The following is a 112332-nucleotide window of genomic DNA, read 5'->3' as shown; positions in this document are numbered from 1 at the left end:
ACCCCCGACACAGCCCTCTCATCACCCCCGCGCCCCACCTCCGGCGCGGCGTCCCTCGCGGCTGCCACCGCAGCCGGCGCCCACGCGCGAAGGAGCGCGGGTACGAATCCGCGGGTGTACAACGCTTTCGACCGGCGGGCACAGCTGTGGGTCGCGGCCACGCTCTACCAGACGGCCGCCCAGGTCTACGAGAGGGTGTTCGGCAAACTCGGCGAGGTGGAGGCCGTCGAGGTCTACCGAGGGTTCGGAGTGCTCGGAACCGCCCTGCAGGTTCCAGCAGAACTCTGGCCGCGCGACCTCGCCGCATTCGAGCTCTACTGGAACACCGCCCTCACCGAACTGCACGTCACCGACGACGCACGCCGAGTGGCGCACGACCTGCTGCACCCGCGCACCGCTCCGCTGTGGTTGCGCGCCGCGATGCCCCTCGTGCGGCTGTTGACCGCGGGCCTGCTCCCACCCGAACTCCGCCGCGCCTTCGTGCTGCCCTGGAGCGCCCGCGACCAGCGACGCTTCGACCGCATCTTCGCCGCCCTCGCGCTCGTCTACCCGCGCCTGCCCCTCAGCGTTCGCCACTTCCCCCGCGACCTGTATCTCCGCCGGCTCCGCGCCTCTCTCTGAACGCCTCCCTGTAACCGCCGCCGCTCCCCCGCCGAGCGCGCAGCGAGGCCACCCGCCGCGGCCGCTGGTTCGACAGCTGAGACCTCTGCGACGAAATGAGACCGATGTGCGCACCTCACTTCGCCGCACCGGTCTCACGAACGGAGGCGAAAGGCGCGCGGGTTACGCGATTTTTTCGATGGGGGCGATTTTGATGAGCAGCTTCTTCGAGCCGGCGGCATCGAACTGCACGTGGGCCACGCGCTTGGTGCCCTCACCGGTGACGGCGTTCACGCGGCCCTCACCGAAGTCGGTGTGCCGGATGCGGTCTCCGGGCTGCAGCTCGAGGTCACCGTTGTCGCGCACCTGCGCAGTGATGCGGTTCGGCCACTCGGCTTTCGTGCGCGGGGCGGGCGGCAGTGATGACTCGCTGAACGAGAGCGAGTCGCTCGCTCGAATAGACGAACGAGTGCTGAATCCGCCGGGCCGGTTCGCGTTCAGGGCTCGAGGCTGAGTGCCGCCCCGCGAGGTGGCCATACCCGGAGACTGCCGCCAGTCGATGAGGTCGGCAGGGATCTCCTGCAGGTAACGGCTCGGCATCGCCACAGCAGTCTCGCCGTACTGCGCGCGCGTCATGGCCAGCGACAGGTAGAGCCGCTTTCGGGCACGGGTGATGCCCACGTAGAACAGGCGTCGCTCTTCGGCGGGCCCGCCCGGCTCCGATGCCGACATGCGGTGCGGCAGCAGGTCTTCTTCGACACCCGTCAAGAACACCGCCTCGTATTCGAGCCCCTTCGCGGTGTGCAGGGTCATGAGTGACACCGTTCCGCTGGTGTCGTCGAGTTCGTCGGCGGCGGCAACGAGTGAGACCTCGGTGAGAAAGTCGACCAGCTGGCCGCCCGGATTGTTCTTCGCGAACTCTTTGGTGACGGCGAGCAGCTCTTCGACGTTCTCGGCGCGCGCCTCGTCTTGCGGGTCACGCCCGGCCCGCAACGCAACGACGTAGCCGCTGCGTTCGAGCAGCAATGCCAGAACTTCGCTGACCGGTGCCGGTCCTTCAGCGCGGTCGGGGTCGATGAGGGCCGTGGCCTCGTCGAGCAACACCGCGAGATCGAGGATGGCCGTGGTCACCTTCGGCCCGAGACCGAGTTCACTCGACCGGCGCATCGCATCTCGGTAGCTGACCTCGTTCGTCTCCGCGAAGACCGCGAGTGCCGTCTCGGTGGCGGGCCCGATTCCACGCTTGGGGGTATTCAGAATGCGCCGCAGCGCCATCGCATCGAAAGGGTTCGCCACCGCAATGAGGTACGCCAGCACATCTTTGATCTCGGCTCGCTCGTAAAATCGGGTACCACCCAGCACCCGATACGGAACAGCGGCTCTGATGAAGATCTCTTCGAGCGCACGGGTCTGGGCGTTGGTGCGGTAGAACACGGCCACGTCTTTGTACGGGGTGCCGCTCTCGTGCAGCGTCGCGATCTCGTCGGCCACGAACTGCGCCTCGTCGTGCCCGCTGTACCCTGTGAACCCGATGATCTTCTCGCCGTCACCCACGTCGGTCCAGAGTTTTTTGTCTTTGCGGTCGAAGTTGTTCGAGATGACGGCGTTGGCGGCCGTGAGGATGTTCTGGGTCGACCGGTAGTTCTGCTCGAGCAGCACCGTGGTGGCGCCGGGGAAGTCGCGCTCGAACTCGACGATGTTGCGGATGTCTGCACCGCGGAAGGCGTAGATCGACTGGTCGGAGTCGCCCACCACGGTGAGCGAGGCACCGGGCAGCCCTGCGGTTCGCTGGCCGTCGAAGCCGTGCACCAGGGCATAGCTGTCGTCGTCGTTCTCTCCGACCGGCAGGGTGAGCTCGCGAATGAGCGCGTACTGCGCGTGGTTGGTGTCTTGGTATTCGTCGACCAGAATGTGCCGAAACCGTCGCCGATACGTCTCTGCGACCTGCGGAAACGCCCGGAACAGGTAGACGGTCTGCCCGATGAGGTCATCGAAGTCGAACGCGTTGGCCGCGCTCAGGCTGCGGGTGTACTGGCGAAAGATCTCGACGAAGATCTCTTCTTGCGGGTCGTTGAAGTTCGCGGTGCGGGCGTAGCTGTCGGCGTCAGCCAGCTCGTTCTTCAGCTTCGAGATCTTGCCGGCCACACCCGACACGGTGAAACCGAACGTGTCGGCCTGCAGGTCTTTGATGATGCGCTTGATGAGCGTGCGGGAATCGTGCGAGTCGTAGATAGTGAAGCTCTTGGTGAAGCCGAAGTTCTCTGCCTCGCGGCGCAGGATGCGCACGCACGCGGAGTGGAACGTCGAGATCCACATGCCCTCAGCCGTCTGCCCGAGCAGTGCGCCCACACGCTCGCGCATCTCGGCCGCGGCCTTGTTCGTGAAGGTGATGGCGAGAATCTGGCTGGGCCAGGCCTCCCGACTGTCGATCAGCCCGGCGATGCGGCGGGTGAGCACACTGGTCTTGCCAGAACCAGCGCCCGCCACGATGAGCAGCGCCGGCCCGCGGTACTCGACCGCGACACGCTGCTGGGGGTTCAGCCCGTCGAGCAGGGCGTCGTGAAAGCTCGCCCCCCCGCCAGAACCGCCGGCTGCGCCACCCGAACCGGGGCCGCCGACGATGACGGGCGTCGAGCTGTGGGCGTGCGGGTCAGAAGGCGAGTTCATATCCACTCAAGTTTAGGCGACCCCACCGACAGCGACCACCGAGCGTGAAACTCAGGGCGATCGTTAACAGATGTGAACATCCAGCAAATCTGCGGAACCACCCGATAGATTTGTGCCTACACAACGACCGCAGTCGAGGCACCGAGAATGCTCGACGCACTGACACTCGACACACTGACAAGGGGAACCCATTGGCAAGCCAGAATCCGGCCTTTTCACGAAATCCCGTGTTCAACGGTAAGGCGCCGGTGAAGCCCTCGGCCACACTTTCGGCCGACGGCCTGCAGGCGATGTACGACGCGCCTACCGCGACCGCCGCCGACACTGATCGCATGAGCTACGACGATGTCATCGTCAAGACGGGCATCAGCTTCATCGTGCTGCTCGCGTTCGCTGCGGTGGGTTGGCAGATTCCCGCGCTCGCCATCCCTGGCGCGCTCATCGGCTTCGGCCTCGCCATGGTCAACATCTTCAAGCGCGAGCCGTCGGCTCCGCTGATTCTGCTCTACGCGGGCGCCCAGGGTCTGTTCATCGGTGCGATCTCCTCGTTCTTCGAGAGACTGTTCCCGGGTGTGGTTGTTCAGGCTGTCATCGCCACCATCTGCGTGTTCGCCGTGACGCTGGCCCTGTTCGCGAGCGGCAAGATTCGCGCCTCGAAGCGCAACACCAAGATCTTCATGATCGCCCTGATCGGCTACGCGGTGTTCTCGCTCGTGAACTTCGTGCTTGTCATGACCGGCGTGAACAAAGACGCGTTCGGCCTCAGCAGCTCGGTTCATCTCTTCGGCATCCCGCTCGGCGTGGTGCTGGGCGTCGTTGCCACGCTGCTTGCGGCGTACATGCTGGTGCTCGACTTCGACCAGATCAAGACCGGCGTCACTGCGGGTGCGCCCCGCAAGTACGGCTGGTCGGCTGCGTTCGGCCTCGTGGTCACGCTCGTCTTTCTGTACACGCAGCTGCTGCGCATGTTCGCCATCGCACGCAACTAGTCTGCTGCCGCTCACCGGCAACACGAAGGGCCCGTCGGGAGACGGGCCCTTCGTCGTTCGGGGCCGCTCAGTCGCTCAGCGCCGCCGCGAACTGCGCGTTGTACAGGTTCGCGTATGCCCCACCCGCCGCCAGAAGCACCTCGTGCGTTCCCTGCTCGACGATGCGCCCCGCCTCCATTACCAGAATGAGGTCAGCGTCACGAATGGTCGACAACCGGTGCGCGATGACAAAGCTGGTGCGGTCTGCCCGCAGCGCCGACATCGCGCGCTGAACCAGAACCTCGGTTCGCGTGTCGACCGACGACGTGGCCTCGTCGAGAATCAGCACCGACGGCTGAGCGAGAAAAGCCCGCGCGATGGTGATGAGCTGCTTCTCACCCGCGCTCACGTTGTCGGCCTCATCGTTCAGCACGGTGTCGTAGCCCTCGGGCAATGAGTGCACGAAGCGGTCGACGTAGGTCGCCTGCGCGGCGGCCAGAATCTGCTCTTCTGTCGCGGCGGGGTTGCCGTAGGCGATGTTGTCGTGAATCGTGCCACCGAACAGCCAGGTGTCTTGCAGCACCATTCCGGTGCGGCCCCGCAGGTCGTCGCGTGTCATCGAGGCGATGTCTGTGCCGTCGAGTGTGATGCGGCCGGAGTCGAGCTCGTAGAACCGCATGATCAGGTTCACCAGAGTGGTCTTGCCGGCCCCTGTCGGCCCGACGATGGCCACGGTCTGGCCCGGCAACGCGACCAGCGAGAGGTCGTCGATGAGGGGGCGGTCGGGCGTGTAGCGAAACGAGACGTTCTCGAAGACGAGCCTGCCCCGGTCGCCCGCGGGAGTTTCGGCCGGCACCGGGTCAGGTATCTGGTCGTCGGCATCGAGCAACTCGAAGACGCGCTCGGCCGAGGCAACACCCGACTGCAGCACGTTGGCCATCGACCCGAGCTGGCTGAGCGGCTGGGTGAACTGCCGCGAGTACTGGATGAACGCCTGAACGTCACCCAGGCTCAGCGACCCGCTCGCAACCATGAGCCCGCCCACCACAGCGATGGCCACGTAGACGAGGTTTCCAATGAACATCATTGAGGGCATGATGATGCCCGAGACGAACTGCGCCCCGAAGCTCGCCTTGTACAACTCGTCGTTCTTCTGGCGGAACACCTCGGTGATCTCGCGGTGCCGACCGAACACCTTCACGAGCGCGTGGCCGCTGTAACTCTCTTCGATACGCGCGTTCAGGGTACCCGTGTGCTTCCACTGCGCCACGAACAGCTTCTGCGAACGCTTCGCCACCATGGTGGTCACGAACAGCGTCAAGGGAATCGTCACCAGCGCGATGAGCGCGAGCAACGGCGAGATGACGAACATCATTGTGATGACGCCGATGACGGTGAGCAACGACGTCATGATCTGCGACAACGACTGCTGCAGGCTCTGCGACACGTTGTCGATGTCGTTCGTCACGCGGCTGAGCAGCTCGCCGCGCGGCATGGTGTCGAAGTAGCCGAGCGGCAGCGTGTTGATCTTGTCTTCGACGTCGCCGCGAAGACGGAACACGGTGCGCTGCACCACCCCGTTCAGCAGATACGACTGCGCCCAGCTGAACACCGATGCGGCGATGTAGATGAGCAGCACGGTCGTCAGCACCACGCTCAGCTGCGTGAAGTCGATTCCCGCACCGGGCGTGAGCGTCACCCCGCCCAGGAGATCGGCCTGCGACGACTTTCCGGATGCCCGCAGCGCCGCAATGACCTGCGCCTGTGTCTCACCGGCCGGCAGCTGCTTCGAGAGTACTCCCGCGAAGATGAGGTTCGTGGCGCTGCCGAGCATGCGCGGCCCGAGCACCGACAGGGTCACGCTGACGACCGCCAGCAGCGTGACGACCACGATGAGGGCGCGTTCGGGGCGAAGCCGGCCGAGCAGCCGCTTCGCCGACGGCCCGAAGGCCTTCGACTTCTCGGCCGGCATGCCCGCTCCGCCGAAGGGCCCACCCCCGCCCGGCCCACGCCGCACAGGAGTGCGCACGGGCGCGGCATCGTCTGCCGCCGTGCCGCCGGCACCCGCGCTGGTACCGCCACCGACCTCACGAGCAGGCCCACCGGCGCCCGCGCCTGAACCCCGCGCCTCACTCATGCCGCCTCCTCCGCCGTCAGTTGCGACTGAACGATCTCGCGGTACGTCTCCGACTGCTCGAGCAGCTCGGAGTGGGTTCCACGGTCGACGATCTGCCCGTCTTCGAGCACGAGAATCTGGTCGGCGTCAATGATCGTCGAGACGCGCTGCGCTACCACGACCATCGTGGCCCCGCGCACGTCGCGCCGCAACGCCTGCCGCAGCCGGGCATCCGTCGCCAGGTCGAGCGCCGAGAACGAGTCGTCGAACACGTAGATCTCGGGCCGCTTCACGAGCGCCCGCGCAATGGCGAGGCGCTGCCGCTGACCGCCCGACACGTTGGTGCCGCCCTGCGCGATGGGCGCTTCGAGCCCGCCCTCCATCTCGGCGACGAAGCTGCGCGCCTGCGCAGTGTCGAGCGCCGCCCACAGTTCGTCGTCGCTCGCGTCGGGCTTGCCGTAGCGCAGGTTCGAGGCCACCGTGCCCGAGAAGAGGTACGGCTTCTGCGGCACGAGACCGATCTTGCCCCAGAGCAGGTCGGGGTCGAGGTCTCGCACATTCACCCCGTCGACCCGAACCTCACCTTCGGTTGCATCGAAGAGTCGCGGCAGCATGTTCACCAGCGTGGTCTTGCCCGACCCGGTGCTGCCGATGATGGCCGTGGTCTTGCCGGGCGACGCCACGAACGTGAGGTTCAACAGCACCGGCTGGTCTGCTCCCGGGTAAGCGAAGCTCGCATTGTCGAGCTCGATGAGACCGTGCTCGAGAACCGACGTCACCGGATTCGTCGGCAGCACCACGGTTGAGGGGGTGTCGAGCACCTCGGTGATGCGGTCGGCACACACCGACGCCCGCGGGATGAGAATGGCCATGAACGTGGCCATCATGACGGCCATGAGAATCTGCACGAGGTAGGTGAGAAACGCGGTGAGTGTGCCGATCTGCATCGATCCCTCGTCGATGCGAAAGGCGCCGAACCACAGCACGGCCACACTCGACACGTTCATCACGAGCAGAACGATGGGAAACATCAGCGCGAAGAGCCGCCCGGCCCGCAGCGCCGTGTCGGTCACGTCGCCGTTCGCCAGCGCGAAGCGAGACGTCTCGACCCGCTCGCGAACGAACGCTCGAACCACCCGGATGCCCGTCAGCTGCTCACGCAACACCCCGTTCACTGTGTCGATGCGCTTCTGCATCAGCCTGAACAGCGGCACCATACGCACGATGATGAGCGCCAGCACCACCAGCAGAACAGGAACTGCAACCGCGATGATTCCCGACAGGGGAACGTCGAGCGAGAGCGCCATGATGACCCCGCCCACCGCGAGGATGGGGGCCGACACCAGCAGCGTGCAGGTCAGGAGCACCAGCATCTGAACCTGCTGTACGTCATTGGTCGTGCGCGTGATGAGCGACGGTGCACCGAACTGTGACACCTCACGCTCGGAGAACTCCCCCACCCGGGTGAACACCGCGAGCCGCAGGTCACGCCCAAGGGCCATCGCCAGCTTCGCCCCGAAGTACACCGCGACGATGGCGCACACCACCTGCACCAGTGTGATGGCCAGCATGAGGCCGCCGATGCCCAGGATGTACCCCGTATCGCCAGTGGCCACGCCCTGGTCGATGATGTCGGCGTTCAGCGTGGGCAGGTAGAGCGACGCAATGGCCTGGGCAAGCTGAAAGACCACGACACCCACGATGAGGTGCCAGTGCGGCCTGACGTACGCCCAGATGAGGCGGATCAATTTCATGTGATGCTCACTTTCATGCGCTCACTCTAGACCCGGCGTGCGACACCCATCATCACCCCGTGGGAGTACTTCTAGACACCCCCGAAAAACCTCGCCTGTGAGCGAGTGGCTACAGGCCACTCACTCCCACTCGATGGTTCCCGGCGGTTTCGACGTGACGTCGAGCACGACCCGGTTGACCCCGGCCACCTCGTTGGTGATGCGGTTCGAGATGCGCGCAAGCAGGTCGTACGGCAACCGCGTCCAATCCGCTGTCATCGCGTCTTCGCTCGAGACCGGCCGCAATACGATCGGATGCCCATACGTGCGCCCATCGCCCTGAACGCCAACCGAACGAACGTCGGCCAACAGCACCACGGGGCACTGCCAGATCTCGCCGTCGAGGCCGGCCGCTGTCAGCTCGGCCCGCACGATGGCATCGGCCGCACGCAGCAGCTCGAGCCGCTCGAACGTCACCTCGCCCACGATGCGAATGCCGAGACCGGGGCCGGGGAAGGGCTGGCGCCCCACGATGACCTCTGGCAGCCCGAGCTGGCGCCCGATGGCGCGAACCTCGTCTTTGAACAGTGCACGCAGCGGCTCGACGAGCTCGAACTGCAGGTCTTCAGGAAGCCCGCCCACATTGTGGTGGCTCTTGATATTGGCTGTGCCCGTTCCGCCGCCCGACTCGACGACGTCGGGGTACAGCGTGCCCTGCACGAGAAACTTCACCGGCTCACCGTCGGTCGCCGCGGCCTCGAGAACGAGGGCCTCTGCTGCCGCTTCGAAGCTGCGGATGAACTCGCGCCCGATGATCTTGCGCTTCTGCTCGGGGTCGGTGACGCCCGCGAGAGCGTCGAGGAACTGCTGCCGGGCATCCACTGTCACCAGTCGAACGCCCGTCGAGGCAACGTAGTCTTCTTCGACCTGGCGGCGCTCGTCTGAGCGCAGCAGCCCGTGGTCGATGAAAACGCAGGTGAGCTGGTCGCCCACGGCCTCGTGCACGATTGCCGCGGCCACGGCCGAGTCGACCCCGCCCGACAGCCCGCAGATGACCTTGCCCGAACCGACCTGCGCACGGATCAGCGCGATCTGGTCGGCGATGACGTTGCCGCTGTTCCAGTCGGCCGGGATACCCGCGGCCGTGTGCAGAAAGTTCTCGAGCACGTCTTGACCGTACTTCGAGTGCTTCACCTCGGGGTGCCACTGCACGCCGTACATGCGCGTGGCATCGTTGCCGAATGCGGCGACGGGGGTGGATGCACTGCGGGCCAACACCGTGAACCCCTCCGGTGCCTTCGAAACAGAATCGCCGTGGCTCATCCACACCGTCTGGTCGTCGGGCTGGTCGCGCATGAGCACGCCGCCGTCGCCCGTGAGGGTCATGTCTGTGGCGCCGTACTCACGGAGCCCCGTGTTGGCGACCTCGCCGCCGAGCGCCCGTGCCATGACCTGAAAGCCGTAGCAGATGCCGAGCACAGGAACACCGAGTTCGAAGATGGCCGGGTCAAGCCCGGGTGAACCCTCTTCGTAGACGCTCGAGGGCCCGCCGCTCAGCACGATTGCGACGGGTGACTTGGCCGCCACCTCGGCAGCTGTGATGTTGTGCGGCACGATCTCGGAATAGACGCTGGCCTCGCGCACACGACGGGCGATGAGTTGCGCATACTGCGCACCGAAATCGACGACCAGAACCGGTCGGGCGGTGGGGGTGCTAATGGGAGGCCTCCACGGGTTGGGTGGCAGCCGCAGATTCGCGGCCGCTCAGGTAAGCGATGATCTCACGGGCGATGCGACCCTCGAGAAAGTACGACAGCAGCGGGATGATGCCACCGAGTGCCAACAGAATGAAGCGGTTGAAACCCCAGCGCATGCGCGACCAGAGCTGGAAGCACGAGAAGAGGTACACCACATAGAACCAGCCGTGCACGATCAGGATGCCCGTGCTGACGTTGACGCCCTTCACGGTGCCGTCGGGCACGAACGCCAGAAAGCCGTGCGAGCCGCCGAGTTCGAGCTCGACGCCGATGGCCGTGTACTTGAGAATGACCTCGACGCACAGCAGGAGCAACAGGGTTCCCGTGATGATGGAGCAGACCCGGTAGAACGTCAGGCCCGACCGGATGCGCGGAAAATCCTTGCGTTTGGGCTCGAGTGGCATACCTGAATCCTACCTTTGTGTACGCGAGGGCGCGCTGTACGCCTCTTCGAGCTGGCTCTCTTCGGTCTCGCGTTCCCACGCGTCTTTGACCAGCCGATACCAGAAGAAGATGGCGAAGCCGGCGAAGATGACCCACTCGATGGCGTAGAAGATGTTCAGCCAGTTGAGCTCAGTGGTGCGCTGCGGCACCGGTGAGTCGATGGTGGTAAGACCCGCGGGAGGGGTGGATGCGACGATGTAGCCGCCGAAGACGGTGGCCGTGTCGGGAAAGTCGGTCCAGGTGTTGATCAGCGCGGAGATGGCCATGGTGGTCGGAACATATGCTGCGGTGGCCTTCTTCTGGGCATCCGTCACGACCGGCCCGTCGGTGCCAACGTAGCGGCCCACCAACTGGTCGGCGGGGTAGCTCGCGGTCTGGTTCATGCGGTCGGCCGAGGTCTGTGCCGTGGCCTGATCGGATGCCCAGCCCAAGGCCACCGCCACGCTCGTGAGCGGCGCAGAACCCTGCGGCGTGCTCAGGTCGTAACGCCCGACCACCCAGTAACCCTCGACGCCGCCGTTCAGCCGGGTCGACACGATGGAGAAGTCGCCAGAGACGAGGGCCCCGTCGACCGAGACCATCTGGCCGTCTTGTGTCTCGAAGACCGGCTGGCCTGCGGTGGCGATCTGCTCGAGTGGCACGACGACCTCCGTGGTGGCATTCGGGTTCGGTCCGTTCGACGTCACCGCGCGGCTCAGCTGCCACTGGCCGAGGGCCGCGAAGGCTGCCGCGAGAATGAGCGCGAACACCAGTGCCCTGATCCACTTGGGCCGGCGCATCACACTGAACACCGTCAGTGTGCTCTTCGCCTGGCCACGATCGTCACTCACAGGTCACCACTCACTCGCTCTGGTACTCACTCACTGTTGCCCGACGGCAGTTGCCCGACGCGACTTGCCCGACGCGATTTGCTCGACGCCACGTGCTCGACGCCACTTACTGCCCGCCGTCAGTACTCGCCGTTCGTGCCACGGGCCGCGTCGCTGTTTCTGTCTCTGTCTCTGTCGCGGCGGTGCTCGGCGTCGCTCTGGCTGTTGGCCTGCTCGACGACTCGATCAACATACTCCTCGGTTCCTGAGTTCTCGCCGGGGCTGAGCGTGGCCGTGGCCGCTTCGACCAGTGCAATCTCTTCGAGCAGCATCGGGTCGCGTTCCCGCTTCGCCTGCTGCGCCGCCGCTGCCAGACGCTTCTTCTTGGTGCCGAGGAGGGCACCACCGATCTTCTCCGAGTTCGCAGCCAGAATTGGGCCCGCCACCGCCATGATGAGCACGTAGAGCCCCGCGAAGGCCTGTATTCGTGGGTCAAGACCGGCCGCCAGGGCAAGCGTCGCCAGAATCAGCGCGAACTCCCCCCGGTTCTGCAGGATGACCGTGGCATTGATGCCCGCCTGAACGCCCAGCCCGTTGAGCTTCGCCACGAACTGCCCGGCGCCGACGTTGAGCAACATGGTCATTGCGACCGCGCCGATGACCGGCCAGATCACTTCGGGAAACTGCGAAGGGTCGAGCCCGAGCCCGAAGTTCAAGAAGAAGAAGGCGCCGAAGACATCGCGCATGGGGATGGCGATGTGCTCGATCTTGTTGCGGTAGCGCGTGGCGCCCAGCACAAGGCCGATGAGGAACGCGCCGATGGCGTCGGTGACGCCGAGAATCTCGCCTATGCCGCCGAACGCGATGGCCAGCCCGAAGAACAGGATGGTGAAGAGCTCATCGTCTTTGGTTCGGAACAGCCGCGACACCCATTTGCCGCCGAACCGCGCCACCGAGAACATCACCACCAGGAACAGGAACGCGATGCCCAGCTTGCCGATCACCGGCCAGATGGCCGTCTCGCCGCTCAGCACCACCGAGACGATGGCCAGGTAGATGGCGATGAAGATGTCTTCGACCACCGTCACACCGAGAATCATGGGGGTCTCACGGTTCGCCAGCCGGTTGAGCTCGATGAGCAGCTTGGTGACAATGGCGCTCGACGAGGTCGCCGTGATGCCCGCGATGACCAGCGCCTCACGGGTACCCCACCCCACGAGGAAGCCGAACGCGAAGCCCGCGATCATGTTGATCGCAATGTAGGAACCACCCGAGATGATCAGTTTTCCCGCGTTGGCGAAGAACTCGTCTTGATCGAACTCGAGCCCGAGGCTGAAGAGCAGCATGATCAGCCCGAAGACGGCGATCAGTTCGATGTAGTCGGTGTGGATGAAATCGAGGGGAAACAGGTGGAAGTTCGGGCTCGCCAGAAGCCCGACGACCATATAGATCGGGATCGCCGGCAAACCGATCGCTTTGCCGAGGCGACCCAGTACGTACGCAATGACGAACAGGATGCCGAGAACGAGGAGGTCGGGGCCGAAATGCACGGTTACCCCCCGGGCGGAGCGTCGACGACGCTCTTGGTCTTGTACTGGCCACTGCGGAAGAAATTGAAGACCTTCGCCACTTTCTCAGGCGAACCGGCCACCACGAGGGTGTCGCCGGGAAAGACTTTGAAATCAGAGGCGGGTGCTGGGTTTGCCGACTCGCCGCGCACGACGGCGACCACGGTCACACCGACCACGCCCCGGTCGGCGGGGTCGCCGAGCTCCTGGCCCGCTATGTAGTCTTCGTAGTCGACCGTGAACCAGTCGATGCTGAGCCCCGGAATCTGGTCGAGCGCTGTCAACGACTCGGTGATCTGCGTGCCGCCGAGCAGTTCGGCAAGGGTGTGGGCCTCGTCTTCGCTGAGTCGGAGCGACACCTTGGTCGATTCGGCACCGTCTTCTTCGTCGGCGAAGGTGATGAGGTCGCTGTGACCCGAGCGATGGGCGATGACGCCCACTTTGCCGCCGTCGTCGGTCACGAAGGTGTGCAGTACACCGACCCCGGGCAGCTTGACCCGTCGAACGTCAACCATGAAGAAACTCCCTGTTTGTCTGGATCAATTCTGCCGGAGCCCTCCTGAGCAAACCCTCAGGAAGCAGGCCCTCAGGGAGCGTACGGCGCGACGACGACCTCGATGCGCTGGAACTCTTTGAGATCTGAGTACCCGGTCGTCGCCATCGAGCGGCGAAGCGCCCCGATGAGGTTCGCAGTACCGTCGGCCACCGGTGACGGCCCGAACAGAATCTGCTCGAGCGGCGCCACAGCGCCCACGTGAACCCGGTTGCCGCGGGGCAACTGCGAATGGTGTGCCTCAGGGCCCCAGTGGTACCCGCCGCCGGGTGCGTCGGTCGCCCGCGCCAGTGCCGAGCCGAGCATCACGGCGTCAGCACCAACAGAGATGGCCTTCACGATGTCGCCCGACGTACCGAGGCCGCCATCGGCGATGACGTGCACGTAGCGGCCGCCCGACTCGTCCATGTAGTCGCGGCGAGCGCCGGCCACATCGGCCACCGCGGTCGCCATGGGCGCGTGGATGCCCAGCGTCGCCCGCGTCGTCGACGCCGCTCCTCCGCCGAAGCCCACCAGCACCCCGGCAGCACCGGTTCGCATCAGGTGCAGTGCCGCTGTGTATGTCGCGGCCCCGCCCACGATGACAGGAACATCGAGCTCGTAGATGAACTTCTTGAGGTTGAGGGGCTCGACGGACTTCGACACGTGCTCAGCCGACACCGTGGTGCCGCGGATGAAGAACAGGTCGACGCCCGCAGCCACGACGGTCTCGTACAGCTCTTGCGTGCGCTGCGGCGAGAGCGCGCCTGCAACGGTGACACCGGATGCCCGGATCTCGGCCAGCCGCGCCGTCACCAGCTCGGGCTTGATGGGCTCGGCGTAGATCTGCTGCATGCGTACCGTGGCCGAGTCGGCCGGCAGCGACCGGATCTCCTCGAGCAGAGGTTCGGGGTTCTCGTACCGTGTCCACAACCCCTCGAGGTCGAGCACTCCGAGGCCGCCGTGCTTGCCCATGGCGATGGCGGTGGCCGGGGAGACCACCGAATCCATCGGAGCAGCGATCACGGGGATCTCGAACTGGTACGCGTCGATCGCCCAGTGAACCGAAACGTCTTGGGGGTCACGGGTTCGACGCGACGGTACAACGGCGATGTCGTCGAATGCGTAGACCCTGCGGCCTCGTTTCGAACGGCCGATTTCTCTTTCCATACTCACCCACCCAGTCTAGGGCGAGGCACCGAACCCGCAGTGGTCGGCCAGCCAGCTGTACACCTCGGCCTTCTCTGCGTCGCCGAGAGGCAGGTAGTACGTTCCCGAAACACCCGCCGGTTGCACCGTCACCGTCAGAGGCAGGTAGGTGCCGCGCTTGTCTTCGGCGATCACGTGCGGCTCGCACCGCCCCGGCTCCACATCGAGCGTGAGCGACGAGGGGGCACTCGCGGCGTCGACCGCCAGCGCCAGCGGCCACGACAGGGCCCCGCCCGCCGGTGCGAGCAGCGTGGTCGGCCCGACACCGTCGATGACCACCGACCCGGCACCACCAGTGGGTGTGAGCGAGAGGTCGATGTGCGCCACACTCGCAGCCCCCGAACCGTCGACGCGCAGGTGCGCCGCCGGAGCGATGTCCACGATGCCGGCCACGCTCTCGGCGAGGCAGTCCTCCCCGTTGATGCGCTTCATCGCTCCGAGCGGGTCAGCCGGCACCACCGTCGACCGGCCGGTCTCGGCGCCCGCCGACCAGTCGAACGTCACGATCGGCGAAGCAGACCGATCGCCCGAGCACACCGGCGCGGGCAGCAGAACGGGAAAGTCGAGCGAGAGTGCGGGCAGAACGCGCCCGGGCTCGGTGTTGCCTACGGGCACCACGAAGTTCGGCGAGCCGAACGTCACATTCGTCACGGCGTAAGGCGTCGCGCCACCGTTCGCGACGCGCACCTGGAGTTGCCTGATGCCGTAGTCCGAGCGCTCCTGCTCGATCTCCACCGACAGATCTGCCGGGAGATCAGCGGGCAGGGGTGTCGCTGCGGTTGACGGGGCCGACGATGACGGCAGAGGGATGACCGCGGTGAACCGCCCCGTCACCGGCTGGCTGCTCGTGCATCCGGAGGCCACTGCCACAACGAGCAGAGCGGCACCGGCGCTCCAGAAGAACCGCACGGCACCGCCCCAACCCGCTGGCGTCTAACGCCGATAGTTGGGAGCTTCGACGACCATCTGGATGTCGTGCGGGTGCGACTCCTTCAACCCGGCTGCCGTGATGCGTACGAACTTGCCACGCTGCTTCAGCTCGTCGACCGTGCGGCCACCCACGTAGAACATCGACTGGCGAAGCCCCCCGAGCAGCTGGTAGGCCACGTTCGCCAGCGCGCCTCGATACGGCACCTGCCCCTCGATGCCCTCGGGAATGAGCTTGTCGTCACTTGGCACGTCGGCCTGGAAGTAGCGGTCTTTCGAGTACGAGGTCTTCTCGCCGCGCGTCTGCAGCGCCCCGAGCGAACCCATGCCGCGATAGCTCTTGAACTGCTTGCCGTTGACGAACACCAGGTCGCCCGGGCTCTCGTCGCAGCCGGCGAGCAGTGAGCCGAGCATGACGGTGTCGGCACCCGCCACGAGCGCCTTCGCAATGTCACCCGAGTACTGCAGCCCGCCGTCGGCGATGACCGGAACACCCGTCTCGCGAGCGGCCAGCGACGCCTCGTACACCGCGGTGACCTGGGGCACGCCCACACCCGCGACCACACGCGTGGTGCAGATGGAGCCGGGGCCCACGCCCACCTTGATGGCGTCGACACCCGCGTCGATGAGCGACTGCGCACCCGAACGGGTCGCCACATTGCCGCCGATGATGTCGACACCGGATGCCGCGGGTTCTGCCTTCAGGCGGCGGATGATGTCGAGCACACCCGCGCTGTCGCCGTTCGCGGTGTCGACCACCAGAACGTCGACGCCCGCGTCGACCAGGGTCATCGCGCGCTCCCACGCGTCGCCGAAGAACCCGATTGCGGCGCCGACCCGAAGGCGGCCCTCTTCGTCTTTCGTGGCGTGCGGGTACTTCTCGCTCTTGTCGAAGTCTTTGACCGTGATGAGCCCGCGCAGGTGACCTGCCGCGTCAACCAGGGGCAGCTTCTCGATCTTGTGCTGAGCGAAGATGGCGATGGCCCCATCGGGGTCGATGCCCTCGGGCGCCGTGATGAGCGGAGCCTTCGTCATGACGTCGCGCACCAGCGTGGTGCTCTTCTCCCACGCGGAGACGAAGCGCATGTCGCGATTGGTGATGATGCCCACGAGAATGTTCGCGTCGTCGACGACCGGAAGGCCGGAGACCCTGAACTGCCCGCAGAGCAGGTCAGCGTCGGCCACGGTGGCGTTGGGCGTGATGACCACGGGGTTCGTGATCATGCCCGACTCGCTGCGCTTCACCTGGTCGACGTTCGACGCCTGGTCGTCGATCGAGAGGTTGCGATGGATGACCCCGAAACCGCCCTGGCGCGCCATGGCGATCGCCATGCGTGACTCCGTCACCGTGTCCATCGCGCTCGAGACGAGCGGCGCCGCCAGCGTGATGCGCTTGGTGAGGCGTGAGGAGGTGTCGGCTTCGCTCGGAATCACGTCGGTGTGACCGGGCAGGAGCATCACGTCGTCGTACGTGAGTCCAATGAAGCCGAAGGGGTCGGGCTGATCCATCGTTTCCTCTCAAGCATATAAAGCAGCGGGTAGTCAATCTTAAGTCTTCTGCGGCCCGGGGCATTCCCTCCGAAACAATCTCATGTATCTTTACCTCTCTAGTCAGTTTTCATGATCGAACTGCGCACGAAACATGCTCGACACACTGCCAGCGTAATTTTTCTCACACCGAGGGCATCACAGCAAAGTCGCTGGGTGATCACCACACGCTCGCCGTCACCATGGAGGTTCACCGAAGTGACCACTCGTTCCAGCCCACATTCGCACCGTGCCGTCGTCGGTGCGGCAGTAGCACTGTTGGGAGGGCTGCTCCTCTCCATGGCGCCCCTGTCAGCGACCGCAGCGCCGCTCACGGCCGCTTCGGCGGTCGAGGCACCAGCCAGTGCATCCGTTCGCAGCGCAACAATCGACCCGGCCTCGGCCACCGAGAGCATCGGCGTATGGGTTCGACTCGATTCGAACAAGGCCGCGGTCGCCGGCGTCAAGGTCACGGTCACCGGCAGCGGCGGGTTCAGCTCCGACGTCGTCAGCGGTGCCGATGGCAAGGTCACGGTGGGTCTTCCTGGCGCGGGCGACTACACGGTGAAGCTCGACGAGACCAGCGTGCCAGCCGGAGACGGTGTACCGCGTGCCGGCACCAACCCGCGCACGGTGACCGTGGCTGCGAACAGCACCGGGGTTCCGGCCTACTTCCTGCTCACCACGGCGACCGGCGGCTCCTCGACCAGCGCCCCCGGATCGACAACATCGCCTGGGTCGAGCTCGTCTGATGCCAGCAGCGGCCCGAGTCTGTTCGACCTTCTCGTACCCCGACTCGCCAGTGGGCTCATCTTCGGCCTGCTGCTCGCGCTCGCCTGCATCGGCGTCTCGCTCATCTACGGCACCACGGGCCTGAACAACTTCGCCCACGGCGAGCTGGTCACCTTCGGTGGCCTGATGGGCTGGGTGCTTGCGGGCCCCCTCGGCCTGCCGGGCCCCATCGCCGTCATCGGTGCCCTGGTGTTGGGCGGCGTGATGGGCTACGTGCAAGACCTCGGTCTCTGGCGGCCCCTTCGAAAGAAGGGTGTGGCGCTCATTCCGCTCATGATCGTGAGCGTCGGTCTCTCGCTTGCCCTGCGCTACACGTTCCAGGTCATCTTCGGCCCCGGCACCCTGGTCGCGCCGAACGACACCTCAGCCGCTGTCAACTGGGGGCCCGTGCACCTGCGTTCGAGCGACCTCATCGGTGCGATCGTGTGCATCGTTCTGCTGCTGCTGGTCGCGTTCGTACTGCTGCGCACCCGCATCGGCAAGGCCACCCGCGCGGTGTCTGACAACAAGGCACTCGCCGCGGCATCCGGTATCAACGTCGAACGGGTCATCCGCCTCGTCTGGATCGGCGGTGGGGCGCTGGCCGGCATTGCCGGTGCACTGATCGGCTACTACCAGACCATTCGGTGGGACACGGGGGCGAGCATCCTGCTGCTCATCTTCGCGGCCGTCACCCTCGGTGGCCTCGGCACGGCGTTCGGCGCCCTGGTCGGGTCGATCATCATCGGCCTGTTCATCGAAGTCTCGACCATCTGGCTGCCCGCCAACCTCAAGTTCGTGGCGGCTCTCGTGGTGCTCATCATCATTCTGCTGATCAGGCCCCAGGGCATCCTCGGCAAACGCGACCGGATCGGTTAGGTACGAATCATGGACTTCACCTTCATTCCTCTTGCCTTCGGCCAGCTGCTCTCGCCGCAGACCATCGGTTTCGCCCTCGCCGCACTCGGGCTCGCCGTGCACTTCGGTTTCGGTGGCCTGCTGAACTTCGGCCAGGCCGGCTTCATGTCGGTGGGCGGGTACTTCTTCGCCATCACGGCCGTGAAGTTCGGTTTTCCGTTCTGGCTGTCGCTGGTCGCCGCCATCATCGGCGCGGTGATCTTCGCGTTCATCCTCGGTATCCCCACGCTGCGACTGCGAGCCGACTATCTCAGCATCGTCACCATCGCGGCGGCGGAGATCGTGCGCTACACCGTGCAGACCCCGCAGATCGCGCCCTTCACCGGCGGCTCCGACGGCATCAACGGCTCGAGCGCCGCGTTCGACGCGCTCAACCCCATTCCGCCGGGCCGGTACGGCATAGCGCCGCTGCTCTACAGCGCGAGCGACCTGTGGATCATCATCTGCGGCTGGGGCGCCGTGCTGGTGCTCGGCCTTCTGGTCTGGCAGCTCATGCGGAGCCCTTGGGGCCGCGTCATCAAGGGCATTCGTGAAGACGAGGATGCCGTGCGCAGCCTGGGCAAGAACGTGTACGCCTACAAGATGCAGGCCCTCATCCTCGGTGGTGTGCTCGGTGCGCTGGGCGCTGTGGTGGCGATCATCCCCACCTCACTGCAACCCGAGAACTTCGGCACCCAGACCACGTTCTTTCTGTTCACCATCATTCTGCTCGGTGGCGCGACCACGGTTCTCGGCCCCATCATCGGGTCGATCATCTTCTGGGTCGTGCTGTCGCTCTCCGACGGAATTCTCTCGATTCTCGTCACCAACCACATCGTGCCGCTCAGCACGGTTCAGCAGGGCCCCATCCGGTTCATCATCGTGGGTGTCGCACTGATGCTCCTGGTGATCTTCAGGCCGCAGGGCATTCTCGGCAAGAAACGGGAGACGTATTTCAGTGTCTGATCAGAGCGCAACAACCGACGTCAACGTGAACGTGAACGACGCAAAACAGATCTATATCGGCGATGTAGGCCCCGGCGTGAAGAAACGCGACCCGATTCTCATCGCCGACTCGGTGACCCGAACCTTCGGCGGCAACACGGCCGTCAACGTGGAGCACGTCGAGATTCCCCGCAACATGATCACGGCTCTCATCGGCCCGAACGGCGCCGGCAAGACCACGTTCTTCAACCTGCTGACCGGCTTCGACAAGCCCAACAGCGGCAACTGGACGTATGACGGCCAGAAGCTCGCCGGTGTGCCCGCCTTCAAGGTGGCCCGCCGCGGAATGGTGCGCACCTTTCAGCTCACCAAGTCGCTTGCTCTGCTGAGCGTCATGGAGAACATGCGCCTCGGGGCCACGAAGCAGAAGGGCGAGAACATCTTTCGCGCCATGCTGCCCTTTCTCTGGCGCGACCAGGAGAAGGCCAACACCGCGAAGGCCATGGAGCTGCTCGGCCGCTTCAAACTCGACACCAAGAAAGACGACTACGCGGCCAGCCTCTCTGGCGGCCAGCGCAAGCTGCTCGAAATGGCGCGAGCCCTGATGAGCGACCCCGACCTGGTGATGCTCGACGAGCCGATGGCCGGGGTCAACCCGGCGCTGACGCAGTCACTGCTGGGGCACATCCTGGGTCTGAAAGACCAGGGCATGACCGTTCTCTTCGTCGAGCACGACATGCACATGGTGCAGACCATCGCCGACTGGGTGATCGTGATGGCCGAGGGCAAGATCGTGGCCGAAGGCTACCCCAGTGTGGTCATGCAAGACCAAGCCGTCATCGACGCCTACCTCGGCGCGCACCACGATGTCGACCTCGGCACCCTCACTGGCCAGCTGGCCGTCGCTGAAGACATCGACCCGCACCTCGTCGAAGAACTGCGCGAAGAGGTGTCGGCCGACCCGGAGCTGGCCGAAGAACTCGCCGAAGAACAGAACCGAACGGAACAGTGACCATGGATATCGTTCTCGAAACCACCGACCTGGTGGCCGGCTACCTGCCAGGCGTCAATATTCTGAATGGTTGCAACGTGTACGTCGAGCGCGGCGAGCTCGTGGGTATCATCGGCCCGAACGGCGCCGGCAAGTCGACACTGCTCAAGGCGATCTTCGGCCAGGTGAACATCCGGTCGGGCACCGTCTCACTGAGCGGCGAGGAGATCACGGGCCTCAAGGCCGACAAGCTCGTCACCAAGGGTGTGGGCTTCGTGCCGCAGTCGAACAACGTGTTTCCGAGCCTGACCATCGAAGAGAATCTGCAGATGGGCACGTATCAGAAGCCGAAGACCTACAAAGAGCGCATCGAGTTCGTCACGAACCTGTTCCCTGAACTCGGAAAACGCCTGAAGCAACGCGCGGGGTCGCTCTCGGGCGGCGAGCGCCAGATGGTTGCCATGTCGCGCGCGCTGATGATGAACCCGTCGCTGCTGCTGCTCGACGAGCCGAGCGCCGGCCTCTCGCCGGTGCGCCAGGATGAGACGTTCATCAACGTGGCGCAGATCAACCGTGCCGGCGTCTCTGTGATGATCGTGGAGCAGAATGCGCGCCGCGCTCTGCAGATCTGCGACCGCGGCTATGTGCTCGACCAGGGCCGCGACGCCTACTCGGGCACGGGCCGCAGCCTGATGAGCGACCCGAAGGTGATCGAGCTCTACCTCGGCACGCTGGCCACCGACCACACCGCCACCACCAGCACGCCCACGCAGGGCGGCTGAAGCCCGTCTCTGCACGCGAGCGCTCGTTGCTCGCGCACGCCTGCTGTTGAGGTACGGATTCTGTGCACTTGACGGGTCTGTGACCGTGCAAAAGCCGTACCTCAATGGGGTGCTCGGTGCACTGCGAGCCGAGCAGGGGCGGGGGGGGCGGGGGCGCAGGGACGAAAGAAGGGCCCCAGCCGAAGCTGGGGCCCTTCTTGGTGACGGTAGCCGCCGCGGGGTACTACTTGCTCAGGTCGCCGAACTCCTGCGACTCGTAGGCGTTCGTGTTACCGGTGCCGTACTTGTAGATCGAGATGTAGGCCTGCTGCGGGTCACCGTTGGCCGCGAACGAAATCGGGCCAGAGAGACCGTCGTAGTCGACATCGGTACCAGCCGCAATCAGCTTGGCCGCATCGGCGAACGACGTTGCCTTCGTTCCACCCTCAGAGACCTTCTGTAGGTTGTTCTTCAGCGTGGTGCCATCGGTCGCCTTGCCCTGCAGAGCAGCGAGTGCAAGCAGCACAACGGCGTCGTATGACTCCGGAGCATAGCTGTACACGCTCAGCGCCTTCGCGCCGTCTTTGCTGGTCTGCGCGGCAAGCTTCGACACGAAGTCATCGCTTGCCTTCACGCCCGGGTTGGTGAACTGCGCGCCGGCGATGTCGACGTTGGTGTACGTCGGGTCGATGACACCGTAGTTGCCGTCAGAACCGTAGAACTTCGTGAAGTCGAAGCCGGCGGTCTTGAACTCGGGAACGATCTGCTTGATCTGGTCGAACGAGATGACGACGACAGCGTCGGGCTTCGGTGCGAGCGTTGCGCCCACCTCTGCCGAGAAGCTGGTGGCCTTCGGGTCGAAGCTGGTGTCAGCCACAATGGTTCCGCCGCCATCGGTGATGGCCTTCGTCACGTTGTCGTGCAGGCCCTGGCCGTACGAGTCGTTCTGCCAGAGGATCGACACGTTCGTCGCGCCGTCTTTCAGAACCTTCTGGCCGAGCACGCGGCCCTGCAGAACGTCAGACGGTGCCGTGCGCCAGTAGAAGTTGTTCGAGTTGTAGGTCGAGAACGTCGGCGACGTATTGGCGGGTGAGATCTCGACAACACCCGCTTTCGCGATCTGGTCGATGACCGTCAACGACACACTCGACGACTCAGCGCCGATGATGGCCGAGACGTTGCTCGCCAGAAGGCTGGTCACCGACTGGGTGGCGATGTTGGTGCTGGTGTCGCCCGAGTCTTTCTGCGTCACGTTCACGGTGATGCCGACGTTCGCCGCGTTGATGTCTGCTGCGGCGAGGTTGACAGCCTCGATGGCGGGCGGCCCGAGGGTTGCCAGTGATCCTGTCTGTGGCAGGATCGTGCCGATGTTCAGCGTCAGACCGGTACCTGCAGAGCTGCTGCTGCTGGTTGTCGATCCACCCGATGCACAACCGCTCAAGACAAGTGCGCTGGCGCCAACGAGTGCGATGGCGCTGAGTGCTGTCTTCAGTGATCGTGAGCGGGGAGCACGCGGTGCCCGAATAAATTCGCTCATGTTACTCCTAGTCGAAATGTGATGAGAACAAAGCTGCGAGCAGCCTGCCTACCCTGTGAGATTAGCCCGAGAATGCACCCAGATGAATACAGCGGCGTTACATCTATGTAACGAGCGCCCGGGGGCGACGCGCACGCACGAGGTCGACGGTGAGCACAATGAGGGCGATCCACACGATGGCGAAGCCGGCGAGGCGCTCGGGGGGCATGGGTTCGCCCAGGATGAACACACCCACCACGAACTGCATTATCGGTGTGAGGTACTGCACGAAACCGAGGTAGACGAGCGGCATGCGCTTCGAGGCCGACGCGAAAAGCAGCAAGGGAGCGGCCGTGACGACACCGGCCCCGACGAGGCCTGCCGTGTGCCAGCCGCCCTGCGAGGCGAACGTCAGCCCTGTGGTGGCCCCGACCACGCTGAGCTGCACGATCATCAGCGGTGCCAACCAGAGCGACTCTAGCGTGAGGCCGTTGATGGCGTCGATGCGGGGGCCGACCTGCTTCTTCAGCAGACCATAGGTACCGAACGACCCCGCAAGGATGAGCGAGATCCACGGAATGGCGCCGTAGCCGATGGTCAGCACCACCACGGCGAGGAGGCTGATGCCAAGGCTCACCCACTGCAGCATCCGGAGCCTCTCGCGCAAGATGAAGACGCCGAGCAGAATCGTCACGATGGGATTGATGAAGTAGCCGAGCGATGCCTCGAGAATCTGGCCGCTCGTGCTGGCGATGACGTACGTCTGCCAATTGATGTAGATCAGAACGCCGGCGAGGCCCATGACCAGCACGAGCCGGGGCTGGCGGAAGACGGCGAGAAAACGCGGCCAGCCGCGCACGACCGTGAGCAGCACGGCGCAGACGGCGAGCGCCCAGATCACCCGCCAGGCCACGATCTCGAATGCGTTGGCGGGCGCAAGCAAGACGAAGTAGAGCGGCAGCAGGCCCCAGATGAGGTAGGCCCCGAGGGCATAAAAAAGCCCGGACCTACTCGGCCCGGGCTTTTTCAGTGAACTCACTATCGAACGATAACAGCCAGCACGTCGCGAGCCGAGAGTACGAGGTACTCTTCGCCGTTGTACTTGACCTCGGTTCCGCCGTACTTCGAGTACAGAACCTTGTCACCGACCGAAACGTCGAGGGGCACGCGGTTGCCGTTGTCGTCGATGCGACCGGGGCCGACGGCTTCGACGACGCCCTCTTGAGGCTTCTCTTTGGCCGTGTCAGGAATGACGAGACCAGACGCGGTCGTCGTTTCTGCTTCGACCTGCTTGATGACGATGCGATCTTCGAGCGGCTTGATGGAGACCGACACTGTTGACCTCTTCTTTCTTCGGTTCAAAAGTCATGTTTTTGGCACACTCACACTGAGAGTGCTAATAGAAGTTTAGGGGGGTTTCTAGCACTCGGTCAACCTGAGTGCCAATGCGTGACGGCTCACGTCTAAACTGACGAGGTGTTGAGAACCGAGCTCGAAACCCTGATGACGGCCGAGGGCTTGCGGCTGCTCGACTCGCTTCCGCCGTACACGACGGGCACCAATATCGTGCGCTCCGTGGCAGATCTGCGAAAGACCGGGCACTCCGCCGCCCTCGTCGGCGCAGTCATGACCCAAGCCCGGCTGCGCGCCAAGGCGGGCGCGAAGTTCGGCGAGTTCGCCGGGCGCATGCTGTTCACCGACGCGGGCCTCGAACAGGCCACCCGGCTGAACGTCGCCGCGCTGCACGCGGGCCGCTTTCGTGCGGCGGGCCTTCACCGTGTGGCCGACCTCGGCTGCGGCATCGGCGCCGATGCGCTCGCCCTCGCCGCACTCGACATCGACGTCACCGCGGTCGAACGTGACGAGGTCACGGCCGCCATCGCGGCGTACAACCTCGCTCCCTTTCCCAGTGCGAGCGTTGAACAGGGCGACGCCGAGGCATTCGACGTCTCGCGCGTCGACGCGGTGTACCTCGACCCGGCCCGCCGAACCGCCGGCCACAACAACACTTCGCGCCTCACCGACCCGAACGACTTCAGCCCGTCGCTCGACTTCGCGTTCGCACTGGCTGAACGGATGCCCGTGGGGGTCAAACTCGGCCCCGGGCTCGATCGCGCTCTACTGCCGGCCGAGGCCGAGGCGCAGTGGGTCTCCGTCGACGGCAGTGTGGTCGAGACGGGGTTGTGGTTCGGGGCACTGGCCCGCCCGGGCATCCGGCGCTCGGCGCTCGTGATCACGGCGAACTCGCATGACGAGCTGACCGCGGGCGCCGACAGCGACGACGTCGAACCGGGGCCGCTCGGTGAGTACCTCTACGAGCCCGACGGCAGTGTGATTCGAGCCCGACTCATCGGCGACCTGGCTCGGTCGCTCGATGCGCGAATGGTGTCGTCGCAGATCGCGTACCTCACGGCAGACGAGCACCGTGCCACTGCGTTCGCGACGGCGTTTCGGGTGCGGGAGGTGCTGCCCTACACGACCGCTGCGCTGAAGCGCGAGCTGCGGGCACGAAAGATCGGCGCGCTCGAGATCAAGAAACGTGGTGTCGACGTCGACCCGGCGCTGCTGCGACCGAAGCTCGCGCTGTCGGGGCCCGAGTCCGCGACGCTCTTCATCACGCGCATCGACGGGAAGCACGTGGCGATACTCGCCGACCGGGTGTGACGCAGAGCCGAGGCCCCGCACCACACCCGCGTCAACAACGCTGTGATCAGTAGGAGTAGGTGCTCGAACTGGACGCGCTCGCAATAATGACGATCAGCACAGTGATCAGAACGATCGACAGCAGAATACCGAAGAAACCGGTGATGATCGCGGTGAGCCAGAAGCCCTTCGCGGCCGGCTCTTTTTTCATTCCGACAAACCCGAGCACCACCGCTGCGACTGAGAAAATGAACCCGCCGATGCCATAGCTGATGAACGAGATCAGAATGCCGACGATGCCCACGATCATGCCGATGATGCTCAGAATCGGCGTCTTGCCTGCCGTCGGCGCCGCATAGCCGATGGGCGGCGCACCGTATGCCGGAGCACCGTACGCAGGAGCGCCGTAGTTCGGCGTGGCGGCGGGAGCGCCGTAGTTCGGCGCGGCAGCCGGGGCACTGTAGGCCGGGGGCGCAGGAGGCGCAGGAGGAACAACACCGTACGTCGGCGGCGCGACGGGGGGCGCGACCGGGGCCACGGGCGGCACGGGCGGTGCAGGTGGCGCGCTGGGCTCGAAATCAGGCGCGGGGGCCGGCGGCGGCGTGTCAGACCCGCCGAGCGGCAGATTCGCGGGGGTGTTCTCGCCTGAGGGTGTGTGTGGATCGGTCATTGAGACGATTCCTTCCGATTGACAAATCGTAGGGCGCTGTCGCTACAGCGCCGCCGTCGACGCGGAGTCTGTGAGTTTCACAGAGCCTCCTATCACCACAGAGCCTAGCGAGCGACCGACGACGAGCGGCACCCCCATCGGCCTTTCTCTACGTTCTCCTCACCTTTTGGCAGCTGGCCGTCGGCGAACGGTGCACGCTCAGTCGACCAGCGCCACCACAGGTTGCAGCCGCACCATGATCGCCTTCGACACGGGAGTGTTGCTCCGATCGGCCGAGCTTGCGAGTGGAATGAGCACGTTCGCCTCCGGAAAGTATGCCGCCGCGCATCCCTTCGCCGTCGGATACGTGACAACGCGGTAGTTGGGCAGCACGCGGTCGGGTTCGCCCGGCCACTCGCTGTAGATGTCGACCCGCTGGCCGTCGGTGAGCCCCAGCTCGGTGATGTCGTCGGGGTTCACGAAGATCACGTCGCGACCGTTCTTGATGCCGCGGTACCGGTCGTTGAGGCTGTAGATGGTCGTGTTGAACTGGTCGTGCGAGCGCAGGGTCTGCAGAATGAGTCGACCCTCCGGCCGCACGATGGGCTCGAGGTGGTTGACGGTGATCATGGCCTTACCCGTGGCCGTGTTGAAGGTGCGCGAGTCGCGCGGCCCGTTCGGCAAGACGAACCCACCCTTGCGACGCACGTCGGTGTTGAAGCTCTCGAAGCCGGGAACAACGCGCGAGATGTGGTCACGAATGACGTCATAGTCGGCTTCGAAGCCGACCCAGCCGATGCTGGTGTTCTCGCCGAGCGTGGCGCGAGCGAGCCGTGTGACGATCGCAACCTCTGACAGGATGCCCGGCGCAACCGGAGGGATCCGCCCGTGTGACCCGTGCACAGCACACACGCTGTCTTCGACCGAGACGAATTGCGCGCCCGAGCGTTGCAGGTCGATCTCGGTGCGCCCGAGCGTCGGCAGAATGAGGGCGGCTTCACCCGTGACGACGTGGGATCTGTTGAGCTTCGTCGAGACCTGAACGGTGAGCTCGGTTCCGCGCATCGCGGCCTCCGCCGCCTGGGTGTCGGAGATGGCGCTCACGAAGTTGCCACCCATGGCGAAGAACACAGCGATGTCACCGCGCTGCATTGCCTCGATGGTCTGCAGGGCATCCGTGCCGTGCTTGCGGGGCGGCTCGAAGTCGAACTCGCGGCCGAGGGCGTCGAGAAAGCTGTCGCTCATCTGCTCCCAGACGCCCATCGTGCGGTCGCCCTGAACGTTGCTGTGGCCGCGGATGGGCGAGGCACCAGCGCCCGGCCGCCCGATGTTGCCGCGCAGCAGCAGCAGGTTGATCAGGTCGCGCAGCGTCTCGACGGCCTTCTTCTGCTGGGTGAGGCCCATCGCCCACGTGATGATCGTGCGGTCGGCGGCGATGTACCGCGCCGCCAGCTCGTCGATCTCCGCCGAGGCGAGCCCTGTCGCCGTGAGCACATCGGCCTCGTCGAGGTCGATGAGGTGCGCTTTCAGCTCTTCGAGCCCGAGCGTGTATTCGGCCAGAAACTCATGGTCGAGCACCGTGCCGGGCGCCCGGTCTTCGGCCTCGAGCACGCGTTTCGCCACTGCCTGCAGCAGGGCCATGTCGCCGCCCGAACGAATCTGCAGAAACTGGTCGGCGAGGGGCGTGCCGTGCCCGACGAGCCCACGAACGGTCTGCGGGTTCTTGTAGCGAAAGAGGCCCGCCTCGGGCAGCGGGTTCACGGCCACGATGGTGGCCCCGGTCTTCTTGGCATCTTCGAGAGCGGTCAGCATGCGGGGATGATTCGTACCCGGGTTCTGACCCATGATGATGATCAGGTCGGTGTGCTCGAAGTCGTCGTACGCAATGGTCGACTTGCCGATGCCGATGGTCTCGCCGAGAGCGGTTCCGGTCGACTCGTGGCACATGTTCGAGCAGTCGGGCAGGTTGTTCGTACCGAACGCGCGTACGAAGAGTTGGTAGATGAACGCGGTCTCGTTGGCCGTACGGCCGCTGGTGTAGAAGGATGCCCGGTCGGGCGAATCGAGCCCGTTCAGCTTCTCGGCGACGATGCTGAACGCGCGCTCCCAGCTGACCGGTTCGTAGTGATCTGAGCCGGCCGGCTTGAACACGGGTTCGGTCAACCGGCCCTGCATGCCGAGCCAGTACTCCGACTTGTCTAGCAGCGAGGTGAGCGAGTTCTCGGCCCAGAACGCCGTCGGTACGGTCACCGGCGTCGCCTCCCACGTCACCGCTTTGGCGCCGTTCTCGCAGAACTCGAGCGCCTTTCGGTTGTCGGGGTCGGGCCACGCGCAACTCATGCAGTCGAAGCCGTCTTTCTGATTGATCGACGTGAGCAGCTTCGCGGTGCGGCTGGGGCCGAGCTTCGTGAGAGCGGGCTCCATTGAGTGGAAGATGCCCGGCAGCCCCACGGCTTCGTGCTTGTTCGGGCCGATCTTCAGGTCGGGGTAGCTCGATCCGTCGTTCAGCGGCTTCTTACTCATGAGATGGCAACCTTTTCTGAAATTATGCGCTCGTCAGAGCTGTAGACGACCATCGAGGGGCCGCGCAGAAACCCGACCACCGTCATCCCGAGCTCTGCGGCAAGTTCGACGGCGAGCGATGAGGGGGCTGAGACGGCCGCCAGAATGGGAATACCCGCCATCGACGCCTTCTGGGCGAGCTCGAAGCTCGCCCGGCCCGACACCATCAGAACGGTGCTGCGAAGTGGCAGCAGTCCGTTCGTGACGGCCCAGCCCACCACTTTGTCGACCGCGTTGTGCCGGCCGACGTCTTCGCGAAGCACGAGCATCTCACCCGTTGCCGCGTCGAACAGTGCGGCAGCGTGCAACCCGCCCGTCTTGTCGAAGACGTTCTGGCCTTCGCGCAGGCGGTCGGGGAAAGTCGCGAGAAGCGACGCGTCGATCTGTACGGTGTCGCCCGCGACAGCAAACGCCGAGAGCGTGCGAACGGCGTCGATGCTGGCCTTGCCGCAGATGCCGCACGAGCTCGTCGTGTAGAAGTTTCGCTCGAGGCTCGGGTCGGGGGCGGCAACTCCGAATCCCAGGGTGACATCGAGCACGTTGAACGTGTTCTCGCCGTCGACCTCTGCGCCGGCGCAGTACCGAGCCGCCGCGAAGTCGTCACGGCCGGAGATGACACCCTCGGAGACCAGAAAACCAGCGGCCAGATCGAAGTCGTGCCCGGGGGTTCGCATCGTGATCACGAGCGCCCGACCGCCCACGCGGATCTCCAGCGGCTCTTCAACCGCGAGCACGTCTTCCTGCCGCAGGGCAGCAGCACCGATCGTGATGCGAGTGACTCGTCTTCGTGCCGTTATTCTGCCCATTCTTCATACATATCATTCCCTGCAAGGGGGCACAACGAAACGCAACACACTCTAAAGTTGCTCGCATGAACTTCGACGCCATCGTTCTCGCGGGTGGGCGTTCGTCGCGCCTGGGTGGCGTGCCCAAATCGGCGTTGATGCTGGGTGGGCAGACTCTCTTGCAGCGCACTCTCGAGGCGGTACCGGATGCCCGGCGGTGCGTTGTCGTCGGAGACGTCGAGCTGCCATTGTCGCCCCGGCTGCTCGTCACTCGAGAGCATCCGGCGTTCGGCGGCCCCGCGGCGGCCATCGCCGCCGGCCTCGACGCGCTCGATGCCGTCGAACGTGTCGATGCGCTCGACAGTGCTCGCGTGCTGGCCGGGGCCGATGCGGCCTTCGTTCTCGTGCTGGCCTGCGACATGCCGGCCATCGCCGAGGCGGTCGACGTACTGCGGGCCAGCGCTGCCGAGCTGATGCGATCTGAGCCGGCGCAGCAGTCAAAGCTCAACACCTCTGGGCCTGACACTGCCGGCCCCGACACCGCCGGGCTTGACACCGCTGGCCCCGACGGAGTCGTCGCGATCGACAGCAGTGGTCGCCGCCAGGTGTTGGCCAGTGTGTATCGACGGGCCGCGCTCGCGCGTGCCGTGGTTCACGCACGTGTCGACGGCCCGATCGACGGGCTCTCGGTTCGGGGCCTCCTCGAGGCTCTCGACCTCACGGAGGTGCCGGTGCCCGACTCGTCGACCAGAGACATCGACACATGGGCCGACGCGACCGCCGCCGGAATCGACCACATCGCATCCAGAACCCCAGGAGTAGACCCTATGAGCACACCCGCAGGCGTTCCCGTAGCTGAAAGAGACCAGGCCGCCCTCGTGAGACGGTGGGTTGCCGGCCTCACGCTCGAGCTGCTGGGAGGCGACCCCGAATCGCCCCACCCCGACCTCACGCAACACATCGACGCCATCCTCGCGCTCGCCGGCACCGCCGCCCATGCCGTCGTGCGCCCAGCCGCTCCGCTCACCACCTTCGTCGCCGGCTACGCAGCAGGCCTCGCCGCGCAGTCCGCGGCAGACCCCGTCACCCAGTACGTCGCCGCCGCTGAGGACTTTGCCACGCGCTGGGTCGACTCGACACAAATTCCCCCGGAGCCCCAACCGTGAACCATTCGGCGTCAGACCAACTCGACGCTGATTCGGGCAGCGGCCGCGCAGAACCGCACCGCACGATCGGCTGGCGCGACGCGATGCGAATCGCCACAGACGCGGCCTCGCCGAACGCAAGCGAGTCGATTCCGATCGACGAGGCCCTCGGCCGGGTGAGCGCAGCCGACCTCCACACGATGCAAGCCGTTCCGCACTTCGCCTCGGCGGCCATGGATGGCTGGGCCGTCGCCGGAACCGGGCCGTGGCTCATCGACGACCCCGTCACCGCCCCGGGCTCTGCCTTCACCACTGCCCGCTCCGGCCTCGAGGCGGGCCACGCGGAGGGGATCGTCACGGGTGGCCTCGTTCCGGCGGGCACCACGGCAGTTCTCCGAAGCGAGCACGCTCTGACCCCGTCGGCTCAGCCAGGCCAGCAACGTCATCTCTCTGTCGGCCCGGGCGCGCGCGCCGGCGAACCACTGCCGGGGCAGCACATTCGTTTACCGAGCGAAGAAGCGCGGGCCGGCGAACTCGTCATCGCAGCCGGTGCGGTCATCAATCCGGCGCACATCGCGCTGGCCGCCCTGGCCGCACACGATGAAATCTCGGTGATCCGACGCCCACGCGTTCGTTTCGTCTTCACGGGCGACGAGGTCATCGAACACGGAATACCGGAGCCCGGCCGTGTTCGCGATACGTTCGGCCCTCAGCTGCCCGCCCTCCTCCGCTTGCACGGAGCCGAGGTCATCGGCCGGCTGCGCGTCGGCGACTCACTGCCGGCGACGGTCGATGCGCTCGAGCAGAGCCTCTCCGACAGCCAGCTCGTCATCACAACAGGAGGCACCGGCAGGTCGTCAGCCGATCACCTCCGCAGAGCGGTGGGAGCCGTCGGCGGGGCGACTCTGTTCGACGGAATCAACGTGCGCCCGGGCGGCCCCACTCTGCTCGCAATGGCACCGAACGGCAGCGTCATCGTGTGTCTGCCGGGCAATCCGCTGGCAGCGATGGCCGCACTGGTCATCACCGTCATACCTCTGGTGCGGGTGATGGCCGGGCGGGCATCCACCGACCTGATGACTACCGTTGTCGGAGCCGATACTGCGGGGCGCACCGGCTCGACGCTGCTCATGCCGTTCATGCTGGTCGGGGGGCGCGCCTTCACCAGCGCTTGGCAGGGGTCAGCGATGATGCGCGGCCTTGCTGATGCCGATGGCTTTCTCGAAGTGCCGCCTGAGGGCCTCGTTGCCGGCGACCGCGCCAAGGCCATCGCCGTGCCGTGGCGCTGACCCCACACACGGGAGCAGCCGCGCAGCGGCGTCGGCGAATGGCCCGTCTGGGTCAGTAGGTCGAGACGCTGGTTGCTGCGGCGATGACCACGACGATGTAGATCGCACCGATGATGAGTTCGGCGAAACCGACGATGATGGCCGCGATTGCGATGCCCCGGCCGCTCTCGCCGGTCTTCTTGATCTGGTTCAGACCAACGAACCCGAGAATGATGCCGATCACGGTGAACCCGATGATCGAGAGCACGAGGCCGACGATAGCGAGGATGTTCGTCTTCTGCGCCACGGGTGAACCCGAGGTGTACGGCAGCGGTGCAGTCATGGTGCTGGCTCCTTTGTCACGCGCCGGCAATGACCCTGGTGGCATCGCTACGGCGAAGCCCATAGTGGCAGCACGAATGAACTTCTGTCAATTTCTATTGTGAGACGTTAACTTGAATGTCGGTCACCGGCAGGGTCGAGTCGGCGCCGAAGCCCAGCTCTGACGGCGCGTGACCGCGCATGATGAGCTGCGCGCCGAGGGCAGCAATCATCGCTCCGTTGTCGGTGCAGAGCTCCAGCGGCGGAATGCGCAGCGTCACGCCGGCCGCAGCCGCTCGTTCAGCGGCAAGTTCGCGAATACGAGCGTTCGCAACGACGCCCCCGCCCAGCAGCAGCCGCGGCACCTGCAGGTCGGCACAGGCTGCGAGCGCCTTCGTCAGCAGCACATCGGCCACCGCCTCACGAAAACTCGCCGCCACATCGGCCGCAGAGAACTCTTCGCCGCGGTCACGCCGCGCCTCGACCCACCGCGCCACGGCCGTCTTCAGCCCCGAGAACGAGAAGTCGTAGCGGTGCGCCGCCATGTCTTTGGGCAGGCTGAGCCCGCGCGGAAACCGGATCGCCTTCGGATTGCCGCCCACCGCCACCCGGTCGATGTGTGGGCCGCCGGGATAGGGCAGGCCGAGCACGCGCGCCACCTTGTCGAACGCCTCCCCCGCCGCGTCGTCGATCGTCTCACCGAGCAGCTCGACGTCAGACACCAGGTCGCGCACCAGCAGCAGCGAGGTGTGGCCACCCGAAACCAGAAGCGCGATGGTCGGGTACTCGAGCGGCTCAGAGTCGGGGGTCACCAGGTCAACGCCAACGTGCCCCACCAGATGATTCACCGCGTACAACGGCTTGCCCGTCGCGAGTGCCAGCCCCTTCGCCGCCGCGACGCCCACCATGAGCGCGCCCGAGAGCCCGGGCCCGCAGGTCACCGCGATGGCGTCGATGTCGCTCCACCCGAGCCTCGCTTCGGCGAGGGCCGAGTGGATGGTCGGGGCCAGAGCCTCGAGATGCGCACGCGCCGCTATCTCGGGTACGACTCCCCCGTACCGCGCGTGCTCGTCCATCGACGAGGCGATCGCGTTGGCCAGCAGCGTGGTGCCGCGCACGATGCCGATGCCCGTCTCGTCGCACGACGTCTCGATGCCGAGCACGACGGGCTCGCGGGGTGCGGGTTCTGGCCGTTCGGTCGCGTCTGTCATGAGGATGCTCCTGCCGGCAGGTCGAGGCGCATCACGATGGCGTGGACGTTGTCGGGTTGGTAGTAACCCCGCCGCACACCGATGGGGAGAAAGTCGAGCGTCTCGTAGAGGTGCTGGGCGCCCGGGTTGTCGGCACGCACCTCGAGAAAGAGTCGCTTGGCGCCGCGGAGGGTCGCTTCGGCGATGAGGGTGGTCATGAGGGTTCGGCCGAGACCGTTCCGCCGGGCATCCGGAGCCACGGCAATGGTCTGGATGTCGGCGTCTGCTGCTCCCCGAGGGCTCAGCAACCCGGCATAACCGAGCAGAGGCCCGCCGTCGGGCGGCTCGGCGACGAGGTAGTGGCAGTGCGACAGCTCGAGGTCTTGGCGCATCATGCCCACCGACCAGGCGTCGGTGCCGAACGTGCTGGTCTCGAGGGCCATGATGGCGTCAAGGTCGGCCGGGCCGGCGACGCGCAGCTGTGGGGCGGGGGCGTCGGGGTGCACTTCGTCACCGGCTGGCACCGCGCTCACTGCGTCACCCGCTTCGCGCCGGCCGAGAGCGTCACATCGGGCGAACGCAGGTACAGGGCTTGGTCACCGGCGAACTCGCCGCCGCTCGTGAGCAGCTCGAGCGCCACGAGGCCGAGGGAGCCTGCGGAGACGCGTGAGGAGTCCTCTGCCGCCTCGAGAGCGAGTGCGTGCGGGTGCGGCAGGGCATCCGGTTTCGCCAGCCCCGGCCCGTCGACGCGCACAGGAGCGCCCTGGTTAGCCGCCAGGCGGTAGAGCGACCAGTACACCTCGCGGCGGCGCGCGTCGGTGACAACGAGCAGGTCACCCGTGACGCCCGCCTGCGCCTGACTGAACGCAAGAGCGTCGTGGCTCACCACGGAACGCAGCGGCACGTCGGCGCCCAGGGCGAACGCGCGGGCCGCGGCGATGCCGACACGGAGCCCGGTGAACGGCCCCGGGCCCATCCCGGCGACCACACCGGTCAGCTCACTGACAACCACACCGGCCTCGGCGAGCGCCCGCTCGATGAGCAGCCCGATCACCTCGGCGTGCTTCATCGTGTCGAGTTCAGTGGCTTCGCTGAGCACCCGTCGCCCGCCGACCCGTTCGCCGCGCACGACGGCCACACTGGTTCCTGACGACGTGTCGATGGCCAGCAGCAGTTCGCCCCCGGCACTCATGCGCGGCCGCCCCGACGGTAGAGCGTCACCGTGCGCGGCTCGATGGGCTCCTCACCCGCGTCGAACTTTTCGCCCCCGTCGCCGCGCTCGCCCCCGGCACCGCCGCCCACCCCCGCACCACGCGGCCGGTCGATCACCAGCTCGTAGTAGTCGTCGACGAGGTTCTCGACCATGCCCGCTCCCCACTCGACCACCACGATTGACCCGTCGAAGTCGATGTCGAGGTCGTCGAGCTCAGCCGCACTGCCGAGCCGGTACGCGTCGACGTGCACCAGCGCAACCCCGCTCTGGGCATTCGGATGCGTGCGCGCCAGCACGAACGTCGGGCTCGTCACCGATCCACGAACCCCCAGCCCCTCGCCGAGCCCGCGGGTGAAGGTGGTCTTGCCCGCTCCGAGCTCGCCGGTCAGTACGAGCAGGTCTCCGGCCCCCAGCCGCTCGGCGAATCGCACTCCGAACTCGTGCATCGCCTCGGGGTCGGCGATGACCCATCGGTCTGCGTACTCATCGACCGCCAGCGCGTCGCCCGCCACCCCGTCGCTCGCCAGCGCGTCGGCCGCCAGCGCGTCGGCCGCCCGCCCATCGCCGTCGCGCACATACACCCGCTCAACCCGGTGCCCGATGCGCGCCACAATCTCATCGCCGATGGTGCGCGCCCAGCCGGCCCACTCCTCCGCGGTCGGCACGGCACCAGCACCAGCAACACCAGCACCAGCACCAGCCCCAGCACCAGCCCCAGCCCCAGCCGGAGTCTCCCCGAAAACCACCACCTCATCGCCGAGCCCTACCGGCGCCTGCCCCACGTCGACCACGAACTGATCCATCGCCACGCGCCCCGCGATCGGGTACCGCACCCCGGCAATACTCACCTCGGCACGCCCACTCGCCGCCCGCGGAACCCCGTCGGCATATCCGAGCGGCACCAGCACCAGCGTCGTCTCCTCGTCGGTACGGTAGTCGAACCCGTACGACACCCCGTGCCCGGCTGGCACCCTCTTCACCGACACCACCGGAGCGACCAGCGTCATCACCGGCCGAAGGCCCAGCTCGAGCGCCGTCTCATCGTCGAACGGAGTCACACCGTACGCCGCAATACCGAATCGAACCATGTCGAACCGAGCTTCGGGCATCCGGATGCCCGCCGAACTGGCCGCGAGATGCAACCGGGTGAACCGTGCACCGAGCCCCTCAGCGACACTCACCGCCTGCCTGAACTGCCCGAGTGCGGCTTCGTCGTCGGCCGCAGACGCATCAGCCAAGTGCGACCACGCCGCGAACAGCTTCACCGAACCCGCCGCATCGGCCGCCAGTGCCGCCCGCACGAGCCCCGGCCACTGCTCCACCGTGGCGCCGTTGCGGTGCAGCCCGGTGTCGATCTTGAGATGTACCCGCGGCGCGATGCGCGAGCCGGCCGCCGCGATCGCGTCGAGCTGCCAGATTGCCGAGATACCGAGGTCGAGGTCGGCGTCGGCTGCAGCGCCGAAGTCGGCGTCGGGCGCGTGCATCCACGCGAAAATGGGCGCCGTGATGCCGGCCGCGCGCAGCTCGAGCGCCGCCGGAATGTCGAGTACGGCCAGAGACGCCGCCCCCGCCTCGAGTGCGGCACGGGCCAGAACCACCATGCCGTGCCCGTACGCGTCGGCCTTCACCGCGAGCATGGTCTCGGCCGGCGCGGCGAGCGCCGCCAGCACCCGCACATTGTGCTCGAAGGCGTCGAGGTTGACCCGAGCGACCCGCTCAGGAGCAGCGCCAGAGCGAGCTTGTAGCCGGTCGACACTCACCCGGGCATCCGATTCTGGTGTGCTCACGAAACGTACCGCCGTTCGATGCGACGCCCGATGCGCGTCACGATTTCGTAGTTGATGGTCTCGGCGCTCTCGGCCCAGTCGTCGGCCGACGGATGCCCGGCCCCCGCATCACCGAACAACACCACCCGGTCGCCCACCGCCACCGCGGTGTCGCCCACATCGACCACGAACTGATCCATCGCGATGCGCCCCGAGACGCGAAAACGCCCGCCGTTGATACTCACCGGAGCCCGATTCGACCCCAGCCGCGCAATACCGTCGGCGTAGCCGAGCGCCACCAGCGCCAGCGTCGCCGCACCTTCGGTGCGATACGTGTAGCCGTAAGACACCCCGCTGCCGGGCGCGGCCCGTTTCACCGAGATCACCCGCCCCTCGAGGGTCATGGCCGGTCGCAGGCCGAGCTCGCCCGAGGTCACCCCATCGAACGGCGACAGCCCGTACATCCCGATGCCGATACGCACCAGCGAGAACCGGGTCGTGGGCAGCGTGAGCGCGGCGGCCGTCGACGCCAAGTGGATGACCGTGGGCGCCAACCCTGCCTCCCGGGCCTCAGCGAGCGCACGTTCGAACCGGCCGAGCTGCGCCAGGTCTTCGGCATCGTTCGCGTTCGACAGGTGGCTGAAGAACCCCACCACGTCGATGCGGCTGGTGCGCTGCAGCTCCGCGGCCCGTGAGAAGAGGGCTCGCCAGTGACTCTCGTCGGCTCCGTTTCGCCCGAGCCCTGTGTCGACCTTGAGGTGAACCCGTGCCCGAGTGGCCTCGCCGAGAGACGGCGCTGTCGCCGCCTCTGAATCTGCGACCGCGACCGCGGCAGCCACCGCAGCCAGTTGCGCCACCGAGCTCACGCCCACATCGATACCGCGGCGTACAGCGACCTCGAAATCTGCCTGAGGCCCGTGCAACCACGCCAGCACGGGGGCCGTGAGACCGGCATCCCGAAGCTCCACCGCCTCGTCGAGGTCGGCCACACCGAGCCAGGTCGCGCCGGCATCGAGCGCCGCCCGGGCGACCTCGACCGCTCCGTGCCCGTACCCGTTCGCCTTGACCACGGCCATCACGTCGGCCCCGCCCACGGCCGTGGCGATCGTCTTCACGTTGTGCGCAATCGCCCCCAGGTCGATCGTCGCCAGCCGCAGCGGCACCGCAGTCGTCATTGTTCGTCTCCCTCGCCGGCCCCGGCTCCCTCGGCGACCACGAACGCGCAGGCAGAGTCGCCGTCGTGGCTCATCGACAGGTGCAGCGTCGAAACGCCGTGCTGCTTCACCGTCTCTGCCGTCAGCCCGCTCAACACGTACCGCGGCCTGCCGGCCTCATTCGTCACGATCTCGATGTCGTGCCAGCGAAAGCCGTTCGGGCCCCCGACGGCTTTGACGAGAGCCTCTTTCGCGGCGAAACGAGCGGCCAGCGAGCGCACCGCCAGACCACGTTCGCTCACAGCGAACAACCGCTCGACGAGAGCGGGTGTGCGCTCGACCTGCCGTTTGAACCGCGGCACATCGACGATGTCGACGCCGACCCCGACGATCATCGGCCGAAGCCGCTACTCAACGGTCACCGATTTCGCCAGGTTGCGGGGCTGGTCGACGTCGAGACCCTTCGCTGTGGCGAGCTCCATCGCGAAGATCTGCAGCGGAACCACCGCAAGCAGCGGCTCGAACAGCGCGCCCGCGAGCGGAATCGGAATGACCTCGTCGGCGAACGGCAGCACCGCCGCGTCACCCTGCTCAGCAACCGCGAGAATACGGGCGCCGCGCGCGCGGATCTCCTGGATGTTCGACACCACTTTGGCATGCAGGGAGTTGGGGTCCCGGGGGCTCGGCACCACCACGAACACGGGCTGGCCCGGCTCGATGAGAGCGATCGGCCCGTGCTTCAGCTCGCCCGCAGCGAAGCCCTCGGCATGGATGTACGCCAGCTCTTTGAGCTTCAGCGCACCCTCCAACGCGACCGGGTACCCCACGTGCCGGCCCAGGAAGAGCACGGCGCGGGTGTCGGACATCCACTTCGCCAGCTCGGTGATGCGCGTCGACGTGAGCAGTACCTGCTCGAGCTTGGCGGGGATGGCGCTCAGCTCGCCGAGCGCCTCACCGATCGCCTCGGGAGAAAGCGTGCCGCGCACCGCCGCGAGGTGCAGACCGAACAGGTAGAGAGCGGCGATCTGGGCGACGAACGCCTTGGTCGACGCCACCGCCACCTCGGGGCCGGCGTGCGTGTAGATGACAGCGTCAGACTCACGGGCGATGGTCGCGCCCTGGGTGTTGCAGATCGAGAGTGTCTTCGCCCCGGCCTCGATGGCGTACTTCACGGCCATCAGCGTGTCCATCGTCTCGCCCGACTGGCTGATCGAGATGACCAGCGTGGTGGGGGTGAGAACGGGCTCGCTGTAGCGGAACTCGTGCGAGAGCTGCACCTCGATGGGCAGGCGCGCCCACTTCTCGATGGCGTACTTGCCGAGCATGCCCGCATAGCTCGCTGTACCGCACGCGATGATCACGATGCGGTCGACGTCGGAGAGCTCGGCATCGAGCTCTCCGAGGTCGGGTAGCACCACGGCGCCGTCGACGATGCGGGTGCGCAGGGTGTTCGCCACAGCCTCGGGCTGCTCGCTGATCTCTTTCGCCATGAAGCTCGACCAGCCGCCCTTTTCGGCCGCTGACGCATCCCACGACACCTGGAACTCACTTGCCTCGACCTCGGTGCCGAAGAAGTCGGTGACCAGCACGCTCGTCGGGGTGATGGTCACGATCTGGTCTTGCCCGATGGCCACCGCGCGGCGGGTGTGCTCCACGAACGCTGCCACATCTGAGCCCAGAAAGTTCTCGCCGTCGCCCAGCCCGATGACGAGTGGCGAGTTGCGACGCGCGCCGACCACCACACCGGGCTCGTCTTTGTGCAGCGCAAGCAGGGTGAATGCCCCCTCGAGGCGCACCACCACACGGCCGAGCGCCGCGGCGAGGCCGTCGCCCTTGTCGTATTCCCGGCCGAGCAGCTTTGCCGCCACCTCGGTGTCGGTCTCGCTCTCGAACGTGTAGCCGTCGGCCAGCAGCTCGGCCTTCAGTACAGAGAAGTTCTCGATGATGCCGTTGTGAATGAGGGCGAGTTTGCCGTCACGGCTGAGATGCGGATGCGCGTTCTGGTCGGTGGGCCCGCCATGGGTCGCCCACCGGGTGTGCCCGATGCCCGTCGAACCGTCTTCGAGCGCGTCGGCTTTCAGATCGTCGACCAGCACCGCCAGCTTGCCGGCACGCTTTCGCGTGACAAGGTCACCGCCGGCCGTGATGATGGCCACTCCCGCAGAGTCGTACCCCCGATATTCGAGACGCCCAAGGCCTCCGAGAAGAACCTCCAGGCTTTTTGGTCGTCCGACATAGCCCACGATTCCGCACATGGTTTCGATTTTACAGGGGAGCACCCGTGTTGAGGCACAATAGAAGACCTATGGCTGATTCTCTGTCGATTCCCGCCGTGGGTCAGACCACTCCATTTGTCGAGATCGACCGCGCCGAATGGGCCGCCCTGGCTCCAGCCACCCCGCACCCGCTGCTCGAAACCGAGATTGTACAGTTGCGGGGCCTCGGCGAGCCGCTTGACATCACAGAGGTCACCGAGGTCTACTTGCCGCTCAGCCGGCTGCTCAACCTCTATGCCGCGGGCTATCACAACCTGCACCGTTCGACCAGCGCATTTTTGGGTGAGAAGGCCCGCAGCACACCCTTCGTCATCGGTGTCGCCGGCTCAGTCGCGGTGGGCAAGTCGACCATCGCGCGGCTGCTCCGCGAACTGCTCGCCCGGTGGGAAGACACCCCACGCGTCGAACTCGTCACCACCGACGGTTTTCTGCTGCCCAACCGCGAACTCCTGCGCCGCGGCATCATGGAACGCAAAGGTTTTCCCGAGAGCTACGACCGCCGTGCCCTGTTGCGCTTCGTCAGCGCCGTGAAGAGCGGTGCAGAAGAGGTACGCGCACCCTTCTATTCTCACCTCAGTTACGACATCGTGCCCGACGCGCAGATCGTGGTGCGCCAGCCCGACATTCTCATCGTCGAAGGTCTCAACGTTCTGCAGCCGCCCGCGGCGGGCAACAACCTCGCCGTCAGCGACCTGTTCGACTTCACCATCTACGTCGATGCCCGTACCAGCGACATCGCCCACTGGTACGAAGAGCGGTTCTTGAAGCTGCAGCGCGGCGCATTCGCCAACCCCAGCTCGTATTTTCACCGCTATTCGAGCCTCACCGAAGACGAGGCCCGGCACACCGCCCAAACGATCTGGGCCTCGATCAACGAGCCGAACCTGCTGCAGAATGTACTGCCCACCCGTTCGCGCGCCACCCTCGTGCTGCAGAAGGGCGCGAATCACGCCGTACGCCGAGTTCTGCTGAGAAAGCTCTAGCAGCACACCGCACGACCAGGTCGGGGTGGCACCCGAACCCGAACTGCCCGGCCGACTAGACCGTGGGCTGCAGCGCCAAGCGTGTGCGCACGACGTCAGCGAGCCTCTCGGCGATGCGGTCGGCCGTGGCCTGGTCTGCCGCTTCGACCATGACGCGCACCAAGGGCTCGGTTCCGGATGCCCGCAGAAGCACTCGGCCCGACTCACCCAGTTCGTCGGTGGCGACCTTCACCGCCTCGGCGACCACCTCATCGGTCGACGCCGCATCACGGTCGACGCCGCGCACGTTGATGAGGGTCTGCGGGTACACCGTCATCACCGAGGCCAGTTCGGCAAGGGTCTTGCCCGTCGCTGCCATGTGGCTCACCAGCTGCAGCCCCGTGAGAATACCGTCACCCGTCGTGGCGTAGTCGCCGAAGATGATGTGGCCCGACTGCTCTCCGCCGAGGTTGTAACCGTTGGCATTGATCGCCTCGAGAACGTAGCGGTCGCCCACCTTTGTCTCGAGCATCCGGATGCCCTTCTCGGCCATCGCTACGCGAAGCCCGAGGTTGCTCATGACCGTGGCCACGAGCGTGCGGTCTTTCAACGCACCTCGCGCATCGAGAGCCGTAGCCAGAATGGCCATGATCTGGTCACCGTCGATGATGGCACCCGTGTGGTCGACAGCGAGGCAGCGGTCGGCGTCACCGTCATGGGCGATGCCCACGTCGGCCCCGAGTTCGAGAACGGTGTCGATGAGGGCCTGCATGTGGGTCGAACCCACACCGTCGTTGATGTTGTCGCCGTCGGGGTCGTTGCCCATGACGGTGACGGTCGCACCGGCCACAGTGAAGACCTCGGGCGAGACGCCCGCTGCAGCTCCATGAGCGCAGTCGAGTACCACGTGAATGCCGTCGAGCGGGTGGGGAAGAGTGCCGAGAAGGTGCACCACATAACGGTCTTCTGCGTCGGCGAAACGCCGGATGCGACCCACGTCTCGGCCGAGCGGCGCGAGGAAGGGCCGGCTCAGCGCGACTTCGATCTGCTCTTCGATCTCGTCGTCGAGCTTCTTGCCGGCGCGAGCAAAGAACTTGATTCCGTTGTCAGCGGCAGGGTTGTGCGAGGCCGAGATCATGCAGCCGAAATCGGCGTCGAAATCAGCGACAAGGTACGCAGCAGCGGGGGTCGGAATCACCCCGGCGTCGTAAACATCGACCCCAGAACTGGCAAAACCGGCTGCGACCGCTGCGGCGATGAAATCACCGGAGGTACGCGGGTCTCGTGCGAGAACCGCCACTGGTCGACGCCCGGCAGCACGTGCTGGGGCTCCGAGCACCACTGAGGCGGCCTGGGCTACGCGAAGGGCCAGATCTGCCGTGACATCTCTGTTCGCGAGCCCACGCACACCATCGGTGCCGAAAAGGCTAGGCATAGACGAAGTCTAGACGCGAGAAGCGGTGGGCAGTGCCAAAAGTCACGGCCCACCCGCCTGCTAGCGCTTCGAGAACTGAGGAGCCTTACGAGCCTTCTTGAGACCGGCCTTCTTGCGCTCTTTCACGCGTGCGTCGCGGCTCAGGAAGCCGGCCTTCTTCAGGATTGCGCGGTTGTTCTCTTCGTCGATCTCGTTGAGGGCACGAGCGATGCCGAGGCGCAGTGCTCCGGCCTGGCCCGAGGGGCCGCCACCCGAGATCTTGGCGATGACGTCATAGCTGCCGAGCAGGTCGAGCAGCTTGAACGGGTCGTTGATCAGCTGCTGGTGCAGCTTGTTCGGAAAGAAGTTCTCGAACTCGCGGTTGTTCACCGTGATCGAGCCGGAGCCCGGCGTGAGGCGCACGCGGGCGATGGCCTGCTTGCGACGGCCGACGGCTGCGCCGCCGACACTGAGAACGGGGCGAGTCGCCTGAGGCGCCTCGACCGTGGGGGTCTCGGTCGAGTAGCTCTCGGGAGCTACGTCAATCTGATCTGAAATCTTCGCCACTTTGGTTACGAATCCTTTGTCTAAAGTCTGTTGGAGGTGACCGGCGAGCGCTACTGCGCGACCTGGTCGAACGTGTAGGGAACGGGCTGCTGAGCAGCGTGAGGGTGCTCAGTGCCGGTGTACACCTTGAGCTTGGTCAGCTGCGAACGGCCGATCGAGTTCTTGGGCAGCATGCCGCGGATCGCCTTTTCGACGGCGCGGGTGGGGTTCTTCTCCAACAGCTCGGCGTAGGTGACCGCCGAGAGGCCGCCCGGGTAACCCGAGTGGCGGTAGGCCTTCTTCTGCAGCGCCTTCGAGCCGGTCAGTGCGACCTTCTCGGCGTTGATGATGATGACGAAGTCGCCACCGTCGAGGTGCGGGCTGAAGGTGGGCTTGTTCTTGCCGCGAAGGATGATCGCTGCGTGGCTCGCAAGGCGGCCCAGCACGACGTCAGTCGCATCGATGATGACCCAATTGCGAACGAGTTCGCTCACTTTGGGAGAATAGGTACGCGTCACAGTGATAGTGCTTTCTTGGTCGAAATGAGGTGTTCGTGAAATCCCGCTCCGTGGCAGGTTCTGCACCGCAAGAAACGGGCGAACGTGCCGGTGGAGGGCTCAACTTCGGGCGGCACAGATTGCTGATGCACACCAAAGGTCGAGACTAGCCTATTTCTGCCACTCTCGCCAGTCGCTGGGCGGCGACGGCCTCGCGGCTGCGGCGTGCGCGCGTCTCCTCTGCTCGCCGCGCGAGGCCTGCGGCATCGGGGTAGCCCACCTCCATCAGAGTCAGCCCTCGAGCCGGCATCACTTTGAAGGCGCTGGTGCGCTCGAGCGCCTCGCGGAGCCCGACCACCTCGGCAACGCCGAGCCGCCCCTCACCCACAGCCACAGACGCCCCCACAAGAGCCCGCACCATGCTGTGACAGAACGCATCGGCTGTCACAGTGGCAGAGACCACACCGTCGGCGTCCCGCTTCCATTCGAAGTACTGCAGAGTGCGGATGGTCGTGGCGAACGGCCTCGGCTTGCAGAAAGCTGCCCAGTCGTGCAACCCCAGCAGTTCGGCGCAGACCTCCTGCATGGCATCGATGTTCAACACCTTCGTCGTCCATGCCGTGTTGTGCCGGGTCAGCGGATTTCGAGCAAGCAGCGTGTCGGCGATGCGGTATTCGTAGTGCCGCCAGAGCGCCGAGAAGCGGGCATCGAACCCTTCGTCGGCCACCGAGGTCTGGCGAACGACAATGTCGGTGCGCCGCCCCAGCACGCCATTCACGCTGAGGGCGATGCGGCTCACCTCGATCTTCGAGGCCTGCTCGGCCGTCAGATCGAGGTGAGCCACCTGGCCACGGGCATGCACTCCGGCATCAGTGCGCCCCGCCACGACAAGGTTGGGCAGCTCGCCGAGCCCCGAGTAGAGAGCCTTCAGCGCCTTCTCAACCTCGCCTTGAACCGTGCGGAGCCCCGGCTGGCGTGCCCACCCGGCGAACTCGGTGCCGTCATACGCCAGATCGAACCGTACCCGCACTGCCCTGAACCTCTCAAACAGCGACCGATTCGCCGTCGGCCGGAAGTGTGTCGAAAATACGACATGCAAAGTCGTCGGTGTCGACAGTACCAAGCCCCAGCAGCGTTTCTGTTCGCAGAATACCCGGAAGCTCAGGAATGCGGTCGAGAATCAGTTCGCGAAGATGGCCCTGGTCAGCGATACGAAAACGCGCAGTGAGGTCGTATCGGCCCGTCACAACGGTGAGCTGCTCGAGTTCGACCATCGCGGTGAGCGCGTCGACCACCGCCTGGCGGTCTTGCGCGGGCCGCAGGGTGAGATTGACGATGGCGACAACGCCGAGGCCCAGGCGCTCCCAGTCGATGGCGACCGAATACTGCTTCACCACCCCGGTTCGCTCGAACCGTGCCAGGCGCTCCGCCACGGCCGGGGGTGACATACCGACTTTTCGGCTGAGCGCCCGCTGCGACTGTCTCGAGTCACGCGACAGCTCGCGCAGCAGTGCGATGTCTCTGCTGTCGAGGTCTACCTCGGGCTGCTCGAAGCGCGCGCCGACATAGCTCGAGAACGGATTACGTTTTTTCATTGATACTCCACGATTGGCCCCGAGCTTTCATTATGTGAGCATTCGTCGCCTCATGCGGCAACAAAAAACCCCGGTGGCCACAACGGGCTACCGGGGTTTCAGTGAAGCGTGAGCTTCGGGCGCTGCTACTTGGCGTCGTCAGCCTTCTCAGCGGCGTCTGCCTCGACCTCGGCGGCCTCAGTTGAGGGCGCCTCGTCGGCGATGGGCTCGCTGGTCTCGACCGTGTCGGTCTCTTCAACGGGCACTTCGGCGTCGGCTTCGGCCACGACGGGCTCGTCGACCGACACAGCGGGCGCGGCGGCAGCCGAGCTCGTTGCACGGGTCGAGCGCACCTTCGGGGTCACGGGCTCGAGAACGAGCTCGATCTGCACCATCGAAGCGTTGTCACCCTTGCGGAAACCGAGCTTCGTGATGCGGGTGTAGCCGCCCTCACGCTCGGCGACCAGGGGGGCGATCTCAGTGAAGAGCTCGTGAACGACGCTCTTGTCACCGATGGTGGCGAGAACCCGTCGACGAGCATGCAGGTCGCCGCGCTTGGCGAACGTGATCAGGCGTTCGGCCACGGGGCGAAGGCGCTTGGCCTTCGTCTCGGTGGTCTTGATGCTCTTGTGCGTGAACAGGGCCGCAGCCAGGTTCGCAAGAAGCAGGCGCTCGTGCGCCGGCCCGCCGCCGAGGCGGGGCCCTTTAGTGGGGGTAGGCATTTCGTATTCTCCAGTGAGTGAGTCGTGAATCAGTTCGGCCGGGGCCGAAGCGAAGACAAGTGGGGGTTAGATGTTCTCGTCGTCGTAGCCGCCGTAGAAGTGTGCACCGTCAAAGCCGGGCACAGTATCTTTCAGCGACAGACCAAGCTCAACGAGCTTGTCTTTGACCTCATCCACGGACTTCTGACCGAAGTTACGGATGTTCATGAGCTGGGTCTCGCTCAGCGCAACGAGCTCGCTGACCGTGTTGATACCCTCGCGCTTGAGGCAGTTGTACGAACGAACCGACAGATCGAGGTCTTCGATCGGCACGGCGAGTTCGCTCGAGAGCACGGCGTCGACAGGAGCCGGGCCGATCTCGATGCCCTCGGCAGCAGTGTTGAGCTCGCGCGCCAGACCAAACAGCTCGGTCAGGGTGCGACCAGCCGAGGCAATCGCGTCGCGAGGCGTGATGGCCGGCTTGGTCTCGACATCGACCACGAGGCGGTCGAAGTCGGTGCGCTCACCGGCACGAGTTGCCTCGACGCGGTAGGTGACCTTGAGCACGGGCGAGTAGATCGAGTCGATCGGAATCTGACCGGCTTCGCTGAACTCGCTGCGGTTCTGGGTCGACGAGACGTAGCCGCGGCCACGCTCGATGATGAGCTCGAGCTCGAACTTCGCCTTGTCGTTCAGGGTGGCGATGACCAGCTCGGGGTTGTGGATCTCGACGCCGGCAGGAGCAGAGATGTCGGCGGCCGTGACCTGGCCCGACGCGTGCTTGCGAAGGTAGGCCGTGATCGGCTCGTCGTGCTCGCTCGAGACGACGAGGCCCTTGATGTTCAGGATGATCTCGGTGACGTCTTCTTTCACACCGGGGATGGTGCTGAACTCGTGCAGAACGCCGTCGAGACGGATGCTCGTGACAGCCGCTCCCGGGATCGACGAGAGCAGGGTGCGACGAAGGGAGTTGCCGAGGGTGTAACCGAAGCCGGGTTCGAGCGGCTCGATGACGAACCGCGAACGGAACTCGGAGATGTTTTCTTCTGTGAGCGTTGGACGCTGTGCAATAAGCACTGTTGATTCCTTTCAGCCAGGTGTCCGCTATATGACACCCGCGTTTGCGAGGTTTTGAGTTTTCGAAGGTGAACGGCCTCAGCGGCGTGACGCAACCAGTGCGTCACGCCGCTGGGGCACGAAAGGAATCGGTTATACGCGGCGACGCTTGGGCGGGCGGCAACCGTTGTGCGCCTGCGGGGTGACGTCGTTGATCGAACCCACCTCGAGGCCAGCGGCCTGAAGTGAACGGATCGCGGTCTCGCGGCCCGAGCCGGGGCCCTTGACGAAGACGTCGACCTTCTTGACACCCTGCTCCTGCGCCTGGCGGGCAGCAGACTCGGCAGAGAGCTGCGCGGCGAACGGGGTCGACTTGCGCGAACCCTTGAAGCCGACGGTTCCTGACGAAGCCCAGCTCAGCACTGCGCCCGACGGGTCGGTGATGGTCACGATGGTGTTGTTGAACGTCGACTTGATGTGGGCCTGGCCCACGGGAACGTTCTTCTTCTCTTTACGACGCGGCTTACGAGCGGCCGATTTTGGTGCTGCCATGATGTTCTCCTAAAACGTTTATGGCGATGCCTCAGCTGAAACCCGGGCGGTGGCCCTGGGCGACAGAAGTGTTGGCTATCGGGCCTTCTTCTTGCCTGCAACGGTGCGCTTCGGGCCCTTGCGGGTGCGAGCGTTGGTCTTGGTGCGCTGGCCGTGAACCGGAAGGCCGCGACGGTGGCGAATACCCTGGTAGCTGCCGATTTCGACCTTGCGGCGAATGTCTGCTGCAACCTCGCGGCGGAGGTCACCCTCTACCTTGTACTCGCCTTCGATGTGCTCGCGGAGTGCAAGCAGCTGCTCGTCAGTGAGGTCTTTGACGCGAACGTCGCCCGAGATTTCGGTGTCGGCGAGGGTTTTGAGGGCCCTCGTGCGGCCGACGCCGTAGATGTACGTAAGTGCGACCTCCACGCGCTTTTCGCGCGGAATGTCTACTCCTGCAATACGTGCCATGGTGGCATGCTCCTGTTAGTGAGTGGAGGTCTGTAGCAGTGCCTGTGCCGCGGCCTCCAACCGCGGGTGTCCCCCGACCGCCTCTCGCGAGACAGCCAAGTTTCTGGCCCTGCTATCTGTGCTTGCTGTTTGAGAAGCGACAGGCGCTTCTCAAAACCTTTGTTTCTGCTGCTTAGCCCTGGCGCTGCTTGTGGCGCGGGTTCGACTTGCAGATGACCATGACGTTGCCGTTGCGACGAATGACGCGGCAGTGCTCACAGATCGGCTTGACGCTGGGGTTGACCTTCATTGTTCTTTTCCTATCGCTGTCTTCGTACTGGCCGTGTGCGGCCAGCCGTTACTTTCCAGCGCTCGTTACTTGTAGCGATAAACGATTCGGCCCCGGGTGAGGTCGTAGGGGCTGAGCTCCACGATCACGCGGTCCTCAGGGAGGATGCGAATGTAGTGCTGTCGCATCTTGCCCGAAATGTGGGCAAGAACTTTGTGTCCGTTGGTCAACTCAACACGAAACATCGCATTGGGAAGAGCCTCGACCACTGCGCCCTCGATCTCGATGACACCGTCTTTTTTTGCCATAACTCGCTAACGTATAAGTAATTGATTGCTGGTCGTGCGTTCGATGTCGGCGCGCTGAAACAGCCCCGAGACACCAAAGATCGAGCCTAGCACAAAAGCGGGTGTATATTACCCGCGCTTATGCGTTCGACTGCACCGACACGACGACGCGCCGTACCATTTCGAAGAGCGGATGCTCAGCACCGAGACCGGTGATGCGTTCCGTCGCCTCGGCGGCGCCCAGTGTCGCCAGAATGCCCTGCAACTCGACGGCCTCTTCGTCACCGGCAAAGTCAAACCGCAGTGCAGCACGCACGGCTTCGAGCAGCGCTACGGGTTCGACGCCGCGTTCGGCCAGCTGCGAAGCCGGCCCGATGAAGCGTTCGGTGCGGCTGAGCTTTCGAAGCGGCGCGCGGCCGACCCTGTCGACCGTATCGGGCAGGTACGGGTTGGCAAAGCGCGCGAGGTTCTTCTCGAGGTACGTCTCTTGCACCGCCTCGTTGAACTCGTGCTTCTCGACGAGCAGATCGCGCGTCTCGTGCAAGACCGCCTTCACGGCAGTGAAGATCTCGGGAACGCTGATTGCTTCGGCGATCGTTGCCACACCGTGCTCGTAGCCCAGGTAGGCCGTCGCTGCGTGGCCGGTGTTCACGGTGAAGAGTTTGCGCTCGATATACGGCGCCAGGTCGGGCACGAAGTGAGCTTCGGCGATCTGGGGCACGGCGCCGCCGAACGGCGGGCTCTCGATGGCCCACTCGAAGAAGTCCTCAACGGTGACGTCGAGCCCGGCATCCGGAGCCTGACCGGGAACGATGCGGTCGACGGCGGTGTTCGCGAAGATCGCTTTCGCCTCGACCTCGGCGAAGGCGTCGGCACCGAGCGAGGCCACGATGTGCCCCCGCAGAGCATCCGTTGCGTTGATGGCATTCTCGCAGGCCATCACCTGCAGCGGCGGCAGGTCAGCCGAGCGCGCCTGCAGTGCCCGCCCGATGACTGGGGCGACGAAACGCAGGATGTTCGGGCCCACGGCCGTCGTCACGATGTCGGCTGTGGCGATCTCGGCCACCACCTCGGCCTCGTGTGTCGCACTATTGAGGGCGCGATAGTTGTCGACCGTCCACGTGCGGGGCGACATGCCCACCTCGAACACCTGATAACTGGTGCTCGAGGCGAGCGCATCGATCAGCTCCGCGTTGACGTCGGCGAAAACCACTTCATATGCGGCGTTGTGCAGGATCAGCCCGACAAACCCTCGACCGATGTTTCCTGCTCCGAAATGAACGGCTTTCACGTGGTGCTTCCTTACTTGGGTGGTTGTCAGTCTTCGTTAACCTGCGACAGCAGCGCGTAGATCGCTTCGTCGCTCGGCGCGTGCAGCAGCTTCTCGACCTCGTCTTCATCGCTGAAGATGATGGCGATCTTGCTGAGCAGGTCGAGGTGCCCGCCGTCTTTGCCGGCGATGCCGACCACGAAGCGCACCTCTTCTCCATTCCAGTCGATCGGTTTGGAGTACCGCACGAACGAGAGCGCTGACGCGAGAATCTCGTCTTTGCCCTCGTTCGTGCCGTGCGGGATAGCCAGGTAGTTGCCCATGTACGTCGAAACCGAGGTTTCGCGCTCACGCATCGAGGCGAGATAGCCGCCCGAAACCGCGCCGGCTGCCAGGAGTAGATCGTTCGCCTCGGCGATCGCCTCATCCTTGGTTTTGGCCGTTCCGTTGATCTTGATCGACGTGAGACTCAATACGTTTTCGCTCATGAGAACTGTGACTTCCTCTATCCGGCGTTTGTTACGCCTTTTCCGTTTCACTCTGACGCTGCAGCAGCGCGACGATCTCGTCGTACTTCGGGCTCGACATGAAGTTGTCGACCGAGAAGTGCTCTGCACTCGGCGTCTTCTCCCTGGCCCGCGCCGTCAGATCCTGGTGTGTGATCACAAGGTCGATGTCGTCGGTCAGGTTGCTGATCGCCTTATTCACCACAGTAACGTCAGCGATGCCGGCCTTCTTGATCTTGTTTCGAAGAACCGAGGCACCCATAGCGCTCGAGCCCATTCCGGCGTCGCAGGCGAACACGATGTTGTGCACGGCTGCCCGGCCCTGTGCCTCTTGGCTGCGCTGAATCTCTTCGACCGTGTCGGCACCGGCATAGGTACCAACGTTCAGAAGGGCATCCTTCTCATCGGCGAGCCCGTCGGCCTGCAGGCGGCCGAGCACGGAGCTCGCCTTGCCCTTGTTGGCCTCGGTCTGGGCGATGGCGGCGCTCAGGTCACCAGCGTTCTCGCTGGCCAGATCGCGCTTGCGGCTGGCCCGCAGAATGATGCCGGTGACGATGAACGACACGGCGGCGGCAGCTATCACCGAGAGAATGACGCCCACATAACTGTCAGGTGCCGTCTCTATCAGAATGGCGAAGATCGACCCAGGAGACGCAGGAGCCCGCAGACCGGTGTGAAAGATCACGTTGACGAACACGCCGGTCATGCCACCGAGAATCGCGCCGATGATGACGAGGGGCTTCATGAGAACGTACGGGAAGTAGATCTCGTGAATACCACCCAGGAACTGGATGATGATGGCGCCGGGAGCACTCGACTTCGACAGGCCGACACCGAACAGCGCGAACGCCGTCAGAATGCCGAGGCCGGGGCCGGGGTTGGCCTCGATGAGGAACAGAATCGACTTGCCCGACTCCTGCACCTGCTGCACGCCCAGGGGGGTGAACACGCCGTGGTTGATGGCGTTGTTCAGGAAGAGCACCTTTCCGGGCTCGACCAGTATCGATGCGAGCGGCAGAAGGCCGGCGCTGACGAGCCAGTTCACTGCGGTCTCGAGGGCGTTGCTGAGGCCGGTGATGACCGGGGCGATCAGGTAGAACGCACCGACGGCCAGCAGGGCACCGAGAATACCGCCCGAGAAGTTGTCGACGAGCATCTCGAAACCGGGGCGGATCTTGCCGGCCCACAGCTTGTCGACCTGCTTCATGAGCCATGCTGCGAGCGGGCCCATGATCATGGCGCCGATGAACATCGGAACCGAGCTGCCCACGATGACACCCATGGTGGCGATGACCGCGATCACGCCGCCTCGGGTGCTGTAGATCATCCGGCCACCGGTGTTGGCGATGAGCAGTGGCAGCAGGTACGTGATCATCGGGCTGACGAGCCCGATGTTCAGCGTGCCGTCAGCACTCGGGAACCCACCGATGGCCGGCACCAGAATGCCGAACTGGGCAAGCCAGCCGGTCTGGATGAACACGGCGGTGATGAGGCCCCACGCGATGAATGCCGCGATGTTGGGCATGATCATGCCGCTCAGGAAGGTGCCGAATCGCTGAACCGCGACGCGCCCGCCTCCCTTGGTGGCGGGCGCACTGCCCGCCGCTGGTTGTGACAACGTTGTCATTGCCTCTCTCCTTTTCTGACTCTGTGAGTGTTGGTGGTGCTGGGTTGGGTGATGGATGCTCGGGCGCACACGCGCGCCCCGCTAGGTGTCACGTTGTGCGGCCTGCGCCTCGAGTACCGCAGCTCGGGCTTCGAAGGCCGAATTGGCGGCGAGCGCGGTGAGCGCGAACGCCTTCGCCTCGTCAAGGGTGTGAAGCAGAAGCTCGGCGCGTACATCTGACAGCGCCGCGGGCGACATCGACAGCGTGGTCACGCCGAGACCCACCAGAACGACCGCGAGCAAAGGGTCGGCCGCGGCTTCACCGCAGACTCCCACCGGCTTGCCGAGGGTCTGGCCGGCGCGGCCGACCTCGCCCACCAGGCGGAGAACCGCAGGGTGCCACGGGTCTTGGAGCGCGGCGACCGAACCGAGCAACCGGTCTGCGGCGAGCGTGTACTGGGTGAGGTCGTTCGTACCGATGCTGGCGAAGTCGGCATCGGCGAGGATGCGGTCGGCGAGGAGGGCGGCCGACGGCACCTCCACCATCACGCCGAGCGTCTTGAGCCCGAGTTCGCGGCCGAGGGCGGTGAAGTACCGCGTCTCCTCGACCGTCGACACCATCGGAGCCATCACCCAGAGGTCAGCCTCGGTTTCGGCATCGGCGTTGGCGAGGGCTGTGAGCTGGTCGCGCAGAATCTGCTCGTTCGCACGCAAGGCCCGCAGCCCGCGAAGACCGAGCGCCGGGTTCTCTTCGGCTGAGTCGTTCAAGAAACTCAACGGCTTGTCAGCGCCGGCATCGAGCGCCCTGACGACGACCTTCTTGCCGGGGAACGCAGCGAGCAGACGGGTGTACTGCTCCTGCTGAGCTTCTACCGTCGGCGCCGACTGCGCATCGAGAAACAGAAACTCGGTACGAAAAAGGCCAACCCCTTCGGCGCCCTTCGCCACGGCGTCAGCCGCTGCGTCGGCCGAACCGAGGTTTGCCAGCAGCGGGATGCTCGTTCCGTCGGCCAAGGCACCTGCGCCTGTCGGCGCGGCCGGCCGGGCGAGGCGTTCGGCGCGGGTCGTCTCTGCCGCCGCCACTTCGTCTGCACTGGGTGCGCTCGTGACGGTTCCGGTCGAGGCGTCGACGATGACCGTCTCACCCTCGGCCAGCTCGAGCGCCCCAGAAACGCCCACGACGGCGACAATGGCCTTGTCACGGGCAAGAATGGCGGTGTGCGAGGTGGGGCCACCATCACTCGTGATGAGTGCCAGAACCTTGTCGAGGTCGAGCAGCGCCGTGTCGGCCGGTGCGAGATCACGGGCGACCAGCACGAAAGGGTAGTCGGGGTTGGGGATGCCCGGCGCCTTCACTCCCTGCAGGTGCGCGACGACGCGCTGCGACACATCGTTCAGATCGGTCGCCCGCTCCCCCATGTAGCCGCCCATGTTCAGCAGCAGGTCGCGAAAACTCGCGAATGCCTCGTACACCGCACGCTCGGCAGTGAGACCGGTCTCGAGGCGCGCCTCGACGTCGGCCTCGAGGGTCGGGTCTTCGGCCATGAACGCCTGCGCCTCGAGCACGTCACGCGCGGCGCCGCCGGCCCGAGCGCCACGGTCACGAATGTCGACGGCGGTGGCAGCAAGGGCAGTGGATGCCCGGGTGAGCTCAGCCGCTGCGGTGAGCGTCGAGGCAGTGGTGGCCGGTTCTGGCAGAGGATCGGGCATCCGGAGCACCCGGCCGACGGCCAGGCCGCGACCGATGCCGGCGCCGTGCAACCGGGCCGTGAGAGTGTGAGTCGACATGGTGTGCTCGCTACTCGGCGTCGAGGTCGCGCTCGAGCATGCCGACGAGGTCATCGAGCACGCTGGTGGCCTCGGCGGAATCGGTGCTGAGGGTGACCGTGTCACCGTTCTCGATGCCGAGCGAGATGACGCCCAGAATACTTGCCGCGTTCACAGCCTTGCCTTCGGCCTTTGCGATGGTCACTTTCGCACCTGATTTGGCCACGGCCTGGGTGAAGAGTGAGGCCGGCCGCGCGTGCAGGCCGTGCGAAGAGGCGATCAGGGCGGTTCGTTCGGTCATGACTGTTCCTTGAATGTTGACGGGGCAGGGGCGAATGAAGCGGGGGCCGGCAGCAGCAGTGAGACGGCGAGGTCGAGGGCACTGTTCTGGCCACCCGCGCTGAACACGGTTTCGGGCAGGAGCGCCGCCCGAACGCCGTGCAGTGCCGCCGTATCGCGAAGCGCTTCGAAGTCGGCGGCGAGGTGCGGCCCGACCAGGAGTGCGTGAATGCCGGCGAGGCTCGAGACGAGAGTGTCTTGGCTGGCGGCAGTGATGGTGACCTCGAGGTGGCGCGATGTGGCGGCTTTGCGCATGCTGTGCGCGAGAAACGTGCTCGACGCTCCGGCGCCGCACACGACAAGAATGTTCTTCACGTCTCTCGCCTCCTTGCGCGATCGTGCTGGGCTGCCTTTCGGCCACCCGAAGTTCTCTGTACAGATGTAAGTGTCTTCGCTTGGGGCGCGGGCTTCCACCACAAAAATTTCCGCACCCGCGGAAACCTGCTTAGAGTTACCCCAATGACTGATCGACGCCAGCAACTCCTCGACTATCTCGCCGGCTCTGACGGCTGGGTCAGCTCGGGCCAGCTTGCCGACCGTCTGGGCGTCACCACCCGCAGCGTCAGAACGTACGTCACTTCGGCCAAATCGGCTGCCGAACCGCTCGACATCATCAGTTCGTCGGCGGAGGGTTACCGGCTGAACCGCACCGCCTATGCGGCGTTCGTCGCCGCCCGTGCTGTCGCCCGCGGGTCGGTTTCGAGCAGTGAGAATGAGACGCCGAAAGACCGGTTGGCCGTCATCGTTCGGCGGCTCATCGACGCGGCCGACGGTCTCGATGTGCACGAACTCGCCGACAGCCTCTTTGTGAGCGAGTCGACCATCGAAGCAGACCTCCGCAAGGCGAAGACACTGTTCGACGAGTCGGCCCTCACCGTGGCCCGACAGGGCAGCCGCGTCACGGTCGCCGGTAGCGAGCAGAGTCGTCGCGGCCTGATCAGTCGGCTGTTCAGGGCAGAGAGCGTTCGGGGTTTTGTCGAAGTCGACAGCATTCAGACCGCGTTCGACTCTGAGAACCTGAAGACGTTCAAAACCGATCTGATCGCGCTGCTCGATGGCGCCGGCTACTTCGTCAACGAGTACGGTCTCGACAGCGTGCTGCTGCATGTGGCGATCGCGGTCGATCGCATCTCGAAAGACCGCTTTCTCGAGTCGGCGACAACGACAGGATCGGCTACAACGACAGGTTCGGCGACAGCGACGGGATCAGCGACGGCGCCTGAGCGCGGCGACCTGGCTGAGGGCATCCTGACCCTCGTCGACCGCCACTTCACACTGTCACTGCCCGACGCAGACCTCGACCACCTCGTGCTGCTGCTCACCACACGAGTCATCACCCCGGGGCACGATCTGCCGATCGACGCGCAGACCGACGAACTCGGTCTCACCGACGATGTCGCGTTCATTCGCCAGGTCGCCCGGCAGGCCAGCGAGCAGTACCTCATCGACCTCGACAACGATGAGTTCACCGTGCGGCTCGCTCTGCACGTGCGCAACCTCGTGGCTCGGGCGAAGGTGAGCTCGTTCTCGCGAAACCCCATGACCCGCTCGATCAAGAGCTCGTACCCGATGACCTACGAACTCGCAGTGTTCATCGCCAGCGAGATCGCCCGCAAAGAGTCGATCACCATCAACGACGACGAGATCGCGTACATCGCACTACACGTGGGATCGCACCTCGAGCGGCAGGCCCGACGCGAAGAGATGGTCACGTGCACCCTCGTGTTTCCGAACTACTACGACATCCACCTCATGATGCTGCGGCGCCTCGAGCGGGCGCTCGGCGATGACGTGCGGGTCGACAAGATCATCACGCGAACCGACATCGATCGCTCAGCGATCAGCACCGATCTGCTCATCACCACGGTGCCGACCCTCGCGCTCGGCGACAACGCCGTGTTGGTTCAGCCGTTTCTGACCGACACCGACATCGACAACGTGCGCAAAGCGGTGAGCCGGGTTCGCCGGGTTCAGCGGCGCACGCAGCTGAAAGACAGCCTGCTGCTCTACTTCAGCGAAGAACTGTTCGTTCGAAACCTCGAGGCACCCGACGAGTTCGCCATGATCCAGCAGCTGGGGTCACGCCTGCTCGAGCAGGGCATCGTCGATCAGGGCTACATCGACGCCGCTCTCGACCGTGAGCGCATGTCGTCGACCGCCTTCACCGACTCGGTGGCGGTGCCGCACTCGATGCTCATGACGGCAAATTCGACCGCCATCGCCATCGCCGTGAACGAGACCCCGGTGCCGTGGGGCGAGAACAGGGTGAATGTCATCGCTCTCGTGGCGTTCAGCAACGCCGGCCGCAGCTCGTTCCAGACGATTTTCGACCAGTTCGTCGAGGTCTTCTCCGATCACGACGACGTTCAGCAGCTCATCAAGGGGTCACTGACGTTCACGTCGTTCATCGAAGAACTCGTGCACCTCATGGACTCCTGAACCCGCTCGTCAGGCTGATCTGCCTCGTCAGGCCGGGCGCACCGGTGTGATGCCGAATGCGGCGAGACCGGATGCCCCACCGTCGGCAGCCGTCAGCACCCAGATTCCGTCGCGGTGCACCGCTACGGAGTGCTCCCAGTGCGACGCCATACTGCCGTCGGCTGTCGCCACGGTCCAGTCGTCGTCTCGGGTGATCGTCTCGATGGTGCCGGCCGTGATCATGGGCTCGATCGCCACCACCAGACCTGGCTTCACCTCAGGGCCCCTCGCACGAACCCGGTAGTTGAACACCGGCGGCTCTTCGTGCATGCTGCGCCCGATGCCGTGACCGATGTAGTCGGTCAGAATGCCATAGGTTCCCTGCGACTCGACGAAGTCTTCAATGGCCTCGCCGACCTCATTGAGATACCGCGCCACAGCAAGCCGGGCGATGCCGTGCCACAGCGAACCTTCGGTCACGTCACTCAGGTTCTGGCGTGCGGCGACCATCTCGGGCCTGCTCGCGTCGGGAACCACCACCGTGATCGCAGAGTCACCGCTCCAGCCGCCAACGTCGGCTCCCGAGTCGATCGACACGATGTCGCCGGGTTCGAGCGGTCTCGAGTTCGGGATACCGTGCACGACATCGTCGTTCACCGAGGCGCAGATGGTGTGCCGATACCCCGGCACCATCTTGAAGTTCGAGACCCCACCCAGGGCATGGATAGCCGCTTCAGCAATTCCGTCGAGATCGAGAGTGGTCACGCCCGGGCGAATCGCAGCCCTGACGGCGTCGAGAGACGCCAGCGTGACGAGCCCGGGTTCGACCATCAGGCGAAGTTCAGCCGGCGACTTGTAGAACGACTTGCGAAAGGCCATAGCTCAGTTCAGTACGAGCGCAATACCGCGCTCGTCGAGTGCCGCCGTGATGCGAGCGGTGACCTCGTCGACGCTGCCCAGCCCGTCAACCTCGACTACCAGCCCACGATTCGAATAGATGTCGATGAGCGGGGCCGTCTGCTCCTCGTAGACATCGAGGCGGTGACGAATCACTTCCTCGGTATCGTCGCTGCGACCCTGCTCGAGAGCACGTTTCGACAGTCGCGAGACGATCTCATCGGAGTCGGCCACCAGCAGCACCACAACGTCGAGCGAGTGGCCGCCGGCTGCGAGGATGTCGTCGAGTTCGTCGACCTGGGCCGCCGTACGGGGGTACCCGTCGAGCAGGAACCCACCCGCGACGTCGGCCTCGTGCAGCCGACTTCGCACCAGATCGTTCGTGAGGGTGTCGGGAACATAGCGCCCGGCATCCATGAACGCCTTCGCTTTCACACCGAGCTCCGTGCCCTCTGACACATTCGAGCGAAAAATGTCGCCCGTCGAGATGGCCGGAACAGCACATGCCTCCGACAGCCGAACCGCCTGGGTGCCCTTGCCAGCACCGGGAGGCCCGATGAGCAGAAGCCTCGTCACCGCAGGAGACCTTCGTAGTGCCGCTGCTGCAACTGCGAGTCGATCTGTTTCACGGTCTCGAGACCGACACCGACGATGATGAGAATCGAGGCCCCACCGAACGGGAAGTTCTGGTTCGCACCGATCAGCGAGAAAGCTGCGAGCGGTATGAGCGCGATCAACCCGAGGTAGATAGAACCCGGCAGGGTGATGCGAGTGAGCACGTAGTCGAGGTACTCAGCCGTGGGGCGACCGGCACGGATGCCCGGGATGAACCCGCCGTACTTCTTCATGTTGTCGGCGACCTCTTCAGGGTTGAAGGTGATCGCAACGTAGAAGTAGGTGAACCCGACAATGAGCAGGAAGTAGAGCAGCATGTAGAGCGGGTGATCGCCCTTCGTGAGGTAGTTCGTGACCCACGTCACCCAGGCTGCAGGCTCTTGACCGGCGGCAGGCTGGTTGAACTGCGCGATGAGCGCCGGCAGGTACAGCAGCGACGAGGCGAAGATCACGGGCACAACGCCAGCCATGTTGACCTTGATGGGAATGTACGTGTTGTTGCCACCGTACGTTCGCCTGCCGACCATACGCTTGGCGTACTGCACCGGTATTCGCCGCTGGGACTGTTCCACGAACACCACCAGCGCCATTGTGGCGATACCGATGATGATGACGACGATCAGCACCTCGATGCCCTGCTGCTGCTGGATGGCGCTGAGCGAGCCGGGGAAGCGGGCTGCGATCGAGGTGAAAATCAGCAGCGACATGCCGTTGCCGATGCCGCGCTCGGTGATGAGCTCGCCCATCCACATGATGAGGCCGGTGCCGGCGGTCATGGTGACGACCATCAGCATGATGGCGTACCACGAGTCGTTCGAGATGAGCTGCGTGCACTGCGTCGTGGTGCTCGTACCGAAGAGCGCGCCACTGCGGGCAACGGTGATGAGTGTGGTCGACTGCAGAACACCCAGAGCAATGGTGAGGTAACGCGTGTACTGCGTCAGCTTGCTCTGGCCGGCCTGACCCTCTTTGTAGAGGGTTTCGAAGTGAGGAATGACCACGCGCAGCAACTGCACGATGATCGAAGCCGTGATGTACGGCATGATGCCGAGCGCGAAGATCGACAGCTGCAGCAGGGCGCCACCACTGAACAGGTTGACGAGCTCGTAGAGACCCGACGTGTTCTGGTTGGCTGCGAGGCACTGCTGCACGTTGCCGAAGTCAACGAAGGGCGCAGGAATGAACGACCCGAGGCGAAAGATCGCCACGATGCCGAGCGTGAACAGAATCTTCCGGCGGAGATCCGGAGTACGGAAAATCCTGCCGACGGCTCTAAACAAAAAAAGGCCTCCTGCTAGGTAATTACGAGACGTGCACGAGCAGAGTCTTCGCAGGAAACAATTCCCACGAAGACTCTACTCGAAGCGTGCAGTCTTACTTGACGGAGCCACCCGCGGCAACGATCTTCTGCTCAGCTGAGCCAGAGACCTTGTCGACGGTGACGTTCAACTTGACTGCGATATCCCCATCGCCGAGAACTTTGACCTTCTCGTTGTCGCGCACGGCACCCTTGGCCACGAGGTCAGCAATCGTGACCTCACCGCCGGTGGGGTACAGCTCGGCCAGTCGGTCGAGGTTGACGACCTGGTACACGATTTTGAACGGGTTCTTGAACCCACGCAGCTTCGGTGTACGCATGTGCTGCGGCATCTGGCCACCCTCGAACCCGAGGCGCACTTTGTAGCGCGCCTTCGTGCCCTTGGTACCACGGCCCGCAGTCTTACCCTTGGAACCTTCACCGCGGCCCACGCGCTGGCGGGCCTTCTTCGCACCCTCGGCGGGGCGGAGGTGGTGAACCTTCAGCACCTGCTCACGGGCGACAGCCGGCTCAGCAACGGTCTTGGCGGGCGCAACGGCCGCTTCAGACTTCGCCGGAGCCTTCTTAGCAGGAGCCTTTTTGGGGGCCGCTGCCTTCTTGGGAGCCGTAGCTTCTACGGTCTCAGTGGTTTCTTCAGCCATTAGTCAATCTCCTCGACTTTCACCAGGTGAGCGACGTGGCGAACATAGCCGCGGTTCTGCGAGTTGTCTTCGCGCACAACGAACTGGCCGATGCGGTGAAGACCGAGGCTACGCAGGGTGTCGCGCTGGTCTTGCTTTTCGCTGATCTTGGATTTGATCTGCGTGATCTTGAGGCTCGTAGCCATCAGGCACCTGCCTTTGCGAGAGCGGCGGCCGAATCGGCGTCAGCCTGGGCACGAAGCAGACGTGCGGGCACGACCTGCTCGAGCGTCAGGCCACGACGTGCTGCCACGGCGCGGGGCTCTTCGAGCTGCTTGAGCGCTTCAACGGTCGCGTGAACGATGTTGATGGTGTTCGACGAACCGAGCGACTTACTCAGAACATCGTGGATGCCCGCGCACTCCAACACGGCGCGAACAGGGCCGCCGGCGATAACACCGGTACCTGCTGCAGCCGGGCGAAGCAGTACAACACCGGCAGCCGCTTCACCCTGAACGGGGTGCGGAATGGTGTTGCCGACGCGAGGAACGCGGAAGAAGTTCTTCTTCGCCTCTTCGACGCCCTTGGAGATCGCGGTAGGCACCTCGCGGGCCTTGCCGTAGCCGACGCCGACCAGACCGTTGCCGTCGCCGACGACAACGAGAGCGGTGAAGCTGAAGCGACGACCACCCTTCACCACCTTCGACACGCGGTTGATGGTCACGACGCGCTCAAGAAACTGGCTCTTGTCAGAGTCGCGTGCGCCGCGGTCTTTGTTCGGGTTGCGCTCACGGCCACCACGACGAGCCTCGCGGGGCTCGTTCTGGGCGGCTGCAGTGCTTTCAGTTGTGGGTGCCTCAGTCGCCTGGACCTCAGCGCTCGTAGCGTCTGCCACGGTAGCTTCCTTTGCTTTTTCGTCGGTCACAGGTCCAGCCCACCCTCTCGGGCGCCGTCGGCGACAGCCGCGACGCGACCGGCGTAACGGTTTCCACCGCGGTCGAATACGACTGCTTCGATGCCAGCAGCCTTGGCGCGCTCGGCAACGAGTTCGCCGACCTTGCGTGCCTTGGCCGACTTGTCGCCGTCGAAGGTACGCAGGTCTGCTTCAAGAGTCGATGCCGAAGCGAGGGTGAATCCCTTGCTGTCGTCGACGACCTGAACGAACACGTGGCGGGCCGAACGGGTGACGACCAGGCGGGGGCGCGCTTCGGTACCCTCGATCTTCTTGCGAAGACGGTCGTGACGGCGGCCGCGTGCGGCAGCCTTGCTCTTGCCTCTAGTTCCAGTTGCCATGATTACTTACCGCTCTTTCCGGCCTTGCGACGAACAACTTCGCCGGCGTAGCGCACACCCTTGCCCTTGTAGGGCTCAGGCTTGCGCAACTTACGAATGTTTGCGGCTACTTCGCCAACGGCCTGCTTGTCGATGCCGCTGACAGTGAGCTTGTTGACGCCCTCCACCGTGAAGCTGATGCCCGCGGGCGGCTCAACGGTGATGGAGTGTGAGTAACCGAGTGCGAACTCGACGTTCGCACCCTTGGCAGCGACGCGGTAACCGGTACCAACGACCTCGAGGCCCTTGGTGTAACCCTCGGTCACCCCGATGATCTGGTTCGCGATGAGCGTGCGGGTCAGACCGTGCAGCGAACGCGACTCGCGCTCGTCGTCGGGGCGGGTGACGAGCACCTGGCCGTCTTCGACCTTCGCCTCGATGGGAGCCTTGACGACGAGCGAAAGCTCACCCTTGGGGCCCTTGACGGTGACGGCCTGGCCGTCGATCTTCACGTCGACCCCGGCAGGGATCGCGATGGGAAGTCTTCCAATACGTGACATCGGTGATCACCAAACGTAAGCGAGGACTTCCCCACCTACGCCCTTCTTTGAGGCCTGTCGGTCGGTCAGCAGACCCGACGACGTTGAGAGAATGGCGACGCCGAGGCCACCGAGAACGGTGGGGATCTCGGTCGACTTTGCGTAGACCCGAAGACCCGGCTTCGAAACGCGCTTGATGCCCGCGATGGAGCGCTCACGGTTCGGGCCAAATTTGAGGGAGAGCGTCAGAGTCTTGCCGACCTCTGCGTCTTTGACATCCCAGGCTGCAATGTAACCCTCAGCCTTGAGAATGTCTGCGATGTGTGACTTGAGCTTGCTGTGCGGCATCGACACGGATTCGTGGAAAGCCGAGTTAGCGTTGCGCAGTCTGGTCAGCATGTCTGCGACCGGATCTGTCATTGTCATGACGGTTTGTGCCTTTCTGGCCTGGTTTCGACACCCCGTACACGGGATGCCGACCTGTGGTCTCGACGGGTTCAGCCGAATTGCTGAACCCGTTGTACTGCAGTGAAGCGGTGAAGCGGGTGTTGCAGGTACTACGCGTTCTCGGCGGTGCGGAACGGGAAGCCCAGCGCCTTGAGCAGCGCGCGGCCTTCCTCGTCGTTCTTCGCCGTGGTGACGACAGTGATGTCGAAACCGCGAACGCGGTCGATCTTGTCCTGGTCGATCTCGTGGAACATCGACTGCTCGGTCAGACCGAACGTATAGTTTCCCTGGCCGTCGAACTGGCGGTCGGAGAGACCACGGAAGTCGCGAATACGGGGAAGAGCGAGCGACAGGAGCCGGTCGAGGAACTCCCAGGCACGGTCGCCACGAAGCGTGACGTGGGCGCCGATGGGCTGGCCCTCACGAAGCTTGAACTGGGCGATCGACTTGCGAGCCTTGGTGACCTGAGGCTTCTGGCCGGTGATGGCAGTCAAATCTTTGACGGCGCCATCGATGATCTTGCCGTCGCGGGCTGCCTCACCGACACCGGTGTTCACAACGACCTTGATGAGGCCCGGAACCTGGTGGATGTTCGTGAAGCTGAAGTCCTTCGTGAGCTGGGGAACGATCTCGCTCTGGTACTTCTGCTTCAGGCGCGGCTGGGGCCGTGCAATAGACGCAGCGCCAGCCGGCGATGCGGTTGCGGTGTCAGTCATTACAGGTCCTTTCCACTCTTCTTGGCGTACCGAACGCGAACGTTCTTGGTCACGCCATCTTTGGTGACCTGCTCGACGCGGAAGCCGACGCGAGTGGGCTTCTTGGTCTCGGGGTCGATGAGCGCCACGTTCGACACGTGGATCGGGGCCTCGACGGTCTCGATTCCACCGGTCTTGGTGCCGCGCTGGGTCTGGCCGACGCGAACGTGCTTCTTGACGAAGTTGATGCCTTCGACGATGACACGGTTCTTCTCGACCTGAACCTCGATGACACGACCCTGCTTGCCGCGGTCTCCGCCGCGGGCCTGGGTTGCGCCGGTGATGACCTGAACGACGTCACCCTTTTTGATGTTCGCCATGATTAAATGACCTCCGGTGCCAGCGAGATGATCTTCATGAAGCTCTTGTCGCGAAGCTCGCGGCCAACCGGGCCGAAGACGCGAGAGCCGCGAGGCTCCTTGTCGTTGGCGCGCAGGATGACTGCTGCGTTCTCGTCGAACTTGATGTAAGAACCGTCAACGCGACGAGTTTCTTTTTTGACGCGCACGATGACCGCCTTGACGACATCTCCACGCTTGACGGTGCCACCGGGGATGGCATCTTTGACGGTGGCGACGATGACGTCACCGAGGCCCGCGTAACGACGCCCTGATCCACCGAGTACACGGATGGTCAGCAGCTCTTTGGCGCCGGTGTTGTCGGCAACCTTGAGCCGGGATTCCTGCTGAATCACTTCTACTCCTTACGTAAGTAAGCGCGGGGCGCTTACTTGGCCTTTTCGAGGATCTCGACCAGGCGCCAGCGCTTCGTGGCGCTCAGCGGACGGGTCTCGGAGATGAGCACCAGGTCGCCGACACCGGCAGCGCCGGCCTCGTCGTGCACCTTCACCTTGGAGGTACGGCGGATGACCTTGCCGTACAGGGGGTGCTTCACGCGGTCTTCGACCTCAACGACAATGGTCTTCTGCATCTTGTCGCTGGTGACGTAGCCACGACGGGTCTTGCGGTAACCGCGCTCCTCGGCAACTGCCTCGGCCGGGGTCTCGACGGGTGCAGCGGTTGCTGCCTCAGTCTTAGCCATTATTTGGCCTCCTCAGTTGCTTCGACCTCGGGCTCGGCTGCATCTTCTGCAACCGGCTCTTTGGCCTTTTTGGTCTTCTTGGGCGCTGCCGCGGCTGGTGCGACCTCGACGACGACGGGCGTGGCACGAATGCCCAGCTCGCGCTCGCGCAGGATCGTGTAGATGCGGGCAATGTCGCGCTTCACGGCGCGCAGGCGGCCGTGGCTCTCGAGCTGGCCGGTGGCCGACTGGAAGCGCAGGTTGAACAGCTCTTCCTTTGCCTTCCGCAGCTCTTCTGCGAGACGTGAATCTTCGAATGTGTCGAGCTCGACGGGGGTGAGCTCTTTAGAACCGATCGCCATTATGCGTCGCCCTCCTCGCGCTTGATGATGCGTGCCTTCAGAGGCAGTTTGTGAATTGCACGGGTGAGCGCCTCACGAGCGACGACGTCAGAGACGCCGGAGAGCTCGAAGAGAACGCGACCGGGCTTGACGTTCGCGATCCACCACTCGGGGCTACCCTTACCGGAACCCATGCGGGTTTCGGCCGGCTTCTTCGTGAGCGGGCGGTCGGGGTAGATGTTGATCCACACCTTTCCACCACGCTTGATGTGACGCGTCATGGCGATACGAGCGGACTCGATCTGGCGGTTTGTCACATAGGCCGGCGTGAGGGCCTGAATGCCCCACTCGCCGAACGAGACGGTGGTGCCACCGGTTGCCTGGCCGCTACGGCCGGGGTGGTGCTGCTTGCGGTGCTTGACTCTGCGGGGAATCAACATGGTTATGCCTCAACTCCTGCTGCTGCCACGGGGGCAGCATCTGCCTTGGGCGCGTCAGACCGCGGTGCCGACGTGCGCGGGGGGCGACGATCGTCGCCGCCACGGCGGTCGTCACGACGCTCGGGACGCGATGACTTCTGGTTGGCCTGCTCGCGAGCAAGCTCCTTGTTGGTGATGTCGCCCTTGTAGATCCAGACCTTCACACCGATACGGCCGAACGTCGTCTTGGCCTCGTAGAAGCCGTAGTCGATGTTGGCACGCAGCGTGTGCAGAGGCACGCGACCTTCGCGGTAGAACTCTGAACGGCTCATTTCTGCGCCACCCAGACGGCCCGACACCTGGATGCGAACACCCTTGACGGTGGGCAGGCGCTGTGCGCCCTGCAGGCCCTTGCGCATTGCACGACGGAACGCCACACGGGCGCTCAGCTGCTCGGCGATACCCTGGGCGACCAGCTGAGCTTCGGCTTCGGGGTTCTTGACCTCGAGGATGTTCAGCTGGATCTGCTTCTTGGTGAGCTTCTCGAGGTCGGCACGGATGCGCTCGGCTTCGGCGCCGCGGCGACCGATCACGATGCCCGGGCGGGCGGTGTGAATGTCGACACGAACACGGTCACGGGTGCGCTCGATCTCGATGCGGGCAACGCCTGCACGGTCAAGGCTCTTCGTGAGCAGGGTGCGGATCTTCACGTCTTCGGCGACGAAGTCGCTGTAACGCTGGCCTACTTTGGTGCTGTCAGAGAACCAACGCGACACGTGGTCGGTCGTGATGCCCAGACGGAAACCGTAGGGGTTTACTTTCTGGCCCATTACTTCTTTCCTGCCTTCTTGGAACCCTGTGCAACGGCGGCGGCCTCATCGGGCGTCGAGAGAACGACAGTGATGTGGCTGGTGCGCTTCAGGATCTGGAATGCGCGTCCCTGTGCACGGGGCTGAAAACGCTTGAGGGTCGTACCCTCATCGACAAAAGCGCTCGAGACGAACAGGTCTTGCTCGTCGAGGTAGCTGTTGCTTGCATCGGCCTTGACCTTGGCGTTCGCGATGGCAGATGCAACGAGCTTGTAGACAGGCTCGCTTGCGCCCTGCGGGGCGAACTTCAGGATGGCCAGGGCCTCCATGGCCTGCTTGCCGCGAATCAAGTTGACGACGCGACGAGCTTTCATGGGGGTGACGCGGATGTGACGCACGCGTGCGGTCGACTCCACCATTTCTCTCCTCCTTTTCGCCACCGCGTTAGCGGCGACGACCCTTCTTGTCGTCTTTCACGTGGCCGCGGAAGGTACGCGTCGGCGAGAACTCGCCGAGCTTGTGACCGACCATGGTCTCCGTGATGAACACGGGGATGTGCTTGCGACCGTCGTGAACGGCGATCGTGTGGCCCAGCATGGCTGGGATGATCATCGACCGGCGTGACCAGGTCTTGATGACGTTCTTCGAACCAGCTTCGTTCTGTACGACAACCTTGCGAAGCAAGTGGTCATCAACGAAGGGGCCCTTCTTGAGACTGCGTGGCATCTTCTCGACTCCTACTTACGCTTCTTGCCGACATTACGGCGACGAACGATGAGCTTGTCGCTCTCTTTGTTGATGTGGCGGGTGCGGCCTTCTTTTTGACCCCACGGGCTGACCGGGTGACGACCACCGGAGGTCTTGCCCTCACCACCACCGTGCGGGTGGTCGACAGGGTTCATCGCGACACCACGAACGGTTGGGCGGATGCCCAACCAGCGCTTGCGGCCGGCCTTTCCCCAGTTGATGTTCGACTGCTCGGCGTTGCCGACCTCGCCGATCGTTGCGCGGCAGCGAGCATCCACATTGCGGATCTCACCGCTGGGCAGACGAAGCTGGGCGTAGGGGCCGTCTTTTGCCACGAGACGAACGGATGCACCGGCTGAGCGTGCCATTTTGGCACCGCCGCCCGGCTTCAGTTCGATCGCGTGGATGACCGTACCCACGGGGATGTTGCGAAGGGGCAGGTTGTTGCCCGGCTTAATGTCAGCGCCGGCACCCGACTCGATGATGTCGCCCTGGCTCAGCTTGTTCGGGGCGATGATGTAACGCTTGGTGCCATCGACGAAGTGCAGCAGTGCGATGCGAGCCGTGCGGTTCGGGTCGTACTCGATCTCGGCGACCCGGGCGTTCACGCCATCTTTGTCATTGCGCTTGAAGTCAATGACGCGGTACTGGCGCTTGTGGCCACCACCGATGTGACGGGTCGTGATGCGGCCGGCGTTGTTACGACCACCGGTCTTGGGAAGCGGGCGGAGCAGCGACTTCTCGGGCGTGGTACGGGTGATCTCGGCGAAATCCGAGACCGAAGAACCGCGACGACCCGGGGTAGTCGGCTTGTATTTGCGAATAGCCATGTTTTTATCCTCTGGATTCCGACTTAGCCAACAGCCGTGAAGATGTCGATGGTGCCGGACTTCAGGGTGACAATGGCACGCTTGGTGTCTTTGCGCTTACCCAGGCCGAACTTGGTGCGACGCGTCTTGCCGATCTTGTTCATCGTGTTGACCGAAGCCACCTCGACGTTGAAGATCTTCTCGACCGCGAGCTTGATCTCGGTCTTGTTCGACGTGGGAGCAACGATGAACGTGTACTTACCCTCGTCGATCAGGCCGTAGCTCTTCTCGGAGACGACCGGCGAGATGATGATGTCGCGGGGGTCTTTGTTGTTGCCGCTCATGCTGCAACCTCATCTTTCTTGGACTTCGAGGAGATGAAGCCGTCGATCGCACCCTTGGTGAAGACGATGTCGTCGCTCACCAGCACGTCGTAGGCGTTCAGCTGGTCATAGGTCAGCACGTGAACCTCAGGAACGTTGCGAACGCTCTTCACGGCGATGTCGTCGCCGCGCTCGACAACCACGAGAACGTGCTTGCTGGTCGCTATCTGCTCGAGCAGGGCCATGGCCGTCTTGGTCGACGGAACCGGGCCGAGCGTGAGCGAGTCGACGACGTGAACGCGGCTGCCACGGGCACGGTCAGAGAGTGAACCCAGCAGAGCTGCCGCGATCATCTTCTTGGGGGTGCGCTGGTCGTAGCTGCGGGGAGTCGGGCCGTGCACGATGCCACCACCGGTCATCTGGGGAGCGCGGATCGAGCCCTGGCGGGCGCGACCGGTTCCTTTCTGCTTGAACGGCTTGCGGCCGGCACCGGAGACCTCGCCACGGCGCTTGACCTTGGAAGTACCCTGGCGTGCGGCAGCGAGCTGCGCGACGACGACCTGGTGGATGAGCGGGATGTTGGTCTGCACATCGAAGAGCTCAGCGGGCAGCTCAACCGAGCCTGCCTTCTGGCCATTCGCGTCGATGATGTCGACTGAAGTGTTGGCACCAGAAGTTGCCGAATTGGCGTCATTGGTGAGTGTCATGGACTACGCCCCCTTCACTGCGGTACGAACGAAAACGAGACGGCCACGGCCACCGGGAACGGCGCCCTTGACGAGGATGAGGTTCTTCTCGGCGTCAACCGAGTGCACGACGAGGTTCAGCACGGTGACGCGCTCGCCACCCATACGACCGGCCATGCGCATGCCCTTGAAGACACGGCTGGGGGTCGACGAAGCACCGATGGAACCGGGCTTGCGGTGGTTGCGGTGCGAACCGTGAGACGACGAGACACCCTTGAAGTTGTGACGCTTCATAACACCGGAGAAGCCCTTGCCCTTGCTGGTGCCGACGACGTCGACCTTCTTGCCGGCTTCGAAGACACCGTCGACGGTCAGTTCTTGACCGACGGTGTACTCAGCGGCGTCAGCGGTGCGGATCTCGGTGACGTGACGGCGAGGCGTGACGCCAGCCTTGTCGAAGTGACCGGTCGCGGGCTTGTTCACCTTGCGGGGGTCGATCTGGCCGGCCGCGATCTGAACGGCTTCGTAGCCGTCGACCTCGGGGGTACGGATCTGGGTCACGACGTTCGGGGTGACCTGAACGACGGTGACGGGGATGAGACGGTTGTTCTCATCCCACACCTGGGTCATGCCGAGCTTGATGCCCAGCAGGCCCTTGGAAGTCTTTGTAGAAGTTGCCATGTGAATTCTTAGCTCCCTAGCCGGCTCAGAGCTTGATCTCGATGTTGACATCGGCCGGAAGGTCGAGGCGCATCAGTGAGTCGACAGCCTTGGGCGTCGGGTCGATGATGTCGATGAGGCGCTTGTGGGTGCGCTTCTCGAAGTGCTCGAAGCTGTCTTTGTACTTGTGAGGCGAACGGATGACCGCGATGACGTTCTTCTCGGTCGGCAGCGGCACGGGGCCCACTACGGTTGCACCTGCACGCGTGACTGTGTCGACGATCTTGCGCGCCGAGCTGTCGATGACCTCGTGGTCGTACGACTTAAGTCGAATGCGGATCTTTTGTCCCGCCATGTTTGACTCGTCTCTCTTGTCTTGCGTCTTACGCTCGGGCAATTGGCCCTCGTCGCATTGGACGCGATTACACTGTTCTTGTTTCAAAAGCCCAGCCCGAAGCGCGCAACAGTAATCGCGCGTTGGGGAGGGGATTTATCAAGCTGTGTTCTGCCACCCGCGGCCTAGCCCTACAAGACCTGAAGGCCTATAGCTATGCACTGCCTGGTGGTGATGCGGGCACAGTTCACTCGCAATACCGAACTAGAAGATTCTGCCACAGGTTGAGGGGTACGTGCAACCCGGGCGTGTCGCGGCGGCGTGTCGCGCCAGCGCTGGCATCGGAGGGGCAGACCTGGTTACGCGGTGAGGCCTGCGGCGAGCATCCGGAGCCGCCAGTCTACGACAGCCAGAACCCCGACGACCAGGGCCAGAACGCCCACGATGGGCGACACGACATCGACTGAAACGGTGAGGGTGAGACTGGTTGCTATGAGGCCTGCTCCGACGGCGGTGAGCGCCTGAAAGAGATACGACACGAGGTAGACGCCCGAGAGCGTCGCGCCCCGGTGGCGGGGTTCGGAGGTCTTGTTGACGAGGGCGAGGCCACCCATGAACGCCAGAGAATAGCCCGCGCCGCCGACGATGCACCAGAGCAGAAAGAGAACGAGCGAGCCCGATCCTGCGGTCAATTCGAGCAGCGCCAGGCCCGCGAGGCTCAGCACGGCCCCCAGAATGACGGCGACGTGCGAATGGATGCGCTGCAGCACCAGGGCGGTCAGACCGATCATCACCGCCGAGACGGCGAGCAGCCCGCCGACCGCCAGCAGGTTCGTGGTGCCCGTCAGGTCGCGAGCGATCGAGGCGCCGAGCGAGAGGAAGAGGGCGCCCACCGAGTAGGCCAGCGACACCGAGAGAGCAGAGACCACGAATACGCGGCGCACTCCGACGGGCACATGGATCGCCTGCGGGCGCCAGGGCTTTCGGGCGCCAGCCGGCCGGCGCGGGGTGAGGTACACCGCGACGAAGACCGCGGCACTCAGAGCGATCAGCAGAATGTAGCTGAGCTCCTGCGGCAGCGGAGCGTACTGGGCGAGGGCGCCCGAGAGCACGAGCGCGAGGGTCAGGCCGAGCGCCGTGGAGACCGTGGTCAGCGAGCTTGGCAGGCGCGTATTCGACGAGGTGTTGTTCTCGACGAGCGAGGCGCTGGCGGCGCCGATGGCGAAGCCGGCCCCGGCGCCCTGCAATGCCCGGCCGACGTACAACCAGAGCACATCGGGGGCGAGCACGAAGGCGAAGGCCGAGATGAGAATCAGGCCGACTCCGATCAGCATGGCGTTTCGGCGCCCGATGGTGTCGGAGATGCTGCCGAAGACGAGCAGAACCACCAACAGCGCCACAGGGTACGTCGCGAAGACCGTGGTGATGACCGCCGCCGACAGGTGCCACTCGGCCGCGTACGACGGGTACAGCACCGACGGCGCACCACTCGCCCAGAGGCAGAGCGCCAGCACCGAGGCAGATGCCCAGAAGGTTCCCCTCTTCGACAGTGTGCGTTTTCTCGGGGTCGTGTGCAGAGCGGTCATGAGCTGAGCCTATGACCCTCAGTTGGAATTGCCAAGTTAGGGCATCGGATCTATTGTTGGGTCATGGCTTCCCCCCGTTCGACTCGCCCGGCGACAGAACACGCGTGCTCCATCCATCGGAGCCTCGACCTGCTCGGTGAAAAGTGGTCGCTGCTGATCATTCGCAACGCCCTGCGCGGGCAGAGCAGGTTCTCCGAGTTCCGGGATGAGCTGGGCATCCCGAGCGATGTGCTCACGGCACGCCTCGGCACTCTGGTCGAGGCTGGTGTGCTCGAGCGCCGTTCGTATCGAGAGGAGGGGGCCCGTGAGAGGTTCAGCTACCACCTCACCGAGCGTGGGCGATCGCTGAAGCTGGTGTTGATCGCGCTTCAGCAGTGGAGCGACGAGTACAACCCGTTCCCGGGCGGAGTGGTGTCAGTGGTGCAGGAGGTCGGCACCGGTCGGCACGCATCCCTGGCCCTCGTCTCCGACGATGGCGACCTCCTCGACGAGGCGGCGGTCGAAATCGCCCGGGGCCCCGCCGCCCGCACCTGGTAGCCCCCCACCCCGCTCGCTGAGTTAGGGTACGGGTTTCGCCCGCCGCCACGGCCGGAAACCGGGCAAGTGCCGTACCTCAATCGACCACTTCGGCCGTTCCGAGCGCCGGCCTACTCGAAGAGCAGCGCGCGCAGCTCCGATTCGACCGAACCGAGGCGCGCCGGGTCGATCGTACGACCCTCGGCGAACCTGTCGACGAGGCGCGGGTCGACGTAGCTCGCGCGCGCGATCGTGGGCGTATTGCTGAGTACGCTCGCCGCATCGCGCATGGCCTGCGACAGTGCCGCACTACGGGCCCTGGCACTCTGCTGCGGGCCCGACTTCGCGAGACTCACTGCGGCAGCGGCGGTTCCGTGCAGGGTGCGAAAGTCTTTCGCCGTGAACTCTCCCCCGGTCTGCGCGCGCACATACTCGTTGATGTCCGGGCCGGAAACCGGGTGCCAGCGCCCCTTCTCCTTGAACGCCAGCAGATGCGCGTGCGGCCCGCGCCGCTTCAGGCCCCGGATGACCGCCGCAAGCTCGGCGTCGCGAATGTCTGACGCCCAGTCTTTGCCACTCTTCGCAGGAAACTCCAGATGGATCGTGTCACCGTGCACCGAGGCGTGCGCGCACAACAGGGTCGACAGGCCCCGGCTGCCGTGTTCGGCGGCGTAGCGCTCGCTTCCTACCCGCAGAGAGCCAGTGTCGAGCATCCGGAAGCCCGCCGCCAACGCACGTTCTCGGTCGGGTTGTTCGCGGCGCAGATCGAGGGTCACTTTGCGTCTCGCCGTCGGCAGCGCCTCGGCCAGGCTCAGCGCCCTGTCGAACTTGATGCGGTCTTTCTGCTCGCGCCAGGTCGGATGATAGATGTACTGCCGCCGCCCCGCGCCATCGATACCGGTCGCCTGAATGTGGCCGTTCGGGTGGGGTGCGATCCACACGTCCTCCCAGGCCGGCGGTATGCCGAGGCTCCGGATGCGCTCCCGCAGCTCGGCGTCGCGCAGAACCTCACCACTCGGGTCTCGATACGTGAACCTCGTGCCGGCCCGCACCCGCCGGAAGCCTTTGCCTGCCAGGTCGCTCCGCCGGAGCCTCATTTCGCACTCACCACCCCTTCACGCTACCCCTATACCCTCACCTCCGGCCGGTACCCGGAAACGCGAAGAAGGGCCGCACCCCCGGAGGAGTGCGGCCCTTCTTGAGCTACAAGAGCTGTTGGTGTCGCCCGAAGGGCGAACCATTTACGCAGGAACTACTTGGTGACCTTGGTCACCGTGCCGGCGCCGACGGTGCGGCCACCCTCACGGATAGCGAAGCCGAGGCCCTCCTCCATAGCGATGGGCTGAATGAGCTCAACGCTGATGTCGGTGGTGTCGCCGGGCATGACCATCTCGGTGCCCTCGGGCAGCGTGATGACGCCGGTGACGTCGGTGGTGCGGAAGTAGAACTGCGGGCGGTAGTTCGTGTAGAACGGGTTGTGACGGCCACCCTCGTCTTTCGACAGGATGTACGCGGTGCCCTCGAAGCCGGTGTGCGGGGTAACCGAACCGGGCTTGACGACGACCTGGCCGCGCTCGACATCTTCGCGCTTGGTGCCACGAAGAAGCAGACCACAGTTCTCGCCGGCCCATGCCTCGTCGAGCTGCTTGTGGAACATCTCGATACCGGTGACCGTGGTCTTCTGCGTCGGGCGGATGCCGACGATCTCGACCTCGGAGTTGATGGCGAGGGTTCCGCGCTCGGCGCGGCCGGTGACGACGGTTCCACGACCGGTGATCGTGAACACATCCTCGATCGGCATGAGGAAGGGCTTGTCTTTGTCGCGGATCGGATCGGGGATGGAAGCGTCAACCGCGTCCATCAGCTCTTCGATCGACTTGGTCCACTCGGGGTCGCCCTCGAGCGCCTTGAGTGCCGACACCCGGATGACCGGAGCGTTGTCGCCGTCGAAGTTCTGGCTCGAGAGGAGCTCGCGAACCTCGAGCTCAACGAGCTCAAGGATCTCTTCGTCGTCAACAGCGTCAGCCTTGTTCAGGGCGACGAGCAGGTACGGAACGCCGACCTGGCGAGCAAGAAGAACGTGCTCACGAGTCTGAGCCATCGGGCCGTCAGTGGCCGCGACGACGAGAATCGCGCCATCCATCTGAGCAGCACCGGTGATCATGTTCTTGATGTAGTCAGCGTGACCGGGGGCGTCAACGTGCGCGTAGTGGCGCTTCTCGGTCTCGTACTCGATGTGCGAGATGTTGATCGTGATGCCGCGCTGCTTCTCTTCGGGAGCAGAGTCGATCTGATCGAAGTTGAAGGTTTTGTTAAACGCCGGGTACTTGTCAGCCAAGACCTTGGAAATCGCCGCGGTGAGCGTGGTCTTTCCGTGGTCAACGTGACCGATTGTTCCGACGTTTACGTGCGGCTTTGTCCGCTCGAACTTGGCCTTGGCCACTGGGTCCTCCTCAGGACTCTCATGCTGAGCGGCCGATCGATGGTTTCGACCGGCTGCTCGGCGGGGTGTTATGTAGATATATTACTAGGCCCGGGAGGGCCAGATAACGGTAGGGCTACTCGCCCTTGTTCTTCTGGATGATCTCGTCGGCAACTGCCTTCGGAACCTCCGCGTAGCTGTCAAACGTCATCGAGTACACGGCGCGCCCTGAGGTTTTGCTCCTCAGGTCGCCCACGTAACCGAACATCTCGCTCAGCGGGACATTTGCACGGATGACCTTCACGCCGGTGGCGTCATCCATTGACTGGATCTGCCCACGGCGCGAGTTCAGGTCACCGATGACGTCACCCATGTACTCCTCAGGAGTACGAACCTCAACAGCCATCAGCGGCTCGAGAAGAACGGGCTGCGCCTTGCGGGCAGCCTCCTTGAATGCCATCGTTCCGGCGATCTTGAACGCCATTTCTGACGAGTCGACATCGTGCGAGGCACCGTCGAGGAGAATTCCCTTGACACCGACCATCGGGTAACCGGCGAGCACACCGACGGCCATTGCCGCCTGGAAGCCCTGGTCAACCGAAGGAATGTACTCGCGCGGCACGCGGCCACCCGAGGTCTTGTTCACGAACTCGTAGATCGTGTCGGCGGTGACCTCAAGAGGCTCGATCGAGATCTGGATCTTGGCGAACTGGCCCGACCCACCCGTCTGCTTCTTGTGGGTGTAGTCGTGCTTGTCGACGATACGACGAATCGTCTCGCGGTACGCAACCTGGGGCTTGCCGACGTTCGCCTCGACGTTGAACTCGCGGCGCATGCGGTCGACCAGGATATCGAGGTGAAGCTCACCCATACCCTTGATGACCGTCTGGCCGGTGTCCTGGTTCTGCTCGGTGCGGAAGGTCGGGTCTTCTTCGGCCAGCTTCTGGATGGCCAGGCCCAACTTCTCCTGGTCAGCCTTCGTCTTCGGCTCGATGGCCACCTCGATGACGGGCTCGGGGAACGTCATCGACTCGAGCACGACGGGGTGCTGCGGGTCGGCGAGGGTGTCACCCGTGGTCGTGTCTTTCAGACCGATGACCGCGTAGATGTGACCCGCGGTGACCGAGGCCACCGGGTTCTCCTTGTTCGCGTGCATCTGGAAGATCTTGCCGATGCGCTCTTTCTTGCCCTTGGTCGCGTTGATGATCTGCGCGCCAGAGTCAACGTGACCCGAGTACACGCGAATGTACGTCAGGCGGCCGAAGAACGGGTGAACCGCGACCTTGAACGCGAGAGCCGCGAACGGGTCGGTCGAGTTCGCACCGCGGGAGATGATGATCTCCTCGTCGCGAACGTCATGACCTTCGACACTCGGCACGTCGAGCGGGCTCGGCAGGTAGTCGACGACGGCATCGAGCATGGGCTGCACGCCGCGGTTCTTGAACGCCGAACCACACAGCACCGGGTAGATCTCGCTGTTGACGGTGAGCTTGCGGATGGCCGCCTTGATGTCTGCGACCGAGAAGTCGACGTCGCCGACGAGGTAACGCTCGAGCAGCTCGTCGCTGGTCTCAGCAACGACCTCGATGAGCTTCTCGCGGTACTCCGCGGCGAGCTCAGCCAGGTCGGCGGGGATCTCTTCGATCTCGTACTTCGCACCGAGCTCGACGTCACCCTTGGAGTCGCCGCGCCAGGTGAGTGCACGCATCTCGACCAGGTCGACGACGCCTTCGAAGTTCGACTCAGCACCGATGGGCAGCTGAATGACCAGCGGGCGGGCGCCGAGGCGCTTCACGATGGTATCGACGGTGAAGTAGAAGTCGGCGCCCAGCTTGTCCATCTTGTTGACGAAGCAGATGCGGGGCACGTCGTACTTGTCGGCCTGACGCCAGACGGTCTCCGACTGGGGCTCGACGCCCTCTTTACCGTCGAAGACAGCGACCGCGCCATCGAGCACGCGAAGCGAGCGCTCGACCTCGACCGTGAAGTCGACGTGGCCGGGGGTGTCGATGATGTTGATCTGGTTGTTGTTCCAGAAACACGTGGTAGCTGCAGACGTGATGGTGATGCCGCGCTCTTGCTCCTGCGCCATCCAGTCCATGGTGGCTGCACCATCGTGGACTTCACCGATCTTGTGAGTGATACCCGTGTAGAACAGGATGCGCTCGGTGGTGGTGGTCTTGCCGGCATCGATGTGGGCCATGATGCCGATGTTGCGGACCTTGTTCAGGTCGGTAAGCACGTCCTGTGCCACGGATTTCCTCCGATTGGATTGCTAAAGGATAAAGCGCCAGTGGAGCTTTATACGTGTTTGGTTCGCCCAGCGCCGCCGGGCGAACCAAACACAAATGGAACTGTCTACCAGCGGTAGTGCGCGAAAGCCTTGTTCGACTCGGCCATCTTGTGGGTGTCTTCACGGCGCTTGACTGCCGCTCCGAGCCCGTTCGAGGCGTCGAGAATCTCGTTGGTGAGACGCTCGGTCATGGTCTTCTCACGACGACCCTTCGCGTAGGTGGTGAGCCAACGCAGAGCCAGGGTGTTTGCACGGTGAGGCTTGACCTCGACGGGCACCTGGTAGGTCGAGCCACCGACGCGGCGGCTCTTGACCTCGATGGTCGGGCGCACGTTGTCGAGCGCCTTCTTCAGGGTGACGACAGCGTCGGCACCGTTCTTGCTCGAAACGCCTTCGAGTGCGTCGTAGACGATGCGCTCGGCGAGGCCCTTCTTGCCATCAAGAAGAATCTTGTTGACGAGCTGGCTGACGATGGGTGCGCCGTAGACGGGGTCAGCGACAACGGGACGCTTGGGAGCTGGTCCTTTGCGAGGCATTACTTCTTCTCCATCTTCGCGCCGTAACGGCTGCGAGCCTGCTTGCGGTTCTTGACAGCCTGGGTGTCGAGGGCGCCGCGAACGATCTTGTAACGCACGCCGGGCAGGTCTTTCACACGACCGCCGCGAACGAGCACCATCGAGTGCTCCTGCAGGTTGTGGCCTTCACCGGGAATGTAGGCCGTGACCTCAGTACCGTTGGAGAGCTTGACGCGAGCAACTTTGCGAAGAGCCGAGTTCGGCTTCTTGGGCGTGGTGGTGTACACACGGGTGCACACGCCGCGCTGCTGCGGGTTCGACTTGAGAGCAGGCGCTTTGGTCTTCGTGACCTTGCGCGTTCGGCCCTTACGGACCAGCTGCTGAATGGTAGGCACTACATAACTCCTTGTGTTTACTGCACGGTGACAGCTGCTACTGATTAGCATTCGAACGCGGCGAAGCTTTCGCCTCGTGTGTCGAGTTCATTTGGACCTACTTGCAGACCGCGGAGCCTCTGCAAAGAGACTCTTCAGAATGTCGGGGGTAGGTATGCCGTGGGGGCTGGTCATTCGAACTGAACGATCACGCCCTGCTTTGCGTGAAGATGTCTGGCCCGGAACCGAGATCAGTTCTTGGATAAGAACCGGGCACGGCACGAGAGCACGACAAAGCGCACACTCAAAGAATATTAGCCGCTGGGTAGCCTCGGGTCAAATGACAGCGGCTCCGGATGCCCGGCGTTCGCTAACCGCGATACCCGGCGTTGGTGACGGTGACCGCCTTATTCAGTTTACCCCCGGGGCCGACAAGCGTGACGGTGTACGTCTGCGTCAACTCGGGGCACGGAAACTCGAGCGAAGTACTGCCTGAGGGGGGCACCTCGGCGTACGGCGCGGCCTGGGCATCCGGTGTGTCGACGCCGACGAAAGCGCTGGTGGCACCCGCGCTCTTCCACCCCAGCGAGACCATCGGAGAGGATGCCGTACCGCCGGCCGGGCCCGCCCCGACCACCGGGCAGGTGACCGAGGGCGACGCAGACCACGAGGTGAAGACGGGGGCAGCGGAACTACTGGTTGCTGCGACAGTCGAGCCCGGTGCATCCGGTGCCGTACCCGCCTTCGTCGCTGTCGTCGCTGTCGAGGGTGCAGCTGTCGAGGGTGCAGCTGTCGATGATGCAGCTGTGGAGGCAGGCGCGGTGGACGCCAGCGCCGATGGCGCGCTCGTGGGTTCGCGCGTCACGGGCGACAGGGTGAGCGAGAGCACAACGAGCACAGCGACGACCACGACCACGGCCGCGCCAATGATGATGACCTTCTTCACGCGCTCAGCATAGCGCAGTAATGAGGCTTTGTCGGTTATGCGGTGTACTGCCCGTTTGCGTACACAGCTGAGGCTTGCGCCTGCTGCTCGGCAGCGTCGGCGACCGCGCGGTCGTACTCTTCACGGTCAGCTGCATTGCGTGCTTTCAGTTTGCGGCCGCGCGAGCTGATCCACGCACCCACCCAGATGGGAACCTCACGGGCGACGATCGCCGCAGCGAGGGTGAGCGGATCCATCACGAGCGACCGTACGAACGCGGCGGCCTGGTCGGCGCTGAACGTCCAGGCCTGAACGGCGAGCAGGGCACCCAGGATGGCTGCTCCGTACACGACCACTGCGACGAGGAAGCCGCCGAGGACATACGCCCACCAGTTCGCGCGATTGACGATCAGCACGACCAGGATGAGAGCGATTGCGAAGAAGATCACCGGCACGAAGAAAGCGGGGCTGCTGACGAACTGGCTCATGACTTCGGGCAGCCGCGTGGTGGTGACCGTGAAAGCGAGGATGACCGCGCCGACCAGCGCGTAGACGATCGCGAAAACGAGGGCGCCGATGAGCGCGATGAGTGTGCCGGCGGCGCGGTTGCTGCGCTTCTTCGGGGGCGTCAGCACGGGCGTCATGACGGTGGTCGGAGCGACGTAGCCCGGTGGGAGGTACGAGGCCTGGGGCTGCGCACCGGCGGAGCCAGGAGGCACGGGAGCGCCAGGTGATCCCAGCGCTTCGGTGGGCTGGGGCTGAGCGTAGGCAGCGGGCGAAACGGGGGCAGGAGCGATGGGCGGTGAGCCGGCACCGTTCACGGCGGCGCCAATAGCACCGGCACCGGTGGCTCCGGCCCCGGCAGCACCAGCTGTGCCAGTTGCGACGGCCGCTGCCGCAGCAGCGCCGGCGGCGGGGTACGGGTTCGCTGGCGGCCGGACGTACGCCTCCGCCGGGTACGCCACGGCGTGTTCTTCGGGTGCGGGTGTCGCCCAGCGCGGCGCGACAGCCGGTGCGCTGGGCACCTCGAACACTTCGCTGGCCGGCGCGAGCGGCTCGGCGATCGGTGCGTCAGCCATCGGTGCATCAGCCATCGATGCGCCAGCCACCGGAGCGTCAGCCATCGATGCGCCAGCCACCGGAGCGTCAGCCATCGGAGCGTGGCTTCTTGGAGCCTCAGCCTCACGCCCGTCGGTCGGTGCGGCCGGCGCGGCCTCAGTCGACTCCGCGGGCGCCACCGGCGCGGCCTCAGTCGACTCCGCGTGCGACTCCGCGTCCGACTCCGGCACAGCAGGCTCTCCCGGTGCAGCCAGCTCCGTGCCAGCCGGGGTAGACGCCGTAGACGCCGGGTCGTAGCGGGGAGCATCCGCATCAGGGAACGCCGAGGGCTCGGAAGCAGAGGGCTCGGAAGCGGCGGGATGCGTGGGGTGCTCGCCTGCGGTCGAGGCGGCGTCGGAGGCGCTTCTGTCGTCGGTGCTCATGGTGCAACTCCTTCACGGGCCGCGGGGGCCGCTGGGCGTCGGCAGGTGTGCCGCAGCCACACTCTAACAATTCGGGGCCGCTCCGGCCGGGATTCACGCGCGGCTCGGCTGCGAAGAGGCGACGAGCCGTTCTCGACCGCGGCATCCCAACGCGGCATGCGACTGCGACCCGGCACCGCTCCCGCGCGGCTAGGCTCGATTCGTGGGCACCGAACCGACTCTGACGCTCTCGCCGAGCGGCCTGACCGCCGTGATCACGCCCGACACCTTCGCCTCGGGCGGGTTCACCCTGTTGGTCGACGGCCTCCCCCAGTCGCACGTGTTCGTTGCCGACCAGACGCGGCTGTTGTACGACTACCTGCGCCGCATCGCGAATGTGAGCGACCTGCTGAAGCCCCCGGGGCAGCCGATCCGGGTGTTGCACCTGGGAGCCGGTGCGCTCAGTCTGGCGCGGTACATCGGGGGCACTCGGCCCGGCTCCGAGCAGTTCGTGCTCGAGCGCGAGGTGAACCTGGTTCCGTTCGTGCTGGCGTCTCTGCCGCTCGACCCCGGCACCCGGGTGTCTGTACGAACCGATGACGCACGCGCGGGCCTGGTGTGGGCATCCGGAGTCGCACCGTTCGACCTCATTGTGGTCGACGTGTATTCGGGCGCCACGACTCCTCCCCAGGTACGCACGGTCGAGTTCTTCGAACAGGTCGTCGCACTGCTCACCGACGAGGGTGTCGTCGCTGTCAATGTGGCAGACGACGAAGGAATGGCCATCGCGCGCGCGCAGACGGCAACACTGTTGGCAGTGACACCGAACGTTCTCGTGCTCGGCCCCACCGATGTCGTCAGCAACGGCGCAGAGGGCAACGCCGTGGTCGTCGCCTCGCGAGGTGAGCGTCTGCTCGACCTGCGCTCCACACTGCGCTCAGCCGGACCACACCCCAGCGGCCTCACCGGCCCGCCCGACCTCGACCACTTCATCGCCGGTCACATCCCCATGACCGACGCTGCCACGAACCCGCCCTGCCCGACCACCAGCCGCCACCCCGCCGCTCTCGCCCACGCACAGAACGCATGTGCGCCCACCGTCGCCGATGCCTCGCGCCCGGCTCTGATCTCCGGCGAGGTTCCGGCTCCCGTACCATTTCCGACTCCCGCTCCCGCTCCGGCTCCGGATGCCCGTGCCTGAGCCCACCGCGGCCGAGCAGCCTCCCAGCGCAGCCTCCCCCGGGCCGCACGCCCACCCTTCACCGCACCCTGACCGTGCGGGCAGACCCGCCACTCTCCCTCGCAGCGCCCGCGTCGTCATCGTCGGAGCAGGCCAGGCCGGCCTCTCGGTGGCCTACCATCTGCGCCGCCGCGGGCTCACCCCGGGCACCGACCTGGTGCTGCTCGACCGCGGGCCAGGCGCTGGCGGCGCGTGGCAGTTCCGTTGGGAGTCGTTGCGCCTCGGAACCGCGCACCGGGTCAACGACCTGCCCGGCATGAGCGAGCTCGGTCTGAGCTTCGACACGGCTGACCACGGCCGCGCCGCGCGCGATGTAGTGGGCGAGTACTACCGACGGTATGAGGAGTTCTTCGGCCTCGCGGTGTTCCGCCCCGTCGAAGTGACGAGCGTCACCGACGCGCCCGATGAGAGCCGCCGCCTCCGCATCCACGTCTCTACCGACCGCGACACCATCGACACCGACGTGCTCGTGAACGCCAGCGGAACCTGGGCAACTCCCTTTCGCCCGTACTACCCGGGAGCCGAAACCTTTGCGGGCGAACAGATCGGCACCCCTCAGTTTCGCGACGCCCAGCATTTCGCCGGCAAACGGGTGATCGTGGTCGGTGGCGGCACCTCCGCCACCGGATTCGTGCTCGAACTCGAGGGCATCGCGGCGCACACAACGTGGGTGACACGGCGCCCGGTCGAGTTTGTCGACGACGACAAGAACCTCGAGGGCCGACTCGCGGCCGTGGCCGAACAAGACGAGGCAGCGCGGGCGGGGCGGGTGCTGCCGAGCATCATCAGCGGCACCGGGCTGCCGGCCACCGAACGCAACCGAGCTGCCGTCGCACGCGGCACCCTTGTGGCACGCCCCCCGTTCAGCCGCATCGAATCCGGCGGTGTGCACTTCGCAGACGGCAGCTTCGAACCGGCCGATGCCATCATCTGGGCCACCGGGTTTCGGGCCGAACTCTCGCATCTCGCGCCGCTGAAGCTCCGCGAGCAGAGCGGAGGAGTCGCTGTCGAACGGGGTCGTTCGCTTCGCGACCCCCGCGTCTTTCTCGCGGGCTACGGGCCCCAGGCCTCGACCATTGGGGCAAATCGGGCCGGGCGGCTGGTTGCGCTGCAGGTTCTGGATGCCCTGCAGCACCCCGGGCATCCGGAACCCGCCTGATGCACAGAACAACAACTGACGTACAGAACAACAGAGGGCCCCTCCGCCGAAGCGAAGGGGCCCTCTGTGTGCAGACTACGACCGGTTAGTTGTACGTACCGGGGGTGTAGTCGTCGCTCGAGAAGCTGTCGAAGTCGACGAACGACAGATCAGCTTCGGAGAACACCGCGTCATCTGTGAAGATGCGGTTCGGGTAGCGCTCGGCCTTGGCCTCTTCGGTTGCCTCAACGGTGACGTTGCGGTACTTCTGAAGGCCGGTTCCGGCCGGGATGAGCTTTCCGATGATGACGTTCTCTTTGAGGCCGACCAGCGGGTCGCTCTTGCCCTCCATGGCGGCCTGCGTGAGAACACGCGTGGTCTCCTGGAAGGAAGCGGCGCTCAGCCATGACTCGGTCGCGAGCGAAGCCTTGGTGATACCCATGACTTCTTGACGGGCCGAAGCGGTCTTGCGACCCTCGGTCAGTGCCTCGCGGTTGAGGATGTTGTAACGCTGGCGGTCAACGAGCTCACCCGGCAGCAGATCGGTGTCACCGTGGTCGACGACGGTCACCTTGCGGAGCATCTGTCGAACGATGACCTCAATGTGCTTGTCGTGGATGGGCACACCCTGCGAGCGGTAGACACCCTGAACGCCACCGACGAGGTGCTCCTGCACGGCGCGAACGCCACGCACTCGCAGAACCTCTTTCGGGTCGATCGCGCCGACGTGCAGCTGCATGCCGAGCTCGACGTGATCGCCGTCTTCGATGAGAAGGCTGGCACGCTTCAGAACCGGGTAGGCAATTGCTTCGTCGCCGTTGTCGGGCGTCAGAATCAGCTTGCGGCTGCGGTCGGTGTCTTCGATGGTGATGCGGCCCGAAGCTTCTGCGATGGGCGACGCACCCTTGGGGGTACGCGCTTCGAAGAGCTCCTGAACGCGAGGCAGACCCTGCGTGATGTCATCAGCCGATGCAGAACCACCCGTGTGGAAGGTACGCATGGTCAGCTGGGTGCCGGGCTCACCGATCGACTGTGCGGCGATGATGCCGACGGCCTCTCCGATGTCGACCAGCAGACCAGTGGCGAGCGAGCGACCGTAGCAGGCAGCACACACACCGACGGCCGACTCGCAGGTCAGAACCGAGCGCACCTTGATGTTCTCGACACCAGCCTCGACGAGCTTGTCGATGAGCACGTCACCGATGTCTTCGCCGGCTTCGGCCACGACCGTACCCTGGGCATCCACTGCGTCTGCAGCGAGGCTCCGGGCGAACACCGAGTTCTCGACGTTCGAGTCGGCGACCAGCACGCCCGACGCGTCGAGCGCGGCGATCGGCAGGTCGAGACCCTTGGTGGTGCCACAGTCGTCTTCGCGAATGATGACGTCTTGCGAGACATCGACCAGACGACGGGTGAGGTACCCCGAGTCAGCCGTACGCAGAGCAGTGTCAGCCAGCCCCTTGCGAGCACCGTGCGTCGCGATGAAGTACTCAGCAACTGAGAGGCCTTCACGGTACGACGAGATGATCGGGCGAGGGATGATCTCACCCTTCGGGTTGTTCACCAGGCCACGCATACCCGCAATGTTGCGGATCTGCAGCCAGTTACCACGAGCACCAGAGGTCACCATGCGGTTGATGGTGTTGTCGGCCGGGAAGTTCGCCTGCATGGCCTCGGCGACGTCTTCGGTCGCTTTGGTCCAGATCTGGATGAGCTCCTGGCGACGCTCGGCGTCGGTGGTGAGGCCCTTCTCGTACTGCGACTGCACCTTGGCGGCGAGCTTCTCGTACTGCAGAACGATCTCGCGCTTGTTCGGCGGGGTGAGAACGTCAGAGAGAGCAACGGTGACGCCTGAGCGGGTAGCCCAGTAGAAACCGGCATCCTTGATGCGGTCGAGTGCAGCAGCAACTTCAACCTTCGGGTAGCGCTCAGCGAGGTCGTTGACGATGGTCGAGATGTGACCCTTGTCGGCGACTGCTTCGACGTAGGGGTACCCCACGGGGAGCGTCTCATTGAACAGCGCGCGGCCAAGTGTGGTCGTCACCAGGGTCACGCCGGGAGCGTGGTTGCCTTCGGCCAGCAGGGCGCCTTCGGGCACCTCCCCCTCGGCGAACGTGATGTTCGTGAGGCGGATGCGCACCTTGGCGTTGAGGTCGAGCGTGCCCTGGTCGTTGGCCAGAATCGCCTCGGCGACGCTCGAGAATGCACGGCCTTCGCCGGTCACTCCCTCTTTCAGCGTCGTGAGGTGGTGCAGGCCGATGATCATGTCCTGCGTGGGCAGGGTCACGGGGCGACCGTCAGAGGGCTTCAGGATGTTGTTCGACGCGAGCATCAGGATGCGCGCCTCGGCCTGGGCCTCGACCGACAACGGAAGGTGAACGGCCATCTGGTCGCCGTCGAAGTCTGCGTTGAACGCGGTGCAGACGAGCGGGTGCAGCTGGATGGCCTTACCCTCGACGAGCTGAGGCTCGAACGCCTGGATACCCAGACGGTGAAGCGTGGGTGCACGGTTCAGCATGACCGGGCGCTCACGGATGATCTCTTCGAGAACATCCCACACCTGGGGACGGCTGCGCTCGACCATACGCTTCGCGGCCTTGATGTTCTGAGCGTGGCTCAGGTCGATCAGGCGCTTGATGACGAAGGGCTTGAACAGCTCGAGTGCCATCTGCTTGGGCAGACCACACTGGTGCAGCTTGAGCTGAGGGCCACCGATGATGACCGAACGGCCCGAGTAGTCGACGCGCTTGCCGAGCAGGTTCTGGCGGAACCGACCCTGCTTTCCCTTGAGCATGTCGCTCAGGGACTTCAGGGCGCGGTTGCCCGTACCCGTGACGGGGCGGCCACGACGACCGTTGTCGAACAGGGCATCCACAGCCTCTTGCAGCATGCGCTTCTCGTTGTTCACGATGATCTCGGGGGCACCGAGGTCGAGCAGGCGGCGAAGGCGGTTGTTGCGGTTGATCACGCGGCGGTAGAGGTCGTTGAGGTCAGACGTCGCGAAACGCCCACCGTCGAGCTGAACCATCGGGCGAAGCTCCGGCGGGATGACAGGCACCACGTCGAGAACCATGGCGGCCGGCGAGTTGCCGGTGATCAGGAACGAGTTGACGACCCGGAGGCGCTTGATGGCGCGGATCTTCTTCTGGCCCTTGCCCTCAGAGATCTGCAGGTGCAGCGTGTCTGATTCGGTGGCGAGGTCGAAGGCTTCGAGGCGCTTCTTGATCGCCTCGGCGCCCATGTAGGCCTCGAAGTACTGTCCGTAGCGGTCTTGAAGCTCGTGGAAGACGGAGTCTTCGGGCTTCAGTTCGCCGACCTTGAGGCTGCGGAAGTCTTCCCACACGCGCTCGAGCTGGGCGATCTGCTCGTCGAACGACTTGCGGGCCTGACCCATCTCCTTCTCGGCTGCATCTTTGGTGCGGCGCTTCTGGTCGCTCTTGGCGCCTTCTGCCTCGAGGGCAGCAAGATCGGTCTCGAGCTTCTGGAGGCGGTCGGCAATGCGGCTGTCGCGCTGGTCAGACAGGGCCTTGATCTCGAGACGCAGTTCGTTCTCGAGGCCGGGCATGTCTTCGTGACGAGCATCGACGTCGACCGAGATGATCATGTAGGCAGCGAAGTAGATGACCTTCTCGAGGTCTTTCGGAGCCATGTCGAGCAGGTAGCCGAGGCGCGAGGGAACGCCCTTGAAGTACCAGATGTGGGTGACCGGGGCGGCGAGTTCGATGTGACCCATGCGCTCACGGCGCACCGACGACTTCGTGACCTCTACGCCACAGCGCTCACAGACGATGCCTTTGAAGCGCACTCGCTTGTACTTGCCGCACGAGCACTCCCAGTCACGGCTCGGGCCGAAGATCTGTTCTCCGAAGAGACCGTCTTTCTCAGGCTTCAGCGTGCGGTAGTTGATCGTCTCGGGCTTCTTGACCTCACCGTGCGACCACTTGCGAATGTCGTCTGCCGTAGCGAGACCGATTCGCAGTTCGTCAAAAGTTGTAACGTCGAGCAATTTATATTCTCCTGAAATTAGGAAGTTACAGTTTTCGTTCAGGTGTCGATGTGATTCGCGAAACCATCGATTCGCGGTTCGCGAATCACATCATTAGCTGGCTCAGATGTCGTCGATGGACGAGTTCTCGAACCGAGTGGAGATGTTGATGCCCAGTTCTTCTGCAGCGCGGAAGACCTCATCATCGGTGTCGCGGAGGCTGACCGCAGTACCGTCGGCAGACAGCACCTCGACGTTCAGGCAGAGCGACTGCATCTCTTTGATGAGCACCTTGAAGCTCTCGGGGATACCGGGCTCCTGGATGTTCTCACCCTTGACGATGGCCTCATACACCTTCACGCGGCCGAGGATGTCGTCTGACTTGATCGTCAGAAGCTCCTGCAGGGCGTAAGCGGCACCATAGGCCTCGAGTGCCCACACTTCCATCTCACCGAAGCGCTGGCCACCGAACTGCGCCTTCCCACCCAGCGGCTGCTGCGTGATCATGGAGTAGGGGCCGGTGGAGCGAGCGTGGATCTTGTCGTCGACAAGGTGGTGCAGCTTCAGGATGTACATGTAACCGACCGAGATCGGGCGCGGGAACGGCTCGCCTGAGCGGCCGTCGAACAACGTCGCCTTGCCGGTGCCGTCGATGAGACGGTCGCCGTCGCGGGTGGGGAGGGTCGAGTCGAGCAGACCTGCGATCTCCTCCTCCAGCGCGCCGTCGAACACGGGGGTCGCAACCTTCGTGTTGGCCGGAGCCTGGTGAGCTGCCTCGGGAAGACGGCCGGCCCACTTGTTGTTCTTGCCCTCGACCTGCCAGCCCTGCTTGGCGATCCAGCCCAAGTGAATCTCCAGCACCTGGCCGAAGTTCATTCGTCCCGGAATACCGAGCGGGTTCAGCACCACGTCGACGGGGGTACCGTCAGCGAGGAACGGCATGTCTTCGACGGGCAGGATCTTCGCGATGACACCCTTGTTGCCGTGACGGCCGGCAAGCTTGTCACCCTCGGTGATCTTGCGCTTCTGGGCGATGTAGACCACAACGCGCTGGTTGACACCAGAGCCCAGCTCATCGTCGTTCTCGGCAGAGAACTCCTTGACGGCGATGATGGTTCCGCGCTCACCGTGGGGCACCTTGAGGCTGGTGTCGCGAACTTCGCGGCTCTTCTCGTTGAAGATCGCACGCAGCAGGCGCTCTTCGGCGCTGAGCTCGGTCTCGCCCTTGGGCGTGACCTTGCCGACGAGGATGTCGCCGGGGCGAACTTCGGCTCCGATGCGAATGATGCCGCGCTCGTCGAGGTCGGCGAGCAACTCGGGGCTGACGTTCGGGAGGTCACGAGTGATCTCCTCCTTGCCGAGCTTCGTGTCGCGGGCATCGACCTCGTACTCTTCGATGTGAATCGAGGAGAGAGTGTCGTCTTTCACCAGGTTCTGGCTCAAGATCATCGCGTCTTCGAAGTTGTAGCCCTCCCACGGCATGAATGCCACGAGCAGGTTCTTGCCGAGTGCGAGCTCGCCGTTCTCGGTGGCGGGGCCATCAGCGATGACCTGGCCGACCTCGATGCGCTCGCCCTCGTTGACGATGACACGCTGGTTGTAGCTCGTGCCCTGGTTAGAGCGGTCGAACTTACGGAGGTAGTAGGTTTCGACTCCACCCTCATCGAGCAGGATGCTGACGACCTCAGCCGAGACCTCCTGAACGACACCGGCACGGTTGGCCGTGACCACGTCGCCGGCGTCGATGGCTGCAAAGCCCTCCATACCGGTTCCGACCAGCGGGCTGTCGCTCATGAGCAGAGGAACGGCCTGGCGCTGCATGTTCGCACCCATGAGGGCGCGGTTCGCATCGTCGTGCTCGAGGAACGGGATGAGGCTCGTCGCAACCGACACCATCTGGCGCGGCGAGACATCCATGTAGCCGATGTCTTCGATCGGGAAGAGGTCGACCTCGCCACCCTTCTTACGTGCGAGCACGCGGGGGTCGGCGAAGCGGGCGTCTTTGGTGAGGGGCGCGTTGGCCTGGGCCACCACGTACTCGTCTTCTTCGCTCGCGGTCAGGTAGTCGATGTTCTCGGTGACCACGCCGTCGACGACGCGACGGTACGGGGTCTCGATGAAACCGAACGAGTTGATGCGGGCGAACGAGGCCAGCGAACCGATCAGGCCGATGTTCGGGCCTTCCGGGGTCTCGATGGGGCACATGCGGCCGTAGTGGCTGGGGTGCACGTCTCGAACCTCGACGCCGGCACGCTCGCGTGACAGACCACCCGGGCCCAGCGCGGAAAGGCGACGCTTGTGCGTCAGGCCCGCGAGGGGGTTGTTCTGGTCCATGAACTGGCTCAGCTGCGAGGTACCGAAGAACTCCTTGATCGCGGCGACGACGGGGCGCACGTTGATCAGGGTCTGCGGGGTGATCGCTTCGATGTCTTGCGTGGTCATGCGCTCGCGAACGACACGCTCCATCCTGCTCAGACCCGTGCGGACCTGGTTCTGGATGAGCTCGCCGACGGCACGGATGCGACGGTTGCCGAAGTGGTCGATGTCGTCGATGTCGAGACGGATGTCGACGGCCTTGCCACCGCGGGTGCCAGGAAGTGTGGTCTGGTTCTCGTGGAGAGCGACCAGGTACTTGATGGTGGCGATGATGTCTTGGTTGGTGAGAACCGAGTCAGACAGGGCCGACTCGAGGCCGAGCTTGCGGTTGATCTTGTAACGACCGACCTTCGCGAGGTCGTAGCGCTTCGAGTTGAAGTAGAAGTTGTCGAGAAGCGCGCGTGCGGCTTCAGCGGCAACCTGCTCGCCCGGGCGGAGCTTGCGGTAGATGTCTTTGAGCGCCTCTTCTTTGGTGAGGATCGAATCCTTCTCCAGAGTGGCTTCGATGCTGGAGTAGCCCTTGAACTGCTCGAGGATCTCTTCGCTCGTAAGGCCGAGGGCCTTCAGGAACACGGTGACGCTCTGCTTGCGCTTGCGGTCGATGCGAACGCCGACCTGATCACGCTTGTCGATCTCGAACTCGAGCCAGGCACCGCGGCTCGGAATGATGCGCGCCGAGTAGATGTCTTTGTCGCTGGTCTTCTCGAGCTGGCGGTCGAAGTACACACCGGGGCTACGAACGAGCTGCGACACGACGACACGCTCGGTGCCGTTGATGATGAACGTGCCCTTCTCGGTCATGAGCGGGAAGTCGCCCATGAAGACCGTCTGGGTCTTGATCTCACCGGTGAGGTGGTTCATGAACTCGGCCTCGACGTACAGCGGGGCGGCGTAGGTCTTGCCGCGCTCCTTGCACTCGTCGATGGTGTACTTCTCGGGCTCGAGGAACGGGCTCGTGAAGCTGAGCTGCATGGTCTCGCCGAGGTCTTCGATCGGGGAGATCTCCTCGAAGATCTCATCGAGGCCGGAGTGCTCGGGAAGGTCTTGACGGCCCTGCTTCTTGGCCTCGGCAACACGCGTCTTCCACGCGTCGTCACCGACAAGCCAGTGAAAGCTCTCGGTCTGCAGTGCAAGCAGATCGGGGACAGTCAGGTTGTCTGAAATTTTGGCGAACGAGAGTCGCGATGCTCCGCGACCGTTCTTGGGTGTGGTGGTGGTTGCGTTGCTCGCAGCAGCCAAGGAAATAACCTCCGTGGACCCCGTCGGGTCAGTACTGGGTTTACTTTTGGTCGAACTCGCCAGACCCTCGAATAGAACCCTGTTGGTTGCATTTTGATGTGCACAGGAGTTCTAGAGTGATGCTGCGGTTTCATCGGACGAAGACGATTCTGCAGCGCGAGCCAACCGCAATATGAAGGCATAGGAGTACTGGGAGCGCAAAGAACAACTATATGCCGCTTGAACCTCGGTGTCTAGTCTGCGCCTTGACCAATTTTCGGTCTTCGGGTATAACCGGCTGGCCGTGCCTCGCGACGAGCGCAGGTAGGGTCGGAGGGTGAGCGAAAACAGGGGGCGACGGCGCGGCGAGGGCGACGAGAACGCGGCGGTCACGCTGTCGAACGGGTTTCGCGCGGTGGTCGAGGCCGACCGGCACCAGCCAGGGGCGTTCACGCTCGTGGTCGACGGAACCCCGCAGTCGCACGTGGCACTCGACGACCCCACCTACCTGAGCTTCGAGTACGTGCGGCGCATCGGCCACGCCATCGACCTGGTCGCGGCAGAGGGCCAACCGATCACGGCCGTGCACCTCGGCGGTGGCGCGTTCACGCTGCCCCGCTACATCGCATCCACCCGCCCGGGCTCACGCCAGCAGGTGGTCGAGCTCGAGAGCGACCTGGTCGACTTCGTGCGCGAGAACCTGCCGCTTCCGCGCGAGGCGCAGATCCGCATCCGGCACGGCGACGCCCGCGAGGTTCTGGCGAAGCTTCCACTGGGGCTGAAGGGAACGGTCGACTTTCTCGTCGTCGACGTGTTCTCTGGTGCACGCACGCCCGCGCACGTGACGAGTATGGAGTTCTATACGATCGCTGCGGGCCTGATGGCGGGCGCGGGCATTCTCGCGGCGAATGTGGCCGACGGTGCCGGGCTGGCCTTCGCACGCAGCCAGGCCGCGACGCTGTCGGCCGTGTTCGCGCATGTCGCGCTGGTGGTTGACCCGCAGGTGCTGAAGTCGCGCCGGTTCGGAAACGTGGTGATGTTCGCCTCTGACGCCGAGCTTCCGTTCGACAGGTTGCCACGGCTGGTTGCGAGCGATCCGACGCCCGCGAAGGTCGTCGAGGGTGCCGAGCTGAAAGCGTTCATCGCGAGCGCGCCCGTTGTGACAGACCAGACGGCCATCCCCTCTCCTCCCCCGGCCCGAAGCATCTTTCAGGTGAAACCGGGCAGCGCGAGCTGAGGGTTGGTGCGAGCCAGCGTTCGATGCGGGCATCCGGATGCCCGGGGCTTCGTCTTTGCGGCACCGAGGTTGCCCAGCGTGGCGCAGGTGCGGCCGGGCTGACCGGCGATTAGGCTGAAACGCAGCTGCACTTCGCATGCCCGATTCGCACGCCTGAGTTCTGGAGCACGTTCTGAGTATCATCACCGGTTACGACCCGAAGACGCTGCGCGAGACCATCGACGTGGCCGCTGCGGAGAGCCGTCTTACCGATATAGGCACCCTACGGAGCCTCACCGCCTTGAACGAGAAGGTCAGCCTGCTGCGGCTGCTGGGCCGCATCGACGAGGCCTGGGACATCGCGAACGAGGCGCTGCGCCAGGCCCGTTTCTCTGGCGACCGTGAGCAGGCGCTCGCCGCACGCATTCGCCGTGCGCAGGTTCAGCAGTACCAGGGCAAGCTGGCTGCGGCACTCACCGACCTCACCATCTGCGTCGAAGAGGCGCGCGGGCACGAGTGGGGGGCGCTCGAGGCGACCGCGCTGCACAACCGCGGCAAGGTCTACTTCGACCAGCGCGACTACGTGGATGCCCTGGCCGACTTCAAGGCCGCGGTGTTCCTCTGGGAGAAGACAGGCGCGTCGATCGACCAGCTCGAGGGTTCACTCATTGCCATCGGCGTTGCGGAAGCGTTCGTCTGAGGTGTGCGGCGGTGACGGGGCGCACTGCGCCCCTGCCCGCACCGCCACAGGCCTGTGGATAACTTCTGCGCGGTGTCGCACGAGTGATTTAGGATCTGGGCGTGGCTGAACTTCTCCGTGTGCGCTCGTGGGCCAATGCCCTCATCACCCTTCACCTCGACCCGGCGATCTGGTCGTTCGGGTTCGACAACGCCAAGACGCGCGCCGGGCAGTGCAACTACACCCTGAAGCACATCTCGGTGTCGCGGTACCTAGCGGCGCGGTACGAAGACGACGAGATTCACCAGGTACTGCTGCACGAGATCGCGCACGCCATGGCGGGCTCCCGCGCCGGCCACGGGCCGAAGTGGCGGGCGGTGGCGAAAGAGCTCGGCTACGAGGGCAAACGCCTTCACATCGGCGAGACAGCCAGCGAACTCGCGCCGTGGCTCGGCACGTGCCCGGCTGGGCATCTGTACTACCGTTTTCGAAAGCCCGCGCGGGCGACGACGTGCTCGGTGTGCTCGCCGAGGTTCGACCGCGCGCACGTCATCGACTGGCACAAGCGCGAGATCAGCGCGGCGTCACGCCGGGCGGCGGCGACGCCGCGCTGAGGTGTGCCGCGCTCAGCGTGGCGCGGGCGACGAGCTACTCGGTGACGTCGACCTCTTTCCAGAACGCGACGTAGTTGCTGAAGTCTTTGCCGACCCGGTCGAACGCGGTGGGGTACGGGGTGGGGTAGCTCCACGCGCGGTCTTTGAGGGTGGAGTCGCCCGACTTCACGCTGAAGTACTGGCACTCGCCCTTCCACGGGCACGTGTACGGCGTCGAGCTTTCGACGAGGTACTCGCTCTTGACGCTCGCCGGCGGAAAGTACCAGTTGCCCTCGATGGCGATCAGGTCTTCTTTGGGGGCTTCGGCGATGACCTCGCCGTTGACTACTGCCTTCATGGTGTTCCTCCAGAAATCGTGCGGCCGGCACGTTCGCCGGCCTCTGCCTTCAGCTAACAGCAGTGAGCTGGGAATCAATACCCCTGGCGCCGAACACGATCGGCACCCGCTTCACGAGCCGACGACGGCCGCGGCCGCCAGCTCGTCGCCGTGGCCCGCCGCGATGAGCTCCCGGCCTGAGACGGAGGCGCTCAACAGGTGCCCCACCGCCCGCTCGAGGGCAGTGAACGATGCGCAGACGACGGCCGCCTCTGGCGAGCTGAAGTCGATTCCGAGGCCGGCGAGGGCGTCGATCACGGCACCGGCAGCGAGGGTGTCTTCGACGGTGTCGTGCGCTGCGATGACCGCGACCGAGACACGGCTGCCGGCCGCGACCTGGTGGGCGAGCATCCACTCGGCCGCACGGGTGCGCGTGGGCAGGCCCGCGAGGAACAGGGGTGGGGCGGCAGGTGTGGGCAACTCGGGGAAAGGAGGAAGTGCGGGGGGCACGAGGGTTCCGTCTGCGGAGAGGGAGGGCAGGGCATCCACCCAGACGACGACATCGGCGTGCGCGCCGACCTCAACGAGCCCCGACGCGCCACGGCCGAACCGCACCTGGTAGTGCGTCTGGGCCGCGACGGGAGCAAAAGCTGCCGCATCGGCGGGAGCTGCAACAACAACGGCAGATTCAGGAACGGCAGAAGACGGGCTCGATGTCACCCCCCAATCGTAAACGGGCACGGCGCGCGCAAAACGACGAGACTGGACGTATGAAGGTGATGCTGAAACTCGTGCTCGACACTGATCCGGATGCCGCGTGGCGGGCACTGCAGAGCCCCACGGTCTTTCGTGAGGTCTCTGCGCCGCTGCTGTCGGCGCGATCGCTCGAGGCCGGTGGGTTTCAGACGCAGTGGCCAGAGGGCGCGAACCGCGTGGCGATGTCGGCACTGGGGCTCATCCCGGTGGGCGAGCAGGTCATCGACATCGATCGCACGCACACGCAGCACGAGGGGGTGCGCATCATCCGCGACCACGGGCACGGGGTGTCTGGCGCGCTGAAGTTCACGACGCTGTGGGATCACCGCATGGCCGTCTCGGCCGACCCCGCCGGTACGGGCAAGACGCTCTACCGTGACCGACTGCTGATCGGTGCGGGGTTGATGACGCCGGCCGTCTGGGCGAGCCTGTGGGCCTTCTGGCAGCTGCGCGGGTTGCGCATGCAGCAGCTTGCGCCGGGCTGGGCCTTCGACCCTGAGCTGATGGGGCCGGATGCTGCTGAGGGGGCTGCCCATCGGGCCGCCTACCCGGCAGGTGGCGGCGACCAGGGTCGCGGAGCAGGTGCCCCTGGTGGTGCCCCTGAGAATGATTCGCACGAAGCTGAGAGCCCGGCCGAGATTCTGGCCGAACCACCGATGCCCGACTCTGACGTGTTGGGCATCGACCCCGATCTGGCCGCGTCGTGAGCGGGGCAGGCAGCGCAGGCAGCGCAGGTAGTGCGACCAGCGCCAGCGGGGCGACCAGCCCTAGCAGTGCGTCCAGCGCAATCGAGGTCGCCGACTGGCGCCAGCGCGTGTTCGGCATCTACGCAGAGGTGCGGCGGCTGATTTCAGCTGACGCAGCCGCCGCACACCGCTTCTGGCGCGACGCCCGCGACGAGCTGTTCGCCACGCATCTGCAAACCCCCCTCCTGCCCGAAGACCGGGCGGGTTTCAGCGGGCTGCCCGTCGCCGACTACGACCCGGCCTGGCGGTTCGAGGTCGCCCTCATGGCCCCGGCCGAGCCCGGGCACTTCGACTTCGAGACCGGAACCGACGGGGTTGTTCCGTTCGGGCTCATCGGCCGCGCCGAGGTGCCGGGCGTGGGCACGCTCGATGTCTGGCGGCTTGAGACGTACGGCGGCGGAATCTTCCTTCCGGTTCGGGATGCACTGGCCGGGCATCCAGGCGGAACCTACGGTGGCGGCCGCTACCTGCTCGACACCGTGAAGGGTGCACACCTCGGCGAAGGAAGCGCGCCGGGGTCGCTGGTGCTCGACTTCAACTTCGCGTACAACCCTTCGTGCGCGTACGACCCGGCGTGGGCGTGCCCGCTGGCTCCGGCGGGCGACCGGGTGGGCGTCGAGATTCCGGTGGGCGAGCTGTACCACTGAGGGTGATGGACTGATGGTGGCGGGGCGCACACACCCTCATACTGGGCCGGGACGCGGCCGTTCAGCCCCTCCTGCTATAGTGGAACTACTTGCGAGCGCAAATGCGCGCTCCCTGCGTCGTAGAACGCACATCTTCACTGAGGCTCATATCGCCCGACTCCGGTCTGGTGGTGGCGCTCGGGAAGATAAATTCTCACGGCGAACGGATGTGCCCACCGGCACCTTCGCCACACTTCCACCGGAGTTCGGCACCGCTGCGTCGCAGCGCGTCGAGTTGAGATTGCGCAGACGCAGTTCGTACGGGTAGCACCCGCAGATCATCCACTGGTCTGGTGCCACGTACACGCGCAGTTCACGAGGGTGGAACCGATGCCTGGAAGGCACCGAAACCCATGACCGTAGAAACACCCACATTCAGCGCCCTCGGCGTGCCCGCCCCTCTGGTGGCGAAGCTTGCAGCCGATGGAATCGATTCGCCGTTCCCCATTCAGATCGACACCCTGCCCGACACCCTCGCCGGGCGCGACGTGCTCGGTCGCGGCAAGACGGGCTCGGGCAAGACCCTGGCCTTCTCGCTGCCGATGATCGCACGCCTCGGCGGAGCGCTCGCCGGCGGCAAGCGTCGCCCGGGTCGCCCGGTGGGCCTCGTGCTCGCACCGACCCGCGAGCTCGCCACCCAGATCACCGCCGTTCTCCAGCCGCTCGCTGACGCCTACGGCCTCCGTACGACCACCATCTTCGGTGGCGTCTCACAGCAGCGCCAGGTCGCCGCCCTCAAGGCCGGCGTCGACATCGTGGTGGCCTGCCCCGGCCGCCTCGAAGACCTCATGAAACAGGGCTTCGTGTCACTGGATGCGGTCGAGATCACCGTGCTCGACGAGGCCGACCACATGGCCGACCTGGGCTTTCTGCCTGTTGTCACGCGCATCCTGTCGAAGACGCCCGAGAACGGGCAGCGCCTGTTGTTCTCGGCGACGCTCGACAACGGTGTTGACAAGATCGTCAACCGGTTCCTCCACAACGAGGTTCTGCACTCGGTCGACGAAGCCAACTCGCCCGTCGCCGCCATGACGCACCACGTGTTCGAGGTCAACGACGCCGAAGCGAAGACCGCCCTTGTGCGCAAGCTCGCCTCAGGTACCGGCCGCCGCATTCTGTTCATGCGTACGAAGCACCACGCCAAGAAGCTGGCTCGCCAGCTCATCGAGGCGGGCATCCCGGCCGTCGACCTGCACGGCAACCTGTCGCAGGTCGCCCGTGACCGCAACCTCGCCGCGTTCAGCGCTGGCGACGTGAGCGTTCTGGTCGCGACCGACGTTGCCGCCCGTGGCGTGCACGTCGACGACATCGAGCTCGTCATCCACGTCGACCCGCCGGCCGAGCACAAGGCATACCTGCACCGCTCGGGCCGCACGGCTCGTGCCGGCAGTGCGGGCGACGTTGTGACGGTCATCCTCGCCAGTCAGCGCAAGGACCTCGAGCAGCTCATGCGTAAGGCAGCCATTCAGGTCACGCCCGAGCGAGTGTCGCTCGACTCCCCCTCGGTGAACGCCCTCGTCGGCGAAGTCGCCGCATACGTGAAGCCGTCGGATGCTCCCGTCACCCTCACCGGTGGCGGCCGTGCATTCGGTGGAGGTAACGGCGGCAACGGCGGCGGCGCTCGTCGCGGTGGCCAGGGCGGCTCGCAGGGCGCGAACGCCCAGCGCAAGCGTGCTGTGCGCGATGGTGCTGGTGCAGGCGCTGGTGCGGGTTCTGATCGCCCGCGTCGTGACCGTTCGGCACAGGGCGCAGGGGCCGGTGCCGCGGGCGGCGCTCGTCGTTCGGGCTCCGGTGCAGGCGCTGGCGCTGGTGGCCGCAGCGGTGGATCGTCGACCGTGTGGTCGAGCGCCGGTGGCTCAGCTGCCGCAGCTCCGCGCGCGCACCGTTCGGCGCCGCGCCGCGCACAGGGCTAGTCAGACTTGCCCGGGCCGGTCGCCGCTTGACAGTGGCGGCACGGCCCGGTAGCTCGCACACAATCCGCTTTCGGGTGGTGTTCTCCACAGGTTTCATCGCCTGTCGGGAACGCCGCCGGAAAGCGGATATTTTTATGGGTATGCCTACTGACTCACTCCTCTCGCCCGATTCCGCTCCCGGGGCTGCACCGGTCTCCGTACTGCTCGACGTCGACACCGGCGTCGACGACGCGCTGGCTATTCTGTTCGCGGTGGCGCACCCGGGCATCAACCTGCTTGGCGTGAGCTGCGTGGCGGGCAATGCTGCGCTGCCGCAGGTGATGATCAACACGCTGAAGGTGCTCGATGCGGCTGGCGCGGGCGACATTCCCGTTGCCGGCGACGCTTCGCGGCCGCTGCTCGCGCCCGCGCGTGACGCATCGCATGTGCACGGGGCCGACGGCCTCGGCGGGGTCGAGCTTCCTGAGACGAACCGCCGCGCGCTCGACATCGGCGCAGTTGAGATGCTGCGCCAGCAGCTCGAAGCGGCCGCCGAGCCGGTGACGATCATCGCGCTGGCGCCGCAGACGAACCTCGCCCTGCTGCTTCGCACGTACCCCGAGGTGGCACCGAAGATCGCCCGGGTGATCTTCATGGGCGGCTCGGCGAGTGTGGGCAACGCCACCGCTGTGGCCGAGTTCAATGTGTGGCACGACCCCGAGGCGGCCGCGATCGTACTCGATTCGGGCATCCGCACGTTCATGTATGGCCTCGACGTGTTCAACCTCGTGTCGGTGCCCCAGCAGACGGCGGTAGCGCTGCAGTCGAGCGACTCACGGGCCGAGCGGCTGGCCGGCAACCTGCTGGCCCACCGCATCGGTGTGGGTGCCGACAAGGAGCCGGTCTACACGGGGCTCATCGGCGACGCGGGCGCGGTGTGCGCGCTGGTCGACCCCGATGCACTCGTCATCGAGCGCCTGCCCGTCTTCGTCGAGCTCGGCGGCACCAGCCGCGGCCAGACAGTCGTCGACCGCCGCCAGTTTCCGGGCGAAGACGCGCTGCACGGCCTGCACGCGCAGGTCGGCCTCACCGACGTCGCACTGAAGGTCGACGCCGAACGCTATGTCGAGCTGTTCCTGAGCACCATCGCCACGCTCGACTGGCGCTGAGACACGCTGACGCTGACACTGACGCTGAGACTGAGACTAGGTCAGGAGAGGCGCCCCACCGATGCGAGGGCGGCCCGCAGCAGTGCGCCGCGACCGCCCTCCATCTCGGCGTGCACGGCGTCGCTGGTGGCCTCCTGCGGGGTCATCCACGTGAGTTCGAGGGCGTCTTGGCGCGGATCGCAGGTTCCGGTGACGGGGATGACGTAGGCGAGAGACACAGCGTGCTGGCGGTCGTCGGTGAAGGCGCTGACGCCCGGCAGCGGGAAGTACTCCGCCACCGAGAACGGAATCGGGCTCGTCGGCAGTTGAGGAAACGCCATCGGGCCGAGGTCTTTCTCGAGGTGCCGGAACAGAGCGTCGCGGAGGGTCTCGCCGTACATGACGCGGCCCGAAACGATGGTGCGTGTCATGTTGCCGCTCGGCGACACACGCAGCAGAACGCCCACCTCGGTGACCTGGCCGAGCCCGTCGACACGCACCGGCACCGCTTCGACGTACAACAGCGGCAACCGCCGCCGGATCTCCTCAAGTTCCTGATCGCTCAACCAGCCGGAATTCGGGTCGGGGGTGCGCACGCTCATGCTTCATTCTTACCCACTTCTGGCCGATTCCCGACCCACTCTCAGCCGGAACCGTCTGAGTGTCGGTGGTATGGGTGAAGATTGAGGGCAAACATGAAGAGAACAGCAACTCCCACAGTCAGTGCCCCCGACGGGCCAGCCACGACGCTGGCCCGATTCTCGCCGGCAACCCGTGAATGGTTCGCGGGGGCCTTTGCCGCGCCCACTGACGCACAGATCGGTGCCTGGAACGCTGTCTCCGAGGGCGCGCACGCGCTCGTGGTCGCCCCCACCGGCTCCGGCAAGACGCTCGCCGCGTTTCTATGGGCCATCGACCAGCTGCTGACGGCGCCCCCGCGCACGCAGCCCGAAGCCAAGCGGGCGCATCCCAAGGCTGACGACACCACCCCCGCACAGGCAGAGCCGCCGGTCGGCACGCGCGTGCTCTACATCTCGCCGCTCAAGGCGCTGGCCGTCGACGTCGAGCGAAATCTCCGGGCCCCCCTGGTGGGCGTCACGCAGACCGCGAAACGCCTCGGCACGATTCCTCCGCAGATCACGGTGGGGGTGCGCTCGGGCGACACCAGCGCCTCAGACCGGCGCACCATGATCAAGAACCCGCCCGACATCCTCATCACCACTCCCGAGTCGCTCTTTCTCATGCTCACGTCGGCAGCGCGCGAGACGCTGGCCTCGGTCGAGACGGTCATCATCGACGAGGTACACGCCGTTGCCGCCACCAAGCGCGGTGCGCACCTCGCCGTGAGCCTCGAGCGACTGGATGCCCAGCTCGAGACTCCTGCGCAACGCATCGGTCTTTCAGCAACCGTGCGGCCGCCCGAAGAGGTGGCGCGCTTTCTCGCCGGCGGGGCTCCCGTGACGATCGTGGCGCCCACGTCGACGAAGAAGTTCGACCTGCACGTCGTGGTGCCGGTCGAGGACATGAGCGACCTGGGGCAGGCTCCGGCCCTCGAGGGTTCGGCCGCTGCAGCCACGCCGCAACACGGGTCGATCTGGCCGCACGTCGAAGAGAGCATTGTCGACCGGGTACTGAAACACCGCTCATCCATTGTCTTCGCGAACTCACGCCGGCTCGCCGAACGTCTCACGGCCCGGCTCAACGAGATCTACGCCGAGCGGCTCGGTCTGGCACAGGAGCGCGAGCTGGCCGGCACCGGCAGCGGCACGAGTGCACACGCAAACACCGCCACCGCCCCCGCCCAGGTGATGGCGCAGAGCGGGCAGACCGAAGGGGCCGAACCACTGCTCGCCCGTGCCCATCATGGCTCGGTGAGCAAAGAGCAACGCGCCATCATCGAAGACGACCTCAAGACCGGTCGCCTGCGCTGCGTGGTCGCCACGTCGAGCCTCGAGCTCGGCATCGACATGGGCGCGGTCGACCTGGTCGTGCAGGTGGAGTCGCCGCCCTCGGTGGCGAGCGGGCTGCAGCGCGTCGGCCGGGCCGGGCATCAGGTCGGCGAAGTTTCGCGGGGTGTTATCTATCCCAAGCACCGGGCAGACCTCATTCACTCTGCGGTGGCGGCGCAGCGGATGACAGAAGGGCTCATCGAAAGCCTCGCTGTACCGAAGAACCCGCTCGACATCCTCGCCCAGCAGACCGTGGCGGCGTGTGCCCTCGAGAGCATCGACGTCGAGGAGTGGTTCGACACGATCAAACGCAGCGCGCCCTTCTCGAGCCTGCCTCGATCGGCCTACGAGGCGACGCTCGACCTTCTCGCAGGGCGCTATCCGTCTGACGAGTTCGCCGAACTGCGGCCTCGCATCGTGTGGGACCGCGACGCCGGCACCCTCACGGGTCGACCCGGGGCCCAGCGGTTGGCCGTGACGAGCGGCGGAACCATCCCCGACCGCGGCCTGTTCGGGGTGTTCATGGTGGGCGAGAAGGCCTCGCGTGTCGGTGAGCTCGACGAAGAGATGGTCTACGAGTCGCGGGTGGGCGACGTGTTCGCGCTGGGGGCGACCAGCTGGCGCATCCAGGAGATCACGCACGACCGGGTTCTGGTGACGCCGGCCTTCGGCGAGCCGGGGCGGCTGCCGTTCTGGCGCGGCGACGGGCTGGGGCGCCCGGTGGAGCTGGGGCGGGCCATCGGTGAGTTCACGCGAACCGTGGGTGGGGCATCCGGTGACCGTGCGCTCGATTTGGCCCGGGCGGCGGGGCTCGACGAGAATGCGGCGACGAACCTCGTGAACTTCATTGTGGAGCAACGGGAGGCGACCGGGCACGTTCCGAGCGACACGACTTTGGTGGTCGAGCGCTTTCGCGACGAGCTCGGCGACTGGCGCGTGGTGTTGCATTCCCCGTACGGCATGCAGGTGCATTCGCCGTGGGCGCTGGCCATCGGCGCACGCATTCGGGAGCGGTTCGGCGTCGACGGCGGTGTGGTGGCGAGCGACGACGGCATCGTGGTGCGGCTGCCCGACACCGAGAGCGAGCCCCCCGGCGCCGACCTGTTCGTGTTCGACGCTGACGAGCTCGAGACGATCGTCACAACCGAGGTGGGCGGCTCGGCGCTGTTCGCCTCGCGCTTTCGGGAGAGTGCCGCTCGTGCCCTGCTGCTGCCGAGGCAGAACCCCGGCAAGCGCTCGCCGCTCTGGCAGCAGCGCCAGCGTTCGGCCCAGCTGCTCGAGGTGGCCCGGCGTTACCCCACGTTTCCCATCATTCTCGAGACGGTGCGGGAGTGCCTGCAAGATGTCTACGATCTGCCCTCGCTGAAGGCGCTGGCCGGCGAGATAGAGAACCGGCGAATCCGCATCGTCGAGAGCGAGACGCCCGAACCGTCGCCGTTCGCGCGGTCACTGCTGTTCGGCTACGTTGCGTCGTTCGTCTACGAGGGCGACAGCCCGCTCGCCGAGCGACGGGCAGCCGCGCTCTCGCTCGACCCGACGCTGTTGGCCGAACTGCTCGGCCGCGCAGAGTTGCGCGAACTTCTCGACCCCGGCGTTCTCGAGCAGACCGAACGAGAACTGCAGCGTGTCGCACCGGGCAGGCAGGCGACGGGCGTCGAAGGTGTTGCCGACCTGGTTAGGATGCTCGGGCCGCTCTCTGCGCCCGAACTGGCCGAGCGGCTGACCGACGGCGCCGACGTCGAAGCGCACCTGGCTGTGCTGCTCGACACTAAACGTGTGCTTGCTGTCACCGTGGCAGGCGACGCCCGCTGGGCCGCGATCGAAGACGCGAGTCGCCTTCGCGACGCGCTCGGTGTTCCGATTCCGTTCGGGGTGCCCGACGCGTTCATCGAACCCGTCGAAGACCCCCTGGGCGACCTGATCGGTCGCTACGCGCGAACGCACGGGCCATTCACTGCGGTCGAGGTGGGCCAGCGCCTGGGGCTCGGCAGCCAGGTGGCGCACGAGACCCTCAAACGGCTTGAATCGGCACGCCGCGTGGTCGAAGGGGAGTTTCGGCCAACCGGCGACCGGGTGGGCGCGGCCCACCCGGCAGCGTCCACGGAGTGGTGCGACACCGAAGTACTGCGGCGACTGCGAAGCCGCTCGCTCGCCGCGCTGCGGCACGAGGTCGAGCCCGTCGAGGCGTCGGCATTCGGTCGCTTTCTGCCTGTGTGGCAGCACGTCGGCGGAACTCTCCGCGGAATCGACGGAGTGCTCACGGTGATCGAGCAGCTGGCGGGCGTGTCTGCGCCTGCTTCGGCGTGGGAGACGCTGGTGCTGCCGTCTCGGGTCTCCGACTACAGCCCGGCGATGCTCGACGAGCTCACGGCCTCGGGCGAGATCGTCTGGTCGGGCAACGGTTCGCTGCCGGGCAGTGACGGCTGGGTCTCGCTGCACCTTGCCGATGCCGTGCGGGTCACGCTTCCTGAGCCGCAGCCATTCGAACCCACCGACGTGCAGAATGCCATCCTCGGAGTACTTGCCGGAGGCGGTGCCTACTTCTTTCGCAACCTCGCTGATGCGGTGGGTGGGGTGCTGGCCGCCGGGGCGGCGGCGCTTGCTGCCGCAGCGACTCCCACTGTTGCGACCCCACTCGCAGTGATCCCGCCCGCAGTGACCCGACCCATTGTCACCCCCATCGATGCGCCTCCCGTCATGGCGGCGCCGATCGTCGCGCCCACCGGCTTCGTCAGCGACGATCAGCTCGTCACGGCGCTCTGGGATCTGGTGTGGGCCGGCCGCCTCACGAACGACACGTTGGCACCGCTGCGCACGCTCACCGGCGGCGGAACCAAGGGCAGCTCCGCGCACACGGCGAAACGGTCGGCGCCACGGGGGCGCGTGTACCGCGGCCGAGCCTACGCTCGGCCCACGATGGCGACCCGAGTGGGTCCGCCGACGGTGGGCGGTCGCTGGTCGCTGCTGCCGCGCGCCGAATCCGACCCAACGGTGCGCGCGCACGCCATGGCCGAATTCCTGCTCGACCGCTACGGCGTGGTGACGCGCGGGTCAGTGATGAGTGAGCACATGCCGGGCGGATTCGCGTTGGCGTACCGCGTGTTGAGCCAGTTCGAAGAGACCGGCCGGTGCCGCCGCGGGTACTTCATCGAAGGGTTGGGGGCTGCGCAGTTTGCAGCGGGGGCGACGGTCGACCGACTGCGGTCATTCGCGGCCGATATCTCGGGAGCGACGAGTGGTGAGGAGGCGAGCGACCCACCCCGCGCGGGCGAAGCTGGCGCAGGCTCGGGCCGCGGGATGCTCGGCCACGACCCCCGCGTCACGACTCCTGGCGCGGCCGGGGGCGCGGAACGAGCATCCGCACGCCTGAAAAAGACACGGGCACTCACTCTCGCGGCCAGCGACCCCGCGAACCCGTATGGGGCAGCCCTGCCGTGGCCGCAGGGCGAGGGGCATCGGCCAGGGCGGAAGGCGGGCGCGCTGGTGGTTGTCGTCGACGGCGACCTCGTTCTCTACATCGAGCGGGGCGGCAAGACCGTGCTGTCATTCACTCGCGACGAACAGGTGCTCGTTGAGGCGTCGGCGTCGCTGGCCTTCGCTGTGACGTCTGGCCAGGTCGATCGGCTGACAATCGAGAAGATCGACGGCGAATTCTCTGTCGGTTCGACGGTCGGCCGGATGCTCGAAAGCGCTGGTTTCAGCAATACGCCTCGCGGGCTGAGGTTGCGCAGTGCCTGAGGGCGACACCGTCTACCGCACAGCTGAGCACCTCAACGCGGTATTGGCGGGGCGGGTGCTGACGGGGTGCGACATCCGCGTGCCGAAGTTCGCCACCGTCGACCTGACCGGCGAAACCGTGCACGACGTGGTGAGCCGCGGAAAACACATTCTGATGCGGGTGGGCGAGTTCAGCATCCATTCGCACCTCAAAATGGAGGGAACCTGGCACATCTACCAGCCCGAGACCCGGTGGCGAAAGCCCGCGTTCAAGGCGCGGGCGATTCTGCGAACGGCTGAGCATACGGCCGTCGGGTTCGAACTGGGACTGCTCGAGGTTCTGAACCGTGGTGACGAAGGCGATGCGGTCGACTACCTCGGGCCTGACCTGCTGGGGCCCGACTGGGATGCCGGCGAGGCCGCGCGGCGGCTCGCGAGCGACCCGCTGCGGGAGATCGACGTCGCGCTGCTTGACCAACGCAACCTCGCGGGGCTCGGCAACGTCTTCGTGAACGAACTGTGCTTTCTGCGCGGGGTGCTGCCCACACGCCCGGTCGCCGAAGTGCCGCGCCTCGACGCGGTCGTTCAGCTGGCGCACCGCCTGATCACGGCCAACCGCGACCGAGTGGAACGCACCACCACCGGCGATACCCGCCCGGGCAAGCAGGTGTTCGTCTACAACAGGGCCGGGCAGCCGTGCCGGCGGTGCGGAAACCGCATTCAGAGCGGCAAGCTCGGTGCGAACGCTCTCTCATTGCGCGACACGTACTGGTGCCCGTACTGCCAGACGTAGAGCATTCGCGACGCAGACGTGATGCTTTCGCTCGTCGCATTCGCGCGCCGTATTCTTGACTCGTGATCGAAGACATCAAGAAGCGAGCCCTGCACCGCACGCGCATTCTGGAAGGCCAGATGCGGGGGCTCGAGAAGATGATCGAGAACGAGGACTACTGCATCGACATCATCACGCTGTCGCTCGCTATTCAGAAGTCACTCGGTTCGCTGAACAAGCTCATGGTTGAGAACCATCTGAAGACCCACGTCTCCGAGATGTTCGATGAGGGCGGGCAGCAACGCGAGAAGGCCATTGAGGAGCTTGTTCGCATCTTCGAGTTGAGCCGCAACCGGGGCGACTGACGGCCCTCTGCCGATGCCCCCAAACGGGAACTGGTAGGTTCATTGCACAGCTACCTTTCGACTTGTCTCGCTTCACAAACTGAAGGAGAATCGTGACCGATTCGACACGCCGCGCTCTCATCAACGACGCAGTTGTCGTGTGGTCGGTCTCGACCGAAGACCTCGCCGCGAAGCTGCCGACCAGCCCGCTCGTCATCATCATGCACGGCTACGGTTCGCACGAGAACGATTTGATCTCCCTGGCGCCCCTTCTGCCCGAGGGCACCATCGCGGCGTCTTTGCGTGCGCCGCTGCTCGCACCGCACCCCGTGGAGAACGGCTTCGCCTGGTTCACCATCGGCGAGCCCGGCAACCCTCGTATTGCCGGTGTCGACGACGCCACCACCGCTGTGCTCGACTGGCTCGACCGGGTTGAAGCCACCTACGGGACCCCGGCGAGCATCTCCACTCTCGGGTTTTCGCAGGGCGGGGCCATGGCTGTGCACCTCATGCGCACGGCGCCCGAGCGCTTCACTGCTGCGGTCAACCTCTCGGGGTTCGTTGTGTCCGGGCAGGTTCACGGCGATCGGGCCATGGCAGAGCTCGGCCCGCCCGTCTTCTGGGGGCGTGACGTCGCCGACCCCGTCATCACTGCCGACGCGGTCGCGCGCACCGAAGAGTGGCTGCCTCAGCATTCCTCGTTGACCGCGAAGCTGTACCCGGGCATTCAGCACGGCGTCTCTCAAGAAGAGATCACCGATGTAACCGAGTTTCTGCAGGCGGCATTTGCTTCGACGAGCGAGGTCACCGCGGTCTGAGGCGGCGGTTTCGCCTGCAACTCGGGTGGTGACATTCATGGCTAAGACGGCAAAATCTTCGAGCGGGGCGGGCGGGGCAGGCGGGGCTTCGGGTCACGGCGGCACGTCGGGCCCGACTACTGCGGCGACCGTTGCTCTGCTGCGGGCTGGCGTGGCTTTCACCCCGCACGCATACCAGCACAACGATGCTGCGACTGATTTCGGGGCGGAGGCCGCCGCCGCGCTCTCGATCGAACCCGGTCGCGTGTTCAAAACGCTGATGGTCGAGACCGACAAAGGCCTGGCCATCGGCATAGTTTCTGTTTCGTCGATGCTCGATGTGAAAGCTCTGGCTGGGGTTCTGGGCGCCAAACGTGCTTCGATGGCCGACAAAGCGGTGGCGGAACGTAAGAGCGGCTATGTGGTCGGTGGCATCAGCCCGTTTGGGCAGAAGACTCCCCTGCCGACGGTTCTGGATGCTCTGGCCCTCGACTATCCGACCATCTACGTCTCGGGCGGGCGTCGGGGGTTCGACGTCGAGGTTGCTCCAGCAGATCTGCTCTCGGTCACTGGGGGGATCACTGCAGTCATTCGCCGGTAGCGCCGCAATTCGGAGGGTGCGCCGTCATTCGGAGGGTGCGCCGCCATTTGGGCGGTGCGCCGTCATCCGCAGGTTGCGCGCTATCGCTTGCTGCCCCGTTTCGATTGCTCGCAAACAAGCAGTACCTGTGCGTTCAGGTTGTGTATGGTCGTGGTTGTCTGACCCATGGTGGTAGTGGTGTTGTGGGGAGGGGTCCGCGTCGTCTCGATCTGATTTGGGAGCATGGTCTGGGGGTTTGTTCCCAGTCGATGCTTTTCGGTGGGATCAGCACGGGGACGCCGTTCTGCATGGCGAGTTTCCACTCAGAAGAATGCACATGTGTGTGGTGGAAGTGGCAGAGCAGTGCCCCGTTATCGATGTCTGTACGGCCTGGTGCGTAGGTGTGGTGTTTCCAGTCGTCGACGTGGTGGCTTTCGCACCACGACGGGCCGCGGTCGCAGCCCGGCCACACACACCCACCATCCCGTGCCGCCATAGCGGCCCGTTGCGCGGTCGTGAACAGGCGTTTCGTTTTCCCGTGCTGCAACACTTCCCCATGGGTACCGAAGACGGTGGTCGTGATGTCGCCGTGGCAGAGGAGCTGTTCCACACTCGACATCGGGACCGGGTCAACAATCCCATCAACCCAACCAACCCCGTGCCCTTGGGCGAGGTCGTCGAGTTCGACCCGGATGTTCAGTACCGGGGCGGCACCGTTGATCCGGGGCGCACCGGTGAGGCCTGCCGCGACGGTGAGGAGGTCGTAGAACCGGTCGAACACGAACTGCTCACCCGTACGACGATCCCTCGTCGACGAGTCCGGGGCCACCAACCAATCCTCTGGCTGGCGGCCGAGGCATGCGTTGGGGGCTGCCGCGCCCTGCGGGCTTGCCCCTGAATGCTCACTGCCGGATTCGCCACCGGCAGGAGTGTCGGTTTCGAACTGGGGGCGCACCCTCGGGGACTGCAACGCTTCCAACAACGCCCGCAGGCTCCCTGCTTGCAGGGGTGGGAGGAGGGCGATCATTTTGGTCATCCCATCACCCTGCGCCGTGAACCTCACATACCGTTTGGACTGCAACACCCGGTCGGAGGGTTCCACACCGTCAGGGTCAAGATGCGCCCGCACCCGCGACGCCAGCAAACCGATGTCGTCCGCTGAGTACCGGAACCCACCCGAGATGTTCGTCGCCGCATCGACCAACGCTTTCTCGGCGTCACGGATCTCTTCAGTGAACCCCAACTGGGCTGCGACGTCGGTCAGGTTACGGACGATCTGCGCCGCCGCATCCACACCCAACGTGCCATCGATGAGGCCCTGTTCGACGTGCGGGAAGTTCGACGGGATCAGAACCCCGTTGATCGACACCCCCGACCTGACACTCTTACCGAGCTTCAGCCAGCTGTTCGCGGTATGCCCTGCCCCACCCGTCACCGCCGCCACCAGCTTCGGTACCGTCACGAAATTCTGTGCCCGAGACAGCGACCCATCCCCCAACTCCGCACGGGACCTCTCAGCCACCTCCCCCGCCAACCGCACACGCAACCCATCCACTAACCGGCCCAGCTTCTCCGCATCTGCGATCCGCGACAACAATGCTTCATCGGCAAGCCCGAAGGGCGCGGCAGCCCCACACCACCCCGCCACAACACCAACCACCTCGTCAAAGGCAGCCGCGTCAGCAGCGGGAGAAGTGATGGGCGATTCGTTCATGACCCAAGTCAACCACCAACCACTGACATTCACTCAACAAATATGGCCCAAATCGACCCCCACAGAAAAGAATCTCAAAAAACTTTTCGAGACACCTTTTCGAGCACATCGAGAGCAGCCCCATCTCAGAGAACGCGCTTGAAGAACACTGCGTCAGCACTCCACTCGACCTCGCGAAACCCACATTTAAGCAGCACGTTCTGCGAGCGCACATTTTCCACGGCGGTATCAGCACGCACGATCAACGCACCCGCACCTCGAGCGATTTCGATCACGGCGAGAAGCGCCTCAGTAGCGAAGCCGTGGCCCCGGGCATCCGGAATCAGCCCGTAGCCAACCTCGACGGCACCGTCGGCATCAGGTCGGCCGGTGAAGCCCAATCCCCCGATGGCGAGTCCATCAGAGCGCCGCCGCACGATGTAGGGCCCGAACGGAGCCGGATCGCCGTTTTCGCGGAAATCTGCGATGAATCGGGGCAGAATGGCCAGCTCATCAACGAAGGGGTAACCCGGCGCCCAGTTGTCGCTGGCCGAGGGAGTCTGCGCCAGCACGCGCTCAGCCTCGGCAAGCGTGTAGCTCTGCACAATGAGGCGCTCGGTCGACTTATCCACAGCTTTCACTATCGCACGACGGGGCCGAGAGCGGCCTCCACTAGCGTGGAGCCATGCATCAGAACTCGTCGCTCTCGGCCCACGTTTCGCGCACCATTGTCACGAACGCTTACCTGGTGACGGTCGACGCGGCTGACACCGAGTACCCGAGCGGCTTTGTTGTCATCGATGGCAAGGTAATCGTCGCCGTGGGCCCAGGCCAGGCCCCTGCCTGGGCGTTTTCGGGCTCACCCGCTCCCGCGATCGCGGCGCGAGACGGCGCGGCCGGCGCGGTCGATTCAGGCACAGGAACGGGCACCAGCACCAGCACCGTCCCCGTAAATTCGACACCGCACGATTCCAGGCGCGCGACCGTCACGGTCGTCGACGCCGGCGGCCACTTAGTGACGCCCGGGCTTATCAACACCCACCATCACCTGTACCAGTGGCTCACTCGAGGGTACGCTCAAGACTCGATTCTGTTCGACTGGCTCGTTTCGCTGTATCCGCTATGGTCGGCCATCGACGCAGATCTGGTCGAGGCCGGGGCTCTCGGCGCCATGGCTGTGGCTGCGAAATCCGGATGCACCACCGTCGCCGACCACCACTACGTGTTTCCCAGCGGGTCTGGCGACATTCTCGGCGGAATCGTTCGGGCGGCTTCAGAGCTGGGTGTTCGCATCCACGCCACTCGTGGCTCGATGGATCTGGGTCGTTCGCAGGGCGGCCTGCCCCCAGATTTCGCCGTGGAGACGATCGACGCCATTCTCGCGGCGAGCGACCAGGCCATCGACCAGTATCACGACGCGAGCCCCGGGGCGATGGCGCAGATCGCGCTTGCCCCGTGTTCGCCCTTCTCTGTGACGGCCGACCTCCTCACCGAGTCGGCCGCTCTGGGCCGGGTCCGGGGAGTTCGCCTGCACACGCACGGCTCCGAAACGGTGGAAGAAGACGCTTTCTGCCAGACGAAGTTCGGCAAGACGCCCACACAGTACCTCGAAGACCTGGGGTGGCTGGGCAACGACGTGTGGATGGCTCATTGCGTACACCTCGACGAGCACGCGATTGGCCGGTTTGCGGCCACAGGCACGTCTGTGGCGCACTGCCCCTCGTCGAACGCGCGCCTGGCCGCCGGCATAGCCCCGGTACCTGGCATGCTCGACGCAGGAATCAGCGTCGGGCTCGGCGTTGACGGTGCAGCGTCGAACGAGTCTGGCCAGCTCGGCACAGAGATTCGCATGGCTGTGCTGATGAACCGGCTGCGCGCGGGAGCCGACGGTATGCCCGGTCGCCGCGCCATTCGCATGGCGACCATGGGCGGCGCCACGACACTGGGCCGCGATCATGAGCTCGGGTCGATCGAACCCGGCAAGCTTGCCGATCTCGCGGTGTGGAAGATCGACGGAGTCGAGCACGCAGGCATTCTCGACCCGGTTGCCGCGCTCACCCTCGGCTCGTTGCCTCCGCTCGCCCTGCTCCTTGTCAATGGCGAAAGGGTCGTCGAGAACGGTGTGCTCACGCGCGTCGACGAACGAGTCGTCGCGAATGCCGTGGCCAAGGCCTCGACCACCTTGCAGAGGCGGTGAACGAAACGGTGGGCGAGGAGCCGAAAGGCGCTACGCCCGCCCAGCCACCTTCTCGGTGAGGCCGAGCCGCACAGTGGGCCATTCGCCCTCGATTATTGAAAACACAACAGTGTCACGCAGGGTGCCGTCACGCCAGATGTCGTTGTTGCGCAGAACCCCGTCTTGTTTGGCACCGAGCCGGGCGATCGCCGCTCGCGACTGGCTGTTGTGCCAGTGGGTGCGAAACTCAACGGCGATGCAGCCGAGAGTCTCGAAGGCGTGAGTGAGCTGCAAGAGCTTCGCCTCGGTGTTCAGGCCGGTGCGCTGCGAGCTGCGACCGAGCCAGGTCGAGCCGATTTCGAGCTTTCGGTTGTCGGCCCGAATGTTCAGGTACGACGTCATTCCCACGACTCGGTTGGTGTCATGTCGGCGAACGGCCCACGGTACCCACTGACCCGCCGCGCTCAGGTCGAGCCGGTGTTGAACGGCGTCGGCCATTTCGTCGGGCGAAGGAATGCGGGTGTACCACGTTCGCCACAGTTCACCTTCAGCGACGGCCTCGGAGAGGTCGGGCACGTGCTCGAGCGAGAGCGGCTCGAGGGTGAGACGTTCACCCACGAGAGTGGGAACAGCGGCGAAATCGGGCAGCGGAGAATTCATGATCCGACCCTACCGAAGCTCCAACGCGGGCGACACCGATCTGAGGCACTAGCGTCAGTCGCCCCCGCGTCAGGCTCCGAGCACCGCCCAGCCGTGCGCAGGAACCGTGACAGTGACGGCATCAGTGGGAGCTGTCGCCGCGGCGCCCCCGCCTGACGAGACCCGGGCTGACCCCGCCAGCACATCGAACGCTCCCCCGCCACGACCCCTTTCGAACGTCTCGTCTCGGTCACCCACGTTGAGCGCAACCACCAGCGAGTCAGCACCCGACCGCACCTCGTACACGTAGAAGGTGTTCGTCAGGGCAATCGTGGTCGACTGCGCCCGGTGAAGCCACGGGTGTCTCCGGCGCAAGCCGATCAGGTTCTGATGGAGTCGGTAGGTGTTCCACCCGTCAGCAGGCAGGGCCGCATGCCCGTCGGCCGGGAATCCCGGACGAATCGCGTCATCACCACCGACCCGCTCCTCTTTGAGACCAGTGAACCCTTGCTCGTCGCCGTAGTAGATGGTGGGGGTGCCGCCGACCGTGAGCAGAATGACGTGAGCGTGCTCGCGGTGCCGCGGGTCATCCAGAACCGTTGCGAGCCGGCTCACGTCGTGGTTGCCTACAAAAGTGACGGGCGTAAAACTGCTCAGAAACGCGTTGTGGCGGTCAAGCGCTGCTGCGAGTTCGAAGAAGTTCGCATCGGAGATAGAGCTCCAGATGGCCTTCCACAACTCGTACTGGGTGAGCGAATCGAGGGTGCCCTCAGCAACACTGTCGGCATAGTCGCCGTGAATCACCTCGCCGAAAATATAGACGTCAGGGTGCGTGGCGCGAACCCTGGGCAGCACTGTCGCCCAGAACGCTGAAGGCACGGCATAGGCGGCATCGAGGCGCCAGCCGTCGACGCCGCGATCGAGCCAGTACGTCATCACGTGGGTCACGAAGTCGGCAACGGCAGGTTCATCATGGTTCAGGGCGACCAAGGCGTCGTGCCCCTCGAAGTTCTCGAACACGGGGTCACCCGAAGGCCCGCGGCCCGTGAGCCGAAACCACCGCAACGGCGACTCACCAGAACCAGCACCACTGGCAACAACTCGCTCAAACGGGCCGAACTCACGCCCCACGTGGTTGAACACGCCGTCGAGCACCACCCGCAGGCCTCGCTCGTGCGCCGCACCGATCAGTGCAGCAAAGTCACCTTCGTCACCGAGTCGAGGGTCGATGCGAAAGAAGTCGACGGTGTCGTATCCGTGGGTCTGCGATGCGAATAGCGGGCCCAAGGCGATGCCCGACACACCAAGTTCGACCGCGTAGTCGAGCCACCCGATGATGCGCCCGAGCCGGTGCTCGACGGGCCTGTCGATCGAACGATCGCCGGGGTCGATGTCGGCCCCGACGAATCCGAGCGGGTAGAGCTGCCAGAACACGGCGTGCTCGACCCACGCTGGTTCACTCATCAGCTGAGCGCTTCGTCAGAGTCGGGCGCTACAGGAGTCACCGGCGACCCCACGTCGATCAGCACCTTGCCCACAACCGCATCTTCGACAGCCCGGTGCGCAGCCGCCGTCTCGGCCAGCGGGTACCGGATGACCGGCAATCCATTCTCGGCACCCACCTCGAGGGCGCCGTCGGCTGCCGCAGCCCCGACCGCCCTGACCGCGTTGCCCTTCTCGACCTCACTCGTCGTGTAGGTGAGCACGAACTGGTACCGCACGTTCTTGGTCATGCTCGCGCGAACGGGCACCAACACCTCGTCGGGCTCACCGGAAGCGTAGAGGGCAATCGTTCCGCCGGTGGAGATCATCTGTACGTCGTCGGCAAGGTTCGCATTCGGGTTCACCTCGACGATGATGGCGACACCGTGGGGCGCGATCGCCGCAACCCTCTCGACGACGTTCTCGCTGCGGTAGTCGATGACGTGGTGGGCACCCGCCGCATGGGCGAGTTCTGCCTTGGCGGGGCCGCTCACCGTCGTGATCACGGTTGCGCCAGCCCACACAGCCAGTTGAATGGCTGCGTGGCCGACGGCACCCGCGCCCCCAGCAACAAGCACGACGATCCCGGCGAGCGACCCAGGAGCGAGTCGATCGGGTCCGGTCTCGCGCGAGGTGAGAGCACGGTGGGCGGTGAGGGCGGGAATTCCGAGTGACGCACCGACATCGTATGAGACGCCCGCCGGCAGAGCGTTGACGAGGTGTTCGGGCAGAACCGTGAACTGCTGCGCGGTTCCGGTGGCCCGCTGATACGCAGTGTCGCGCACCCACACCTTGTCGCCCACTGAGAAACGGGTGACCGCGCTACCCACCGCATCCACGACGCCGGCACCGTCTTGATTCGGCACCTGCTCGTGCTCGAGCTCGCGCGTCACGCCGTTGCCGGACCGCGACTTCCAGTCGGTCGGGTTGACACCAGACACACAGATGCGAACTCGCACGTCGGCCGGGCCGACGACGCCTGGCTCACGATCGACCAGTTCGAGTACCTCCGGCGAACCGGTACGAGTGTAGATGATGGCTTTCATGGGGCCGCCTTTCTCGCGGAGCTTGTTTCAGCGCTTGCCGCCGAATTTTCGTCGTCTGGCCTGCGCGGCGTTCGCCTGGTCAGACTGTTTCTTCTTGCGGGCCGCGGCCGCGCCTGACGCGCCCCCGCCAGACTTACCGGCACCAGAACCGCGCTTGCCCGCGGCAGCATCTTCGGCGGCCTGGGCCGCGCGCGCTTTCGCTTTGGCCTTCGCCACTGGCCCGATCTTCTTGACCGCAACCTGGCCTTGCTCGCCGTCGCGGCCCCCGCTGATGACCGCGGTCGTGTCGAGGGCATCGCGCGAGCTCGTCGCTGACCGGCCGCGCACAATTCCGATGAACTCCGCAACCTGTGGCGACGGGTTTCCGGCCACCCAGGCCAATGCGATCTGGGTCTCGGCAACGTCGGTCACGGGCCGGTACACCACGTCTTTGCGCGTGTGCATGCGGGCAAGCGACTGGGGAACAATGACAACACCCACGCCGGCCGCAACCTGTTCCACG

111 protein-coding genes (1 of these 111 cut by a window edge) are annotated in these 112332 nt (G+C 65.1%); 27 read left to right on the top strand and 84 right to left on the bottom strand.

Annotation, left to right across the window (positions count from 1 at the left end):
• A partial coding sequence (locus tag D4765_RS05045; protein ID WP_136641159.1) for an oxygenase MpaB family protein occupies positions 1 to 621 on the top strand: 621 nt, incomplete at its 5' end.
• 162 nt (positions 622 to 783) lie between these two features.
• Here the strand turns inward: D4765_RS05045 and D4765_RS05040 are convergent.
• Positions 784 to 3267 (bottom strand): ATP-dependent helicase, encoded by a 2484-nt coding sequence (locus D4765_RS05040; protein ID WP_136641158.1) that lies wholly within the window; start codon positions 3265 to 3267, stop codon positions 784 to 786.
• A 191-nt stretch (positions 3268 to 3458) separates the two neighbouring features.
• Here D4765_RS05040 and D4765_RS05035 point away from each other — a divergent pair, with 191 nt between their 5' ends.
• The gene (locus D4765_RS05035; RefSeq protein WP_136641157.1) at positions 3459 to 4256 is read left to right on the top strand and encodes a Bax inhibitor-1/YccA family protein; all 798 of its coding nucleotides are present in this window, start codon (positions 3459 to 3461) and stop codon (positions 4254 to 4256) included.
• A gap of 67 nt (positions 4257 to 4323) precedes the next feature.
• On the opposite strand, the gene D4765_RS05030 is transcribed toward D4765_RS05035, so the two are convergent.
• The 10 genes from D4765_RS05030 to guaB form a co-directional block, all read right to left on the bottom strand.
• Positions 4324 to 6372, bottom strand: a complete 2049-nt coding sequence (locus tag D4765_RS05030) for an ABC transporter ATP-binding protein (RefSeq protein ID WP_136641156.1) — start codon at positions 6370 to 6372, stop codon at positions 4324 to 4326.
• A complete protein-coding gene (locus D4765_RS05025) occupies positions 6369 to 8105 on the bottom strand; it encodes an ABC transporter ATP-binding protein (RefSeq protein WP_136641155.1) in 1737 nt (578 codons plus the stop codon). The genes D4765_RS05030 and D4765_RS05025 overlap by 4 nt, the downstream gene beginning before the upstream one ends.
• A 120-nt stretch (positions 8106 to 8225) precedes the next feature.
• Complete coding sequence (guaA, locus tag D4765_RS05020) at positions 8226 to 9803, bottom strand: glutamine-hydrolyzing GMP synthase (RefSeq protein WP_136641154.1); 1578 nt, start codon at positions 9801 to 9803, stop codon at positions 8226 to 8228.
• On the bottom strand, positions 9799 to 10245 hold the full coding sequence (locus D4765_RS05015; RefSeq protein ID WP_136641153.1) for a DUF3817 domain-containing protein: 447 nt from the start codon (positions 10243 to 10245) through the stop codon (positions 9799 to 9801). Before D4765_RS05015 ends, guaA begins: the two co-directional genes overlap by 5 nt.
• A 9-nt stretch (positions 10246 to 10254) precedes the next feature.
• Positions 10255 to 11115: an SURF1 family cytochrome oxidase biogenesis protein gene (locus D4765_RS05010; protein WP_136641152.1), complete on the bottom strand. Its 861-nt coding sequence runs from the start codon at positions 11113 to 11115 to the stop codon at positions 10255 to 10257.
• A gap of 119 nt (positions 11116 to 11234) precedes the next feature.
• Complete coding sequence (locus D4765_RS05005) at positions 11235 to 12644, bottom strand: cation:proton antiporter (RefSeq protein WP_136641151.1); 1410 nt, start codon at positions 12642 to 12644, stop codon at positions 11235 to 11237.
• 2 nt (positions 12645 to 12646) lie between these two features.
• Entirely contained in the window at positions 12647 to 13177 is a 531-nt protein-coding gene (locus tag D4765_RS05000; RefSeq protein ID WP_136641150.1) for a cation:proton antiporter regulatory subunit, read from the bottom strand.
• Between the two features lie 71 nt (positions 13178 to 13248).
• Positions 13249 to 14364 (bottom strand): GuaB3 family IMP dehydrogenase-related protein, encoded by a 1116-nt coding sequence (locus tag D4765_RS04995; RefSeq protein WP_136641174.1) that lies wholly within the window; start codon positions 14362 to 14364, stop codon positions 13249 to 13251.
• Positions 14365 to 14379: 15 nt separating this feature from the next.
• Entirely contained in the window at positions 14380 to 15312 is a 933-nt protein-coding gene (locus D4765_RS04990) for a hypothetical protein (RefSeq protein WP_136641149.1), read from the bottom strand.
• Positions 15313 to 15336: 24 nt separating this feature from the next.
• A complete protein-coding gene (guaB, locus tag D4765_RS04985; protein WP_136641148.1) occupies positions 15337 to 16839 on the bottom strand; it encodes an IMP dehydrogenase in 1503 nt (500 codons plus the stop codon).
• 237 nt (positions 16840 to 17076) lie between these two features.
• Here guaB and D4765_RS04980 point away from each other — a divergent pair, with 237 nt between their 5' ends.
• The 4 genes from D4765_RS04980 to D4765_RS04965 are packed head-to-tail and all read left to right on the top strand — an operon-like array spanning position 17077 to position 21243.
• The gene (locus D4765_RS04980) at positions 17077 to 18507 is read left to right on the top strand and encodes a branched-chain amino acid ABC transporter permease (RefSeq protein ID WP_237280265.1); all 1431 of its coding nucleotides are present in this window, start codon (positions 17077 to 17079) and stop codon (positions 18505 to 18507) included.
• Between the two features lie 9 nt (positions 18508 to 18516).
• Positions 18517 to 19491 (top strand): branched-chain amino acid ABC transporter permease, encoded by a 975-nt coding sequence (locus D4765_RS04975; protein WP_136641147.1) that lies wholly within the window; start codon positions 18517 to 18519, stop codon positions 19489 to 19491.
• Positions 19492 to 19516: 25 nt separating this feature from the next.
• Positions 19517 to 20482: an ABC transporter ATP-binding protein gene (locus D4765_RS04970; RefSeq protein WP_136641172.1), complete on the top strand. Its 966-nt coding sequence runs from the start codon at positions 19517 to 19519 to the stop codon at positions 20480 to 20482.
• A gap of 2 nt (positions 20483 to 20484) precedes the next feature.
• Positions 20485 to 21243, top strand: coding sequence for an ABC transporter ATP-binding protein (locus tag D4765_RS04965; protein ID WP_136641146.1), 759 nt, complete (start codon positions 20485 to 20487; stop codon positions 21241 to 21243).
• Positions 21244 to 21466: 223 nt separating this feature from the next.
• Here the strand turns inward: D4765_RS04965 and D4765_RS04960 are convergent, their stop codons facing one another.
• The 3 genes from D4765_RS04960 to groES all read right to left on the bottom strand — a co-directional run bounded on the left by D4765_RS04960 (position 21467) and on the right by groES (position 24073).
• Complete coding sequence (locus D4765_RS04960) at positions 21467 to 22759, bottom strand: ABC transporter substrate-binding protein (protein WP_136641145.1); 1293 nt, start codon at positions 22757 to 22759, stop codon at positions 21467 to 21469.
• A gap of 103 nt (positions 22760 to 22862) precedes the next feature.
• Positions 22863 to 23777: an EamA family transporter RarD gene (rarD, locus tag D4765_RS04955; protein ID WP_136641144.1), complete on the bottom strand. Its 915-nt coding sequence runs from the start codon at positions 23775 to 23777 to the stop codon at positions 22863 to 22865.
• Positions 23777 to 24073, bottom strand: a complete 297-nt coding sequence (groES, locus tag D4765_RS04950; protein WP_116283854.1) for a co-chaperone GroES — start codon at positions 24071 to 24073, stop codon at positions 23777 to 23779. Before groES ends, rarD begins: the two co-directional genes overlap by 1 nt.
• Before the next feature lie 141 nt (positions 24074 to 24214).
• Between groES and D4765_RS04945 the strand changes: the two genes are divergently transcribed.
• Entirely contained in the window at positions 24215 to 25402 is a 1188-nt protein-coding gene (locus tag D4765_RS04945) for a THUMP-like domain-containing protein (RefSeq protein WP_136641143.1), read from the top strand.
• Between the two features lie 46 nt (positions 25403 to 25448).
• Here D4765_RS04945 and D4765_RS04940 read toward each other — a convergent pair whose 3' ends face one another.
• The 3 genes from D4765_RS04940 to fdhD form a co-directional block, all read right to left on the bottom strand.
• Positions 25449 to 26051: a hypothetical protein gene (locus D4765_RS04940; RefSeq protein ID WP_136641142.1), complete on the bottom strand. Its 603-nt coding sequence runs from the start codon at positions 26049 to 26051 to the stop codon at positions 25449 to 25451.
• A gap of 198 nt (positions 26052 to 26249) precedes the next feature.
• Complete coding sequence (locus D4765_RS04935; protein ID WP_136641141.1) at positions 26250 to 28553, bottom strand: FdhF/YdeP family oxidoreductase; 2304 nt, start codon at positions 28551 to 28553, stop codon at positions 26250 to 26252.
• The gene (gene fdhD, locus D4765_RS04930) at positions 28550 to 29398 is read right to left on the bottom strand and encodes a formate dehydrogenase accessory sulfurtransferase FdhD (RefSeq protein WP_136641140.1); all 849 of its coding nucleotides are present in this window, start codon (positions 29396 to 29398) and stop codon (positions 28550 to 28552) included. Before fdhD ends, D4765_RS04935 begins: the two co-directional genes overlap by 4 nt.
• Before the next feature lie 65 nt (positions 29399 to 29463).
• Here fdhD and D4765_RS20100 point away from each other — a divergent pair, with 65 nt between their 5' ends.
• Both D4765_RS20100 and D4765_RS04920 read left to right on the top strand, forming a co-directional pair.
• Entirely contained in the window at positions 29464 to 30543 is a 1080-nt protein-coding gene (locus D4765_RS20100) for an NTP transferase domain-containing protein (protein WP_136641139.1), read from the top strand.
• Complete coding sequence (locus tag D4765_RS04920) at positions 30540 to 31811, top strand: molybdopterin molybdotransferase MoeA (protein WP_136641138.1); 1272 nt, start codon at positions 30540 to 30542, stop codon at positions 31809 to 31811. The genes D4765_RS20100 and D4765_RS04920 overlap by 4 nt, the downstream gene beginning before the upstream one ends.
• Positions 31812 to 31863: 52 nt before the next feature.
• Here D4765_RS04920 and D4765_RS04915 read toward each other — a convergent pair whose 3' ends face one another.
• From D4765_RS04915 to glmS, 8 genes are all read right to left on the bottom strand, one after another.
• Complete coding sequence (locus tag D4765_RS04915) at positions 31864 to 32133, bottom strand: DUF4190 domain-containing protein (protein WP_136641137.1); 270 nt, start codon at positions 32131 to 32133, stop codon at positions 31864 to 31866.
• 94 nt (positions 32134 to 32227) lie between these two features.
• Positions 32228 to 33322 (bottom strand): tRNA (adenosine(37)-N6)-threonylcarbamoyltransferase complex transferase subunit TsaD, encoded by a 1095-nt coding sequence (gene tsaD, locus D4765_RS04910; protein ID WP_136641136.1) that lies wholly within the window; start codon positions 33320 to 33322, stop codon positions 32228 to 32230.
• Positions 33319 to 33834 (bottom strand): ribosomal protein S18-alanine N-acetyltransferase, encoded by a 516-nt coding sequence (rimI, locus tag D4765_RS04905; protein ID WP_237280264.1) that lies wholly within the window; start codon positions 33832 to 33834, stop codon positions 33319 to 33321. Before rimI ends, tsaD begins: the two co-directional genes overlap by 4 nt.
• The gene (gene tsaB / locus D4765_RS04900; RefSeq protein WP_237280263.1) at positions 33831 to 34493 is read right to left on the bottom strand and encodes a tRNA (adenosine(37)-N6)-threonylcarbamoyltransferase complex dimerization subunit type 1 TsaB; all 663 of its coding nucleotides are present in this window, start codon (positions 34491 to 34493) and stop codon (positions 33831 to 33833) included. The genes rimI and tsaB overlap by 4 nt, the downstream gene beginning before the upstream one ends.
• Complete coding sequence (gene alr / locus D4765_RS04895) at positions 34490 to 36301, bottom strand: alanine racemase (protein WP_237280262.1); 1812 nt, start codon at positions 36299 to 36301, stop codon at positions 34490 to 34492. Before alr (D4765_RS04895) ends, tsaB begins: the two co-directional genes overlap by 4 nt.
• Complete coding sequence (gene alr / locus D4765_RS04890; protein ID WP_136641135.1) at positions 36298 to 37455, bottom strand: alanine racemase; 1158 nt, start codon at positions 37453 to 37455, stop codon at positions 36298 to 36300. Before alr (D4765_RS04890) ends, alr (D4765_RS04895) begins: the two co-directional genes overlap by 4 nt.
• Positions 37452 to 37829, bottom strand: coding sequence for a holo-ACP synthase (locus D4765_RS04885; RefSeq protein WP_136641134.1), 378 nt, complete (start codon positions 37827 to 37829; stop codon positions 37452 to 37454). The genes alr (D4765_RS04890) and D4765_RS04885 overlap by 4 nt, the downstream gene beginning before the upstream one ends.
• 12 nt (positions 37830 to 37841) lie before the next feature.
• Positions 37842 to 39689: a glutamine--fructose-6-phosphate transaminase (isomerizing) gene (glmS, locus tag D4765_RS04880; protein ID WP_136641133.1), complete on the bottom strand. Its 1848-nt coding sequence runs from the start codon at positions 39687 to 39689 to the stop codon at positions 37842 to 37844.
• A gap of 50 nt (positions 39690 to 39739) precedes the next feature.
• Here glmS and coaA point away from each other — a divergent pair, with 50 nt between their 5' ends.
• On the top strand, positions 39740 to 40693 hold the full coding sequence (coaA, locus tag D4765_RS04875) for a type I pantothenate kinase (RefSeq protein WP_136641132.1): 954 nt from the start codon (positions 39740 to 39742) through the stop codon (positions 40691 to 40693).
• A gap of 55 nt (positions 40694 to 40748) precedes the next feature.
• On the opposite strand, the gene glmM is transcribed toward coaA, so the two are convergent.
• The 17 genes from glmM to D4765_RS19120 all read right to left on the bottom strand — a co-directional run bounded on the left by glmM (position 40749) and on the right by D4765_RS19120 (position 53820).
• Positions 40749 to 42107, bottom strand: a complete 1359-nt coding sequence (gene glmM, locus D4765_RS04870) for a phosphoglucosamine mutase (protein ID WP_136641131.1) — start codon at positions 42105 to 42107, stop codon at positions 40749 to 40751.
• A gap of 60 nt (positions 42108 to 42167) precedes the next feature.
• Positions 42168 to 42653 carry a 30S ribosomal protein S9 gene (gene rpsI, locus D4765_RS04865; protein ID WP_136641130.1) on the bottom strand — a complete coding sequence of 162 codons (486 nt, stop codon included), beginning with the start codon at positions 42651 to 42653 and terminating at the stop codon, positions 42168 to 42170.
• A 50-nt stretch (positions 42654 to 42703) separates the two neighbouring features.
• Complete coding sequence (rplM, locus tag D4765_RS04860; RefSeq protein WP_136641129.1) at positions 42704 to 43150, bottom strand: 50S ribosomal protein L13; 447 nt, start codon at positions 43148 to 43150, stop codon at positions 42704 to 42706.
• Positions 43151 to 43295: 145 nt separating this feature from the next.
• Positions 43296 to 44159: a tRNA pseudouridine(38-40) synthase TruA gene (gene truA, locus D4765_RS04855; protein WP_136641128.1), complete on the bottom strand. Its 864-nt coding sequence runs from the start codon at positions 44157 to 44159 to the stop codon at positions 43296 to 43298.
• 13 nt (positions 44160 to 44172) lie between these two features.
• Positions 44173 to 44724, bottom strand: coding sequence for an Lrp/AsnC family transcriptional regulator (locus D4765_RS04850; RefSeq protein WP_136641127.1), 552 nt, complete (start codon positions 44722 to 44724; stop codon positions 44173 to 44175).
• A gap of 125 nt (positions 44725 to 44849) precedes the next feature.
• Positions 44850 to 45425 (bottom strand): 50S ribosomal protein L17, encoded by a 576-nt coding sequence (gene rplQ, locus D4765_RS04845; protein ID WP_136641126.1) that lies wholly within the window; start codon positions 45423 to 45425, stop codon positions 44850 to 44852.
• Positions 45426 to 45491: 66 nt separating this feature from the next.
• Positions 45492 to 46481, bottom strand: coding sequence for a DNA-directed RNA polymerase subunit alpha (locus tag D4765_RS04840; protein ID WP_116283869.1), 990 nt, complete (start codon positions 46479 to 46481; stop codon positions 45492 to 45494).
• A 132-nt stretch (positions 46482 to 46613) separates the two neighbouring features.
• Positions 46614 to 47012 carry a 30S ribosomal protein S11 gene (gene rpsK, locus D4765_RS04835; protein ID WP_136641125.1) on the bottom strand — a complete coding sequence of 133 codons (399 nt, stop codon included), beginning with the start codon at positions 47010 to 47012 and terminating at the stop codon, positions 46614 to 46616.
• Positions 47013 to 47087: 75 nt separating this feature from the next.
• On the bottom strand, positions 47088 to 47462 hold the full coding sequence (gene rpsM / locus D4765_RS04830) for a 30S ribosomal protein S13 (RefSeq protein ID WP_136641124.1): 375 nt from the start codon (positions 47460 to 47462) through the stop codon (positions 47088 to 47090).
• 172 nt (positions 47463 to 47634) lie between these two features.
• Entirely contained in the window at positions 47635 to 47751 is a 117-nt protein-coding gene (gene rpmJ, locus D4765_RS04825) for a 50S ribosomal protein L36 (protein ID WP_104242511.1), read from the bottom strand.
• 65 nt (positions 47752 to 47816) lie between these two features.
• Positions 47817 to 48038, bottom strand: a complete 222-nt coding sequence (gene infA / locus D4765_RS04820; RefSeq protein ID WP_022883252.1) for a translation initiation factor IF-1 — start codon at positions 48036 to 48038, stop codon at positions 47817 to 47819.
• A 118-nt stretch (positions 48039 to 48156) separates the two neighbouring features.
• A complete protein-coding gene (locus D4765_RS04815; RefSeq protein WP_136641123.1) occupies positions 48157 to 49308 on the bottom strand; it encodes a mannitol-1-phosphate 5-dehydrogenase in 1152 nt (383 codons plus the stop codon).
• Between the two features lie 26 nt (positions 49309 to 49334).
• The gene (locus D4765_RS04810) at positions 49335 to 49775 is read right to left on the bottom strand and encodes a PTS mannitol transporter subunit IIA (RefSeq protein ID WP_136641122.1); all 441 of its coding nucleotides are present in this window, start codon (positions 49773 to 49775) and stop codon (positions 49335 to 49337) included.
• Positions 49776 to 49806: 31 nt separating this feature from the next.
• Complete coding sequence (locus D4765_RS04805) at positions 49807 to 51420, bottom strand: PTS mannitol transporter subunit IIBC (protein WP_136641121.1); 1614 nt, start codon at positions 51418 to 51420, stop codon at positions 49807 to 49809.
• A gap of 81 nt (positions 51421 to 51501) precedes the next feature.
• Complete coding sequence (gene ptsP, locus D4765_RS04800) at positions 51502 to 53187, bottom strand: phosphoenolpyruvate--protein phosphotransferase (RefSeq protein ID WP_136641120.1); 1686 nt, start codon at positions 53185 to 53187, stop codon at positions 51502 to 51504.
• A gap of 10 nt (positions 53188 to 53197) precedes the next feature.
• Positions 53198 to 53467 carry an HPr family phosphocarrier protein gene (locus D4765_RS04795; RefSeq protein ID WP_136641119.1) on the bottom strand — a complete coding sequence of 90 codons (270 nt, stop codon included), beginning with the start codon at positions 53465 to 53467 and terminating at the stop codon, positions 53198 to 53200.
• Positions 53464 to 53820: a PTS sugar transporter subunit IIB gene (locus D4765_RS19120; protein WP_161580358.1), complete on the bottom strand. Its 357-nt coding sequence runs from the start codon at positions 53818 to 53820 to the stop codon at positions 53464 to 53466. Before D4765_RS19120 ends, D4765_RS04795 begins: the two co-directional genes overlap by 4 nt.
• Positions 53821 to 53964: 144 nt before the next feature.
• On the opposite strand from D4765_RS19120, the gene D4765_RS04785 reads away from it, so the two are divergent.
• Positions 53965 to 55944, top strand: a complete 1980-nt coding sequence (locus tag D4765_RS04785; RefSeq protein ID WP_136641118.1) for a BglG family transcription antiterminator — start codon at positions 53965 to 53967, stop codon at positions 55942 to 55944.
• 27 nt (positions 55945 to 55971) lie between these two features.
• On the opposite strand, the gene map is transcribed toward D4765_RS04785, so the two are convergent.
• The 24 genes from map to D4765_RS04665 form a co-directional block, all read right to left on the bottom strand.
• The gene (gene map / locus D4765_RS04780) at positions 55972 to 56802 is read right to left on the bottom strand and encodes a type I methionyl aminopeptidase (protein ID WP_136641117.1); all 831 of its coding nucleotides are present in this window, start codon (positions 56800 to 56802) and stop codon (positions 55972 to 55974) included.
• Positions 56803 to 56805: 3 nt separating this feature from the next.
• The gene (locus tag D4765_RS04775) at positions 56806 to 57396 is read right to left on the bottom strand and encodes an adenylate kinase (protein ID WP_136641116.1); all 591 of its coding nucleotides are present in this window, start codon (positions 57394 to 57396) and stop codon (positions 56806 to 56808) included.
• On the bottom strand, positions 57393 to 58715 hold the full coding sequence (gene secY / locus D4765_RS04770; protein WP_136641115.1) for a preprotein translocase subunit SecY: 1323 nt from the start codon (positions 58713 to 58715) through the stop codon (positions 57393 to 57395). Before secY ends, D4765_RS04775 begins: the two co-directional genes overlap by 4 nt.
• A gap of 94 nt (positions 58716 to 58809) precedes the next feature.
• Positions 58810 to 59394, bottom strand: coding sequence for a 50S ribosomal protein L15 (gene rplO / locus D4765_RS04765; RefSeq protein WP_136641114.1), 585 nt, complete (start codon positions 59392 to 59394; stop codon positions 58810 to 58812).
• Positions 59394 to 59579: a 50S ribosomal protein L30 gene (gene rpmD / locus D4765_RS04760; RefSeq protein ID WP_104242488.1), complete on the bottom strand. Its 186-nt coding sequence runs from the start codon at positions 59577 to 59579 to the stop codon at positions 59394 to 59396. Before rpmD ends, rplO begins: the two co-directional genes overlap by 1 nt.
• On the bottom strand, positions 59579 to 60268 hold the full coding sequence (gene rpsE / locus D4765_RS04755) for a 30S ribosomal protein S5 (RefSeq protein ID WP_201799224.1): 690 nt from the start codon (positions 60266 to 60268) through the stop codon (positions 59579 to 59581). Before rpsE ends, rpmD begins: the two co-directional genes overlap by 1 nt.
• 26 nt (positions 60269 to 60294) lie before the next feature.
• Positions 60295 to 60666 carry a 50S ribosomal protein L18 gene (gene rplR / locus D4765_RS04750; RefSeq protein ID WP_136641112.1) on the bottom strand — a complete coding sequence of 124 codons (372 nt, stop codon included), beginning with the start codon at positions 60664 to 60666 and terminating at the stop codon, positions 60295 to 60297.
• A 2-nt stretch (positions 60667 to 60668) separates the two neighbouring features.
• Positions 60669 to 61205, bottom strand: coding sequence for a 50S ribosomal protein L6 (gene rplF, locus D4765_RS04745; RefSeq protein ID WP_136641111.1), 537 nt, complete (start codon positions 61203 to 61205; stop codon positions 60669 to 60671).
• Between the two features lie 6 nt (positions 61206 to 61211).
• Positions 61212 to 61610, bottom strand: a complete 399-nt coding sequence (gene rpsH / locus D4765_RS04740) for a 30S ribosomal protein S8 (RefSeq protein WP_136641110.1) — start codon at positions 61608 to 61610, stop codon at positions 61212 to 61214.
• A gap of 131 nt (positions 61611 to 61741) precedes the next feature.
• Positions 61742 to 62347 (bottom strand): 50S ribosomal protein L5, encoded by a 606-nt coding sequence (rplE, locus tag D4765_RS04735; protein ID WP_136641109.1) that lies wholly within the window; start codon positions 62345 to 62347, stop codon positions 61742 to 61744.
• Positions 62347 to 62706 carry a 50S ribosomal protein L24 gene (gene rplX / locus D4765_RS04730; protein WP_136641108.1) on the bottom strand — a complete coding sequence of 120 codons (360 nt, stop codon included), beginning with the start codon at positions 62704 to 62706 and terminating at the stop codon, positions 62347 to 62349. Before rplX ends, rplE begins: the two co-directional genes overlap by 1 nt.
• Before the next feature lie 2 nt (positions 62707 to 62708).
• Positions 62709 to 63080 (bottom strand): 50S ribosomal protein L14, encoded by a 372-nt coding sequence (gene rplN, locus D4765_RS04725; protein ID WP_136641107.1) that lies wholly within the window; start codon positions 63078 to 63080, stop codon positions 62709 to 62711.
• Positions 63081 to 63112: 32 nt separating this feature from the next.
• Positions 63113 to 63427, bottom strand: a complete 315-nt coding sequence (gene rpsQ, locus D4765_RS04720; RefSeq protein ID WP_136641106.1) for a 30S ribosomal protein S17 — start codon at positions 63425 to 63427, stop codon at positions 63113 to 63115.
• Entirely contained in the window at positions 63427 to 63768 is a 342-nt protein-coding gene (gene rpmC, locus D4765_RS04715; RefSeq protein WP_136641105.1) for a 50S ribosomal protein L29, read from the bottom strand. Before rpmC ends, rpsQ begins: the two co-directional genes overlap by 1 nt.
• Positions 63768 to 64187, bottom strand: coding sequence for a 50S ribosomal protein L16 (rplP, locus tag D4765_RS04710; protein WP_136641104.1), 420 nt, complete (start codon positions 64185 to 64187; stop codon positions 63768 to 63770). Before rplP ends, rpmC begins: the two co-directional genes overlap by 1 nt.
• A 2-nt stretch (positions 64188 to 64189) precedes the next feature.
• Positions 64190 to 64996, bottom strand: coding sequence for a 30S ribosomal protein S3 (rpsC, locus tag D4765_RS04705; RefSeq protein WP_136641103.1), 807 nt, complete (start codon positions 64994 to 64996; stop codon positions 64190 to 64192).
• Entirely contained in the window at positions 64996 to 65394 is a 399-nt protein-coding gene (gene rplV, locus D4765_RS04700; protein ID WP_136641102.1) for a 50S ribosomal protein L22, read from the bottom strand. The genes rpsC and rplV overlap by 1 nt, the downstream gene beginning before the upstream one ends.
• A 25-nt stretch (positions 65395 to 65419) precedes the next feature.
• Positions 65420 to 65701: a 30S ribosomal protein S19 gene (gene rpsS / locus D4765_RS04695; protein ID WP_104242462.1), complete on the bottom strand. Its 282-nt coding sequence runs from the start codon at positions 65699 to 65701 to the stop codon at positions 65420 to 65422.
• Between the two features lie 11 nt (positions 65702 to 65712).
• Complete coding sequence (rplB, locus tag D4765_RS04690; protein ID WP_136641101.1) at positions 65713 to 66552, bottom strand: 50S ribosomal protein L2; 840 nt, start codon at positions 66550 to 66552, stop codon at positions 65713 to 65715.
• A 23-nt stretch (positions 66553 to 66575) separates the two neighbouring features.
• A complete protein-coding gene (gene rplW / locus D4765_RS04685; RefSeq protein ID WP_136641100.1) occupies positions 66576 to 66875 on the bottom strand; it encodes a 50S ribosomal protein L23 in 300 nt (99 codons plus the stop codon).
• A complete protein-coding gene (gene rplD, locus D4765_RS04680; RefSeq protein ID WP_136641099.1) occupies positions 66872 to 67561 on the bottom strand; it encodes a 50S ribosomal protein L4 in 690 nt (229 codons plus the stop codon). The genes rplW and rplD overlap by 4 nt, the downstream gene beginning before the upstream one ends.
• 3 nt (positions 67562 to 67564) lie before the next feature.
• Positions 67565 to 68221, bottom strand: coding sequence for a 50S ribosomal protein L3 (gene rplC / locus D4765_RS04675; protein ID WP_136641098.1), 657 nt, complete (start codon positions 68219 to 68221; stop codon positions 67565 to 67567).
• A gap of 25 nt (positions 68222 to 68246) precedes the next feature.
• On the bottom strand, positions 68247 to 68555 hold the full coding sequence (gene rpsJ / locus D4765_RS04670; RefSeq protein ID WP_104242452.1) for a 30S ribosomal protein S10: 309 nt from the start codon (positions 68553 to 68555) through the stop codon (positions 68247 to 68249).
• A gap of 338 nt (positions 68556 to 68893) precedes the next feature.
• The gene (locus D4765_RS04665; RefSeq protein ID WP_237280261.1) at positions 68894 to 70120 is read right to left on the bottom strand and encodes an MFS transporter; all 1227 of its coding nucleotides are present in this window, start codon (positions 70118 to 70120) and stop codon (positions 68894 to 68896) included.
• Between the two features lie 63 nt (positions 70121 to 70183).
• On the opposite strand from D4765_RS04665, the gene D4765_RS04660 reads away from it, so the two are divergent.
• The gene (locus D4765_RS04660) at positions 70184 to 70657 is read left to right on the top strand and encodes a winged helix-turn-helix transcriptional regulator (RefSeq protein WP_136641097.1); all 474 of its coding nucleotides are present in this window, start codon (positions 70184 to 70186) and stop codon (positions 70655 to 70657) included.
• Between the two features lie 110 nt (positions 70658 to 70767).
• Here D4765_RS04660 and D4765_RS04655 read toward each other — a convergent pair whose 3' ends face one another.
• The 7 genes from D4765_RS04655 to D4765_RS04625 all read right to left on the bottom strand — a co-directional run bounded on the left by D4765_RS04655 (position 70768) and on the right by D4765_RS04625 (position 78646).
• A complete protein-coding gene (locus D4765_RS04655; protein WP_136641096.1) occupies positions 70768 to 71733 on the bottom strand; it encodes a DNA topoisomerase IB in 966 nt (321 codons plus the stop codon).
• Between the two features lie 155 nt (positions 71734 to 71888).
• On the bottom strand, positions 71889 to 73079 hold the full coding sequence (tuf, locus tag D4765_RS04650; protein ID WP_136641095.1) for an elongation factor Tu: 1191 nt from the start codon (positions 73077 to 73079) through the stop codon (positions 71889 to 71891).
• 115 nt (positions 73080 to 73194) lie between these two features.
• On the bottom strand, positions 73195 to 75312 hold the full coding sequence (gene fusA, locus D4765_RS04645; protein WP_136641094.1) for an elongation factor G: 2118 nt from the start codon (positions 75310 to 75312) through the stop codon (positions 73195 to 73197).
• 104 nt (positions 75313 to 75416) lie between these two features.
• Entirely contained in the window at positions 75417 to 75887 is a 471-nt protein-coding gene (gene rpsG, locus D4765_RS04640) for a 30S ribosomal protein S7 (protein WP_136641093.1), read from the bottom strand.
• A complete protein-coding gene (gene rpsL, locus D4765_RS04635; RefSeq protein ID WP_104242432.1) occupies positions 75887 to 76261 on the bottom strand; it encodes a 30S ribosomal protein S12 in 375 nt (124 codons plus the stop codon). The genes rpsG and rpsL overlap by 1 nt, the downstream gene beginning before the upstream one ends.
• A 349-nt stretch (positions 76262 to 76610) precedes the next feature.
• The gene (locus D4765_RS04630; RefSeq protein ID WP_136641092.1) at positions 76611 to 77186 is read right to left on the bottom strand and encodes a hypothetical protein; all 576 of its coding nucleotides are present in this window, start codon (positions 77184 to 77186) and stop codon (positions 76611 to 76613) included.
• Positions 77187 to 77221: 35 nt separating this feature from the next.
• Positions 77222 to 78646 carry a tetraspanin family protein gene (locus D4765_RS04625; RefSeq protein WP_136641091.1) on the bottom strand — a complete coding sequence of 475 codons (1425 nt, stop codon included), beginning with the start codon at positions 78644 to 78646 and terminating at the stop codon, positions 77222 to 77224.
• Between the two features lie 202 nt (positions 78647 to 78848).
• On the opposite strand from D4765_RS04625, the gene D4765_RS04620 reads away from it, so the two are divergent.
• Positions 78849 to 79826, top strand: coding sequence for a spermidine synthase (locus D4765_RS04620; RefSeq protein ID WP_136641090.1), 978 nt, complete (start codon positions 78849 to 78851; stop codon positions 79824 to 79826).
• Positions 79819 to 81024: an FAD-dependent oxidoreductase gene (locus D4765_RS04615; RefSeq protein ID WP_237280260.1), complete on the top strand. Its 1206-nt coding sequence runs from the start codon at positions 79819 to 79821 to the stop codon at positions 81022 to 81024. The genes D4765_RS04620 and D4765_RS04615 overlap by 8 nt, the downstream gene beginning before the upstream one ends.
• A gap of 85 nt (positions 81025 to 81109) precedes the next feature.
• Here D4765_RS04615 and D4765_RS04610 read toward each other — a convergent pair whose 3' ends face one another.
• Together D4765_RS04610 and rpoB are read right to left on the bottom strand one after the other, a co-directional pair.
• Positions 81110 to 85009 (bottom strand): DNA-directed RNA polymerase subunit beta', encoded by a 3900-nt coding sequence (locus D4765_RS04610; RefSeq protein WP_136641088.1) that lies wholly within the window; start codon positions 85007 to 85009, stop codon positions 81110 to 81112.
• Between the two features lie 102 nt (positions 85010 to 85111).
• A complete protein-coding gene (gene rpoB, locus D4765_RS04605) occupies positions 85112 to 88603 on the bottom strand; it encodes a DNA-directed RNA polymerase subunit beta (RefSeq protein WP_136641087.1) in 3492 nt (1163 codons plus the stop codon).
• Positions 88604 to 88919: 316 nt separating this feature from the next.
• On the opposite strand from rpoB, the gene D4765_RS04600 reads away from it, so the two are divergent.
• The 3 genes from D4765_RS04600 (at position 88920) to D4765_RS04590 (ending at position 91091) form a co-directional block, all read left to right on the top strand.
• Entirely contained in the window at positions 88920 to 89819 is a 900-nt protein-coding gene (locus D4765_RS04600; RefSeq protein ID WP_136641086.1) for a spermidine synthase, read from the top strand.
• 280 nt (positions 89820 to 90099) lie between these two features.
• Positions 90100 to 90498 (top strand): tetratricopeptide repeat protein, encoded by a 399-nt coding sequence (locus D4765_RS04595; protein WP_237280259.1) that lies wholly within the window; start codon positions 90100 to 90102, stop codon positions 90496 to 90498.
• A 101-nt stretch (positions 90499 to 90599) separates the two neighbouring features.
• Positions 90600 to 91091: a SprT-like domain-containing protein gene (locus tag D4765_RS04590; RefSeq protein WP_136641084.1), complete on the top strand. Its 492-nt coding sequence runs from the start codon at positions 90600 to 90602 to the stop codon at positions 91089 to 91091.
• A gap of 34 nt (positions 91092 to 91125) precedes the next feature.
• Here D4765_RS04590 and D4765_RS04585 read toward each other — a convergent pair whose 3' ends face one another.
• Together D4765_RS04585 and D4765_RS04580 are read right to left on the bottom strand one after the other, a co-directional pair.
• The gene (locus D4765_RS04585; protein ID WP_136641083.1) at positions 91126 to 91428 is read right to left on the bottom strand and encodes a DUF427 domain-containing protein; all 303 of its coding nucleotides are present in this window, start codon (positions 91426 to 91428) and stop codon (positions 91126 to 91128) included.
• A 111-nt stretch (positions 91429 to 91539) separates the two neighbouring features.
• Complete coding sequence (locus D4765_RS04580) at positions 91540 to 92127, bottom strand: 2-phosphosulfolactate phosphatase (RefSeq protein ID WP_136641082.1); 588 nt, start codon at positions 92125 to 92127, stop codon at positions 91540 to 91542.
• Positions 92128 to 92177: 50 nt separating this feature from the next.
• On the opposite strand from D4765_RS04580, the gene D4765_RS04575 reads away from it, so the two are divergent.
• The 4 genes from D4765_RS04575 (at position 92178) to D4765_RS04560 (ending at position 96656) form a co-directional block, all read left to right on the top strand.
• The gene (locus D4765_RS04575; protein WP_201799223.1) at positions 92178 to 92870 is read left to right on the top strand and encodes a hypothetical protein; all 693 of its coding nucleotides are present in this window, start codon (positions 92178 to 92180) and stop codon (positions 92868 to 92870) included.
• Entirely contained in the window at positions 92867 to 93556 is a 690-nt protein-coding gene (locus D4765_RS04570; RefSeq protein ID WP_420824523.1) for a DUF1684 domain-containing protein, read from the top strand. The genes D4765_RS04575 and D4765_RS04570 overlap by 4 nt, the downstream gene beginning before the upstream one ends.
• A 392-nt stretch (positions 93557 to 93948) precedes the next feature.
• Positions 93949 to 95508: a DEAD/DEAH box helicase gene (locus D4765_RS04565; RefSeq protein WP_136641081.1), complete on the top strand. Its 1560-nt coding sequence runs from the start codon at positions 93949 to 93951 to the stop codon at positions 95506 to 95508.
• A gap of 140 nt (positions 95509 to 95648) precedes the next feature.
• Positions 95649 to 96656, top strand: coding sequence for a nucleoside hydrolase (locus D4765_RS04560; protein WP_136641080.1), 1008 nt, complete (start codon positions 95649 to 95651; stop codon positions 96654 to 96656).
• Between the two features lie 41 nt (positions 96657 to 96697).
• Here the strand turns inward: D4765_RS04560 and D4765_RS04555 are convergent, their stop codons facing one another.
• Positions 96698 to 97237, bottom strand: a complete 540-nt coding sequence (locus tag D4765_RS04555) for an NUDIX hydrolase family protein (protein WP_136641079.1) — start codon at positions 97235 to 97237, stop codon at positions 96698 to 96700.
• A 93-nt stretch (positions 97238 to 97330) separates the two neighbouring features.
• Between D4765_RS04555 and D4765_RS04550 the strand changes: the two genes are divergently transcribed.
• The 5 genes from D4765_RS04550 (at position 97331) to D4765_RS04530 (ending at position 104815) form a co-directional block, all read left to right on the top strand.
• Positions 97331 to 102322 (top strand): ATP-dependent helicase, encoded by a 4992-nt coding sequence (locus D4765_RS04550; protein ID WP_136641078.1) that lies wholly within the window; start codon positions 97331 to 97333, stop codon positions 102320 to 102322.
• A complete protein-coding gene (locus D4765_RS04545; protein ID WP_136641077.1) occupies positions 102315 to 103094 on the top strand; it encodes a DNA-formamidopyrimidine glycosylase family protein in 780 nt (259 codons plus the stop codon). Before D4765_RS04550 ends, D4765_RS04545 begins: the two co-directional genes overlap by 8 nt.
• 62 nt (positions 103095 to 103156) lie before the next feature.
• Entirely contained in the window at positions 103157 to 103438 is a 282-nt protein-coding gene (locus tag D4765_RS04540) for a metal-sensitive transcriptional regulator (RefSeq protein ID WP_136641076.1), read from the top strand.
• A gap of 92 nt (positions 103439 to 103530) precedes the next feature.
• Complete coding sequence (locus D4765_RS04535; protein WP_237280258.1) at positions 103531 to 104235, top strand: alpha/beta hydrolase; 705 nt, start codon at positions 103531 to 103533, stop codon at positions 104233 to 104235.
• 37 nt (positions 104236 to 104272) lie between these two features.
• Positions 104273 to 104815, top strand: a complete 543-nt coding sequence (locus D4765_RS04530) for an aminoacyl-tRNA deacylase (RefSeq protein ID WP_136641075.1) — start codon at positions 104273 to 104275, stop codon at positions 104813 to 104815.
• Between the two features lie 133 nt (positions 104816 to 104948).
• On the opposite strand, the gene D4765_RS04525 is transcribed toward D4765_RS04530, so the two are convergent.
• Entirely contained in the window at positions 104949 to 106508 is a 1560-nt protein-coding gene (locus D4765_RS04525; protein ID WP_136641074.1) for an HNH endonuclease signature motif containing protein, read from the bottom strand.
• Positions 106509 to 106633: 125 nt separating this feature from the next.
• Complete coding sequence (locus D4765_RS04520; protein ID WP_161580357.1) at positions 106634 to 107119, bottom strand: GNAT family N-acetyltransferase; 486 nt, start codon at positions 107117 to 107119, stop codon at positions 106634 to 106636.
• 53 nt (positions 107120 to 107172) lie between these two features.
• Between D4765_RS04520 and D4765_RS04515 the strand changes: the two genes are divergently transcribed.
• The gene (locus tag D4765_RS04515) at positions 107173 to 108684 is read left to right on the top strand and encodes an 8-oxoguanine deaminase (RefSeq protein ID WP_136641072.1); all 1512 of its coding nucleotides are present in this window, start codon (positions 107173 to 107175) and stop codon (positions 108682 to 108684) included.
• A gap of 30 nt (positions 108685 to 108714) precedes the next feature.
• Here the strand turns inward: D4765_RS04515 and D4765_RS04510 are convergent, their stop codons facing one another.
• The 4 genes from D4765_RS04510 to D4765_RS04495 form a co-directional block, all read right to left on the bottom strand.
• Complete coding sequence (locus tag D4765_RS04510) at positions 108715 to 109323, bottom strand: GNAT family N-acetyltransferase (RefSeq protein WP_136641071.1); 609 nt, start codon at positions 109321 to 109323, stop codon at positions 108715 to 108717.
• A gap of 69 nt (positions 109324 to 109392) precedes the next feature.
• The gene (locus D4765_RS04505; protein ID WP_136641070.1) at positions 109393 to 110766 is read right to left on the bottom strand and encodes an alpha-amylase family protein; all 1374 of its coding nucleotides are present in this window, start codon (positions 110764 to 110766) and stop codon (positions 109393 to 109395) included.
• Positions 110766 to 111830 carry an NADPH:quinone reductase gene (locus D4765_RS04500; protein WP_136641069.1) on the bottom strand — a complete coding sequence of 355 codons (1065 nt, stop codon included), beginning with the start codon at positions 111828 to 111830 and terminating at the stop codon, positions 110766 to 110768. The genes D4765_RS04505 and D4765_RS04500 overlap by 1 nt, the downstream gene beginning before the upstream one ends.
• Positions 111831 to 111857: 27 nt before the next feature.
• Positions 111858 to 112332, bottom strand: partial view of a LysR substrate-binding domain-containing protein gene (locus D4765_RS04495; RefSeq protein WP_161580356.1) — the 3' end only. 551 nt of this gene lie beyond the right edge of the window; only the last 475 of its 1026 coding nucleotides appear in the window; its start codon lies beyond the right edge, outside the window; its stop codon occupies positions 111858 to 111860.

The organism is Subtercola vilae (assembly GCF_004923255.1).
Classification (GTDB): Bacteria; Actinomycetota; Actinomycetes; order Actinomycetales; family Microbacteriaceae; genus Subtercola; species Subtercola vilae.
This window is presented reverse-complemented; position numbering and strand designations above follow the sequence as displayed.

What these genes read in the sequence shown, in the direction of transcription:
- D4765_RS05040 (WP_136641158.1), bottom strand. Translation starts at nt 3,267, where the DNA reads ATGAACTCGCCTTCTGACCCGCACGCCCACAGCTCGACGCCCGTCATC.
- D4765_RS05030 (WP_136641156.1), bottom strand. Translation starts at nt 6,372, where the DNA reads ATGAGTGAGGCGCGGGGTTCAGGCGCGGGCGCCGGTGGGCCTGCTCGT.
- D4765_RS05025 (WP_136641155.1), bottom strand. Translation starts at nt 8,105, where the DNA reads ATGAAATTGATCCGCCTCATCTGGGCGTACGTCAGGCCGCACTGGCAC.
- D4765_RS05015 (WP_136641153.1), bottom strand. Translation starts at nt 10,245, where the DNA reads ATGCCACTCGAGCCCAAACGCAAGGATTTTCCGCGCATCCGGTCGGGC.
- D4765_RS05000 (WP_136641150.1), bottom strand. Translation starts at nt 13,177, where the DNA reads ATGGTTGACGTTCGACGGGTCAAGCTGCCCGGGGTCGGTGTACTGCAC.
- D4765_RS04995 (WP_136641174.1), bottom strand. Translation starts at nt 14,364, where the DNA reads ATGGAAAGAGAAATCGGCCGTTCGAAACGAGGCCGCAGGGTCTACGCA.
- guaB (WP_136641148.1), bottom strand. Translation starts at nt 16,839, where the DNA reads ATGGATCAGCCCGACCCCTTCGGCTTCATTGGACTCACGTACGACGAC.
- D4765_RS04975 (WP_136641147.1), top strand. Translation starts at nt 18,517, where the DNA reads ATGGACTTCACCTTCATTCCTCTTGCCTTCGGCCAGCTGCTCTCGCCG.
- D4765_RS04965 (WP_136641146.1), top strand. Translation starts at nt 20,485, where the DNA reads ATGGATATCGTTCTCGAAACCACCGACCTGGTGGCCGGCTACCTGCCA.
- D4765_RS04960 (WP_136641145.1), bottom strand. Translation starts at nt 22,759, where the DNA reads ATGAGCGAATTTATTCGGGCACCGCGTGCTCCCCGCTCACGATCACTG.
- D4765_RS04940 (WP_136641142.1), bottom strand. Translation starts at nt 26,051, where the DNA reads ATGACCGATCCACACACACCCTCAGGCGAGAACACCCCCGCGAATCTG.
- D4765_RS04935 (WP_136641141.1), bottom strand. Translation starts at nt 28,553, where the DNA reads ATGAGTAAGAAGCCGCTGAACGACGGATCGAGCTACCCCGACCTGAAG.
- fdhD (WP_136641140.1), bottom strand. Translation starts at nt 29,398, where the DNA reads ATGGGCAGAATAACGGCACGAAGACGAGTCACTCGCATCACGATCGGT.
- D4765_RS20100 (WP_136641139.1), top strand. Translation starts at nt 29,464, where the DNA reads ATGAACTTCGACGCCATCGTTCTCGCGGGTGGGCGTTCGTCGCGCCTG.
- D4765_RS04915 (WP_136641137.1), bottom strand. Translation starts at nt 32,133, where the DNA reads ATGACTGCACCGCTGCCGTACACCTCGGGTTCACCCGTGGCGCAGAAG.
- tsaD (WP_136641136.1), bottom strand. Translation starts at nt 33,322, where the DNA reads ATGACAGACGCGACCGAACGGCCAGAACCCGCACCCCGCGAGCCCGTC.
- tsaB (WP_237280263.1), bottom strand. Translation starts at nt 34,493, where the DNA reads ATGAGTGCCGGGGGCGAACTGCTGCTGGCCATCGACACGTCGTCAGGA.
- alr (WP_136641135.1), bottom strand. Translation starts at nt 37,455, where the DNA reads ATGACGACTGCGGTGCCGCTGCGGCTGGCGACGATCGACCTGGGGGCG.
- D4765_RS04885 (WP_136641134.1), bottom strand. Translation starts at nt 37,829, where the DNA reads ATGATCGTCGGGGTCGGCGTCGACATCGTCGATGTGCCGCGGTTCAAA.
- glmS (WP_136641133.1), bottom strand. Translation starts at nt 39,689, where the DNA reads ATGTGCGGAATCGTGGGCTATGTCGGACGACCAAAAAGCCTGGAGGTT.
- coaA (WP_136641132.1), top strand. Translation starts at nt 39,740, where the DNA reads ATGGCTGATTCTCTGTCGATTCCCGCCGTGGGTCAGACCACTCCATTT.
- glmM (WP_136641131.1), bottom strand. Translation starts at nt 42,107, where the DNA reads ATGCCTAGCCTTTTCGGCACCGATGGTGTGCGTGGGCTCGCGAACAGA.
- D4765_RS04850 (WP_136641127.1), bottom strand. Translation starts at nt 44,724, where the DNA reads ATGAAAAAACGTAATCCGTTCTCGAGCTATGTCGGCGCGCGCTTCGAG.
- rplQ (WP_136641126.1), bottom strand. Translation starts at nt 45,425, where the DNA reads ATGCCTACCCCCACTAAAGGGCCCCGCCTCGGCGGCGGGCCGGCGCAC.
- rpsK (WP_136641125.1), bottom strand. Translation starts at nt 47,012, where the DNA reads ATGGCAGCACCAAAATCGGCCGCTCGTAAGCCGCGTCGTAAAGAGAAG.
- rpsM (WP_136641124.1), bottom strand. Translation starts at nt 47,462, where the DNA reads ATGGCACGTATTGCAGGAGTAGACATTCCGCGCGAAAAGCGCGTGGAG.
- rpmJ (WP_104242511.1), bottom strand. Translation starts at nt 47,751, where the DNA reads ATGAAGGTCAACCCCAGCGTCAAGCCGATCTGTGAGCACTGCCGCGTC.
- infA (WP_022883252.1), bottom strand. Translation starts at nt 48,038, where the DNA reads ATGGCAAAAAAAGACGGTGTCATCGAGATCGAGGGCGCAGTGGTCGAG.
- D4765_RS04810 (WP_136641122.1), bottom strand. Translation starts at nt 49,775, where the DNA reads ATGAGCGAAAACGTATTGAGTCTCACGTCGATCAAGATCAACGGAACG.
- D4765_RS04805 (WP_136641121.1), bottom strand. Translation starts at nt 51,420, where the DNA reads ATGACAACGTTGTCACAACCAGCGGCGGGCAGTGCGCCCGCCACCAAG.
- ptsP (WP_136641120.1), bottom strand. Translation starts at nt 53,187, where the DNA reads ATGTCGACTCACACTCTCACGGCCCGGTTGCACGGCGCCGGCATCGGT.
- D4765_RS04795 (WP_136641119.1), bottom strand. Translation starts at nt 53,467, where the DNA reads ATGACCGAACGAACCGCCCTGATCGCCTCTTCGCACGGCCTGCACGCG.
- D4765_RS04785 (WP_136641118.1), top strand. Translation starts at nt 53,965, where the DNA reads ATGACTGATCGACGCCAGCAACTCCTCGACTATCTCGCCGGCTCTGAC.
- map (WP_136641117.1), bottom strand. Translation starts at nt 56,802, where the DNA reads ATGGCCTTTCGCAAGTCGTTCTACAAGTCGCCGGCTGAACTTCGCCTG.
- rplO (WP_136641114.1), bottom strand. Translation starts at nt 59,394, where the DNA reads ATGGCTGAAGAAACCACTGAGACCGTAGAAGCTACGGCTCCCAAGAAG.
- rpmD (WP_104242488.1), bottom strand. Translation starts at nt 59,579, where the DNA reads ATGGCTACGAGCCTCAAGATCACGCAGATCAAATCCAAGATCAGCGAA.
- rplR (WP_136641112.1), bottom strand. Translation starts at nt 60,666, where the DNA reads ATGGCAACTGGAACTAGAGGCAAGAGCAAGGCTGCCGCACGCGGCCGC.
- rplF (WP_136641111.1), bottom strand. Translation starts at nt 61,205, where the DNA reads ATGTCACGTATTGGAAGACTTCCCATCGCGATCCCTGCCGGGGTCGAC.
- rpsH (WP_136641110.1), bottom strand. Translation starts at nt 61,610, where the DNA reads ATGACAATGACAGATCCGGTCGCAGACATGCTGACCAGACTGCGCAAC.
- rplE (WP_136641109.1), bottom strand. Translation starts at nt 62,347, where the DNA reads ATGACTGACACCGCAACCGCATCGCCGGCTGGCGCTGCGTCTATTGCA.
- rplX (WP_136641108.1), bottom strand. Translation starts at nt 62,706, where the DNA reads ATGGCGAACATCAAAAAGGGTGACGTCGTTCAGGTCATCACCGGCGCA.
- rpsQ (WP_136641106.1), bottom strand. Translation starts at nt 63,427, where the DNA reads ATGGCTAAGACTGAGGCAGCAACCGCTGCACCCGTCGAGACCCCGGCC.
- rpmC (WP_136641105.1), bottom strand. Translation starts at nt 63,768, where the DNA reads ATGGCGATCGGTTCTAAAGAGCTCACCCCCGTCGAGCTCGACACATTC.
- rplP (WP_136641104.1), bottom strand. Translation starts at nt 64,187, where the DNA reads ATGTTGATTCCCCGCAGAGTCAAGCACCGCAAGCAGCACCACCCCGGC.
- rpsC (WP_136641103.1), bottom strand. Translation starts at nt 64,996, where the DNA reads ATGGGCCAGAAAGTAAACCCCTACGGTTTCCGTCTGGGCATCACGACC.
- rplV (WP_136641102.1), bottom strand. Translation starts at nt 65,394, where the DNA reads ATGGTGGAGTCGACCGCACGCGTGCGTCACATCCGCGTCACCCCCATG.
- rpsS (WP_104242462.1), bottom strand. Translation starts at nt 65,701, where the DNA reads ATGCCACGCAGTCTCAAGAAGGGCCCCTTCGTTGATGACCACTTGCTT.
- rplB (WP_136641101.1), bottom strand. Translation starts at nt 66,552, where the DNA reads ATGGCTATTCGCAAATACAAGCCGACTACCCCGGGTCGTCGCGGTTCT.
- rplW (WP_136641100.1), bottom strand. Translation starts at nt 66,875, where the DNA reads ATGAGCGGCAACAACAAAGACCCCCGCGACATCATCATCTCGCCGGTC.
- rplD (WP_136641099.1), bottom strand. Translation starts at nt 67,561, where the DNA reads ATGACACTCACCAATGACGCCAATTCGGCAACTTCTGGTGCCAACACT.
- rplC (WP_136641098.1), bottom strand. Translation starts at nt 68,221, where the DNA reads ATGGCAACTTCTACAAAGACTTCCAAGGGCCTGCTGGGCATCAAGCTC.
- rpsJ (WP_104242452.1), bottom strand. Translation starts at nt 68,555, where the DNA reads ATGGCGGGACAAAAGATCCGCATTCGACTTAAGTCGTACGACCACGAG.
- D4765_RS04665 (WP_237280261.1), bottom strand. Translation starts at nt 70,120, where the DNA reads ATGACCGCTCTGCACACGACCCCGAGAAAACGCACACTGTCGAAGAGG.
- D4765_RS04660 (WP_136641097.1), top strand. Translation starts at nt 70,184, where the DNA reads ATGGCTTCCCCCCGTTCGACTCGCCCGGCGACAGAACACGCGTGCTCC.
- D4765_RS04655 (WP_136641096.1), bottom strand. Translation starts at nt 71,733, where the DNA reads ATGAGGCTCCGGCGGAGCGACCTGGCAGGCAAAGGCTTCCGGCGGGTG.
- rpsG (WP_136641093.1), bottom strand. Translation starts at nt 75,887, where the DNA reads ATGCCTCGCAAAGGACCAGCTCCCAAGCGTCCCGTTGTCGCTGACCCC.
- D4765_RS04625 (WP_136641091.1), bottom strand. Translation starts at nt 78,646, where the DNA reads ATGAGCACCGACGACAGAAGCGCCTCCGACGCCGCCTCGACCGCAGGC.
- D4765_RS04585 (WP_136641083.1), bottom strand. Translation starts at nt 91,428, where the DNA reads ATGAAGGCAGTAGTCAACGGCGAGGTCATCGCCGAAGCCCCCAAAGAA.
- D4765_RS04575 (WP_201799223.1), top strand. Translation starts at nt 92,178, where the DNA reads ATGAAGGTGATGCTGAAACTCGTGCTCGACACTGATCCGGATGCCGCG.
- D4765_RS04565 (WP_136641081.1), top strand. Translation starts at nt 93,949, where the DNA reads ATGACCGTAGAAACACCCACATTCAGCGCCCTCGGCGTGCCCGCCCCT.
- D4765_RS04560 (WP_136641080.1), top strand. Translation starts at nt 95,649, where the DNA reads ATGCCTACTGACTCACTCCTCTCGCCCGATTCCGCTCCCGGGGCTGCA.
- D4765_RS04555 (WP_136641079.1), bottom strand. Translation starts at nt 97,237, where the DNA reads ATGAGCGTGCGCACCCCCGACCCGAATTCCGGCTGGTTGAGCGATCAG.
- D4765_RS04550 (WP_136641078.1), top strand. Translation starts at nt 97,331, where the DNA reads ATGAAGAGAACAGCAACTCCCACAGTCAGTGCCCCCGACGGGCCAGCC.
- D4765_RS04530 (WP_136641075.1), top strand. Translation starts at nt 104,273, where the DNA reads ATGGCTAAGACGGCAAAATCTTCGAGCGGGGCGGGCGGGGCAGGCGGG.
- D4765_RS04525 (WP_136641074.1), bottom strand. Translation starts at nt 106,508, where the DNA reads ATGAACGAATCGCCCATCACTTCTCCCGCTGCTGACGCGGCTGCCTTT.
- D4765_RS04515 (WP_136641072.1), top strand. Translation starts at nt 107,173, where the DNA reads ATGCATCAGAACTCGTCGCTCTCGGCCCACGTTTCGCGCACCATTGTC.
- D4765_RS04510 (WP_136641071.1), bottom strand. Translation starts at nt 109,323, where the DNA reads ATGAATTCTCCGCTGCCCGATTTCGCCGCTGTTCCCACTCTCGTGGGT.
- D4765_RS04505 (WP_136641070.1), bottom strand. Translation starts at nt 110,766, where the DNA reads ATGAGTGAACCAGCGTGGGTCGAGCACGCCGTGTTCTGGCAGCTCTAC.
- D4765_RS04500 (WP_136641069.1), bottom strand. Translation starts at nt 111,830, where the DNA reads ATGAAAGCCATCATCTACACTCGTACCGGTTCGCCGGAGGTACTCGAA.